Consider the following 115,343-nt stretch of genomic DNA (forward strand, 5'->3'; position numbering starts at 1 on the left):
CTTTGGAGCGGAAGACGAGGTTCGAACTCGCGACCCCCACCTTGGCAAGGTGGTGTTCTACCACTGAACTACTTCCGCATTTGTTATGTGCTCTTTAGTACATAAATTAATTTAACACATAATACATTTATCCGTCAACACTTAAATAATATGTTAGAATATTTAATTTTTAAGGTATATTAAAATAACAAATACATATTGATTCCCTTTGTGCTTCCACAAACATATTTTCTCCTAGAATATCGGCATGTTTACTATAGTTCTAGATGGTTTTTCTTTTATTCTATATCTCTATTTTATTCTTCTCGACGATACTTTTTAGTCTGGTCTTCGCATTTTTACTTATAACTGTATTATTGTTATATAGCAAAACATCTAAATGTATCAATATAAATTTCTGACTCTATTACTTTGCATGACTACTAAAATGCATTGGCTTTCAACTTTTCACTACATGATGTTCATATATATTAACCACAAAAAAACGTCTCATACATCAATTTTCTGATGATGAGACGTATCTTTCATTACGCTATTGCTTTAATGAGAAAAGCGATTTGCAAGTTCCTCAAAATACTGCACGCCATAAATTAGCGCTTTTTCATCGACTTTAAATTTAGAGTGATGCAATGGATACGCTTCACCCAATGCCTCGTTATTGACAACTATAAATAGCAGTGATGCAACGCCTTCAAAATCGGCAACAAAATCTATTTCCAAACTAATGTATCTAATTGGATTATTTAACTATTTATCTTGTTGCTTGAACTTACATACTGTAATAATTTGTATAACAATTCTGGCATTTCTTCAAAAGCACTTTTCACATGTAGACGCTCTGATATTTGATGTGCATCTTTTCCAAACGGCCCTACATTTAACACTGGTGCTGTGAATTGTTCCATTTCTTTAAATGGTATTGAATATGTTTGTCCCCAAACTGGCGTATTTTTTTCATACGTTTTCCAATCTTTATCTGCTGTAAATTGACAATAACTCAGGTCACAAATTCCATTGAAATAATGAATATGTTCTAATGGAATATCATATTTCTTAGCTTCTCCTAACAATAATGAAATTGCTCCATTAATCAACGGATTTTCAGAAGAATTCGCCGGCGGATAATATGGTGGTGCAAACAGCAATACAACTGCTGGTGCTAATTCTTGACAGTGAATCATTAATTGGTCTGCAATGCGCAATGATTTCTCACGATCATCCCACTCTTCTTGACCAATTACTTCATCGATTATTGAAGTCACTTTTGCTTCACCCAGCTTTTCAAGTGCATGGCTTTGCAATTCCTCAAATTTGATAACTCGAATGTTACCTACACCGTCAATAGCCTGTTTTTGACAAAGTTCATCGTATCGCTTCTGGCATTTTGCCATCGCTTCATTTGCAACAGATTCAAAGATCGACATAATTTCACCCGCACTACGTTTCAATAAGAAGACGTTATACATTGCTACTGCACGATAAGGTGTTTGCGTTGAATATTGTGTTTTTAAATCTTTTAGCTGTAGCGAAACAGGAAGTGGTGTTTTTTCACCGTAATCTTCTTCACAGAATCGTTCATTCCATTCCATTTCCTGTGTTAAGAAAGAACTCATATAAGGAGCTGTAATACCTTTTAGTGGTTCTCCAACATGTGTCTCTTTACCATAGAAAAGGGCTGAAGGCATGATTTTACCAATCGTTCCAGAATAAATATATTCCTGTAAATCTGCCGGTCCTTGTGAAAATGATGGCTCGCTATTTAAAAATAAGACTAATTCTAGATTCTCTTTTTCTTGTAAATGTGTAATATGTTTTACCGCCTGACGCATACCAGCAGAGTTCACTTCCTCATCTGGTACAGTTATTAACAGTAAATTCAATTTCCATTGTTCTTCAATTGCACGCTCCATCAATTGCATATGAAGTGCCAGTCCCATCTTCATATCCATTACGCCTCGACCAAATAAATAATCACCTGATTGTAAATCCTTTTGTGCTGATTTAGGTAATAAACTTGGATTTGCTAAAAAGGCTTTTGTTAGCTCTTCAGGCATCGTTGCAAGTGGCATTAATGAACCGTACTCTTCAATCTGTACCGTATCAAAATGGCTGATTAAAACTACCGTTTCTTGTACTTCAGGATGCTTATATAAAGCAGATACAACTTGGCGCCCTTTATCGACATCACATAATTCAATATTCTCTGGATGCTGTTCAAAATAAGGTAGCTGTTGTAATTTAGCTTGTAACTTCCTTGAAAATTGTTGTTCACCAGTAGTCAATGTCTGGCTTTCCCAACTGACTAGTTCACATATTAATTCTCGTAACTGCTTGGATGTACCCCACATTATGTCTCGCTCCCCTTTTCAATAATCACTTTTTGATCTTCAGGTGCAAAGGACTTCCCCTTTAGCTTCACTTGATAAAAGATTAAACAAGCTATGAAAAACCCTACCCCGTAAGCTAAACCAACTCTTTGCGTGGAATCCCATGCAAGAAACCCTAAAATCAAGGCGCAAAATGCGATACAAAAAAGAGGAATAAATGGATAGTACTTTACTCGATAACCTAAATCCTTTAGTTGCCCACCGTTTTTTAAATAATGCTTTCTAAACATTAACTGCGATAGTGCAATACCCATCCATGAAATCGTAACTGAAATTCCAGCAATAGACATGAGCAATACAAACACAGTATCTGCTTCCATAACACTCGTTAAAAGTGACAACAATGAAAATACCATTGTAAATACAAGAGCATTAAAAGGAATTTTGTTTTTATTGACTTTTCCGAAAATTCTCGGTGCCATTCCTTCATTTGACATCGCCCATAATAACCGAGTTGATGCATAGAGACATGAATTTCCAACGGATAATATAGCTGTTAATATAATGAAATTCATAATATCCGCTGCAAATGGAATTCCTACTAAATCTAACAGCGTTACAAATGGACTCTCTAATAGACCAAGTTCACTAGATGGGAAAATAGCAGATAGAACAATAATAGAAGCAATATAGAAAAGTATAATACGAACTAAAATCGTACGAATAGCTCTCGGAATATTCTTTTGAGGGTTTTCCGTTTCCCCTGCTGCAATACCTACTAATTCAGAACCTTGATATGAGAATATTACGTTCATCATCGTGACAAAAATAATAGCAATCCCAGCTGGGAATAACTGTGTTGGCGCTAAATTTGTTAAATGCGGAGCTGGACGATCTGCAATCGGAACCCAGCCGATGATGACAGCAATACCAATAATAATAAAAATCACAACTGCTACTACTTTAATACCTGAGAACCAAAATTCTGTTTCAGCAAATCCTCTTGTAGACAAGGCGTTCAAAGAAAACAGAAGTAACATAAAGAGTGCACACCATATCCAAACTGCTACATCTGGAAACCAATGTTGCATCAATATTCCAGCAGCTGTAAATTCAACACCTGCGGTTGCAGCTGAACCTACAAAGTACATCCAGCCAAGGGAAAAACCTGCAGATGGATGTATATATTTTGTTGCATACGTTTGGAATGAGCCTGTTACAGGCATATGCACGGCAAGCTCACCCAAACAAGTCATCACCATATACAAAATAAATCCACCAATTAAATAACCAATAATGGCACCACCAGCACCTGCTTGATTAATCGTATAACCAACGTTTAAAAACAAGCCTGTACCAATCACTCCCCCAAGTGAAAGCATCAATAAGTGACGGCTTTTCATGGATCTCTTTAATTGGTTTGACTCATTCACCCCTTGTTGATCGTTCATACCCATCCCACCCCATGTATGTTTTTAAAAGCGAAGTGACAAGCAGCTTAAGCCGCCATCTTGTTTTTGGAATTCACTCATCGGTAATTCAATAACGCTATATCCAGCTTGTTCTATTTTTTGTTTTGTCGCTGGGTAACCTGCAGGAATAATGACAAAATCATTGACTAAAATACAGTTCGCTGAATATTCATCTTCTTTCGGAATAACGATTTTGTCGTATGAAGAAAATAGTTTGTCTTCAACAAATTCACCAGCTAAAACCATTTTGTTGTCACCTAAATAAGCAATTCCTGTTTTCAAATGGAAGAACTCTTTAAGTGGTACAATATGAGCCACGTAATCTTCTTTTTCTAAAATAGCTTTTAATTGTTCAGCACCTTGTTGATTTGTACGCTCTGAAATACCAATGTAAAAAGTATTATCTGCTTGCAATACATCGCCACCATCTAATGTGCCAGGATTTTCGATGTAATAGATTTTTTCAAATAAACCTTTTAATACTTGTTCCATTTCGACAATTTCACCATTACGACTAGCTGCACCTGGGTTTGATACGACTGCAAAATCTTTTGTTAATACTGCAGTATCTTCTACAAAAGTAGAATCTGGGAATGCTTCATCTGCTTCTAAATAAGTAACCTCTACTCCACAAGTTTTTAACGCTTCAACATAAGCTTCATGTTGTACTAATAACCCTTCGTAATTTGGTGTACCTAAATCAGAAGTTGTTAACCCCTCTACATAACTTTTACCTGGTTTTTTTACAATAACATTTGAAAACATTTTATTATCCCCCTTAGTATCTTTCGACTGGGCAAGTTAAACACGTTGGCCCGCCTGTCCCTTTTACTGTGATTTCATCGCCTTTATACGTATAAACTGTTGCTCCTGACTCTTTCAATAGTTGTTCTGTAACTGGATTTCCAGCAGGTAAAACACATACTCTTGGTGCTAGCGCTAAAACATTACAACCAAGTGAATCGTATTCATCATTTGGCACCTCAAGTAGAGTAAAGCCTTTTTCTAAAAGCCATTGGCGCATGAAGACTGGCATTAGTCTTGAATGTACAACCGCTAAATCCTTGTCCACTATGCTGATGAAAGACATTAAATGCAAGCAAGCTTCTTCACCTAAATCATGTGGTAAAGGAACAATCATCACTTCATCTACAAAAGGTTTGAAGATTTCTTTAAGTTGACGAATCGCTTCATCATTCGTACGGTAGCCTCTCCCTATCGCTACTGTCCGCTCATTTAACCAGACAATATCTCCACCATCTGAAATAGCTTCCCCTTTTAAGCTACCGATGATTGGTATATTCTTTTCTGTCAAAAACTCATTAAACACATCTGCTTCAGGTTGTCGCAATTCTTTTCCTGAACGTAAGATGATAGCTCCGTGCGGTGTAAATTTCACTGGATCATGTGCATATAAAGAATCCAAACCTACAGTTTCGTTTTGTGGCAAGAAATCTATCTTTTCAACATGCTTTCTTAAAATATCTAGAAACGATTCGTACTCATTTATAGCTTCTTTAAAATTCGGCTCACTAAGATAAAAATATTTCTCCCAATTCCCTTGAAGATGCTGTTGGTTAATAAACGCAGCATCGGGACTTTTCACAATGACACGTTTCAAAGGTGCATACATTGAATCACAAAACATACTTCCCCCTCCTTCTTTCCGATGAACGGAAAATTTTTCCGTTAAAAGGAAACTATATATTTAGAATATATGAAAAATATATTATAATGTCAATATATTTTAATAAATCTGAAAATAATACTAGAGGTGAATTTTATGCAAACAATCGATCGTATAATGCAAGTAATTGGAATTGTTTCCAATGTAAAAGAAGAAGGCATTACCATTACCGAATTAACACAACAAACAAAATTACCACTTGCGACTTTGCACCGTATGCTCACTTCACTAATTGAACATAGACTAATAGTTCAAGATAACGAAACAAAAAAATACCAACTAGGAAATATTTGGCTAGAGTTCGGTCTTCAACTTTATGACCGTTTCGATTATGTAGCGTCCATTCGTCCTGAATTAGATCGATTGGCCAATATTGTCAATGAAAGCGTGTATTTAAGTAAACCAATTGGGACTGAAGCTATGGTGATTGAACGTATTGATGCGCCAAATAATCGAATACGAATTGTCGATCAATTGGGTATGAGAATACCGATGCATATTGGGGCCGCAAATAAATCGATGCTCGCCTGTATGTCAAAATCTCAAATACATGACTGTGTAAAGAAAGCACTGGCACCAAAGGAAATGGAAGAATTGTTTGAAAAGTTGTTAGTAATTCAGGCTAATGGTTATGCAATCAGCTATGAGGAGAAAACAGAAGGTACAGCTTCCATCGCAGCACCGATCCGCCAAAGAAATGGTGAAGTACTAGGCGCAGTAAGTATAGGCGTTCTACAATTTACACTTACAGAGGAACGTATTGAATTTTTAAAACAGGAATTGTTGCAAACTACAACGAGAATTTCACAACAACTTGGTTTTTTATAAAATTTAATTCTAGAACTAAACCTTTGGCTTCCCTTTTTTTACACAATTGCGTTAACAAGGAAATAAGCATACTTACTATTCTATAGAAGACATTTCGCTTAAGTTTTATATAAGTCTCTCAATTTAAAAACAACTACAAAAAAGCCTGACAATTAATTGTCAGGCTTTTTAATAACGCTGTTCAAGCTTTTTTAATTTGATATCATATATGAAATTTCCAAATGGTATAAATGCTACTGCAAATGCTAGCAATGACCAAACAATATTCCAACGAACACGAATTGTTACATATAATATAACTAAAACGTAAGCGACGAAAATGAATCCATGTGCTGCGCCAGCAATACGAACAGCCATCGGAATATCTAACATATACTTCATAGGCATCGCTATAAATAATAATATTAATAGCGAAATGCCATCAAAATAGCCAGCTAATCTCAGCTGACCAACAGGGTTTTTTAGCATAATTTCTCTCCTACAAACAATTTACCACGATAAAATCCGAAGGTACTTCTAGCTTATCGAATTTTACAGTACCGTACAATATTGTTTGTTTAAAAAGAAAGTATGTTGTGTCTGATTAATGACTAAAGAATATCGATTAGTTTACAGACAAGAATGCGAGTGACTGCAAAAAGATTTGAATCGTTAATTTATTTCTTACACTTTTGCGTAATTTTCCAAAAAACAACTAACTATGTCTTGATATCATAATTCTACTTATAGTTGTAAACCTTCCACACTTAATAGAATAATTACATTGGATTTTATTTATTATTCAACTACATTTAAGAAAAACACTTGTAACTTATTCATCCTCTACTTCTATTAAATAGATCCCGTCTGAGAATCCACCTCGTTTTTCTTTTTTCGATAAACGAATCTGTTCCAGCTCCTCGTAAGAAACCCCATAAACAGCCAATGACGCATGAACTAACTCTAATATATCTGCAAGCTCCTCAACTGCGTCTTTTTGTACTTCTGCTTCATTAAATTCAAGTGCTTCTTCTGTCATTTTTAATTTCAATTCTAATAAATACTCTTTTGGTGCTAAAACTCTAGTTGAGTATTCTTTCCCAGTCTCCTCAATTATTTGCGGGATTAAATCTCTTACTAGTTTGTTGTATGTGGGCACTTTTGATCACTCCTTCTATGTTTTGCAATGAAGAAATAATTTCAATTACTAATACTGATATAGCAACAATTTTAAATACTTAAACTTACCTATTTTCTGAATTTACGAGAACAAATGAAGAAAGAAAATATCACTATAAAGAGGTTAGACCTACTCCAGAAACAATGGGAAAATTATTACCAAACATTATTATTAAATAGAACTTGCATAATGCATAAAAAAAGGTTTCAAATCCACAGTGTATATTGTGCAGCTACAGTTATCTAAGCTACCAGAGGGTCGTATTCTACATAATGACCAAGGTTCAGTTTATACATCCTATGATTATCAAAAAGCAGTCAAAGAAAAGGGAATTACCATGAGCATGTCACGGAAAGGCACGCCAGCTGATAATCCCCAATCGAAACGTTCAATCTCGACAATATCTATCTCACACCGAACACATGTGTGATACAGATTATCGAAGAATACATTACTTATTATTATATTATCCGTATTCAAACGAAACTAAACATTCGACTTTTTTAGGAGAAGTTTCCATCATAAATCAACAATGTTACCTAAAAAAAGTATCTAATCTATTGATTATTCTTTTATTACCTCTTTACGATCTTATAATTACATTTTCACTACTTCTTGTTTTAAGAAAAAATTCTAGGTGTTCTTTTAGAAATCCAACATAACGTTCGACCTCTTCTATTGTTGTGTATGGCGAGATTGCAAAAAATTTATGTGCATATACGGATATCCGCTTGCTTGAGTTTGCTACTTCCACGAGACGTTGCTTTTTTGTATTTCCAAAGAAGACAGTATCTCGTTCGGCACCAATTACCTCTGCAAACTCGTCATTAAATTGATTGATTTCTGTTATTTCTTCTACGGTTAAAAGTCCGTTCAATTCATCATTCCATATTGTCTTTTCAGGATAAAAACGGAATGTTGTAATCGGCGAAACTTCATTCGTGATCACCACATTCGAAACTTCTTTTATTAACGTCTCTCTAAATGTAATATTGACACGAATATAGTTGGCTAAAAGCTCTTGATAGCCTTCGATTCCAAATGCCAATAAAGACGCATAAATCGTCAAAGCACTTCCCATTCGCGAACACTCGAGCGTGTAGCCAGTATGATAGCTACCATAACTGCGATTCCCAACATACGGCGTTTCCTCTGCATCTAAATCAACATACTTAAGATACTCTCTGTTTTTGATTAAAAACAAACTCGTGATATATGGCGTTTGTCCAAGCTTATGGAAATCAAAGACCATACTATCTGCAAGCTTGATATGTTTAAACTTCTGTTGATAGGATTTCAATACCTCATTAACGTTGTTTTCAAATCGCAGAGGATTACTTTCAAAGTCGTAATTATTAAAGAAAGTATACATGCCACCCATAGCAGAGTCTGCATGGATATAGATTGGATATATGCCATTAGTGCGTTCCAATTCTTCTGCTATCCGCTTAATTCCCTCAATGTCATCAACCCCAAATGTATCAGTAGTTCCCATTGTGGCAAGGACATAAAGTGGAATGCCGCCTTTTGCAATAACATGCTCCATTTTTTCTTTTAAATCTTCTAGATTCATAGAATGATCAGCATTGACTTTCACGCGTATCATGTTTTCTACGCCAATCCCAGTTGCTTCTACAGATTTATACAAACTGTAGTGTGATAGCTCTGAACAGAAACAATAGAGATTTTGCGGTACACCACTTTGATTAGAGGACGGCGCGTAACGGGCAATGGCAAGACGTAAAGAGTTAAAGACAGCCCCTTGTCCTCCCCAAGTTGTATATCCTGCACTGATGCTTTCATCGTATCCTATAAGTTTGGATAGCATACTAGTTACTTCAATTTCTGCTGTAGCCGCTGCTGGGCCTTCTACATCCCAAATATTGTTCCCATTGACAAGCACCATTACTAAATTCCCGATAATACTAGCAATATTCGGAAGAGGCGCTGCATTAGCTACATAATTTCTATTGACATACCGGTGTCCTTCTACCAATTTGAGAAGCTTCTGAATCACTTCCTCCATCGACACACCCGTTTTCGGAACATCAGCCTTTTGAATAACACGATTATAGTAATCCTCTGTGTACTCGGGCATTTCTCCTAGCGTTAGTTTGTTAGGGTCCTTTAATTCATCTATTTTCGTTAAAATTGTCCTAAAGTAAGACAATATTTCCTCTCTTTGAAAGTCATTCCCGTCCATACTAGGAAACAATTTTTGTACTTTCTTCATTGTTTTAGCTCCTTGATGTTTTACTAAAAGTAGTTTTATTTTTAAAAAATTTAAATCCCATTTGATAGACCTGCTGCATTAAGAACGATGATGATGGCAATTGGAACTATATATTTTAAGAGAAAATAACAACTGTAAAAGAATATGTATCTTAACATTCGATCCTTGTTTTAATTTCGGCAAACAAATCTTCTTTTGAAATATTCCAGGATACAAAAATCGCGATCAATAATGCACCTACCTAAAGGCATCGAGATATCGCTGACTGCATAATCCATCAGGTCAAAGATGATCTGTTGGACATCTGTTAGCGCACCATACGAAAGACAGGATGGGACTTCAACTATAAAAATGAGAATATCAATAAGCCAAATGGCTTTCATGCGCTTAATCGAATCATTTTTAGTAACTGCAGCCACACCTTGCCCCTTTTGCACTTTTTATCAGTTTTTGCCCAACATAAAAAAGAAGCTTTCCACAAGTTGAATCAACCTATGAGAAGCACTTTTATATTTATCAGAGAGCAAGGTGAAAATCTTTATACTGCTAAACTGACCTTATTTTCAGCATCTTAACCCACTTTAGTTTCCGCAGCTTCAAAACCATGATTCCATGTAAATTATAATTTGTTTACATCATCTTTTAACTCTACAAGACTCTCAGCTTCCAAAACAAGTTTTTGCATTGTATTTAGTTCATCATCACTAATTTCTATTAGTTCCTCAAACATTTCAACAGATTCTCGAGAGATAGAAGCTATCTCAACAATTGTTGTCATTATCTGATGAGAAGCAGAAGATAACTCTTCTGTACTTGCAGATGAATATTCATTATTTTCTGCAATGACCTTTGTAGTAGATAGAATCTCTTCAAACATGGTTCCAACCTCTACAATGTTCGTATTTGTATCTTTAAATTCTTCAGTTCCCTGTTGCATTGACTTGACAACTATTTCAGTTTCTTCTTGAATATTCTTTACAATATTTGATACTTCAGAAGAAGACTGGCGTGATTGTTCGGCTAATTTTCGAACCTCATCAGCAACAACCGCAAATCCTTTACCATGTTCACCCGCACGGGCAGCTTCTATTGCCGCATTTAATGCCAATAAATTTATTTGTTCTGCAATCCCTGAAATCACTTTTACAATAGTGCCAATTTCGTGAGATTTTTCTCCGAGTTTATTTATTGCATCAAATGTTCCATTTATCGTTTGATTAAACTGATCCATTTTCCCTAAGGAATCCTTGAGCTTCTCGTTTCCTTCTTGCGTCAATTCTAAAGTAGTATTTGATTGAAATGAAATTTGATTTGATCTCACTGATAGATCTTCGATAGCCTGTGCCATTTCTTCCATAGATTCGGCACTTTCTTCTGTAGCTACTAATTGTTTCTGTAATCCTCTACCTACCTCATCGATTGCCGCTCTAACAATATCCCCTTTTTCAGAAGCATATTCTCCAATTTCAGCGAGATTTTCTCCTTTTTCATGTACATTTTTTGAAAATAAATATTTTTTTTCCCTTGTACTGCTGAAAAACTCAATTAGTTGATTAAATACAGCATGATTAGAACTTTTTTCATCAACTTTACTTGCGATATTACCTGCTGATATTTCTTTCATTCCATTTATTATTTCTTTATTAATATGAAGATGATGTTTTAGTGAAAAATATCGGTAAGCAAAATACACCGCTACCACCATTAAGATAACAATTATTCCTAGCATAACAGCTTCCATGATAAATATATCTCCTAACTCCTATTAATTATTGAATAAGACTCAATTATGATTATTTTAAAGCTCCTTTATAAGGATATATGTTCCATCCGCTACATTTGCAGGAATACCATTCAACTTACTATTATCCAGATATTTATGAACAATATAATTTCCGTCTATATCTTTATATTTTTTCATATTATGATATTTTTCCATTACACGTATCGACTTCGGATTTGTCGCTTCACCTAAAACGGCCTTCACCCCTTGTGATGATGCCTTTGTTAGCAATTCATTTCCTAATTGTTGAATAATTTCGTGACGTTCATGTTCAGCTGTCACTCCTAACATGAATAGGTGTAATAACTCTCCATCTTCAATTTCTTTTCCGTTTCGTTTTTTATAATCTTCCATGAAACGTTTATCCACATCTTCCAGAACACGCAGAATTACATTCATATCATAAAAAGAACCTTCAAATATATCTTCTCCGATAATCTCTGGTGCATTTGTATCTCCAGCAAGCACACCAACAACATTATTATTAATATCCAGAGCGACTGCGCAATATCCCTGCTCTATTGTAGAGTCTAAATATTCCTTGGTAAACATATAGAAATCTTCATAACCTATATTTAATTGACCTACCATCGGTTCCTGAACCCATTTTCCTGAAACGTCCACTCCAATAAATGAGCGAGCCAGGCATTCAGCTGCTTTCTGAATTAAAGCTGTTTGTTCCTTCGTTATAATCTCATATGTATACAACTCTTGTGTTGTTTGCACTTATTGATCTTCCTTCCGAATTATAAAATAAAAATTTCTTTTCTATTGGACCTAACTTTACATAGAATGAGGTACTTTATCGATAAATGTACCTGTGAACTCAATTCTTTCAAGTGCATTCCTAATTTGCACTTGAGCAATTTTAGATGAAGGTTTTACTACAAGGATATCCTTAAAACCTAAGCTAGAATAAAATTGCATCGTTTGCTCCAACTGTGGTACAACCTTTGATGGAACAGTTGTTTGGTGAGTCCCATCGACAACAAACGTATAGTCTTTTCTTGATACTTTATTAATCGTATCCTGTAAATCTATCATATAACCTTCTGCATCTTCCTCTTTCATTAATCCATGCACCTGTACATGAACTTCCTTCGAAACCTCATGAATTGCCATTTTATATTTCTTTTTATCTACGACTATCATCTTTTAATTCCCTTCTTCTTTATGATCTGCTATACTACATTGTTAACATTTGCACGTTCTTCTCGTAGGAGTGTAATAAAAAAAGCTATCCCAGATATAGATAAGATAGCCAAATAATCGTTATTATTCTTGGCAACCCGACTATCATTATCCAAGAGGATTTTAGATTCGTAGCTTTGCGTCCTTACCTTTCAATAAGTTTGCCTTTTTCAATTTTTATAAATAGTACTAATCTCATGCTCATATATTACTACAACATTATATATTACTTGTCATTTTTTGTCGAACTAGAATTACAAGAATTTTTTCTTAGTTTACATACGAAAAATGCCCCCCTCCTTATGCATGTTAAATTCCATATTTTGTAATATTAAAAAATCCATATTTTTCTAGAATAGTGTGTAGCTCTATTACTTATTTATTGTTCCTTTGGTATAGGATTACCTTGTAAATCTGCTCTACAGTGAGGGCGGATATCTGAACTGTAATCAAATAAATTATTTCCACTGGAAATTAGTAGTATAATCTATGATAAAGAATGAACTTTCGTTTTATAACAAAAGGGGAAGAGGTAAAATAGCCTTTTTCAACTAACAGGTACGTTAGTTAAATAAGAATTAAACAACTTATAAAAGCCTTACTACAATAAAGTGTAGTAAGGCTTTTATATTTTTATATCAAAATCAAATAAATTTATTATCACTTTACGGTCTTAAAGCCAATTTGTACTGTTTGAAATAAAGTCGAGATGTTATTTAGCTGTTGTTTTACCAATGTACTTTTTAATTTGCTGTTCTCCATCTATTGGAGGGAATGCTATGGGGACAGCATTCAATTGATATTTTTCTTGTAGTGCTAATTCAAGGTTAAAAGACTAATCTCTAGGATCGTTAATAACGATGTTCACGTAATTTTTTTCTTTGGCGTTCTTCAATAACTTCGAAACAGTAGGTCTAGACAGATCGAGAGCTTTAGCGATTTCACCTTGAGTCTTATCTAAATCGTAATACATCCTTGCTACATCTACACTAAGTAAATCTTTATCATTGAACATAATTAGCTCCTTTAATGTACTCGTAATAAATAATGATATGCTTCTTCAATGAAAGTCAGTTAAAAACCTTCATAGTATATGGTGTCCGTTGTCATTGGAATTGCAATATGAGGGCGTTTCGGAAATCAAAAACAACTTAACGCTTTACTTTATATTATCGTTCAAGCAATACCAAAGAAGTGATTTAATTTCATTATATGGCGACCTCAATTTGGAAAATATAATTCATGAAGTTATTGTAAACATCTTTAAAAGTATACTTACTCCACAGTTCTATTAGTTGACATATTAAATTTTTGTAGTTCATCAGATCTAAGACTATAAGAAACAACTTTCTTCTTCCACTGCTTAACTACATCAACGTTATTTTCGGGATTATAAACAAAGTAATTAACATCTTTTTTGCCCCTTTTTAAGTTGATGACAAATGGAGTTACATTAGTCTCTGGATGTAGGAATAATTTTTCATTGCCTGGAAATATATAATGTTTCTTTAAAAAGTTAGCTTCATTAAAATACTCAATAAATCTAATTTTTTCTTCCTCTTCTAAATGCTTTCCATTAAATGTTACAGTAACATCTTCTGAATCAAGTTTTTGATGAAGTTCAAATTTATCTAAAAACCATGCCACAAGTGCATTTGGAGGACTCATTAACAATTTGAAAATAATTCCAATCACTATCATAATAGCAACTGTCCATGTCATATTATATCAACTCCTTCAATAATAATATCTGGTTACTATAGGCCAACATTTTAATAGTAAATAATATACTATCACAAAATAGTAATTTGCAAACAAGGGCTATTTTTAATAAGACACCATTACAACCCTCAAATCGGGCGCTAAAAACGTCCGATATCCCTTTGTATACAAATGTTAAATGAAAATCAATTCACTCACATAGCCACAAATAATTTTTAATTAGCCTATATGGATGTTTCATCAACTACCACTCAATGATAAAGGATTTATATTTTTATTAACCATCCAATTGGATTATTTTTTGGCCATCCACTTATCTTAAGAATTAAATTTAAAATAAATGTTAATAACAAATTTTCTTAAAATATACGAGATGCTTCTCCAGAAGGAAATGTTTACAAACAATTAAGAGCTTCTGCAAACCTTTTGATTCCTTCATCAATCGAATCTTCATCTTCTCTTGCGAAAGTAAAACGAACAAATCCATTTTTAGATCCCATTGTAGAACCAGGAACATAAATGACGCCTTTTTTAATTGATTCTTCAAGTAATTGGATTTCATTAAAACTTTTAAGGATTTTACACCAAATATGAATACCACCTTGAGGAATAGAATATTCCACCTGGTCTTTTAAATAAATATCAAGGCTTTTTATAATTTTATCTCTCCTTTTTTCTAATTCCTTAATTAAACGGTTTATATGAAAATTGAAATTTTCTGATTCTAAAAAATCATTTGCTATCCATTGTGTATAGCTAGAATGTCCAAAGTCAATTTGTTGCTTTGCATCGGATAATCTTTCAATCACCGATGTTGGGCCAATAATCCACCCTATTCTTAATCCTGAGGCAACAATTTTGGACAAAGAACTAATGTATAATACGTTTCCGTTCTTATCTATTGATTTAAGGGTAGGTATTTTATCTCCTGAAAAAGCTGTTAAACTATAAGGATCGTCTTCTACTACTGGAATCCCAAGCTTTGAGGATATATCTAAAATAGCTTCTCTTTTTTTTACATGCATTAAGGAACCCGTTGGATTTTGAAAATCTGGATTTAAAAAAATCATTTTAATACGGTGTTTTTTATATAATGACTGCAAATCTTCAGGGTTAATTCCATCCCTATCGACAGGTAGATAATGTATTTGTATACCTGCTGATTTAAAAATCGGAAGATTATAATTGTAAGAAGGATCTTCTATTGCTATTGAATCTCCAGGCTTTAACAAACATTGTACAATTAAATGTAATGCTTGTTGCGCTCCTGATGTTATAAGTATTGAAGAAGGATTAGTTTCGATTCCCCGACTTTTTTTTATATGTTTTGTAAGGGTTTTTCTTAGGATTTCACTCCCCTGTGGATGATCGTATCCTAGGCTTCCAATAAAAGAACGTGTTGAGGTTATCTCCCTTAAAAAGCTTTTTGGGAAAAGTTCTTCTGACAATTCACCTGTAGCTAAATTTATTAAATTATGTTCAACAGCTTCTTTTCTTATTTTTTGTGTCACAGGTAGATTAGGTAAAAAAGAACCTGCCCCAATATACCTATTCCAGCTAGGAATTCGTTTTTTTGTTATACCCCATATATCTTTACTAATGGTAGTACCACTTCCTCTATTTCTTTCAATTAGCCCATTCGATTCTAATTCGTCATATGCATTTACCACAGTACTTCTATTTATTTCTAAAATATTTGCTAAATTCCTCTCAGATGGCAATGGTTTATCAGGTGGGAATGTACCATCTGCAATTCCCTTTTCAATATAATCTGCGAGTTGTTTATAGATAGCTTTTTTTGCTTTTCTATCAGGTTTCCAATCCATATATACTCACCTCACAATTTCTATTAAACTTGCTTAAAATTTTCCAATTATCTTTTAGCATTGCCATTAAAGATAAAAAAATTAATACTAATATAAATTTTACTTGTAATTAACCTTCCACTTTAAAATTCAATACACATTTTCTTATAAGAACCACATTGAAATGACATAGCCATTATTCAAAATAATAACGTTGTAAACAGGGGGTTCACCAGCTACAATTCAAGACAAGAATTACATGATTTGAACGGATTTTTCTGTTTTGATAAAAAGCGTAAAACCCTTATATATAAATGGTTAACCGCGTACTGTATGATATTACGAGTAAGCCACCTGAGTCCCCGGCAAGAGATTTTTAGGTTAGTGTACAGGACGCCTGCTTACTGGCTAATGATGTGTGAATCCTAAATAGGCAAGATACTCGCGTAGAAGCTTGAGTATTGGAGTTTCTGGACGAGGGTTCGACTCCCTCCGTCTCCATATTTAAAACTGTTATAAATGCAATTATTATTGTGTGACGTAAAGCATAAATTTCAAAATCAATTAGTGAGGAATGGATATCTGATGATGAGTTTTTTGTCACCGAATCTGCAATTTAGGAGAATAATAAACTCTTTCATCAATTGAAAAAAAGAACTTCGAATAAGAAAAACATAGGGAGGTTTTAGTCTTCCTATGTTTTCATTCATATTATTTATCTGTTTGTTTTTGCTTTTTTTTCAAATACTCCGCACGTATTTTTTCAAGTTGCTGCTTTTTATCAAATTTGGCAGGCTTAAGTTTTTCATGATACTTTGCCACAGCCACCTGACCTTTGGTATCCAATTGATATTTCCCCACTTTGTTCACCTACTTTTCTTGTCTTTAAAGAGAATCTATTCAACAAATATAATATACATTATTTTACTGAAGTAAACCTTTTTACTTTATTAGTATACTGCCTAACCTTGCATATATCAGTAAAAACTTAGTAAAATAATTCATAGCCAAATGGTATTCATTATACTTATCTTTACGACCTTAAATTTGCTGATTCATTTTAAAGTCATCAATCAATTCGCTAATTTTAACTAAAATAAAAAACCTCTTCCAGTTATTTGTTATAAATAACTGGAAGAGAGTTTAATTTTTGAAATATAAATAGTTGTACGTTAATCATTGATTTAGTTCTTAACAAACTTCGTAGTCGCCTTATTCTCAATAATTTTTTAACTACTTGTAATGTTCCTCCGGTTTTTTCATTTTCAGAATAATCTTTTTGTTTCCATTTAATACACTACCAGCTTTAACACTTTGTTTTTGTACATAGCCTTCGCCGTTAATTTCTATATTAGCACCAGCCATTGTTTGATACGTTAAAACGTTGCGGAGTGACCAATCTGTAAAATCAGGTACTACTGAATCCCCATCTGTCTTCAAAAATACCAAACCACCAGATAAGACTTCTGATTTTTCTGTAGGATATTGATCCGTAATTTTATCACCATTACCTATAATGACTGTTTCGATTCCATTTTTTCCAAATTCTTTTTCAACATCCTCAACAAGTTGGCCTTTTAAGTTTACCATCGTTTGAGATTTCGTTTTCTTAATTTTTTGAGGCTTAATATTTAAGTACTTTAAACTACTTCCCATCACTGTATTAAACACTATTGATGTTGGCTCAGAGCCCACTTCTGTTGGCCCAAGTTTCGGTTTTCCCACGGCAATGTACATAACTAACTGAGGATCCTCTACAGGAGCCATGCCTAAAAACGAATACAGAAAATAATTTTTTCCCCTTTCATCGTATTTACCCGTTGATGGGTCTGGCATTTGCGCAGTCCCTGTTTTACCTGATACTTCATATTCCTGACTTGCAAAATCTTTAGCGGTTCCATTTTCAGAAGTAATAGTAGTACTCAAAATCTTTCTAACTTCTTTTGACGTTTTCTTAGAAATTGGTTTACCTTTAATAGTCGGCTTGTTTTCTTTGACGATTTCCTTCGTATTCGGATTTACAATTTTCTCAATTACATACGGTTGCATCATTTTCCCATCGTTCGCAATGGCTGAAACAGCTTGTATTAATTGTATAGGTGTGACTGTAGAACCTTGTCCATAAGTTGTTGTTACACGGTTAATAGGATATTTATCTAAGATTTGTCCTGTAGCTTCATTTGGTAAATCTATTCCTGTTTTTTCACCAAAACCAAATTTGTTTACATAAGAAATGAATTTATCATCTCCTATTAGTTTTAAAAGATGAGCCATTCCTACATTGGATGAGCGCTGAATTCCTTCTAAATAGGTGATCGGCCCCCAACCTTGTCTGTCATTATGATCTCCAATTGGTACATTTCCTACCATGTATTGACCAGACTGAAACTTCGCGTTTGGAAACCATTTTCCTTCTTCTATAGCAGCTGCTAATGTAAAAGTTTTCATTGTTGAACCTGGCTCTATCGTCAACTCGGTCAGTTGGTTTAACCAACTATTTTCAAGTCCAGTTCCGTCTTGTGGGTTGTATGTAGGTCTTTGCGACACAGCAAGTATTTCTCCGGTTTTCGGATTGGCAACGACTGCTACCATCGATTCAGGATTATATTTTTTGTAAACTTTGGACATAGAATCTTCTAAAAAGTTTTGTATAGTCTTATCAATCGTGAGATATACATCCGCACCATCTTTCGCAGGTTCTACCATCTTATTGCTATTAGGTAGCAAATACCCCCATAAATCACTCTTATATTGAACCCTTCCATCAGTACCGGATAATTCTTTGTTATAGATGGATTCTAATCCCATTTTCCCTACCGTTCTAGATTGTCCGTCTTCTTGAGTATCCCTTTGAGCTAAGCCTATTAAATTCGATGCAAAGATACCGTTTGGATAAAATCGCTTTGTTTCTTCCATGAAAATGATACCTGGTAGCTTTTCACTACTAATGTTCTCCATTACTAAATGACTAATATTACGACCCGCAGCACCAAATTCTACTTGGCGAATTTCATTACCTTGTGCATTCTTCGCCTTTGTATTTAATTTATCAAATATATCTTTTTCGCTAACAGGAAGATATTTTGCTAATATATTAGCAGTCTTCTCTTTATCTGCAACGTGCATAAGAGTTTTAGTTCCTTCAGATGCTTTAGGACTAATTACAGCTACTAAGCGATAGTTAATAGTATCTTCTGCAATAACTTGTCCTTGCCGATCAAGAATGGTCCCTCTATTAGCTGTAATTACTTTTGATCTTTCGTATTTTGCTGCCGCTTTTGCCGCCAAAGCTTGCCCCTCTACCTGACCTGAAGCTTGAATAAAAAATATACGGAAAAACATGGCAAAAAAGAGGCCACCGTAAACGATTAGCATTAGAAAAGCTCCCCATTGAAATCGAAATTTTCTTTTCATTGTCCAGACACTACTTTCACAAATTTTTTGTTTCGCTTCAAGCCTAATGAGTTCGTAACTGACAATAATGAAATTAAGATTATTATGGCACGGAGAACACTTTCTCCCTTAGACAATATTCTTTTAGAAGGTCTAGGTGTTAGCTGCTGGATGTACTTTTCTTGATACCGATTATGTAATGCCAATTAATCACTTCCTTTTTTTCTTAAATTAATTCTGCTATTCTTATTTTTGCAGAGCGGGCTCGATTACGATTCCATCCTGGTTGAAGCGTAGAAACGCTCCTTATTTAAGATGACTTCTCTTTTTTATTATTGTTTTTCTTCTCCACTTAAAAATCCCAAATTAGAAATACCACCCAAAAAAATAATGACTACTAAAAGTGAATAGTGTCTATATTCATTAGGAAGAAAAGCAATTAATAGTATAGTAGTTAGTAGAAATGGTGGCGTAAGTATCCAATACTCTTATTTTGAAAGTGTTTAATTACAGTTCCCTCTTTTTCATTTGGTTATAATACATTAATTTTAACATATATATCCAATAAAAAATCACCTCTTAGAAAAACTAAAGAGGTGATTTTATCAAACTAGAATAAACGATAAATCATTTCCCATTTATCTCTTAAACCTTACTACATAAAATAATTCTTTTTATCATCAGGAGTTAGTATAGATGTAGACAAAAAAGGCCAAAATCCTATTTTAAAGGATTTTGACCTTCAATGACATTAACTAGTATCTCTGATTTGATTGATTAAAAAACTTGTCCAATCATAAAAGTATTTAATCTTTATAAATTTTTATTTGATTTCTGGAACTTTCACCTTTAAGGATTTTGGTTCACTTAAATTACCGTCCTCCATAAACTGACCTTGAATAATGCATTCGCCCTTTTGCAGGTAACGCAATTCATCCTGATTTGTAATATTCATTTTCCTCGCTACTAAGCTTAATTCACTCTCAGCTGGCTTAAAGAAAATCGAAGTAGCTGCATTTTCTAAAACTGTACGCTCTGCTTGCGTGAAATTACTAAACGTTTGAGTAGCAAACCATGCCGACAAGCCAAACTTTCTACCCTCACGTAAAATCTTTTCAGAAGGCGAATTGCTTCCAAAGTCTAGATTTTGCGCTTCATCTAAAACAATTGGTAATGGCTTGTCTACATTACCACTTTGAGCAAAGGAGAATAAATCCCATAGAATAAATTCAGTCATCAGCTTTTTAATATCATCCTGATCAAATCCTTCAAACTGAATAACGAATACTTTGCCGTCAGCTGTGAAATAATCGTCCCAAGTAAATTCATTTTCATAATCAAATGGATCAATATCAACAAATACATTCAATTTACTAACGATCGAGGCAACAACAGAGGCTGACGTGTCAGGTAATTCCTGTAGCACCTCTAGCATTAGCTCCAAACTTGCCTTATCTCCATACATCTCAATGCATTTCTTCGCTGAACGATAAATGGCACTTTGCTGCTGATCACCAAATTGTTTGTACACTGATGCAAATACATTTCGAATTCGTGAGGCTGTATCAGTTACCTTTTCCTCAAACTTTTTGCCGGCAATGATTTTCTCTCTGCGACGGAATGGATTTATTGGGAAGCCTTCATAATAGACAATACGCTCCTCCAAACGATCTCCTAGTAAATTTAAAAATTTCGGATTTAGTTGGCTTCTCGTATAACTGCTAGAGAAGTCTACGATTAATGCAGATTGTCCATTTTCCACAAGCTGTTTCAATACCGATTGAATAAAGTATGTTTTTCCTTGTCCAGAACGGCCACCAATAACTAAATGCCTGTTTGACAGTAATGTAGAACCATACTCCCAATATACCGGCTTCTCTCTATCATAACCAAAGAGTGGCTCATTTCTTTTTAGTGATTGGCTAAGTGACACCGAATCCGATGATAATACTATTGATTTTTCATCAAATTTCACCTCATTCACTGGTGCACTATCCATTTGATACAGCTCTTTAGACTCTGCAGCCTCCATGCTATCGCTTTGTATTGCTTGGGGTTCCAGAACAGTACCGTTTATTTCCTCAGTAATTGGTTCTTCTACTACTTCCAACTGTTGGGAGCCGTCATCCGCATGAGATTTCTGTTCTACTACTTGTTCCGATTGATCTTCATCTACATCAATAAATGCGGGTAAAGGAATAAGCTGAATAGTTTCTTCTTTAAATTCAACTTCAGTCACTAGACTAAAATCATTGTTCTTTAAATCCTCCATCCTAACACCAAGTGAACGATATGCTACATTTTCTGGAATTTCATGTATTAGTACCATATTATCTCGATTACGTGTCGGATTAATTAAATTCTTTTTGAAAGAAATAATTGCGCCTACACCGTGTTCAGCAACCATTTCATCACTAATAGTAAAGTCATCATTCAGTAGCTTTTCTAAAACATCTTCAGCAATTACATATGATTGCTCGGGCCAAAAATCATTTTCCCGTATCTTATTTGCGTTAATAATAAACATACGAGCAAAGAAATTACGTAAAAACTTAGCATCAAATGTTTGGTCATGAATAAGATTATCTTTAATTCGTGTATTTAGTTCCTTCACTTGCTTAATGCCTTTTTCAATTACATCATTACTGTTAATTCCGATTTTCACTTCAACAGGATAAAAATGAAGTTTCAAATTACTTTCCACCTGCTCAAGCCCAATTAATAATAAATCATCACTACAGTTGCCTGTTTTACCAATTGTTTTTCCCGAGAAAATACCATCTTTACGACTCAATCGAATACTGCCCGCTACACGAACAATTTCCTCCATCGAAATCGGTACCCATAAAATATTCGTTTGGTTAAAGTACAGTAAAGCATGCTTTATTGCTGCAACTATGCTAATTTTTTCACGCTTATCATGTCCTTGATTTTGAACCGCGCGTAAGAGCCATTCACCATTAAATGTGTTAAATGATTTAATAATATGATCAATATTCTCTTCTGGTACGCTTACTCCCTGTGTTTGAAGAAATCCATCAATAACATTAAAATACTGCTTAGATTTATCGGTTACTGTGATGGCATCATATTTACTGCTTGAAGAAAGCTGATCTGAGTAATGGACGATAACTAGATTATCTGAACTTTCTTGGAAATAGCGTAAATCTACAGCAGGATCAATAAATGTCAACCATGTAGTATTGCTATATAGTTTTTTTAAATAGTGCTCATCATCTTCGTCGATATGAAGGGAAATAACATTATCTTTTTTGTAAGGATCCCTCCCGGCATTTTTCATGTTAGCACTTAGCTCATTAATTAAAGCAGTAAATCTTGTTAAAAGCGCTCGATTAATATCCGAAGATCCCACACCAAAGCCAATACGATAGCCACCATTTTCTGTACTCTGCGATACAGGCGATACAAATAATCCATTTAAATTCATTGCATTTGGGGCATTTTGCATAATTTGCTTAGACATTTGCTCCTTATTTTGCATTTTATAGAATGTTAAATGGCTATAGCGTGGCTCCTCTAGTATCGATACTTTTGAGAAACTTAAATGCTTTTGAATTTCTAATAAAACATCCTCTGCGTCAAATTGCTTTGTCGCACACTCAACATCAAAAATATCCTTCACTTCTGCTGGTGAATTTAGTGTATTAAATAATTCAAATGCACTCATTAAATGTAAGTTTGGTTCATAGCTTGTTACTTCTAATTCAAACATCGTTGATAATGAACCTGTTTGCGTAATCCAATCCTTGAACCACTTTAAAATACCCTTTAGTATTTCCTGATCATTCGTTAAGTTAATAATATTTATATATAATTTAGGCTTACTACTAATCGTAAATAAGTAATCATAATACATTATAAATTGCTTTAGCTTTTCACGAATGACATTTGCTAAATATGCATTAGTTTCTCCAATTTGTACCTCCGTTTGTTGCTGGAAGCAATGCCATTCAGAAAGTGCATTTAAGGAGTCTGGCTTTAAATAGTTGTCATCTATAGGACTAACTAAATACGGTAAGAGGAATGATGGATTCAAACGCTTTAAAATATTTTCATCGACTATTTGACCATCTACTTCCGCGATTATTTCTAATTGGTACGCTACATTCAACGGAGAAAAAGGCGACATATAAATAGTGCTATCATGTCGTAGTGTACCAAGATATAAAAGATTTTTTTGAGCGCTTGTTAAATAGTCATTATCCTTAATCGATTGAATCTCTTCTAAATAGGCTTCAATATACGCCTTAGCCGCATTACGAAGCTCTTCATCGTAATAGGTCAATGATGGAATCGACTTTCTTTTACCTATAGCTTGTAAAAATGCATTATAGGTTTGTTCTATTTTTTCAGGCAAATCCATCGGCATGGCTGTTAAAGTTTGCAGGTGATACGTTGCTGCTCGCATATTATTTTCTAGCCATTGCTGCTCTATTAAATAAAACATACGCTCTTCATCTGCAATTTTATATGGCTGCTGACCAATATTTATTTTTTTTGCTTCGTCAGACAAAATAAAAGTCTCTTTAAGATTTATCTTACGCAGCCAAATTTTTTGAGAGGTAATGTCTTTCGTTTTCAATACTTCATCACTAACGATGACCGGTAACTTACAGCCATTGTGCAAAATGTCGAATTGTATAGAACATGTATCATCATCTAATAAACCTAGATTAAAGGAGATTTCTACCCCGTCGCCTTCTGCAATTACAATCTCAGCTTCATTTTCAATGACAACTTGGTTCGAACCATCTCCTAAGATGACATTTTCATCAGATAGATTTAAAGAAAGTCTTCCAGCCGCAGTTAGACCATAAGTTAATTCATAGTGACTTAGCCATTCTTGTTCTTCCTTAAGCACCATAATACGGAAAGTAAAGGCACTTGAGGTCATATTTTCATGACGATATGAAATATTTTTGAAGGTTATATTCCCTTCCTCTAATGCGATATTTGCGTATAATGATTGCCCTTTTGACGAAACAAATTGAGCTGATCTCTTTAATATATAGGAGTCACTTGTATAACGACTAAACGGCAGTTTTACTTCTATCTCTTCTGAAGGCTCATATTCTGGATGAAAAATAATTAATTCATACGTACGCTTCTTTGGACTTTTTTGCCAAAACGTTTTGATTTTGGTATTTGTCTTTTTGTGGTGCACTACTATTTCATCTGCTTTAAGAAAGATATCTTTGCGGTCCGCTACCTTATCCTTTGCTTTTAAAATGTCAGCTAAATCAATACCATCATCATCTTTGTAAAGCTTTTTTCCAAAATCATCAAAAAGATCAATTAATCGGTCCTCACCATTGCCAAGTTCTCTAAGGCGAGATACTTCGTCAAACAATTCAACATTTTGCGTTAGTCGCTTTTCAATCTCTTTTTGAATTTTTTTGTATTTACCGCTATTCTCCACTTCCATATCACGTGAATCGATTAAATCTGTCAGCACAAAATCTTTAAAATATCCAAGTGCCTTATAATCATCATCCTGCATTTCAGAACCATTTGTCCAAGTTAATACCTCTTCAAAATCCAAGAATGAAGACTGATTTAAATAGTGCGTACCTTCAGTTTCAGCTAAATAATATAAAAGAATTTCCTTATCCTTACCTATTAACGCACTATTTTTAACGTGCTCTTCTAAATTATTGACGATTTGACTAACATGCAAAGGCATACCCTCTGACGTTAAATCCTTACTACCACCCTGAATTGAATCAAGAAGATTGTCGGATATTATAACGAGAGAGGTATTTTTCCATTCACCTTTTTGTTCACTCATTAAATTTCGCAGTGTCACAAGAAAATCAATATGCGTTCCGTCTAAAGTTGTGGCCAATACATACGTTTGCTTACCATATCGTAATGCATCTGCAGTATATGATTCGGATGTACCTGGAAGCTTATAAGAAAATGTAGTTGCTGCAGGTAATGTAGCTACTGCATCTAGTACATCCTTTACATATCCCTCAGAAGGCAATGAAAGAAAATAGCGATTTACAATTCCCTGTTTTGCTTCGCTAGCAAAATAACCAGACAGTTGATCTGCTACATGATTATAAAATGGCTTTGACATATTGAGCATCCCCACTATCACTTTTTTTATCTAGATAGTTTAAATTATCTAGTATTTTAACAACTTCTTCTTTCGAATATTTATCGAAAAATACGCCACGAACCTCTAATTCAATCCATAGCTTATTTAGCTCTAATTGATTACCACGCGGGCCTACTGAAACAGCAATTAATGCAATAATTTGGTCTAAATTTAATGCCAAAATATTACCTAAGGAGCCTCCCGCTTTTCGATAAAAACGTGTAGCAATCGTTTCGAAAGCTACACTATAACGTGAATTGATCTCCTCTTTCACATTTTTTCGAAGGGTATCATATAAATCTCTAAATGCAGTTTGTAAATCCTGCCCTTCATATGTAATACGCTGCGTTGATGGGAAATATAGTACATACTCTTCGTTAATCCAATAATAAATGGATTGAATAAACTCTGTCTGTGCATCCGGTCCTTGCTTTTCAAAGAAATCAGCATAATCCTTATAGAACCAATTTCCATCCTGTATAAATGTATTATTACCTAGCACATTTAAAGTATGTTCATGGGCGAAGAATGTGCGAATTTCCTCACGTAGTAGGCGTAATCCTTCATTGTAAAAATCACGTCGTTTCGATCCTTTTTCACTCATATTTAAAAACACAATGCGATGTAATTTATCCGTCTGTGCAAATGTGATCTTATTCGTCTGAATAACTATCTGCGCCATCGCAATAAAAGTATAATGTAATGCCAAATCAGCAAAGTGCTGAATTAAAAATGCTGGGTTTGAAGCAAGCGTACGAACATCCTGTAAAAATTGTTCCTTCAAGCCTGGAAAGAGCATTTTATATTTTCTCACAAACGATTTACTTTCCTTTTCAACCGAAATACGGATAATTTCACTGAGTAAATCTTCACTCTTAAGTTCACTAAAGATCTCTTGGAAATCTTCTTCATTGTCTCTAATATATAAATCATAAAAGAAATGAAAGAAACCAATTTCACCCTTTTTCTCATCTTTATGATCAATAAACGGGATATTTTTAAAATGCTCGACTCTCGTAATAGTCGAGTTTTCAATATCCTTCAATTCATTTTCAATAAATAACTTAAACATTTCCTCGGTTTCAGCAGAATCAAACTTGCCGCCATCAATAATCGAGTCTATTGAATCATCATTCTTCTCGTATTCTAGATTTTCACCATCGAGCACACGTAACGTTGCCCCAACAATCGCAACATAACCATTTTCAAATTTGGCACGCTCTGGCTTACGTGTAGGTAAGGGTAGCACATACGTATTAGCTCGACGTCGATACGTATAGGCACCGTTTTTTTCAACAAAATCTTTTATCTTTTGCGTATCTAATTGAAAAGTCATGTTATACCCTCTTTACATCGAATTTCGCCTTAGAGAACCTCGGCTTAGAAATTTCATAGTATGAATTTGTTTGAACATGCACAAGCAATAATTTCTTTTCCTTATCCTCAAAATATTTAACAATTTTATTATAGAAATCTTCAAATTGAATGGCCTGTCCAGCTTCGTATAGATTCGGTCTACGTCCACTACTTACATGCCTTAAAATCTCAAATAGCTTGAGATCCAGTTCAAAATTAATGTCATTAAAACCTATCGTAATATAATGATTTGCCGCATGGATATCTCCATCTTCTACACTTCCAAATACTTCTTGATCCAATGTTCTATCTAAATCCATCGGTATCGCCATACGAAATTCCTTTTTAAGATTGTTTGTTAGATAAGCATAAGATTCTTTTGGAGAACCCTTCCACTGAAAAACAACCTTTTCAAGTATTGTAAATACTTCCTCAATTACATCACCATCACCCTTAAAGAATGCATATAAATAACGTATAAAATGACTAAAATCAGTGTTTGCATCCTCTTCATTCAATAGTTCCTTTAATCGAATAACAAAGCCTGCTACTTCTAAATGCTCGTTAATAGCAATCGCATTTTTCCAATGGTTATCAAAAGGAATTTGATCTTGAATTTGAAATGCATCCTTTAGGTATATTTCTAAATTTGGATGCATAAAGATGCTTGCAATTAATTCATCATTCAAGCTATTTTTTATTAACACAGGATCTAATTCATTAAACCCTAACAAAATAGCAGAGCGCTCTGGATGATTAAATAATAAGTTTGGTAATGAATTATTCAACGAGAAGGCCGTACTCTGAGGACTTAATAAAATTTCTGGAGGTACAATTAAATCCACAATTAAATTGTAAAATTCACGCGTAGAAACAATTAATTTATTTCGGATAATTACATGAATTAGCTTTTCTACAATACGCTTTCTTACTTGCTCGTTCATAACGAAAGCATAGTTTTCATGTGCAATCGTCCATTTATTATTCTCTTTATCTAGAAGCCAGGCTTTGTAAATTTCATTTGATTCATTTTGAGCTGCAATTTTCTCCAAAATACTAGTGAAAAATACAGAATACACGCCTTTTTCATTAATGCTATAGTACTTCTCTTTCGAAAAATCGACTGTATGGAAATTTTCAAAAGTAAGATTTGCTTTAGAATCCTTAACATTTTTAAAGATATTCAGTGAATCGATATAGCTTCTAAAACACTGGAATTTCTCCTTTTCTTCCTGCATTAAATAAAAATTATGCAGTTTACCATAATTAATAGCTATGACAATGTGTTGTTTTGGTTCTTGACCATCCTCAAAAGGTGCAAGAATTCTTTCTAATGTTTCCTCTGCAGGGCGTGTACGTGAATGTGATTCCGTAGCATCATTATGAATATATACATTTTCAAAAAGTTCTGGCTTGGTCGACTTTAAATAAGCTAAAAGGTGGCTTTTCCCATCCCCTACACTACCAAGAAGCAATAGTAACTGCGGGCTACTTGCGGACTGCATTTCCTTCAGCATTTCTACCGTATCCCGTTCAATTTTTCTTTCTATATGCATATAGTTTTGAAAATCTCCGAGCTCATTTGCATTAACTACCGTTTCATTCGAAGATTTTTGTAAACCTTTTATTTTTTGAAGGAACATCGATCCAAATTTGATTGGCTGGTTTTCAGGCACACTATTCACGATTGTTTCAGGAGTTAAATTTCCACTCATAATATTAATCAATTCCGCACTGCGCTCTTCTATCAAAGTAGTCGCTGCACTTTCTTCTAAAACTTCATTTTTTGTCGATAATTGAGACTCTTCTAATTGTAAAGATAAAATATGATCTTGGAAGCTTTCATTTTGGTTTGGATTTTGTTTTATCTCTTTTGTGTTTTTTATTTGCAGCTCTTTCACTTCCTGTGAAGCAAAATTCGAATTAAATATACGCTCTATACTTTGCTGCTTTTTAACAGCATAAAACAATTCAGTAACAAGCTTTTCAAAGGAATTAAAGCCCGCTAATAAAATATTTTTAGGTACTTGTTCATGCTTTATTAATTTTAGGATTGCCTTTGCCTCTTGATACTCTGAAACTGACAAACCATATATGCTGTACATCGTTTCCCATAGTTGTTCCGTTGCTACTAGAGCAAACTTTTTATCGTCTATAAACGCCTCATCTATCTCCATAGACTTTTCTTCCGCTAAGTAATTCAGACGTGCTTGGCCTAAAGCCCTAAATAAAATTTTCATATTTTTTAATGCACCGTCTGGATTATAACGAACCATAGTTTTGATTAACTCGTAGCTAAATTTATGTATTTCTAGTTCGTAATGAACAATGAAAACTTCCCAAAAGCTTTCTAAAGTAGCTTCATCCATTTTTGTCGGCGTAGATATATTATCGATAGAAGGGAATAGATTATAGCTATGTTTTTCATCTAAGGTTGTCAACTTAATATCCACCTACTCTTTCATAATTAAAGGCTATTTTTCAAGAGGCTCTTTTGCTATTAGAGCTTTAATAACATCTGCAAAACTTGTGATTGCAGCATATAAGTTACTTGTATTAGGCATTGTCGTTCTATCTAAAAACTTTAGCAATTCAAAAGCCTGCTTATACACTGAAAATGAAATAAGATAACACCGCTTTAATAACAGAATGTCCCTGCGAGTTGCAAGTATTAATTCAAAAAAACTTCTATTATATTTTTAGTTGTTTAGTTTTAAATTTGATATCTTCAAAAAACTGATTTTTAATCCCTGTTACCATATCTTTTAATCGTAATATTACTGTAGCATTACTATCCCCTACCGTATTATAGTTTTTTTGGAAGCTGTACATTATCTTTGATAAATCATGTTGATTGATATAAGAATTCAAATTTTGCATATGTACCCCCCATCTTAAAACAAACGGTTTCTATTAGATTATTAATAATTTTACCCTATATAATCTAATTGGACTATACAAAACTTTAAATTAGTCTCATTAATCACTAGGTATTAATAAATATGTAATTTGTTATTATTAATTTTTAGTAAAATCATACCTTTATTTTCATTTTTTTATTATATGATTGGGGTTTATTTTTGAATGTTATAAATTCAATGTATAGTTTTCTTGGACTACTGATAACGGCTTTTAAACGAACTTTATTTACTACGATGGTTTTCCTTATGTGACCTCACAATTTTTTCAATTTAGAATAGAGAAATTAGAGAATTCTTATACTTACACCGCACTCAATAAATTAGAAAAAATTACAAAAACACTTATGTTGCTTAGGTTAAGATAAACTAATTGTTTGTTTGCTCAGCCTTGAGAGATCTAAGTTTGAGTATAGACGGAGGGACACAGAATCAATTTCGAGAAATACTTATTTTTTCGTCTCTTGGAGTCCTATTTATTCATTTATTAATCACTTAATCCTGGGAAAACTTTAAAACAAATGCTTGTGTATCAAATTTATTTTTTATTCAAAGATGAAACCTGCAGAAGATTTAGAAGGAAATAAGAATGCACACGATACAATTACAAGATTTAATAAGTCGGTTAGCGACAATTAGGCGCCTCTTTTCATATATGCACACAGAAAAACGTAGTCAAAAGAAACATTAAATCATTTCTTCATAACTACGTTTTAGTATTTATATCATCGATTGTTATTGTGCAGTATATCCACCATCAACTAATAATGTCGTACCTGTTACAAATGAAGAATCTTCACTTGCTAGGAATAGTACTGCTTTTGCTACTTCTTCTGGTGTGCCAAGGCGGCCCATTGGATGTAGAGCGATTAAATGTTGGTTAGTTGCTTCGTTTCGTCCTTTAATAAGTGGTGTATCGATGTAACCTGGGCATACTGCATTTACGCGGATACCTTCTTTAGCGTAATCTAGGCTAAGAGATTGGGTTAACAGTTTAACGCCACCTTTTGCTGATGCGTAAGCAGTTACGCCCGCTTTACCTGCATGGCTATGAATCGATCCACAGTTAACGATTACGCCTCGATTTTCTTGTTTTAGCATTTGTTCAATAGCAAATTTATCACTTAAGAAAATACCAGATAAGTTGATGTCGATTGTTTTTTGCCATTTTTCTACTGATAGTTCGTGAATCGGTCCATCCTGAGCAATTCCCGCATTTGCATACATGACATCTAATGATCCAAAAGTTTCAACTGTTTTAGCTACCATGTTTTTGACGTCTTCTTCACTTGTCACATCTGTTTTTACAAATAAAGCTTCAAATCCTTGTGCTTTTAAATCCGCAACTACTTCTTCGCCACGTTCAGAGAAATCGGCAATGACTACTTTTGCGCCTTCTTGTGCAAATAAACGGACAGTTGCTTCACCAATACCACTTGCTCCACCAGTTACTACTGCTACTTTATTTTCTAATTTCATTGTTTTTACCCTCTTCCTCAATTAGTACTTGTGTAATATGGCATTATTGTAACACTCCTATTGTTTTAGTAAAATTTAATTATATTTAATCTAACTTTAATAATTCTTAAGGATGTGCAGAATTTGAAATTAGAGCAATTGGAGTACATAGTTGAAATTGCGAACTGTGGATCTTTGACAAAGGCTTCAGAGAAACTACATGTGACGCTTTCTGCTGTTAGTCAGTCGTTATCTACATTAGAAAATGAGCTACAAATTACTATTTTCCACCGTTCTCGCCAAGGTACTGTCCCGACTGAGGAAGGAAAGAAGATACTAGAAAAAGCAAATCAAATTATTCAGCTTATGAAAGAAATGGAATCAGAAGTGGAAAATCTACAAAATGAGCTTACCGGACAATTGCGTATTGCGACAATTCCAAGCCCTATGCACCTATTTGTAAGTGCTGTTTCTAATTTTAAGAAGGTGTACCCAAAAGTAGACATAGATATTTTCGAAGGTGGTTCAAAGGATATTCTCTCAGATTTACTACAAGATCGAATTGATATTGGCGTCCTCATTTTGTATGAAAAAGTACTCGATAAACTAAATGGTCTTACCATTGAAAAGCTTCGTGATTGTAAATTGGTCGTAGGTGTTTCTTCTGATTCACCATTAGCAATGCAAAAAAGCATCACCCCTGAACAGCTGCTTCAATATCCACTCGTTGTTTATCGCGATGATTTTATCTTATGGTACTTAAACAACATCATTGCCCGCTATGGTAAACCTGATGTCCTCTTTAATACGAATAATACCGTTGCAATTCATAATGCTGTTAAAGACGGTGCACTAACATTTGGCTTGGATTACTCTTTTCAAGATCATGGTGGAATGATTGAATCTTCTATGATTACAATTGATTTGAATATTGCAAACTTTTCTTTTATCCAATTAGGTATTGTTCATATGAAGAATCGTTATATGTCTCCAGCAGTGAGTAAATTTATAAAATTGCTCCAAGAAAAGATATAATGTGCATTTATTGAAAAAAATAATTTTAAAAGCCCTTTAATCATATACAGTGATTAAATGGCTTTTAGTTTTAAATAATTCAACATCAATATAAATTTACTAACTCCTATTCACATGTTGTTTCCATTGGTAATTCTATTTGACCAGATGAATAAGGAGCGATTTCGTATATTTGGAAAATGAGATTAATCCCTGATTTTGAATTCGTCCAATAATAAGGCGTCAAAGTTAAATTCAAATTTTTATCAGCTAATGGGTATTTTTCTTTATCGGTAAGGATTTTCTTCACTGTGCAAGTAGCCGCTTTTTTATATGCAGCAGTGGTTTTGAAATTTTGTTTCAGTGTCACTTCTTTACCAGAGTTCGTATTATAATTATAGCTTTCACTGTAATACTCACCATGCGCACCGCCAGTATAGTAATACTTTGTTTTCACGATACTAACTTTGTTATTCTGATTGTATTTGACTGTAAAAAAAGTTTTGTACTCATATGGAGCATACTCTTTTTTTGATAACCCAAGTTCTTTTCGATCTTTGTCGTATCTTTTTAGTATCTTCTTTCGTTCTTTATAATCTTGCTTAGCTAATTTTTTGAAGTTTAAATTGATTTGTTTTTGTCGTTTTTTATTCTTCATACCACTTATTTGCGGGTATTTTATATTGTTATTAAACATAAATTTGTGAGTCTTTACCGTCACTGCTTTTTTCGTTTCAGCATGCATTGTTAAAGGACTCAATGTAAATATTAGTACCATCGCAATTAGTAAACTACACACCATAGTAAGTGATCTTTTCATACGTCACAGCCTCTCACGGTTAATGTATTAACAGTATACCCTTATTTATTTTTACGATGATATTCATACAGCCAATTTTATCTATACAATTATGTACATCAATCATTTATAATTTATCGCTAAATGGAGTACGGCCTGTTCATCTGTTAAGTTTGTGTAAGAGTGCTTTTCGCTCGCAACAAATTGAATTGAGTCAAACTTATTAAGTGTATAGGATGACTCTCCTATCGTTATTTCGACTTCTCCTGCCATAACCGTCGCAATTTCTATAGCTCCTGGATGATGGGCTTCAGGTTCATACTTACAACGAGGTTTTAAGTATGCACGATACATTTCCGTACTTCCTCTAACGTCATTAAATAAGGGCTCAATTACCCACTCTTGATCATTTCCAAATAATTTTGGTCCTTGTCCCGCACGTAAAATATTGATATTATTTTCCGGTTTTAATAGCGCCATTAAAGGTACTGAAAGACCATTCGCAACTTTCCATATCATTCCTAATGTAGGGTTTGTTTCACCACGTTCAATGTTACCTAGTGTTAATTTACTTACTCCTGTTTTAGCTGCCAAGTCCTCTAAACTTAATTTTTGTTCCTTTCTTAGTTCACGAAGTTTCGTTCCCACAAATTGAATCAATTGTTGTGTTTCATCCTTATTTGAACTCATATTTATTCACTCCTTTTATATTTATACTTAACTTTTTATAATATTTAATAAATTATAACATACCTTTTCGAGTCAAAATAAACTATATTACAGTATATTATACTTTACTTTATTTAGAAAAAGGTATAGTATTTATCACCGTGAAAGAATTTAAATTGAGGTGATAAATTATGAAAGCAGTAGTAGTTGGGATTTTGTCTTCCCTATTTTTTTCAGCTACATTTATAATAAATCGAGCAATGAATCTTGATGGAACAAGTTGGGCATGGACAGCTTCTTTACGATTTATATTGGCCATTCCATTCCTTCTTCTCATCGTAGCATTCAGAAAAAATTTAGGACAATTATTTCGTGAAATGAGAAAAAACCCTTTTCAATGGTTATTATGGGGAACACTCGGTGGAGTAGGTTTTTATTCATTATTAAGTTTTGCAGCCGTTTATGGTCCATCGTGGTTAACATCCGGTACTTGGCAAGTTACTATTTTAGCAGGTGCATTACTTTCTCCGTTGTTCTTTGTAACGGTACCTAACGTTGATGGAGATAAAAAAGTCCGACAAAAGATTCCTTTTAAAAGTTTACGTGTATCTGTCATTATATTAATTGGAGTAATTTTAATGCAAGTAAATCAAGCGGGGCATATAAGTGTTAAAGCATTTATTTTAGGGTTTATACCTGTTGTCATTGCCGCCTTTTTATATCCATTAGGCAATCGTAAAATGATGGAGATGTGTCAAGGAAGAATCGATACTTTCCAACGTACATTAGGAATGGCCATTAGTAGTTTACCAGTTGCTATTATATTTGGTATTTATGGAACTGTTACAGTTGGATTACCAACCGGCTCACAATTTGGACAAGCACTACTATTAGCTTTATCTTCCGGTGTGATTGCAAGTCTTCTTTTCTTCTTAGCTACAGATATGGCAAAAAACAATATGGGTCTACTTGCAGCTGTTGAATCAACGCAGGCTGGTGCAATGATTTTCACTGTTATAGGTGAAGTGATATTACTAAATGGATCTTTTCCGAAAGGTCTTTCATTGTTCGGCATGATTCTTGTAATAGTCGGAATGGTTGTAAATAGTTTAGCCAATGGCAAACAGAGAAGTATAAGTAAAAGAAAAATAGGATAGTGATTGAATCTCCTCTTCCATTATTTCAGTCTATCTATATTGATGTTTAATAGATTCAGTTATTAATGTTCAAGTTGGGTGCAGTTATTGGAAGAAAATAATACTAGTATTAGCGAGCGACTCTATTTAGAGTTGGTCGCTTTCTTTATGTTATCCATTCCAATCTCATTTGATAATAATGTTTACTTAAATCTAAAATGGGAAATGGAATTGAAATAAGGAACTATCTCACTTTCGAACACGTCCTATTAATTACATGCTCTATGGAAAGATATCTTTGCTTTCCTTTATCTAATTGCTTTACAATAGTTAGGAATAGTAAGACTTTAATATTTTTCGATAATATATGGAAGGAGGAAGGTTTTGCAGATTTGCAATACCATTAAATGAATGAAACTACTAGCAAAATTACTAACAGGTATGATCGTATTTTTCGCAATTATCGGCATAGGGATTTATGTACTAGTGCAGCAATTTGAAAATTCACGTAACGAAGCCAATACTTCTGAACAAGAATACGTTGAAGAAACAAAAAGTGTCGAAGAGTTTATCGGTTCCATTTCGGAAACTGCTCGGACACTTGCAGCAGAAAATGACCTATACGCTTCTGTAATGATTGCTCAAGCAACTTTAGAGAGCCAGTATGGACAAAGCGGCCTCGGTTCCTCGCCTAACAATAATTTATTTGGCATTAAGGGAAAATATAAAAACGACTCAGTGAAACTTGAAACGTCTGAAGATGATGGCAAAGGTAATATGACAACAGTAATGGCTGATTTCCGCAAATACCCTTCCTACGAAGAATCTTTGGAGGATTATGTACGTTTACTACGTAATGGTCTTTCTTGGAATAAAAAGTTTTACACAGGTGTTTTCAAAAGTAATACAAAATCCTTTAAAGATGCCACAAAGCATTTAACAGGATCTTACGCGACCGATTCAAAATATAACAAAAAACTAAACAAACTCATCGCTGAATATGACCTCACTCAATATGACAAACCAGTAAAAAATAAAACTACCATTAAAGTAGGAGACGGCGACTCACTGAATCATATTGCAGAAACCTATAATGTTAAAGTTACTTCCATAAAGCAATGGAATAAATTAAACACAGAAACTATTGAAGCTGGACAAAAGTTAGAAATTTTCCAATATTAAAAGAAGTTGATCCCGAATTATGTGGATCATCTTCTTTTTTCTTTACCCTATAAATTATTTAAGAAGACTTATTTTTAAAAATAACTCCATCTCATTATACTCTCTTGTAGAATTTACAAATATAAGCTCCTCTTCATGAGATTTGATTTCACCTAATTCCTTTAATAAAGCTAAACGCAAACTAATTACACTTTCAATATTCTCTATAGAAACCTTATAAATCTTGTAATCTCGCTTATTAATCAACATTAAATCACTTCATTTTATTTTTTAAAATTATCATATCCTCGTAATAGATGGTATATTCCATATGAGTAGTTACAATAGTTCAGGTAAAAAGATTCATAAACCGAAATAAATTAGGTGAAATTTATATCAATATTCCTTATAATATGTAAAGAGATGTAAGTTAAAAGTATTATAGTCAATTGTTTTCACTAAATACAATAGAAAGTAGTGATATTATTGAAGATAGGGAAAAAAATATTATTAGGATTTACGTTGATGGTTATTCTCATAGGTATCTCCTCGATTTTTACGGTAAAACATACTCGTGAAATTGATAAAAGTTTCGATGAATTGGTAGATAGACGATTTGTTCAAATTAGATTAGTGGATGATATTCAATATGAAATGGCTCTACAAGGGTCTTATTTACGTGGATATTTATTGCAAAAACATAGTAAATCTTTGGAATCATTACGAGATCATCAAGCCATTTTTGATGAAAAATTAGCCGAACTAGAAACAATGGTCCGATCTGATACGATGAAAGAATTAGTTGCAGATTCAATCGCTGCTAAACAAGAGTTTGATCGTTATACAAAAGAAACAATTTATGTACATCAAACCGGTAATGTCACTAAAGCAACCCAATTGATGAATGAACAAATACAGCCTATAAATGACAGAGTTTTAACCAATGCTGAAGATATGCTTACATACCAAAACGAACAATTAGAGAAAATTCAACTTGATGCAAAAGATAAAACAAGTTACGCAACTCTTTCGGCTATTATTAATTTCATAGTAAATCTAGTTGTTGCGACAATCATCTGTATCACTATTACACGAATGATTTCTACCCCTGTTCGTAGGTTAAATGAAGGAGTTAAGCTAATAGCAAAAGGCGATTTATCACAGCCTGAGATCACAATTCGCACTAAGGATGAACTTCGTGAACTAGCAGATTCCTTTAACGAAATGAAGCAGAATTTACGTAATTTAATACTTGCAACGAATAATAGTGCAGAACATTTATCTACTTCTGCAGCAGAATTATCGGCAAGTACAGAAGAAGTATCACAATCTTCAGAGAATGTTTCGACTAGCATTGAAACAACCTCTTTAAATGCTTCTATGTCATCGGCAGCTGCTAAAGAAAGTGTTATTGCTATGGACGAAACAGCTTCTGGAGTTCTACGTATTACTGAATCAACGCAAACTTTACACACAACCGCAATTGATACTCTGACTGTTGCAGAAGAAGGTCAGAATAAACTAATTGATGCAAAAGAACAAATGCAAAATATTTACGATGCAACTGTACTGGTAACAGAATTAACAAAACAACTCGGATTACAAACTGTGGAAATTGAAAATATTACAAAAGTAATAACAGGAATAACTGAGCAAACGAATTTACTAGCTTTAAACGCAGCGATTGAAGCCGCACGTGCTGGAGAACATGGTAAAGGCTTTGCTGTTGTAGCAGATGAGGTTCGAAAACTGGCAGAGGAATCAAAATTATCAGCCAACAAGATCGTTAACTTAACAGCCACTATTCAACGAGATACAAAAAATGTTGAAAATGGTGTCTCACAAGGATTGATGACTGTTGAAGAAGGTGTCAAGATTATTGAGCAAGCTGATGTTTCATTCCGCTCCATCACAGGTGCTGTACGTTCAATGACATCCCAAATTGAAGAAATTTCTGCCGCTTCTGAAGAAATTTCCGCAAGCGCCGAAGAAGTTGCAGCTTCAATATCAGAAATAGCAAACCATTCAGATGGTACTTCAGTTCAAATTGAGGCGGTATCTAGCTCAATCGAAGAGCAAGTAGCTTCAATGCAAGAAGTCCATAGCATTGCACAAGATTTAAATGCAAAATCGATATCACTTCAAAAAGAAATTCAGCAATTTAAGTTGTGATATTAGAGCCCATGGAAATCAAAATTTCCCATGGGCTTTTTTGATATTTGCTAATACTACATTAATAGCTTAAAGCCTTATACTCAAGCCCACTTTATTGTAATTTACATGAATACATACGTCTTAGTAGGCAAATTAAATGTTCCTATAACTCCCCTAATTCTTTAGCATCAATCTTTTCCTTTTACATTTTCTCTCAATCTATTTACACTTAATATAAACTACATATATTGGAGGCGAGTCTGATGGAAAAGATTGAACAGATTAGCGAAGGGTTATTTTGCATCGATACGTATGATTTAGGACGACCAAATCGGACGAGTTCTTATTTGTTAAAGGATAAAAAAATTGCATTAATCGAAACATCTGCAAGTCCTTCTGTACCTTATATCATGCAAGGACTTCAGGCGCTAGGCGTGGCTCCTGAAGATGTAGACTATTTGATATTGACACATATCCATTTAGATCATGCAGGTGGTGCTGGGTTATTTATGGAGAAATGCAAAAATGCAGAACTGATTGTGCATCCAAAAGGAGTACGTCATTTAGTAGATCCTAGTCGCCTCATTGCCAGTGCACAATCTGTTTACGGTGATCAATTTGATACTCTATTTGACCCTATTTTACCTGTAGAAGAAGCACGAATGCGGTCTGTTGAAGATGGAGATCAACTAGTACTCGGTGAAACAACTTTGACTTTCTATCATACAAAAGGTCATGCTAATCACCATATCTCTATCCATGATAGTAAGAGCAAGGGGATTTTTGTTGGAGATACTACTGGAGTATATTATCCGGAACTTTTGGAAGAAGACTTCGACTTAATCCTTCCTTCAACGTCACCAAATCAATTCGACCCTGATGCAATGGAGCAGTCAATTCAGTTATATGAAAAGCTTGCGCCAAGTCAGCTATACTTTGGCCATTATGGTGTTTACTATGAGCCTAATATGGCATATGAACAAGTTCGTTACTGGTTACCGATTTTCTTAGAAGAAGGTAAAAAAGCAATGGCGGCAAAAGAGGAGTTTTATGCGAGATCACGAGATTTAGAAAAACGTTTGAATGCAGTTGTAAATGATTATGTGTTACAACATGGTTTAATGCTTAATCACCCTGTTTTCAAAGTGATACCGCTAGATACGGCAGTTTCTGCTATGGGAATCATTGATTATTTGGTGAAATTAGAGGGATAAGATTATAAAAAGCAGGTTTGCAATTTTAGTTGCAGCCCTGCTTCTTTATTAGTTTATATTTGTTTACTTTTAGGCAGATGTTTTCTAGTATACTAATCTTCATTATTAAATATCTTTTGCTTAAGCTATTCATCTAAAACTCTACTTTATATTTCGCTATTTGTCTGCTTAATTCATCGAACCACTTTTTGTCATTAGTATCTAACGCTAATTCTTGTAGCGCTAGTAAATCTTGTAGTTGCAATTTGTCTTCGTCATTTAGTTTTAAATTTTCGAATTGAACAATGCGATCTTTTTGTTGTACACCATCAAAAAATTTAACAACTGCAGCTTTTCCCTCTGCATCAATAGATAAAATATAACCATCAAGATTTTGAGAAATCACCCATTTACCAATATCCTTTTTCATTAATTCCATCTGCATCATTCCTTTCACTAACTCGAATTTGTGTAGATTCATTTGCTGGCTTCTAGAAAATACAAAAAAATCCGCTTGCATGTACATGACTTCATATTCAGAATTTTTATCTTCTAAAATGATTTCAATAAGGCTAGCGGATAATTTTAGTTTTTAATATTACTATATTCTATCACTTAATTTCTGAATAGTAAATTAATTAATAGGAAATATAATTTTATATTTATGATGAATAAGAAAGAAATATACCTTTAAATTTTCTAAGAAGTTGTAGCTTTGAAACATAGAAAGAGCATGATTTAAAAAAAGAAGAATCAAAACATACCCTATCCTATTTACTAGGATTGTTCTTATAAAAAATATTGATCATTTTGTATTCGCTAATCAACTAATTCACCAGTTTTTGAAAGTTCAAATCAAAAAAACAAACGTTTTAATATTTTCTGTTGTTCAACACAGGAAGGAGTTCTTCATGTTTATAGAGATTCTCAGTTTCTGAAATAATTTGAGAAAGAAGCATATCAAGTGACTCTGTTAATGAGTTCAGAGTTTGTTGGACAGATCCATCTTCAAATTGATTTAACGGCTCAGGTAACTCATCTTCATCTAAAATAAAATAGTCTCCATTCGGAAGTACCAAAATATCAATAATCAAGTCTTCAAACGATACCAAATTATCTATCATATATGTATTTTTCACGATATTAAAATAGGAACCTATATAATTCCCTTTATTATCTCTCCATATATATAGATTATACGGACGATTTTTCCAGTAATATGCAATTGTATAACTACCTTTAGAAATGGTTAACTTTGTTTGGTTTGCTTTCATCGTGAAGGAATCCATTATTTCATGAAAAAGTACAAAATTTTGATTTTGAGCTTTTAACAGGATACAACTATACTCTACAACTGTAGAGTCATACCGTATTTTTCTTTCATTTACTTTATCCCCTCGTTGAATAGGTGACATAATTTTAGTTTCCACTCTCAATAAATACTCTATTCCGCACCTACAGTTATCGAAATGCGTTTAGTATGAACCTCTGATGCTTCGATTTGATCTCTCCCTTTTTCCTTTGCGATATACAAGTTCTGATCTGCTCGTTTCACTGCTTCTTGTAAATTCATACCTTTCTTCAATTCCGCAATACCAATAGAGACCGTTACATATGTTGATAAATCCTCATCAATATAAAATGGGGTAGTACGTATCTCTTTTTGAATTGCCTCAAGGTACTGAACAGCCTGATCAAAATTAGTATGTCCTTGGTATATGATAAATTCTTCGCCACCATATCTCCCAACCTTTACATACTCATTTTCATAGTTTTTAAATATGCTTCCAATCTCACTTAAAATTTGATCACCTACTACATGACCATATGTATCATTTAACTTCTTAAAATAATCAAGATCAACCATCGCTAAATAGTGATTTTCATTTGTTGCTTTTCTCTTTTCTTCTACAATTTCAAAGAACTTATTTCGATTTAATAACTTCGTTAATGAGTCATGCCAAGCTATAAATTCTAGTTGATTATTCAAATTGTATCGTTTTCGTTCCATCAAAACAAAATAATACAAAACAGATGCTGCTCCTAGCAATGAAGTATATCGTAAAAAAAATATGCTTTTAAATATTTCTAGGCCGTTTGGAATAATAAAAATAATAGGAAAATCTGAGATAAACCAACATGCCGTAAAAAGAAGAATCTTATCTAAATAACTACTAGAAAATTTGTTGTTTTTATAGACAGCTAATGTTAATAAGGTAGGACCAATCATACCAAATAAGATACCCGGTATAGTACCCACCCCCCCTATCAAAACACGCCAAACACATACAATCAATAAGATGGGAAGTGTCAATCTCCAATTACCAAAATAAGCTAAAAAAATTAACGGAATCATTCTTAAATCTACTCGATACCCCTCAAATTCGATTGGTAAATAAAACATTGTGATAACTGATGCTGAAACTGTCATAACGAGTAAAAAAAGATATAGCATATTCGGTAAGTGTTTTTTGTAATTATTAAGTGCCTGGATGATTAAATGCATTAATAAAATAATCGATAGATTCGATAAAATCGATTGAAGCATATTTACTACCCCTTTTATAAATAACTGCAAAAAAACGAATGCACAAATATTATTTTTAGCTAAATTAGGTGTTTATACGACACCATTATTCATATAAAAAATACTGATTCTTCAATAACAAAGCAATAATTTATTTGCATTTCGTTTCACTTTATTAATTAATTGATTTATTAAATACTCTTTTAAATAATTGATTTAACTTTTCAATCAACATTATTATGATACCATAACCCCCCTTCTAGCACACTATAAAATTAGTACCTTTGAACTATAATTAATTTAAGAACAATTATCACCTTTTTAACTAAAAATAAACTATAAACTTGTCTTCAATCCATAATCGTCGTAAAATTGATTATATAAGCCCATAAGCACTCGAAGTATCAAAAATATTCTTTCGTATAGGAGATATAGATATGATTAACGTTTTATTTGTCTGCCTCGGGAACATTTGCCGCTCACCTATGGCCGAAGCATTATTCCGAGACTTATTAAAGAAAGAAAACTTAGATGACAAAGTGACAGTTGATTCTGCAGCTACAGGATTATGGCATATTGGAGAACCTCCGCACGAAGGTACGCTTGCAATTTTAGAGAAAAATAATATTTCTTCTGCTGGTATGGCTGGTCGTCAATTGAAAAAAGAAGATTTTGAGCAATTTGAATATATAGTAGGTATGGATAATAGTAATATCATGAATATTTACGAAATGACGGGTCAACCTAATCATCCGAAAATCCTGCGTCTACTCGATCTAACAGATCATAAAAAAGATGTCCCTGACCCATATTTTACTGGCGACTTCCAGGAGACATATGACCTTGTTACTGAAGGTTGCCACGCATTACTTGAAAAGATTCGTAGTGAACATAATTTAACTTATTCATAAGAAAATCCCGCCAATATAGTAGTTGGCGGGATTTCATTTTCATTGCAATTTAACGAGAAAGATCATCCAGTATTATTACTGCACAGTACCCATTTTTTAAAAAATAATTGTTATAATAGATTAATATTTTTTCAACTTAGGAGGATTTCATATGGATTTTGTAGCCATTGATATTGAAACAGCCAACCAATGGCGCGATAGTATTTGTTCGATCGGATTAGTAAAAGTGGTGAACGGAGAAATCCAAGACACCCTATATACATATATCAATCCAGAACAACCATTTGATGAGTATCATACACATCAACATGGTTTAACAACTGAAATGGTACAACTTGCGCCGACCTTTAAAGAATTCTATCCAACATTATGTCGTTGGCTAAACAATCAATATGTTGTTGCGCATTATGTCAAATATGATGAAAATGTCATTCAAGAATCATGCGAGAGTATTCAACAACTTCCCCCTTATTGTCAATACGGATGTTCATTCGAATTAGCTCAAAAATCTTTTCCAGATTTACCAAATTATAAATTAACCTCTGTTGCATCTAATTTATCAATCCCATTATCTATGGAGAATGCTGACTTGATTGCTAGCATTGTACTTACAATTAGTAAGATGAAAAATATTCAACATATAAATAGCTTATTCAATCTTTCTATCGAGAATAGTCAAAATGTAACTTCAAGTATAAAGGGGCCTTTTTTCAAAGGAAAAACGGTTGTCTTTACTGGTGGCTTACAAGGCATGACTCGTTCCTCTGCTGCGCAAAAATTACGGCAAGTAGGGGGTATCTTTAGCAATGTAGTATCTAAACAGACCGATTATTTAGTCATTAGTCGCAATAGTATTGAACGCTCTGAGTCCGGTCATAAAAGTAGTAAATTTCTGAAAGCTGAACAACTAATTGCTACAGGACACTCGATTCAGCTTATGCATGAAGAACTTTTTATTGATAAATTGAAATAGAGTTTGGAATAAGCACTACTGTACAAATCCAATCTAACGAACGAGATATATGTTATTTTCCAGACATAAAAGAGCCAACATTAAAATGCTGGCTCTTAGCTTTTTGATTTTGTAAAATATTTCAGAAAAATCTCCAGAAGTAGCAGTATTCCGTTTCCTTATAGATTTCTGCTCCTGATTTTTCTAACACCCTATGCGATGCAATATTGTTTTTATCAGTATCTGCTATAACAAACTTAACCTCAGGCTGATTTAACAACCAACTTTTAATATTATTAACGGCTTCAGTCATATAGCCTTTTCCCTGATATTGAGGAAGAGTGTAATAACCAATAATTACTTCACCATCTTCATTTGGGCGACCTTTTAACATGATACCACCAACTGTACAGTTTTTATCTCTCGATATAATTAGCCAATTGGTGCACCATATATAATCTTGCTGATTCTCCATTACTTTTGATAGCCTGAATTTCAGAGCTAGTTTAAGCTCTTCATTCAAGAATTCATCTGATGCATTTAAAGATAACTTTATTTCTACTTCTCTTTGATTATGAATTAGTAACTTCAAGTTTTCTAGATTTAATGGTATTAGTTTTAGTCTTTCTGTATTTAATTCAACCATTCTTCCACTCCTATCATAATTTTCATGTCACTTATATTGACTCTAAAGCAAAATTATAAATAGGTATTTATTATTGGCAGCAGCCCCCAGTTTAATTATTTACTGTAGACAAACTCGAAAAAATCTAGATTTATCTATAGCTTTTTTATTTTAAATAAATATAAATATATAAGACCGTTGATTTCCGCTACGGTGGACGCTTTCCGCGGGCGTGCGCCAAGTCGCTTCGTTGCTACGCTCCAATCAACTACTCATGTAATAAAACAAATTATTATTCAAACTAGCTTTTTTGATAGTCTACTCTACTTCAACAGCAATGTGTTTGAAATTTACTACATCAAATAATCCGGTATCTGTTAGTTTTATGTCTGGTATTACAGGTAAGCTAATGAACGATAATGTCAGAAATAGATGAAAGTCTAAATCTGGATTGAGCTGTAATAATGCTTCATGCAATTCGTACAGTTGTTTTTTTGCAATAGGAGCTGGTTGATCTGTCATTAGCCCTGCAACTGGCAAAGGAAGAGCACTTAATATTTGTCCTTCTGCTACAACAACATAGCCCCCTTGCATATTCTGCAATGCTTCAACAGCAAGTAACATGTCCTCGTCATTTGTTCCTAGCACAAGTGCATTGTGAGAATCGTGAGCAACAGTAGTCGCAACAGCTCCCTTTCTAAGTCCAAAGCCATGTGTGATACCAAGACCAATATTCCCAAGTTGATGATGACGTTCAATAACAGCCAATTTCAACATATCATTTTCTACTGAGGGTATGAAAACACCATCTTCAACAGTAACATCAGCTATCAACTTCGTCGTCATAATCTGATTTGGTTGAATTTCAATAACATTCGCTTTTGAGCCTTTTATAAAAGGAATCGCCAGATCGGATTCAGTCAATGCGGGAATATTCACAGATTGCATAATAGCAGTTGGAACATAATTTTCTCTTTGCTTCTTTTGTAGTATCTGACCATGTTCGGCAACCTTTTTGCCATTTTTCCATACAGTTTTTGGCTCACAACTATTGAGATCTTCGAGTAGAATAAAGTCTGCAATAAATCCTTCCGCTAAAGCACCCTTATGTAGTAGTTGATAGCAATTGGCTGCATTAAGTGTGGCTAATTGGATTGCTTGTAGCGGTTCCATTCCCTCTTCAATTGCGAGTGCAATGTCATAATTAATACTCCCCTCTTGCATGAGTTCGTCAAGATGTTTATCATCTGTACAAAATAGGAAGCGATGTGCATTTGTCGGTGTTACTGCAGGTAGTATTGCACGAAGATTTTTGGCTGCAGAACCTTCACGAATGAGTACATACATACCTTGCTTCACACGATTTCTAGCCTCATCTGCCGTTACGCATTCATGATCGGTTTGAATACCAGCGGCACGATATCCTCGTATTTGCTGGGGGGATAATCCCGCACCATGGCCATCGATAATTCTCTTAGTAGATTCAGTTTGTTCAATTTTCGCAAGCATCTTTTCATTAGCTTCTAATACGGCTGGAAAATCCATAACTTCAGCTAAACCAAGTACATCTGGATGAGTTAAGAATGGCGCTAAATTCTTAGCTTCTAACACTGCTCCAGAATTTTCAAATGATGTTGAAGGGACACTCGATGGTAGCATTACATGAATATCCATCGCTGCATTTTCAGCATTATCTAACATGTATTGAATCCCATTTACCCCAGAGACGTTAGCAATTTCATGTGGATCTGTAATCACCGTCGTAATTCCATGTGGTAGTAAAATACGGCTAAATTCTGATGGCGTTAACATCGATGATTCAATATGGATATGACCGTCAATAAGGCCTGGAATAACATATCTTCCTTGCGCATCTTCTTCATGCTCTGCTTCAAATTGACCATCAGGATCAATTGCCACAATGTATTCTTCTGAAACAACAACATCAGCCATTCTCCATTGTAAGTTGAATACATCAGCTACCTGAGCATTTCGTAATATAAAATCAGCTTTCACTTTCTTCTGTGAACATAAAATTCTGCGTTGCCTACTAGTTATTTGGGGATTCATCAAGATACCTCCTAATTGTTCTGTAGTAACCTTTTTATATTTATACCATAAATATACTTGCAACAATAATTACTAATGTTAAAAATGGAGTATTTTAGTAATTATTATGAAACTTTCTCTTTCTTCGCTCGTAAACAAATAAAGGAGGTTATCACATGTTCAATCAACCTAAGTTAGTTATTCCCCGTTCTGCTGTGAGAACGACATTTGATATTTTGGCTATCGGAATATTTGTAGTAGCAATTATTTATGGAATTACACAATGGTCTAGTCTACCTTCTGAAGTTCCAACACATTATAATGCATTGGGTGTACCAGATGACTGGGGCCCGAGATGGATGTTCTTTTTACCACCAATTCTAGGAGTAGTATTATGGTTATTCTGTCATGTACTGGAGCAAAAACCACATTTGCATAACTATAGTACATTAACAGCTGACAATACAGAAAGGCTTTATAAGAATTCCATGTTACTATTAAATTTTGTGAAAAATGAAATTCTATTGTTTTTCGCCTTTAATATTTGGAATGATGTGCATATAGCTCGTGGTGGTGAAAGTTTACTTGGAGTCTATGAGATGCCACTTTTCCTTGCCATCCTATTTGGTACGATCATTTTCTTTGTCGTACGTTTTTTCAAGCTCAGATAATAGATTAAAAGCTCAAGCCACGCAAACGTGGCTTGAGCTTTTTTGTACATTCTTCACTTTGTATACTTCGCCAATTGGAATTTTTTCTTACCGTTTAGTTTCCACATAACAATACCTTTCCCAGGTGCAATGTAATAATGGGAATACGTATTATAGATATTGTGATCTATTCGAACTTTGACAACTTCATTAATAGAGCCCGCTGCAGTTTTAACTGACATATTTACATCTTGGATTTGAATCTCATCTTGCTCGTTTTTCCATTTTTTCCCTTTTGTTAATGGGTAGTTCAGTCGAAAACTTGTATGCCCTGTTGGGGATAAATAGGTGAAATGCTTGCTATTTTCCAAATAAGATGTTTCCACTCCATTTTTAGACTTTGCTTTAACACCTCCTTTTATTTTTACATAAGATTCGGTACTCTTTCCATAATAAATTTCTTCTTCATAATTTTTGTAAGTATACTTCCCTATTTTAGGTAGCAAATTCCCCGTCACTTTTTGTACAGCTTTTTTTGAGTTTAGATAGGTGGAAGAAACATAAGCTGTTCCTTTTTTATATTGAATTTTTGACCAGCCTTTTGATGTGCTAATCACTTTCACTTTCTCATTTTTCTTTAATTGACCCAATTTTTTTGAATTTGTTGTAGCTTTCATACGAATGTTTAATACATCTGCTTGTACATATTGTGTCATTAAACTCGTTTTTGCTTCTATCTTCGGCTGGTTAATGAAACTCACACTACTAATTAAGATTACAATAACAAGTATATATCTATATCGCTTCATTTTGGACACTCCTCCTATTTAGATCAAAAACCTATTAATTCCATACAAACCATTATATAAAACTAAGTACCCGAAAATATCCAATTTAATCATTTTTTTAAACCTTAAATAAACAGAATTTTCAACCAACTATTAAATTCACTATTTATATTGGTATATTTACTACCTTACTCTCCATATATTAAGTTTAAAGATTTACTAGTTATAGCTATTTAATTGAAAGGAGGAGAAAGGGTGAAAAAGAGTTTACTAGTATTGCTATTGTTGATGAGTATGATTTTAACAGCATGTGGTGGAGGTGAGAGTGATAAGGCTGGTAATGCAGGTGAATCCACAATTGATCGTGTAAAGAAGGCTGGAAAATTGGTTGTTGGTACAGCTACAGGATATGCACCTTTTGAAATGGTCAATTTGAAAGAGGAGTTTGTCGGCTACGATATTGATACCGCGAAAGCAATAGGAAAGGCCTTAGATGTAAAGGTAGAATTTAAAGAATATTCATTTGATGGATTAATAGCTGCCTTGCAAGTTGGTGAAATTGATATGATCGTTTCAGGTATGACAATTACTGGTCCCCGAGCATTGTCTGTTAGTTTCCCTAATCCTTATTATCAAACAAAACAAGTAATGTTATTACCTGATACAGATAAGACGACAAAATCTTGGAAAGAACTGGATCAGAAAGGAAAGAAAATTGCAACTATTATAGGAACAACTGGTCAAATTTTTGCAAAAGCAAACTTTAAAAATGCAGAATTCAAAGATTACAGAGAAATGCCCGCTGCGGCTTTAGCGATGTTATCAGGTCAGTTAGATGCTGTTATCTATGACGAGTCTTCAGTACGTATTTGGCAAAAGCAAAATGGAAAATCTCATATCTTAGATGAGAATATTTCTGCTGAAAATTTGGGTATTGCCGTGGCTCACAATGATTTAGTAACAGTCCAATGGCTAAATTCATTCCTTTATAGTTATTTAGGTGGACCACAGGAATTAGCTTCACGTTCTTACTGGTTTGAAAGTGATGATTGGTACGGAGATATTAATACAAAAGTAGAAGCAGAATGATCAGTTAGGTAGAATACATTGAAGATCTTATTTTATGGATTGTACGTATAAGGTCTTCAATCATTTTAATGCCCTTATATAAGTCATTTCAATGGAGGAGTTCCTACATTATGAGATATCAACCTGATTGGAGCGTTATCACAAATAATCTCGATATCTTTTTTAAAGGGATGTATTTGACGCTCGAAATTTCAGCATTATCTTTACTATTTGCTATACCGATTGGGATTCTTTTTGGAGTTGGTCGAATATCAAAAAACCCTATCATTCGTTTTATCTCTTCCGTGTATGTTGAAGTTATGCGTGGTGTTCCCCTGCTCGTTATATTGATTTGGATTCATCTCGTTCTTGGTCAGTTTTTAAAGCTTGGTGCTTATTGGGGATCGATTGTTTCTCTGGCTATATTCTCTGGTTCATTTATCGCGGAAATTGTTCGTGGGGGAATCCAATCTGTTCCGAAAGGTCAAATGGAAGCTGCTCGTTCATCTGGCATGTCCAATTTTCAAGCTATGCGTTTGATCATACTGCCTCAAGCTTTTAGAAAAACATTACCTCCTATGGCATCACAATTCATCATTCTTATTAAAGACTCATCACTTGTTTCAACCATTTCAGCTGTAGACTTAACATTAAAGGCGACAAATCTAGCTGCTATCTCTTATCGTTATATTGAAATATGGACATTCGTTGCTCTGTTATATTTTGCAATGACATTTACATTATCACTAATCATACGACAGTTTGAAAAACATTGGTTAAAAAGCGAGTATTAAGAAAGGGCTGATTGCATGATTTCCATTAACAGTGTCAATAAAAGCTTTGGCAACAATCAAGTTTTAGTAGATATCAATTTAGAGGTAGAAAAATCAAATGTAATTGCATTAATCGGACCAAGCGGTGCAGGAAAATCCACGCTCATTCGAGTGATCAATGCACTTGAAGAAATTGATAACGGGGAAATTATAGTAGATGGGACGTCAATTCATGATAAAAAAACGGATATCAATAAAGCCCGTACAAATATCGGTTTCGTATTTCAAAGCTTTAATTTGTACCCATTTCTAACTGCGCTTGAAAATGTCACAATAGCCCCTATTAAAGTAAAAGGAATGACGAAGGCTGAAGCAGAAAAAATGGGTATTGTGTTACTTAGTTCCCTTGGATTAGCTGACAAAATACACGTCCATCCCTCTCATCTTTCAGGTGGACAACAACAACGTGTCGCCATTGCACGAGCTTTGGCGATGGACCCGCAAATCATGCTCTTCGATGAGCCTACTTCTGCACTTGACCCTGAAATGGTTAAAGAAGTATTGGATGCCATTCGGAAGCTTGCAAAAGAAGGGATGACGATGATTGTTGTGACGCATGAAATGGGATTTGCACGCGAAATATGTGACAAAATTGTTTTTATGGCTGAAGGAAAAATTGTTGAAGTCAATTCACCTGATAAGTTTTTCACTGCCCCTGAATCTGAACGTGCAAAGACATTCTTATCAAAAGTTTTAAATCACTAATATCAATAAAAGTAAAAACTTATGTTATTGTATCCATACACAAAGTAAAATTTGTAATTTATACTAGAAGTAAAGAAAGGATAGATAAAGCAAAGAACCTTTATCCATCCTTTTTATAATAAAGCTGACATTATTTGAATCTATAAGTACTGTTTAGACATAAAGTTTCTTACTATTTTCAACAGCCAAATCAAAAAGGAATATTATTTCCTCTCCGTAATCACCCACAAATCTAAATTCTTGTTCTATGAATCCAGCTTTTATGTATAAATTAATTGCTGCGATATTCGTATGATGAACAGTTAATATAATCTCATTCTTTTCAGGGAAGTGTTGCTTTGTTATTTTCGGCAATAATTTTAACACAGTAAGAGCAAATCCTTTTCTCTGGAACCGTGAGTCAATGGAGAACGATTTGAAAATAATACTATTCTCATTATTTGTATATATATTTTCACTTTTATTCGTATATAGGGCAAAACAGCCCACCAAATTTCCATCATAAATTACAACGAATGGCTGATTATATTGATCCTTCTTAAATGCAGCAATAACGTTAATAGGTAACTAAGTATAAATTGCTTGCTCTTCAGGTAAACAGTATTTACTGATAGCTGTAAAGTCACTTTCTTCAAAAGGCTTTATAACTAATTCACTCACCTATTTATCCTCCTATATTCTATTATTTATTTTCCAAGTATTACTTTTTGTATTTTAACATAGAGATTAGTTTTAATTTTTCGATTTTATATTCATTGAAAGATTTTTAGAGTACAAAAAAGCACACCACAACTAGAATTGTGATGTACTTTCTAAAAAAATCTATACCATATTAAACATGAAAATTAACTATTCAGTTTGTTTTTTCTTTTATTTTTTATCAACAAGAACTAATATAAGGGTAGCTATTGGACCTAAAAATAAAGATAGTAGAAACCAGTTGAATCCTGAACGATTCTTCCCCTGCGCAATACCTGCATTTATGAGCATAAGAGTACCCCAACCGACTACATATTGATTATCCATTATTTATCACGGCTTTCTTTTTTTATTACTATTTATACGGATAAAAAGGATTGTTGGTTTCAGAATAACACCTAACTATATTACTAGAACTTTTTCTACACCATTTTGCTTTAATATTTGCTGTGCCTTGTTGCGTATTGCTTCATTATGAAAACAATCTTCGTAGAATATCATACGACTAGGTTTTTTACTTGCTAAGATATTAATTTGGTCTAGTGATAGGTCCTCTTCAAGACAAATGAATACTGTACCTCCATTGACTGTAAAAACGGTACATCCCCCTAGTATGAATCGTTCAATTGGTAGTGCTATATCTATTCCTTGCTTGAGAAGTATTTCAAATAAAACGTCCTCTTCATTTCTTCCCTGTTTCACAGGTTGAGCTAAATTTAAAGGCATCTGTTCTACATTTGATAGGTATTCTTCCCATATTTTTAAATTCGTCGTATCTAGTTTGAAATTTTTAAAACCTAAATCATGGTGAGTGGAATGTTGTACCTCCCTTTTCATACATACCAAACGCTCTTTTCCAAGTTCTGATAATAACGGCTTTCTACCAACACTTTTTAAATAATCAATTAGTTTCTTTGTATCTTTTTTAGCTTCACTTGATAATTTCTCTTGTATTTGCTCAAGGTTTTCATTAATTTGCACCAGTATATAACGGAGTGATAGATTACTTTCAATATTGTATCGAACAGTCGCTTCGCCAAACGTCCCTGATCCAGCGAAAAAATCCATCACTATATCATCGTCTTTTAAAGCGACCATACTTAATAATCTTTTTATTAATTTTAAAGGTTTTTTACCGTTTCGATAATCCACAAATCCCTCTTTATCTAAACCGGTTGTTTTAATATCTGCCCAGAAATCACATGGATGTACGGTCAAATAATCATCAGCAAAAAGTATTTTAATACGTGGTGAATCCACAGCTGTATTATAGTGATTATTAATAAAATACAGCTTGTTATTTGGCGTGGTCATAACAAATGCTTGATTTCGATTTGTTTTTCTCTTTTCATCAGCAATAGCTTTGACACTAGCCGCTACTGAAACGGTTCTAATTATTCTCCAAGCATTAGAAAACAAGAATCCTTCAAAATCTTTTTTTTCAATGTTGTTCCTTTTTGCAAATTCAAAAACAGGGACTAATTGAATGTTTGCTAAAATGACATCACTTCTTTTAATGTCCTCTATAGTTCGATCTTCATTATCACGAATCTCTTTTAATTCTTCTATTTCTTTTTTATTTATATTTGTGAGAATTGTTTTATATTCATTATCCCATGTACTTTTAGGGATTCTTATTTTTTCAAATGTAGCATCTCTTTTTTTATAGCAAAGTACATATTCCTTTAATTTAGGAATTTTTCTTTTAACATGCGTCATTTTTACACCTGTTGGTTCAGACATCTTGACAACAATGGTCGTGACAAAATTCTCTTCCCCAAATATCTCATTGCAAATACGTTTTAAATTATCCACTTCATTATCGTCGATGGAGATAAAGATTACCCCTTCATCTGACAATAAGTTACGGGCGATTTTCAATCTCGGATACATCATATTTAACCATTCTGTATGAACTCTTCCGCTAGTCACTGCATTCGATTCTAAACTTTCATTCGTATGTTCTTTATAGTTTTTCATCGGGCCACGGAAGTTATCTTTATAAACAAAATTATTTCCAGTATTGTATGGAGGATCAATATAGATAAGCTTTACTCGATTATGATAACTATTTTGAAGTACTCGCAATACTTCTAAGTTATCCCCTTCAATATAAAGGTTTTTCGTTGTTTCCCAATCTAAACTCCCTGCAATATCAGGTCTTAAGGTTCCTGTCGTTTGCTTTTGGGCTGATTGTATCGCCTCTGTTTTACCATTCCATGTAAAATCAAACCGTTCTTTTTCAGTTTCTATCTGTTCACCTAATATCAATTGAAGCTTAGCAAAATCTATTTTGTTTTCTGTACAAATTTCCGGAAAAAGCTCTTTCATTTTTTCAATATTGTGCTGTACCGTATGAAAAGATTGACCAGCTAGTTTATCCATATAAGCGCACTCCTTTATATATGTAAAACTATACCAATTGTAAAAACTTCTTATTTGATAGTATATTCCCATTATCATAATAACTATTCAATCATTGTTCATTTATTATTTTCTCTATTTGTTGCAATTTTTTGGTATTAGCTAACATTTTGTAAACATATAGGTTAAAATAGTTCTTAAGTACCTTTTCTCCTGACCTTTGTTCTATTTTTATAAAGAATTAATATAAAGGTGGTTGTGTAAATGCTGTTAACAATTGACGAATTAAAAAATACAACGCACGCTACTTATTTATCCGGAAACCTCCAAGAGACTATTAAATTTGGGCATGAGCTAGTTGAAAAAGCTATGTTACAACAAGATAGGATTAGTATTCGTTCTGGCTATATGTACCTTGCAATTTCATACCATGCATTAGCTGATTTAAAAAACGCATTCCACTATATCTTTTTATACGATGAGTACTGTCAACAAAACAAAGAGGATTTGAGTGATCAAGAAAAAGAGAACCTTTATCTTCTTCTATTTTTTCTTTATGAATATAATGAAAACTGGGAAAAAGCAAGAGAAACAATAATTTTAAATATGGACCTATCCAAAAAACTTTATGCTACTGATATGATGTGCAATTGTTTTTGTAATTTAAGCAAGGTAGCTATTGCGGAGCAAAAATTTGACGAAGCACATGAATTTGCTTTGCATGGGTTGGATTTAGCATTATCAAAACATGCCGATATTCCCCAGCTTACGTTCCAGGCATTATGTAACCTTGTTGAGGCATCGTTAAAACTTAATCTACTAAATGATGCTACCAAGTATTTAAGTACATTATCAGCTTGTTTGGATGATTCTAACTCTATTAAGTGGCAAATCCTTTATTATCAATATGTCGGAGAGTTGTATTATTTGAAAGGTCAATTCGAAGTAAGTTATAAAGCAGCAACTACTTGCAAAGAACTAACGTCCAAAGCAGGGAATTTAGCTTCTAAAATAAGAATTATCTCACTGCTAATAGAGCTTTGTGAACGGTTAAATCACTTTGAAGACGGTTATTATTATTACAAAGAATATGTTGATATTTTACAAGAACTGAAACAAGCCGCTATCTATAAAACAACCCTCCAGCTAGAAATTCAACATCGTGTGGCAGCTATTCAAGAACGGTCAAACTTAGATGGCTTAACGAATATTTACAATCGTTATCATTTAGAAAATGTAGCAGCAAAGTGGTTATTAGAAGCAGCAAATGAAAAAACGAATGTTACTTGTCTAGTATTTGATATCGATAAATTCAAATCAATTAACGATCAATACGGACATTTAATTGGCGATGATGTCATCAAGCTAGTCGCAAACACTTGCAAAGAATTGTCCAATCTAGAAACAACCTTCGCAGCTCGTTTTGGTGGTGATGAATTTGTTATTTTACTCCGTCACCTAACATCAACTGAGGTAATGAAATTTGCAAATACTCTTAATCATACATTGGCTGCAATGAAGATACCTTTAGAAGATACTATACTAACATTTACAGTTAGTATGGGCATGGCAACAAACCTAAAAGGCGAAATAAATTCTTTCCACGAGATCTTCAAAAATGCCGATATCGCTTTATATAATGCAAAAGAAAATGGACGAAATCAGATTAGGCAGTATGAGTGATCTATTATTAAAGGAATCACTACTTTATACCACTTTTCAAAATAAGGTATACTTAAACTTCTAATTCAGTAATGAGTCAGAAGTTTATTTTTTTATAGAAAGTATTATCTTTTTTAAAGGAGTAAAAAGAATTATGGCAGAACTACTAAAAGATGTTTTTAATAAAGCGTTTTTTGAACAATTTTGTAAGAAGGTAACAAGCGTCTATCCAGAATTTAACGAACAGCAGTTCATGACTCTATTATTTGATGAAGAATGGGAACAACGTGAGTTAAAACAACGAACTCGACATATTACTCATACACTAAGAGCTACCTTACCCACTTCTTATCCGGATGCCATTGCTGTACTAAGTCAACTTGTTCCTGATTGCAAAGGTTTTGAGTACTTATTTTTCCCTGATTTTATAGAAGCTTATGGCTTATCAGATTGGGAAACTTCTATTGAAGCATTAAAACTCTTTACACTTACATCCAGCTCCGAATTTGCTGTACGCCCATTTATTGAAAAAGATCCGAAGAAAATGATGTCTATTATGGAAAAATGGGCAAGAGATGAAAATGAGCATGTGCGTAGATTGGCGAGTGAAGGGTGTCGACCGCGTCTTCCGTGGGGTCCTGCTTTGAAGATGTTTAAAAAAGACCCTACACCAATTATCCCTATTTTAGAGTTATTAAAAGCAGATGAAAGTGAATATGTCCGTAAAAGTGTGGCAAATAATTTAAATGATATAACAAAGGATCATCCTGAATTAGTGAAGTCCTTAGGTAAGAGTTGGATGGGTCATAACCCTAAAACAGATTGGATTATCAAACATGCTTGTAGAACCCTACTTAGACAAGCAGACCCGACTACACTCACATTGTTTGGATTCCATAACAATCCTATTGTTAAAATAAATGAGTTTGACCTTTCAACAGATCAACTAGCTATTGGTGAATCATTAACATTTAAGTTCACTTTTGCCAACCCCACTATAGATGCAGCAAAACTTCGGATCGAATATGGCATTGATTTTATGAAAGCAAATGGTATAACAAGAAGAAAGCTCTTTAAGATAACAGAAAATACGTATCTACCTGGAGAATATACTTATACTAGAAGTCATTCTTTTAAACAGTTATCTACTAGAAAACACTATCCAGGTGAACATCGAATAGCCATTGTCATTAATGGAGTAGAAATGGCTGGAATCGAGTTTGTATTGACTGAAGAAAAAAACAACGATAAATAAATTCAATGATTTTATGTTTTTTTCAATTCTTTCATATGCTCATTGTAGATTATTAATACGACAAGCCAACTATACTTTAGGCTCATAATACTTCTTTCTAATAAAGCAAAAACAGACTCTCGAATATGAGAATCTGTTTTTTTGCTCATTTATATATTTAAAAAAGCCTTTAATTCATCCATTTGTTTCGCGGCTTGCTGATAGCCCATATCATAATTTGCTCGCATTTGGGTTAAATCTTTTTCGAAACTATTTAAGGGTGCATCTGGTCTGAAGATAAAGACTCTTCCTTCTTTTTCCAATCGTTCACAATAATCGAGCGAGGCATTGTAATGATCCACACGCTGTTCCATGCTTTTTACTAAATTGGGATATCGTTTACGAAGGAGCTTCATAACTAATTTACTTTGACGATCTTTTACTTTTCTATAGCCTTTAGGTCGGGTTAACACAAGCACATGCTTTTCAAAACCTTCATCTACTAAATGCTGAATAGGAATTGGATCTGCTAATCCCCCATCATAGTATGGTGTATCATTTATTTTAATCTCTGGAAACAATACAGGGATTGCACAGGTAGCGCGCAGTAACGTACATTCCTTATCCATATCAAGTGCGTCCTTATATTCTATATCCCCTGTATACGCATTTGTTACACCAAACTTTACAGTTCCCTCGAATTGTTGGAATCTATCCCAATCAAATTTATCTAGCTCGTTTGGAATTATATTGTAAGCAAAGTTTAATCCAAATAAACTTCTTTCTCGCAAAAAATTACGAACGCCTATATAGCGTTTGTCATGACGATAATTAACAAGGACGCGAAGTGAACGCTCTTTTTGCTCTGACACATAAGAACAGGCATTAATAGCCCCTGCTGAAATACCGACAACATGTGGCATCATAATCTCTTCATCTAAAAAAGCATCGAGGACACCTGACGTAAATAACGTACGGAATGTTCCGCCCTCAAGTACTAAACTTGTATCCTTCACATTGACCTGCATTAAATCACTCTTTCACTATATTTCTATTATTATTTTATCATATCACTTGCACCTAGAAAAAAGCTAAAACAGTATATTAATGCTTGGATTCAAATTTCTTTTCATCCGCTTTTCTTTAGTTTTATCAACATATGTTAAAATTCATTGTTGTTTTTACATAAAAAATAGAGTTGTACCTAATATATTGGCCAACTCCGATATCTATACCTTTTATCGTGATTTGAATGTTTAAATAAACTCGTTCTTTTGTTAAATTAACGAATACGATCGTACAGCATATTTTATGTTCCAAGAAGGAGAATAAAATAAGTAATTGCGTACATTGGAAGTGCAATTGAAGTAATTATATACATTGTCATTTCGCCTTTAGAAAGTCTTCTTTTCCACTTAGTTAATTTAAGATGCCTACAATAAATTGCGCTAGAAATGAATATTAATAAGAAAGCTAATTCCATAATGTTCTCTAAAATGGTAATCAAATACTCAACTCCTTTTAGGTATTGCACTAAGAGAACTATTCTATAAAATTTTTCAAAAACCTTTATATTTAGGTAATTCAAACTTCTTTCAATCAAAAACATTTTTAGGCTTTGTTCATCTGTATCAAATGCAATTGTATCACTTTAATAATTTCGAAGATATTTCGTTGCGATCAATTTCTCATTATCTATAGAGATCAAGCCAAATAAGCTTTAAGTTGAATATGCTTCTTAATTAGCCAAAAACAACAATCAAGTTAAACAGATTCAATTATAAAGAAATAGGGCTACCCTCAAAGGCCGGTATTCACCGACTTTCTGGACAGCCCCTTTTCATACTACCGTTACTTCACTTTCACGCTAAGTTTGCTACTTTTATTTCCTGCTAGATCCTTCGCATAAATTGATAGTTTAGTATTTGCTTTTTGTTTTTTGATTTTCACACTGAAATTTCCTTTGCTTGATGCTTTAGCTGAGCCAATTTTTTTATGTTTACTATTGTAGATTGTAATTGTTGCTTTTGCTTCAGTTTTACCTTTTACTTTTGTAGTTTTCGATGTGATTTTAGATACTGTTGGTTTTTTTGGTGCAATTTTATCTTTTACAATAATTGTTTTTGATACGCCTTTATTACCTACTGTATCTTTCGTTTTTACGACTAATTTTACGTTTGCTTTTTGTTTTGTAATCTTCAGCGTATAGTTACCTTTGCTACTTGCCTTTGTTGATGTAAGTAGTTTAGAGCCTTTATAAATAGAAACTGTTGCTTTAGCTTCTGTAGTCCCTTTTACAGTAGTTGCTTTGTTTGAAATTGTTCCTACTATAAGTTTTGTTGGTCCAATTTTATCTAGTACAGTAATTGTTTTTGTTACACCAGCATTGCCAGTTTCATCTGTAGTCTTTACTACTAATTTCACATTCGCCTTTTGTGCAGGAATCTTTAACGCGAAAGTTCCTTTATTGTTAGCTTTTGTTGATGTTAGAAGTTTAGTTCCATTGTATATTGAGACTGTTGCATATGCTTCTGTTGTTCCTGTTACTGATGTTGTTTTGTTTGAAATTGTTCCCACTGTAAGTTCAGTTGGGCCCTCAGTATCTGGATTTTCCACTGGTGGATTAGTATCTGGTATTTCACCAGCTGCTAATCTCGCAAATGTTGATTTTCCATTCAATGCGTCTGCTAACGCAATGATTACTTGTTCAGTAGCCATTAAGTTTGTTTTAGAATCTTTAATCATCCATTTAAACGAACCATCTTCTAATTGATAATCATCAATCATTTTTTCAAGAATGTTAACTTTTTTACCGTCTTTTTCATAGCTCCATTTGTCAGCTGTTAAATCTTCTCCAGCTGTAGCTAGTCCCATAATAATACTTGCCATTGAGTTTGAATTATCTACAAAACCATCTTTTTGATATTTTGCATGAATACCATCTACTGCTTTTTTAATAGACTCGTTAATTGTTTCATTGGACTTATCAGTATTATTTAATAACGTTAATGCAGTTAAATTCCAACCTGTTACATCTAAGTCATCAGATGAACCAAATCCAGAGAATAATCCTGAATTATTTTGTTTCTTTAAAATTACTTCTAAATGTTTGGCTTTATCATAGTCTGCATTTGCTAAGCCTAGCGCAATTGATGCCCAAGATTCACCGTATGCTGTGAAAAAACTACCATCAGCCTTTTGTTTGTTTTGTAAATCTTCAACAATGTTGCGTTGTCCAAGATTTGTTGGATCTAATCCTAGAATATATGCACCAATAATAGTACCTGCGTCTTCATTTGAAGTGCTTGAAGTAGCCGCTTTTGGTTTCATCCAATAAGATTGTTCACTAGTAACTTCTGAGCCCTCTGCCCACTTGTAGTTTTTAATATCCATGCCTAGTGCATACATTGCTGATAATGACCAGTAGCCACTGTGGGAACTGATTACTCTAGAACTAATAGTTTGGTTGTTTATAATATAATATTGTTTTGCCTTCTCTAAAGAGTTCACTAGTTTTTCTTTGATTACTTGTGGTGATGTTGTTTGAGAAGTATGGTCTTCATTGTTTACTACCATATTATTTTCAGCTTGAGCTGTAAACGGCGATAATAGTGATAGTAGCATAACAAAAGCTAACACCATACTAGATGAACGTTTTAACATTTGAATTCCTCCGATTTTATTTAGATTTGTTGGATTCGGAATTCGGCTTTTTCATGCTAGTCGACTATTTAACTCTTACTCATATATTAAACGTTGGAAATTAAAAGTTCTTAACAATGAAAAAAGCTATTTCTCCATAGAGAAATAGCATAAATACAAAGAAATATAGGACAACAGTATTGTCTAATATAGATTGTTTTGCCGTAATCTCACTTTATTCCGAAGAGTAGATATACGCTATGAATTAGATAGGTCTCCTGGCTTATGCATCAATTTACTTTAAGGACCTTCCCGTATAAAACAGTGGTATTTCCTTATTTCATCAGCATTTACAGTTGCGGATACAGCTTCGGCATTTCACCGAATTCCCTTTTATGTATGTACTACATCTAATTCTGGCATACAATATTCACTTAATATAAACTTATCATAATATTGGAAATTAATCTATCGCATTTTGATTAGTTTTTGATATTTTACTCATAACACATCAAATAATTATACAAATAAAGAAAGAAACGTATGTATATTTATTTCAAAATTGTATTTATCGATGAATCTTTTAATATGTTAATCACATAATTCCTGTTACACATGTTAAAATTGAATTAATATCCTTTTTAAAAGCATGTATGGTTGAAGGAGGGATGAATTGTTTAATGTTGGAGATATGCTAATAATTATTGTCATTGCTTTAATGATATTAGGTACGATTTCTTTTATGCTATTTATTAGAAGAATCATTATAAATACAACTCCTAAGAATGAATCTACCGAACTAAATGAAAAATTGGATAAGATTATCATGTTATTGGAAAAGCAGTCTAAATAATTATTATTCAAAATACAAAACTAGCTGTTGTATCTAATACTAAATTCAACAGTTAGTTTTTAAGTTCATTTAATCCTGCTTTGATAATAATGGACGATTATTGTACCAAATAACTTCTACTGGAATATCGAAAAATGAAGAAAGCTTTTCACTTGTTAGCATATCGATTGTACTTCCAGAAGCAAATACTTGGCCCTTTTTTAATAATAATGTTTTCTGAAAAACCGGTAGAATTTCTTCAATATGATGTGTGACATAGATTATTGTTGGTCCGCTTTCTAAAGCTGCAATTTCACCAATTGTTTTTAACAATTGTTCTCTAGCTATGAAGTCAAACCCAGTAGCAGGCTCGTCTAATATGAGTAACTCTGGATCATCCATTAAGGCACGACCAATCAATATTCTTTGCTTTTCTCCTTGCGATAAAGTTTGATAATCACGATCGGCGTATTCAATACTCCCTAGTTTTTTCAATATACTTATTGCCTTTTCCCGAATAACCGGTGTTGGCTTTTCATATAGACCAATCGAAGCAAAAGCACCTGAAAGAACGATTTCAAATGCACTATCATTGGGATTTAATTTTTGTTGAAGTCCTGATGATACGAGGCCAATCTTCCTTCTAAGCTCTTCTCCTAAAACGGATTTCCCAAATGTTCTTCCTACTACCTTTAAATCACCCTTTGTCGGAAAATAATAAGAACATAGCATATTCAACAAAGCTGATTTGCCGGCTCCATTTAAACCGTACAATACCCAATGCTCCCCTTTTTCTATTTGCCAATTAATATTTTCTAGAATCCATTGCCCTTCTCGTTTCAAACATACCTCTTTCATATGTAATACCATTTCAAAAACCCCTTTATAGATATTCATTTCATTATAACTGAATATTCACTAAACAAGAGGTTGAGAGTGAGAAAATTGTTAAGAAGTTCTCCAAATAGAAAACCCCTCATGTGGTTAGACAAGAGGGGGTTATAGCTATTTTGCAAAAATTTGAGTTCCATATGTTGGATATTGAGCATTTTTACCTGAAACAACAATACCTATTCCAACTTTTTGATAATTAGGTGATAGTATATTTGCTCTGTGACCAGGGGAATTCATCCAACCATTCATAAAGCTTGTTGCAGTTGAATAACCTGCTGCAATATTCTCACCTGATGCATATGTGTTATAACCTGACCCTTTCAGGAGGTTAGACCAGCTTCCATAAGTTGGACTTGTATGACTAAAATAGCGATTTTTCTCCATATCTAATGAACGAATGATCGCTAGCTTTGTAAGCTTAGGATCTTGTTTTAAAGGTTTCAGTTTCTTTTTTGCACGTTCTTTATTTAAAATAGTAACTATTTGATCTTGCATTTTTTTATTTCCTAAATCAATGTAACTGTCGACAAATTTACCAGATTTAATCCAGTATGTCTTGCTACCTTTTTTGACTTTGATCCAACCATTTGTATTTGCAACACTCACTTTATAAATTCCAGCTGCAAGTTTCTTTGCTGATTTCGATCCTTTTTCTTTTTTATAAGTCGTTGTTTTTTTCGATAGATAGATATAATCACCAGTAAAACCGTCTTTTATCCACTTTTTATCTTTTGTTTGCATCCATTTATCTTTAGTTGTTTTTATAATCGTTACTTTCTTTTTTGCAGCTACTGTTGATTTTCTTCCATATCCGCCTTGCTTAGTAAACAATCTACTCTTTTCAGTTAGTGTTACTTTTTTTGTTTTTGGCGTACTTGCTTTAGCATAAATTGGACTTGCTAAACTGCCTAAAAAGATTATCGCCATGAAAAGGACGCTTAGTTTTTTTAGCATTTTCTTCAACTTAATTCCTCCGAATCTAATTTTTAAAACGGTATATTTTCAATGTAAGCAACACTCTCAATAGTTTTTTCGGAGAGTTCCACATTAAATATAGTCGTTTTATTAATATCAATAAAAAAAGAATCGTATAGACTACAATTTTTTATCACTATATCATATTATCAAATATTTATGGTCTCAAAGACCAAAAATAGTTTTATATTATTAATTTTTCAACCTTTCACAGATACTTAGACCTACTCTTTAAAACTGTTCATATATATTCCATCTGTTGTATACTAGTTTCATATAGCAATAGAAAGAGAGAATGTATGATTTCATTTATATTAACTACAAAACGTCTTTTAAAGGCTTTAATCCGTGCTTTTAAGCAACCGTTATTTATTTCATTGTTTACAACCTTATTTTTTATCCTTTTGTCAGGAACGATGTTTTATACAAAAGTAGAAGGATGGTCTATACTTGATGCCATATACTTTTGTGTTGTCAGTCTGATTCCGAGTGGTGTAGATACTTCGCTCACACCAACTACAAATCTGGGTAAAGTATTTACGATGTTTTATTTAGCAGTTGGTGTTGGAGTTATGTTTCTTACTTTATTGACTCTTGGTAAGACCATGATTAAGTCTACAGATGAACCGACTACTGATTTAAAAAAAAGAAGATCATCAAAATAAAAAGGTTGTCTTAAAAGACGACCTTTTTATTTTTTAATTGCTCAATACTCTATCAGTATTAACACTTACTTATAAAAGGATTTTTTTGTTACACGAATTGAAATTGAGATTTTTTTAGAAGTAGTCTCATTTCTCCCTTTAATTTTTGTCGATACTAAGTATTTTTTCACAATTTCCCCCTTTCGAATAATCGAAATATTTACTCTATATCTAATATACGCTATTATAAATATAGTCAATTTTATCTATACACGAAATAATTGTAGATACAAAGCACTTATATCAGATGACTAGAATATAGAAGAGAGGTTTTTTGTTTGAGTTTATTAGAAGTCTTAAAACAAGCTACACCTTACATACAAACGGCATTCAATAATGAAATCTTTGTGAGTATTGTTGAGCGTGGTCAAAACAAGGTTTACTTTGCGTCTCCAGGAACTAAAGTTGATCTAGGAGTAAAGACTGGTGACACGATGGAAGATACTGAAGAATTACGACAAGCCTTTACGGGGAAAAACGTTAAAAGAGATATACCAGCCGAATTTTACGGAGTCTTACTTCACACTAACATATATCCAATTAAAGAAAATGGTCATGTAATTGGAGCTTTTAGTTTAGTATTTTCAATGGAGAAACAAGAGAAATTACAATCTTATATGGATCATCTACAAAATGCTGTCCTAGGTTTACAGGATAAAGTACATCTTGTTGCCTCTCATTCAGAGGAGCTAGCAGCAACAAGTACTGAAATTACCGAACAATCTCGTCTAGCTCTTGCTGATTCAGAAGCTTCTCATAGCGTTACAGATTTTATCAAATCAATCTCTCAACAAACGAATTTGCTTGGGTTAAACGCCTCAATTGAAGCTGCACGAGCAGGTCAACATGGTGCTGGATTTAATATTGTTGCTCAAGAAGTTCGAAAACTATCTCTAGAAACAAAGTCGGCTACCGAAAAGATTGAAGATTCACTGAAAAATATCACGCAAAATTTACAAGGCTTAATGGGCAGTATGAGTCAGATCAATTCTGCTTCTAATGATCAAGCTGAGCTAGTACAAGACTTCAGCTCAATTATTGAAGAGCTAGGATTACTCAGCAATCAAATGGGGCAATTAATGAAAGAAACATTACGATGAATTTTTTCACTCCATGAGTTTTTAGATAGCAATACGATTTAGCTCATTGAATGCTTTATAATCAATGAGCTAATTATATACCCTCCATTAACTTCTCTATCTTGCTCTAAATTCATTTTTATTTCTTTTCTTCTTAAAAACATTTCAAATTTGTCCGATTTTGTTGTCATATTCCCCTTGAATAAAGGAACGAATGTTCTTATAATGAATATAAGAGGTGAAGCGCATGGAACGACAGTTAAATCCACAAAAATTGACGACTATTGAAACCTATCAACTACAACGTATAGCGACCGAACTACTTAGTACTGCTTCAAAGGAAACAGTATTATCTACTTTATCAATCTACGCATGTTCACAAAAGCAACATTGCTCAACAATAAAAACGAATGTTAATATAACTTGATTTAAGGTTCCGCATTAGGTTATTTTTCGTCCGTTACTACTTCTCTTTACACCTAATAAAAATAAGCCCTACACACTCTCAAAAGGTGTGTAGGGCTTATTACTTTCTTACAAAAGGTTTAGGCTATAAATCAAGATTCTAATAATAGGTCTTCAGGGTTTTCAAGTAATTCTTTTACAGTTTTTAAGAATCCTACAGAATCTTTACCATCAATAATACGGTGGTCATAAGATAGTGCAACGTACATCATTGGACGAATTTGTACTTCATCACCAACAGCGATTGGACGTTTTTGGATTGTATGCATACCTAAGATAGCAGCTTGAGTACCATTCATGATTGGTGTAGACATTAATGATCCAAATACACCACCATTAGTGATTGTGAATGAACCACCTTGTAAGTCAGCGATTTGTAATTTTTTGTCGCGTGCTTTTTTAGCAAGACCACCGATTGCATCTTCGATTTCAGCGAAGTTTTTACGGTCGCAATCGCGAACAACTGGTACTACTAATCCATCGTCAGTAGATACAGCAACACCAACATCATAGAAGTTATTAAGGTGGATTTCATTACCTACGATTTGAGCATTAACGTATGGATATTTTTTAAGTGCAGCAACTACTGCTTTTGTAAAGAATGACATGAAACCAAGACGAGTTCCATCATGCTTTTCTTGGAATTGATCTTTTTTACGGCTACGAAGTGCCATAACGTTTGTCATATCGATTTCGTTGAAAGTAGTAAGCATTGCCGTACTTTGTTTTACTTCAAGTAAACGAGTTGCGATTGTTTGACGACGACGAGACATTTTTTCAACTGTCACGCGAGATTCGTCAACTGCAGGAGTAGCAGCTTTCGGTGCTTCAGCTGGTTTTGCAGCAGGAGCAGCTGACGCTGTACCATGTGCAGCCACATCTTGTACGCGAACTCGACCTTGAGGATCTACTGGAGATACAGATGCTAAGTCGATTCCTTTTTCACGAGCTAATTTGCGAGCAGCTGGGCTAGCAATTACACGCTCAGTTGAAGATGATTCTTCTACAACTACAGGTGCTGGTGCAGCTTTTGGTGCTTCTACAGCTGGTGCCGGTGCAGCCTCTTCAGCTGCTGGTGTTGGTGCTGGAGTTGCTGGAGTTGCAGCAGCATCACCTGCTTCAACGATTGCAATTACAGCACCTACTAATACAGTATCGCCTTCTTCAGCAAGGATTTCTTTCAAAATACCAGCTTCTTCAGAGATAATTTCAGCGTTTACTTTATCAGTTTCAAGTTCAACGATGAACTCACCTTTTTCTACTTTATCACCAGGTTTTTTCACCCACTGTGCGATCGTACCTTCTGTGATAGATTCTGCTAATTCCGGGACAATAATTTCAGCCACAATAATTTCCTCCTTCAAAATATTCGCTATTAGCGAGTTACAGCTTCTTCAATAATACGTGCTTGTTCAGCTTTGTATGAATCTGCATCACCTTCAGCAGGAGATGAACGTACGATACGACCGATGTAACGAACGTCTTTGTCTTCTGCTACTTCACGCATATAAGGATCTGCAAATGTCCATGACCCCATGTTTTGAGGTTCTTCTTGTACCCATGCAAGTTCTTTTGCGTTAGGGAAACGTTTAATAATTGCAGCAATTTTCTCAGATGGGAATGGGTACAGTTGTTCAACGCGTACTAAGTGTACGTGATCGAAATCTTTACCATCTCCAACTTTTTCTGCAATATCAATAGCTACTTTACCTGAAGCAAATAGAATACGCTCTACTTTTTTCGTAGCTGAACCAGTTGTCGGGTGTTCAATAACTGTTTCAAAATGACCAGTTGCTAATTCCTCTACATCTGCAGCTACGATTTGATTACGTAATAGTGATTTTGGTGATACAAGAACTAATGGACGAATTGCTTCTGTACCTAACATCTTAGCTTGACGGCGTAATAAATGGAAGTAGTTTGCAGCGCTTGATAGGTTTGCAACAGTCCAGTTGTTTTCACCAGCTAATTGTAAGAAACGTTCTAAACGAGCACTTGTATGTTCTGAACCTTGACCTTCAGCAGCATGCGGTAATAACATAACAAGACCTGATTTTTGACCCCATTTAGAGCGAGATGCAGAAATGAAGTTATCAAACATTACTTGAGCCATGTTTGCGAAGTCACCGTATTGCGCTTCCCAGATAGTTAGATTTTTCTCATTTTCTAAATTATAGCCATATTCATAGCCTACGATAGCAGCTTCAGATAATGGGCTGTTATACACTACAAATGAAGAGTCCGCACCAGTAATATGGTGTAATGGTGTTAATTCTGCACCTGTTTTTTCGTCATGTAACACAAGGTGACGGTGTGCGAATGTACCACGTTGTGCATCTTGACCTGTTAAACGGATTGAATTACCTTCTTGTGTAATTGTTCCGAAAGCTAACGTTTCAGCATGACCCCAGTCAATTTTACCTTTACCTACGAATGCATCTTCACGACGGCTAAGGATTTTGCCTAGTTTTTTGAAGACATTGAAGTCTTGTGGCCATGTTAATAATTCTTTGTTCATTTTTTCTAGACGTTCGCGCTCAACACCAGTTTCTACGATATCATAACCGTTTTTCACAGCTTCTGGCATTTCGTTTTCAACATGTTGCCCTTCGCCAACTTCTTTCACATGATCATATGCTGCTTGCATTTCTTTTTGTGTATCAGCATCTAAAGTAGCAACTTCTTCTGCTGTTACAATACCTTGACCTGCAAGTGCTTTACCGTACAATGCACGTACTGTATCGTGTCCATGAACACCTGTGTACATTGTTGGGTTTGTGATCATTGGTTCGTCCATTTCATTATGACCATATCGGCGGTAACCAACTAAGTCTACTAAAATATCCTTACCAAATTGTTCACGATATTCTACTGCAAAACGAGCCACTTGTACAACTGCTTCTGGATCATCCGCATTAACGTGTAATATTGGAATTTCATAACCTTTTGCAGGGTCTGAAGAATAAACAGTTGAACGTGAATCATAATGCTCAGTAGTAAATCCAATCATATTATTAGCAATAATATGAACTGAACCACCTGTGTTAAATCCTTTTGTGCGTGAGTAGTTCATCGTTTCAGTTACAACACCTTGACCAGCAAACGCTGCGTCACCATGAACTAAAATCGCTAGAGCAGATTTAGCATCTTGAGTTGGAGCACCTGCTTTAGAAGTGTTATCTTGAGCTGCACGAGCTTGACCTGTAACAACCGGACTTACTACTTCTAAATGAGATGGGTTATAGGCTAATTTGATTGTTGCACCTTTTTTGCTGTTATATGTAGCACCCATATGATATTTAACATCGCCAAACCATCCTTTAGTTACTTCTAAAGAACCGTCTTTCGGAATAAATAACTCATTTGGAACGTGCGCAAAATCAGCAAACATCATATCATATGGTTTGTGTAATACATGCGTTAACACATTTAAGCGACCACGGTGAGCCATACCGATCATAACATTTTTTACACCTTTGTCTTCTGAACGGTGAACGATTTCATCCATAAGAACAACTAATGCATCTAAACCTTCGATAGAAAAACGTTTTTGTCCTACAAATGTTTTGTGGATGAATTTCTCAAATCCTTCAACCTTTGTTAGTTGGTTTAAAACTGCTTTTCTCTCATCATTTGAAAGACCTGCGTTTAATACGCCACTTTCAATTTTAGATTGTAGCCACACACTCTCTTCTCTGTTAACAACGTGTGCAATTTCTACAGCAATTTTACTTGTATAAATCGCTTTTAGGTAATTAATTGCATCTAATCCATTGTTAACGCTTGCAGGAATGTCTTTTAATAATAACGAAGCAGGTATTTCGATTAGATCTTGATCAGATAAACCGTAAGTTTTTGCTTCGATTCGAGTAGTGTCACGTGGATGGTCTTTTAAAGGATAAATGTCTGCTCCTAAGTGACCATATACACGAATGGCATCCGCATATTGAACGGCAGCTAAAACTTTTGCAAAGTTACCTGGTTCAACGCTTGTAGCGTTTGATACTTCACTAGTTTGAACTGGTGCTCCGTATTGTTCGAATAATGATACAAGTTCTGGATCAACTTCTTCTGGTGATGTTAAATACAAATCGTACATTTCCATCACATAGCCAAGGTTGGGACCTGAAAAAGCTGCCCATGGTGAGCTTACAGGTGAAACATTGTTTGACATGTAGAATTACCTCCAACTTTTTTGCCAAGTGGCAGTTCCATTAATTAATTTAATTAATAATTTGAAAATCCACTAACTATCTTACCATTCTTCCTGCTTAAGTGAAACAACTGTATTAATAAATCAAGAAGAACATTTTTCCCCTTCAATCTTACTACTCTTCACAAAAAATACAATCGTTTTCAACAAATTTAGCAATTTTTTTCTTGAACGAACTAATAATAGAATAAACTTTGATAAAAACGTCATTTTTCAGCTGGCAATTCTATAGAAAAAGTGCTACCGAAATGGAGTTTACTCTTCACTTTTATCGTTCCACAGTATTTATTTACCAGCATATTTACAATACTCAATCCTAATCCTGTACCCCCACCATCTCGGGAACGAGATGAGTCGACTCTATAAAATCGGTCAAATATCCGTGCTTGGTCTTCCTCTGCAATACCAATTCCTTGATCTGATACTTCAATTTGCACATTTTCATGCTGTTTTGAAAGTCGGATTTTAATCCTTGGACTATTTTCCGAATAACGTATAGCGTTTTGCAAAAGATTGCGTAAAATCTGACCATAAGCATTGTCAGAAATAATTGCCCTGTAACTATTTTCTGAATCAACTTCTAATTCAATCGTTGCATCTGGGGATAGTACTTTTATTTCCTCCATAATATCGGCAGTAATCATAAGAATATCAGCATTGTTTTGTAAATCGTTCTGTTCTCTTCTTGCAAGTTCTAACATCTCTTCTATAAGCTTTTTCATACGTGTAATTTCTAGTAAGGAAGTATTTAATGATTCTTCCAAAACAGCTGGATCGTCTTTCCCCCACCTTTTAATTAACGATAGGTGTCCTTCTACTACTTGAATAGGGGTTCTCAGCTCATGAGAGGCATCAGAAATGAATTGTTGTTGGCTAAGGAATGATTGCTCTAGTTCCCCCATCATCGATCGATATACGGTCAATAAGTCACCAATTTCATCCTTGGCATCGTATTGAAGTTTAATGGGCGCCTTAAATCCCTGTTCTGCCACTTCCGTCATCTCAAGTCTCAGGTCGTCTAGTGGTTTCAATAATGTAGTCGCCAAAATATAGCCTATTCCTGCAGATGCTATGAGGGCCCCTAACCCTAAAATACACATAGCCGTTAAAATATATCGCATAAGTGATAGAAACGAAGTCAAGGGGTGCGTCAATTGTATATAGCCTGAAAAAGGACCAATCTTGATTGTCGATGCAGCCAAAAACGTATCTACATTCTCTACCTTTTCTTTCGAAATAGCATAACCGTGGTTTGGTAAACCTTCTGGTACTGAAGGCATGATTTTCGTCGAATCATTAATACGTAATATTTCTACTTTATCTTGATTTAGTATACGGACTGTTTGATTCTTATCTACAATAGAATTCATAAGCCCCTTATTTGACTGAATATCATGTATGGTTAAGAAATTACCTTGAGATTCAAAGAACACTGTTAAGTCATCCATTGTACGCTTTACTGACTGCTCCTGCTCATTTAACAGCCATGAGTGGATAGCAATGTAAAGGACAGAACAAATGACAGCAAAGCTAACGAAAATGACGACAGCAGATGTAAGTGCCCACTTCCCTTTTAACGACTGGTTTGATAAATAATGTTGGATTTTATTCATTCTCGCATCACATACCCAACTCCACGCACTGTTTCAATGTAGCCACTTTCTAATTTTGGTAGTTTTGAGCGCAGGTGACGGATATATACGTCTACGACATTTGTTTCCACATCAGATTGATAACCCCATACCTGCTCTAAAATTTGATCACGGGTACAAACACGATTCTTATTTTCAATTAATAAGCTGAGTAGATCAAATTCTGTTTTAGTCAAACTAAGTATTTCCTCATTGACATAGGCAGTGTATGCCGGAGAATCAATAGTAATATTTTTAAATACTAATTGTTGTCCTGTTGACTCGATCGAAGTATATCGCCTTAAAATTGAGCGAATTCTTGCTAATAATTCTTCAATAGCAAAAGGTTTTACAATGTAATCATCAGCTCCCGCATCTAGACCAGCTACACGGTCAATTACAGCATCTCGAGCGGTTATTAAAATAATAGGTACATCCGAAATGGCTCTAATGCGTCTACATACTTCAATTCCATTTAATTCTGGAAGCATAACATCGAGTAAAATGACATCGAATTCTTGCTCTAGAGCCGTCTCTAAACCAATACGGCCGTTTGAACAAACTGTCACTCCAAATTGTTCATGCTTCAGTTCTAGTTCAATAAATCGTGCAATGTTTTTTTCATCTTCTACTAATAGAATATGCTTTTGCATTGAAAACACCTTCCATCTTTAACTTGAAAAATGATACGAGTTTTTCCCTTTTGTTTTTTTCGCAATATATAGTGCCTCATCAGCTTTATCTAGCAAGTCTTCTATTGATTGACCATTCTCAGGGAATGAAGCGATCCCAATAGACGATGTAGGTGAAAAGTGTTGTTCGTTAATTGTCCAGCCATCTTTTAGTGTTTGTTGAATACGTTTAATAGTATTTTTCACTTGCTGCTTACGGGTGCATTGGTCTTTTGACATATTAGTTAAAACAACAATAAATTCGTCTCCACCTATTCGACTAACTATATCTAAATCACGAACACTGGCAACAAGCGCCAGTCCAAAATTACGGATAAAGTCATCCCCTACATCATGACCGAAATCATCGTTCACTTTTTTAAAATCATCCCCATCAATATAGAGCAATGTAATAGCGTAATCTAGAGCAATCGCTTCTTTAACTAACTTAGTAAATTCCATTAATAAGTAGCGTCGATTTGGTAGCAGCGTTAAACTATCATGATAGGCCATAAAGCGCAATTGATCTTCCCTTTTCTTACGATGGGTAATTTCCCTAGCGACACTTACATATTGGAACACTTCATCACGTTCAGCATCCTTAACTGCTGTTAGATAGGTTTCAGTCCAAAAAGTTTCTCCATTTTTCGTTTTAATCTGTAAATCAATCTGTACGTCCCCTTTTTCCAATAGTGTCGATGAAAATTCACCCTTTAACAATTCCTTACTATCATCAGACATCATATCAAAATAGAAACGCCCAAGTAGCTCGTCCTTTTCAAAGCCAAGTTGTTTAATATGGTTTGGGGAAACATAAATGATTATGCCATCATCGTTCGTAATGACAATCAAATCATTTGTATTTTCGGTAATAAGTCGGAAAGTTTTTTCAATATTCCGAAGGTTGGTCATCATAATTTTTTTATCAGATACATCGAAACAAACAGAAAGAAAACTCTCAATTTCACCATAATTACTGAATATCGGAACAATTGTAGTATCCATCCAGTATCGGTTCCCATATTTAGAATGGTTGCAAATTTCTCCGCGCCAAATTTGACCATTTAGTAACGTTTTCCACATTTCTTCATAAAATGAAGAAGACTGAGTCCGTGAATTTAATATCTTATTCGATTTTCCGATTAGCTCATCTGCACTATATTGACTTGATTGCGCATAGCGCTCATTTACAAATTTAATGATGCCATTTTTATCTGTAATACAAATATTTGCCGCTGAATTCAGAGCTCCTTTATAACTATTAAGCATATGATTTACTTGACGTAAATCTTCTTTTAATTGAATATTTTTCGTTAATTCTAACCATTGAATATAAATAGCTACAACTTGGTTATTAGTAGTGATTGGCGAAAAACTGACAAGGAATTGGCTATCATTGCCATCCGCTTTTTTATGTGTATACAAAACGGAAGGATTCCCTCTTCCATTTAAAGCGTCTTGGAGATGCTCTGTGAATGATTCATGATCTTCTGGTGAAACAAGATGAAAATCAAAAAACATTCTACCTTTCCAGTCTTCAATCTTGCAGTTAAAGTACTGCTCAAATTTCGGATTACCATCAAAAAAGGTTAAATCATTAGCTAATACAATTGTTGGGTCCATTTTCATGTCAAAAAGTGATTGTAGAAATAAGTTTTTTTCCTCTATCACTTTTTGCTGTGAAATTTCTTTCGTAACGGCAAGTATATATTGCTTTCCACCATAAAAAATTGGCGTAACGGTTGTTTCATTCGTGCGCTCAGTGTCAGAGAACAAATAGAAATCTCGGTATTGAAGAAGTTGCTGTTTCTCGATGGATTCATTGTAATATTTAACTATCATCTCAACGATTTCTGTTTCTAAACAAGCAGAAAGACTTTTGCCTATTGGCGACTCGTCAAAAACATCTTCAGCTACACGATTTATGTATACGTATAGATATTCATTACTGACTTTTTCCATTAAAAAAACAAAATCTAAACAATTTTGATAAAGCGCATCAAACTGCTCTTTAGTAATCAGATTGCCATTCAATATTGCCACCTCTTCAAGAAGTTAAATAAATAGATATGCTGTTTTAGTCTCTGCATAAGTTATTAGAGATTCATAAGCTTTTTGTTCGTCTGTTTCCTTAACAGATTGCCACAACCATTCTTTTTCAGTGCTCAACTCTAATTCAGCTACAAATGTTGCATTACCAATCAGTTTTAAAACATAATTACCTGCATTATGATGCACATGACATTGAACAAAGCCACCAGGGTTATAGACTGTTACTTTACTAGCTGAAACTACTCCCTCTATAGAAGAAACTAATGCAGATGCTGTCATCGCCGTACCACAAGCATTAGTAAAGCCTACTCCACGTTCATATGTACGGACGTAAATTGAGTCCTCATCCATCGGATACACATAGCTCACATTTACACCGTCTTGACAATACTCATTATCACCATTTAATGTGCTAGATAAACTTTCTTGATGATGTGTATTGGCTATTTTATCAGACCGAACAATTCCGATTAAATGTGGATTAGGAACTGAAACAGCTGTAAATGAAATGTCATCAGCAAATTCCTCAATTATTTCATTACGAATTTGTTGTTTGTTTTTGTAAAGCATTGGTAAAGAAACAAGGTCAAAAGATACTGGTGCAATTTCAACAGAATATGTTGGAATGCCCTCGAAAATTGATGGTTCTTTTTGTACCATTAAGACGGCTTTCATTGTTTCAATATATGCCTTTGAAACATTGTATTTTTCACAAATATAGCGAGCGACGCAACGTAAACCGTTGCCACACATAGATGCCTCAGATCCGTCAGCATTAATGACACGCATTTTTGCAAGTCCTTTTTTAGATGGTGCAACAAGCAATAGGCCATCTGCTCCCCCAAGATTGTCTTTTTGACAAAGCCAAACGCCAAGTTTAGACCAATCCATACTTTTTTCGTCAGTTGTTTCAAATATGTAAAAGGTATTGCCTGAACCGTGAACTTTATGTAACTGCATTAACATATACATCCCCCCGTATTATCTATATATATCATAATTCTATTTTGTCAAGCATACAACTGTATATGTTCCAATTAAGGCTTGTAAATATTACAAATTTATTTTTTCATGTTTTTTTCTTTGCAAATCAGGTAAAACTTAGTATAGTTAAATTGCAAAATAATTTCATAAAATGATTCCTATTTTTTATAGAGTCAATAGGGAAGGCAAATGGTGCGCCACCAGTAGTCATGCTGGTTCTAGTGGGTTCGATTCCCACCCCGAAATTTTTTATGCAACATTATATGAAAAATTTCGAGGGGGCTAGGACCTGCCATTTATTTGGACGTTCACCCCCGTAAAGGAGGCGTTTCGCTTGATTAAGCGACGTGAATTACACGAATGTAACGATCTTTATGAGTTACTAAAACACCCATCTGTCTTCCCTTTTGTGCGTCAGAAAGCTAATAGTGCCGATGAGTACTGGTTTTTGACTAGCCAACTAATGGAAGACGAGGAGAACGGTAAAGCCGTTTCTCGTACGATAACCGATGACTGGGGACAACCCATCGGCACAATTACCGTCTATGATGTGCAAGACGGCGCTGGCTTTTTAGGCACCTGGATCGGTACCCCACACCAAGGAAAAGGATACAACCAGAAAGCAAAAGAACTCTTCTTACATGAACTGTTCTTTGAACTGGAGTTCCATACCGTTTTCTTACGAATTCGCTCTGAAAACGCCAAATCCCTTCGTGCTGCCGAGAAAATTGGCTATATAATGGATGCTAAAGAAAGCCATCCATCCCTATATGAACAAATCAACCAAGGTGACAAGCACTTTGAACTAATGAAAATCCAAAAAGACTACTTTTATTTATATACAGCTAGTCAGAAAAAAGAAGAAGAAGAACAAGCGATGTAATCTTAAATGCTGAAGCGGCCCGTTTAGCCTCGACAAGCACTGGAAGGCTCGAATCAAAAGCATCACTTCAGCTTTTGACCGAGAGACTGAAGTGACCTCGAGAGGCTGGCCGCTGAAGCTGGATATCTAACTAAATGCTGAGGGCGCTCGCTCAGACTCGACAGCCGTTGGAGGGCTCGAACACAAGACGCTTTTTGTCTTGTGCCGAGAGACCGAAACGACCCGAGAGTCTAGCGCCTGAAGCTAGGCATTCTACTTTGGGACACTTCCATTCCCTATCGCTCGTTCAACCACATAACGGTATTTTCATTAAAAGAAGCCTTCACAAAAGTGAAAGCTTTTTTTCTCTTGGCTCTGTTAAAATTTAATGTTGATAATTTAATAATATTAAAAGAAACCCATTATATAAGAGTTGCTCATCCTTATTGCAATAACTCTAGCCATTAGTAGAATAAGTAACAACTTCTATTGAGTATTACCTTTTGATATTCATTAGAATTCATCATTGTAATGATCGATATTATTAATTACTATTACAATGATAGATTAGTTGTACAACGCCAGAAGAGAAAGTTTTTGTATTAACCACTTTTAAATTTAACCTCTGTTTTATATCAATAAACATCGGTTTTCCTTCTCCCAAAATAACAGGGTGGATAGATAATCTAAATTCATCAACAAGCCCTAAATTTATAAAAGTTGTAATGAGACTTGCTCCGCCATATAGCCAGATGTCTTTACCAGGCTTATTCTTCAATTTATTTACTTCTTCAAGAATATTTTCATTTATAAATATTGCTCGATTATCTGCCTCTTTTTGTGTTCTGGAAAATACATATTTTTCTTTACTATGAACCAATCCCCAAATTTCTTTTTCGCTATCAGAATCTTTAGTTTTCGGAATATATTGTCCCCATAAATCGTAGCTTTTTCTACCATATAAAATAGTATCAATTTGATTCAAGAAATTAGTGAACCCCATATCAGGTTCCATAATGCACCAATCAACTTCTCCATTTTTCCCTTCAATAAAACCATCTAAAGTAACTGCTAAATCTAAAATTATTCTTCTCTGTTTTACGTTATTAGACATATCTCTTTCTCCTTTTATCATTTCAGATATTGTTTCTTCTGCCCCGATATTCAATAATTCATTATTGATAGCATGTAAAAAATTACTAAAATAATTTGCCCGTTGAATAAGGATTACACAACGAATTTAGATAATCGTCGGCTATTATAAGTATCTGTCATTTCAAATACAACTGAGGATGAAAGTTCAACATACAGTATAAACCATTGATAGGCTTGTTCCTTTTTGGCATGTGGTATCTTGTCGATATACTTTAATAAGTTGCTAAATGCTTTGCTCACCTTAAATAATCGAATACTTGTTCTTATTATGATTTTAACAAGTATTCGGAGAGGTATCAAATATCAACATTTACCTTTAACAAAGCCTTTCCCTTAAAAAGTTCATACGCAATCGAACTTACAAATCCCTCTTATATTTATACAAAAAAGGACATTAACTATATTTAAAGTTAATGTCCTTCATATTAAGCTATCTCAGTTAGAGATACTTTTGTTATTTAGCATAATTTAATATCAACTCTACCATTTCATCTGGTGTTTTAGGAGATTCTGTTTCTCGCATTTGCTTGATCAAACCTTCTTTATGTTGCTCCAAGCTAAGTAGTGCTTCCATAAATGTTTTATTCGTTAAATCATCTTCTTGTAAAACTTCAGCTAAACCTTGTTCAAAAAATAGCTTAGCATTCAAAATTTGATCACCACGTGATTTTTGTAGAGATAACGGAATTAGTAACATTGGTTTTTCTAAAGCTAAAAACTCAAAAATAGAGTTTGAACCCGCTCTAGATACGATTAGATCAGAAGCGTGTAATAGGTCTGGCAATTCTGTCGTTACATATTCAAACTGCTTATAGCCAGGCATATTTACTAAAGCTTCATCTATATGCCCTTTTCCGCAAAGATGAATAACGTTGTGATTTTCTAAAAGTTGCACAATATTAGCGCGTACTGCATCGTTAATAAATTTAGAACCTTGGCTACCACCCATAATCAGGATTACTTCTTTTCTTTCTTTAAATTCACATAATGCTAAGCCTGTTGCTTTTCGTCCTTCAAATAATGCTGGTCGAATAATTGATCCCGTGCAAGACGCCTTTTCTGCTGGTAAATGCTTAAGTGTTTGCTTGAATACTGTGAAAATATGCGAAGCAAATGGTAATGATAATTTATTGGCAAGACCTGGTGTAACATCAGATTCATGCGCAATAACTGGAACTCCAGCCATTTTTGCTGCCATAACAACAGGTACTGATACAAAGCCACCTTTAGAAAAAATCGCTACAGGTTTTAATTTACGAATAATCGTTATTGCTTGTGCAACACCTGCTAAAACTCTGAACGGGTCTGTAAAATTTTTCATTGAAAAATAACGTCTTAATTTACCGCTTGAAATTGCATGATATTGGAGGTCAGGGAATGCCTGGCCTATAATTTCTTTTTCAATGCCCTCTTTTGAGCCGATATAGTGCACCTCATAGCCTTTTTTAAGGAAAGATGGTATTATAGCCTGATTGAGTGAAACATGGCCAGCTGTACCCCCACCAGTTAATATTATTGTTTGGTTCGTCATTATTATTCTCCTATTCTGCTAGAACAATGTATGAACTGCTTTGGATTTATTAGAACAGCTACTTATTTTACTATACGAAATCACAATAGAAAAGATGTCAATTAATACTTGGAGGCGAATTATATGCATGAAACATCTACGATGAGAGCAAAATGGACAGTCATGCTGAAAATTGTGTTTCCGATCTTAATCACCCAAATTGCTTTATATTTAATGTCGTTTTTCGATGTCTTAATGTCAAGTAAATATAGCACTGCTGACTTAGCAGGTGTTTCCATTGGTTCTTCGATTTGGTTGCCTGTTTATACAGGTTTATCAGGAATTCTTTTGTCCATAACACCTATTGTAGCACAATTTGTCGGTGCAAAAAGGCAGAAAGAAGCGACATTTTCAGTTCAACAAGGATTTTATGTCGCAATTGTATTAGCAATTATTATTTTCGGACTATTAATGGCAGGCATTAATCCCTTATTAAATGCGATGACTTTAGAACCTGAAGTACAACGCATTGCACATGATTATTTGATCGCTATGAGTTTTGGCTTAATTCCTTTATTTGTTTATAGTGTTCTACGATGTTTCATCGATGCTCTTGGAAAAACTAGAATATCTATGTTCGTAACTTTACTAGCTACACCGGTCAATATTTTCTTTAACTACTTATTAATTTTCGGTAAATTTGGCTTTCCTGAGCTTGGAGGAGTGGGCTCCGGGGTGGCTTCAGCCATAACTTATTGGATTATTTGTGCTGTGGCTATTGTCATTACTATGAAGGGTCAACCATTTAAAAACTTTAAATTGTATGCAAGTTGGCCAAAAATCCACTTTGCAAAATGGCTAGAAATTTGCAAAATCGGGGTACCTATTGGCTTATCTATTTTTGCAGAAACAAGCATATTCTCAATTGTTGCAATAATGATGAGTAATTACAGTACCGCTGTTATTGGTGCCCATCAAATTGCGATGAACTTTGCAAGTCTTACCTATATGATGCCTTTGAGTATAGCAATGGGTGCAACTATTTTAATAGGCTTTGAAGTTGGTGCTAAACGATTCAAAGATGCACGTATTTATAGCTACATATCAGTCGTGACAGCCGTTATTTTCAGTTTTATTTCTGCAACTATTTTAATCATTTTCAGAGAACAAATAGCCGGTGTGTATTCAACTGATCCACAAGTACTAGCTTTAGCAACCCAGTTTCTAATTTACGCTGCTTTCTTCCAATTGTCGGACGCCATACAAGCACCGGTCCAAGGAGCATTACGCGGGTATAAGGATGTGACTATTACTTTCATAATGGCTATGATATCGTATTGGGTAATTGGATTACCTCTTGGCTATGTTATTGCAAATTATACAGATTTAGGACCTTTCGGTTACTGGATTGGTCTTATTAGTGGTCTTACAGCTGGTGCTGTAACCCTAAGTTTCCGTCTCCTTATTGTTCAGCGGAAAGCGAAAAAAGAGCCACAAGAAAACTCCTCTATTGCTTAATAGAGGGGTTTATATTCCTCTAAAATTACAACTACTCTAATATCCTAGTTCTTGTAATTGTAATTTTAGGCTTTAATGTTAATGAAGCAAACTTTTCTCCCCATTTTTCATCCCATACTTTTGGATGGAACGCACGTATCTTTCGCCCAATTCCTAATGCATCTGATGGTGCATCTTGAAGTTTAACTAACAATTTTTCAACGTCTTCCTGAACCTTTTTCGTCAAAAACCCTTGCAACTCTCTCCTTGTTTTATCTTCATATAATCTATTATGAGCGAACTCCTCAATATTTACATTTAATTTTTAATTTATATGTATGGTTGCTGACGAAACATCCAACTGTTCTTGTACTTCTTTTCTATTGAGTAAGGAACCATAATAGCAAATAACAGCGAATGGCTCACCTGGCCAATCGATTTCGCGAGCTACAAAATCAGCTGAGTTATAAAAGGTCTTTTGTAGTTGCGATATAAATGTTTCAATTTGCTGCATTAAGTCTCCCCCTTTTTGGATTAGTATAGGAAAGTTCAAATAAATTTAATCGACCTTTTAAGGTATATAACAAAAAACCAGCTCTCAAAATTGAGAGCTGGTTTACTATATATAGTATTCTTTATTTTGCTTTAATAAATTGTTGTGTCCAGTAGTTACCATTAGCAGCATAACCTACACCAATATGAGTAAATGATGTACTCATAATATTTGCACGATGACCTGGTGAATTCATCCAACCTTTTACAACTTCTTCTGGTGTTTTTTGACCCATAGCAATATTTTCTCCAGCAGCACTGTATTTAATACCTAGTGCTTTCATACGATCAAATGGTGAACCAAAAGTTGGGCTTGTATGTGAGAAATATTTATTTTTTTGCATATCAAGTGATTTCTCACGTGCTGCACCCATCAAAGCTTTATCTGATTTAAGAGCAGCTAATCCAGCTTTTTGACGTTCAACATTAGTTAACTCAATAACTTTTTGTTCGAATTGATCTACAGTCGATGATGTAGAGTTATTCGAATTTGATGAATTGCTACCTGAATTACCTGTATTGCCATTTGACGAACTGTTGCCTGAGTTACCTGTGTTGCCATTTGACGAATTGTTGCCTGAATTATTTGAGTTACCATTTGATGGTTTGTTCTCTGGTTTTGAAGTATTGCCACCTGAAGGTTTACTTGTATTGCAATTATACTTATAAGTGTATTTATTTGTTTTGCTATTAAACTTATAAGTTACCTTACAAGGCTTAGCCCCTTTATATGTTGTTTGCGTTTGCTTCACCGTGTCGGTTGAGTTTGTAGAAGCTGAAGCTTCCGCCGTTCCCGCCTGTACGCCCATTAGCATAACGAGACTCATTGGTAATAACCATTTTTTCATGTTTTATTCCTCCTTGTCTGCAAATATCGTAACGCGGGATTTTTGTAATAAAGTGTCCAATTATTGCTACTTTGTCCAATTAAGATTAACAACGCCTTGATTTCAATCACGAATAGGCTATGAAATTGTGCAAATTTAGCAATCTATCGTTTTATTACTAGGAGGATTGGGTTGACACCCAAAAAAACGGCTTGTTATGTTACAAAGTACCAACAACCTCGAGTTCATTAACATTTTCACCGATGATAACAATATTAGGAGGCATCTGCATATATTCAGGCATCCATTGAGTTAAACCGTATGCATATTGAAAGAGCATTGGATTTTTCATACCTTTAATAGGAACATACCCTTTCATACGATAAATAGTTGAAGGAATTGTTCGAAGCCACGCTTCAAAAACTTCTTGTTCTACTGGTTCAGTGAATGTTACTAAGCGAGAACTTAAATGCAAATGACTTATTGGGGCTGATTCAATGTTATTTGGGCGAGCTGTTGCATGTAGGCTCTGTAAATACTTTAAAGGTACCCGGCCATTAGTTGTTTGTAATAACTGCGCATGTGGATTTAAAGATTGAATTTCAAACGTTACTTTTGCTCGTTCTTCTTCTGTTAGTAAATCTGATTTATTAGCTAAGATAAGATGCGCATGTCGGATTTGTTCTAAAAACAGTGATCGTACTTGAGGTGATAATTGATTTCGTTCTAGCCAGCGTTTACTATCTGCCACTGTAACGATTCCCTTTATATTCAATTGATCAGCAAAAAGAGGCGAATATACAGCATCTAATGCCTCCACTGGATGCGCTGCCCCTGTTGTCTCAATAATGAGTACATCAAACTCTGATTCTGCTAATAATGTTTGTATTTGCGCTTCTGTTTTTTCTGATCCTGAGCAACATATACAACCATTGAGCATTTCTTTCAAAGGAACATCCTCTTCCACTGCTTGTGAATCGAAATTTAATTTGCCTAGCTCATTCATAATAATTGCTGGTTTAATATTTTGTTCTTTCAATTGACGGATTACATCTGTCATCATAGATGTTTTACCGCTTCCTAAAAATCCACTAAATAGATATACATCAACCATGTAAATCATCCTTTCTTCTATATAAATGCATGAAAAAGCTGACCTCCTAAGACGGTCAGCTCTTCATTCATTTTCTTTTTATCACTAAATGTGATTTTATATTATTTTGAACGGCTCTCTTGTTTCATTAATTGCTTAGCTTTTAGTAACTGTGGATCATCTTTTTTGATTTTCAGACGAAGCTCTTCCATTAATGCGTAAGTTGTTTGGCCTTTTAAAACGCCAGTTTCTTTAAGTTTTTGGTCTTTTTGGAATGCCATTACTGCAGCTTTTGTTGAAGCATCAAACAGTCCATCAACTTTTCCTGGTTTGTAACCTACTGCCTTCAACATTTTCTCAGCAGCTTTCACTTGATCTGATAAAGTACCCTCTTTCATGACTTTTTCAGGATCTAGATACGGTAATGAAGCATAAGAAGGATAATCTACTTTAACAGTTGGTTTAATACCTTTTTCATGAATCCAGTTACCTTCAGGTGTTAACCACTTAGCTGTTGTAAATTTCAAGTTTGATCCATCTTTTAAGTTACTAGCAGTTTGAACTGTTCCTTTACCAAATGACTTCTCACCAATTATTGGGATATTAGCAGATTCACTAAGTGCTCCAGCTAAAATTTCAGAAGCAGAGGCACTACCACCATCTATTAATAATGACACTGGTACTGTTACTTTTCGTCCACCTTGAGCTTCAATTACTTCTTTTTTGCCAGTTTTGTCCTCTATTTGCATAACAGGTTCCCCTGTTTTAACAAATAAACTTGCGATATTAACAGCAGAATCAAGTAAACCACCAGGATTTTGACGCACATCAACTACAAGTGATTTCATTCCTTTAGCTTCCATATCATCAAGTGCTGTTAATAGTTCTTTATATGTGTTATCAGAGAAGGTTGTAATTTGAATATGCGCAACTTTTCCGCTTAACATTTCACTATAAACTGTTTCAATCGGAATATCGTCACGGACAATTTTCATCTTAACTTTTTTCTCACTATCACCACGAACAATTTCAAGTGTTACAGATGTTCCTTTTTCACCACGAATTAATAATACAGCTTCAGAAGATGTCATCCCTGAAATACTTTTACCATCAACTGTAGCAATGATATCGTTTGGTAAAATCCCTGCTTTTTCAGCTGGTGAGTTTTTAATAGGTGAAACAACTACGATATTGCCACTTTGCTCTTGGATTTCAGCCCCAATACCTTGGAAGCTAGAAGAGATACTTTCATTGAAATTGGAAGCTTCCTCAACATTCATATAATCTGAATAAGGATCTCCAAGTGCCTCAATCATACCGTTGATCGCACCGTTTACTGCTTCTTCTGTATCAATGTCTTTGTAATAGTTTGCTTTTAATTCATCAAATGCGTTAAATAGTTTTTGGAATTCTGTATGAGTCGGCGTACGAACTTCTACAACTTTTTTCTCTCCAAATGTTAGCGCAAAGATTGTCAAACCAGAAGTAAATAATATTAAAACAATTACCATCATGATTAACGCAAAAGGTTTAATACGTATGTATTTACCAGCAGGCTTTACATCTTCTAAGTTTTCTTGTTCATCGGTAGGTTGTTCGTTTTTTTCTGGTTCCACTTTGTTCTCGTCCATTCATTTCACCACTTTCAATCTTCAAGTGTTTTAAACACTAATACCATAATATAGTACGGTTCTTTCAACGTCAAACAAGCCCTTCCATATAGATAAAAATATCACTATTTGTATTACCTCAATTAACTTATTTGAACGATACTTTGAAATTACATGGTGCATTTGGTGGCTATGGATTAAAAGATTCTAATGGAAATTGGTTAAATGCCTATAATATCCTTCATAGAGGACAGTAAATTACAAAGACCACCTTCAAAAGGTGGTCTGATTACATGCTAATTAATGTTTTTGATAGATTTGATTTCAATATTACCCGAAAGTAATAAGCCTGATAGTACTAGTACCGTTGCAATAATATCATAAAATGTAATAGTTTCATTTAGAAAGATGGCAGACAGTACATAGCCAAAAATCGGAGTCATAAATAACCAATTATTTGCCCTAACTGCATCCTGCTTCAACAAGTAAAACCATAGCAACATCGTAGCGATTGATATTACTAACACTAACCATATTAACGATCCTACTAAATAATAATCCCATTTCAAAAAGTATGTATCCTTTTCTAGTATAAATGTTATTGGAATTAATACCACTCCCCCTATTAGCACTTGCCAAGTATTAATAACAATATTCGGTAGGTTTAAATTAGCTTTTTTAAAATAAACACTCCCAATTGCCATTGATATCATCCCCACCCCTAGAATAAGTAAGCCAACTCCTTTAACTTCACTGTTTGAGATTGATGGCCAAATGGCTATTAATAAACCAACAGCAGCAACAATCATCCCTATCCATTCTTGTAAAGAAACTGTTCTTTTTAGCCAAATGTAGGACAGAAAAGCAACGATAAAAGGATTAGTAGTAACAAACAAATTAAATAAACCTGCAGATACATGATTTAACGCCCAGAAGGATGCACCTAAATAAATTGTAGTATTCAATAGTCCTAAAACAATTAAGGGTTTCCATTCCTGTTTCTTTGGCCAAGGATACTTTTTGCTAATTAAGTAAACAAAAAGAAATAGTATTATGCCTGCGATTAAAAATCGACTGGTAGCTAGTAACATTGGGGTAGTAGAATATAAACCAAATTTTGTAGCAATCGCTGCAGACGACCATAAAAGTGTAAAAAATAAGCCCACTGCCGTTTTCATCTTCTCGCTCCTTAAAACAAATAATCTATGAAATGAACTTAAATTAAGACCATAACTAAGTTTCGCATACATTTGATGAGCGATTTTTTCTGAATATCAGATTATTTTTACCAGATGTCGTATTTTGAGCGTTTTTTATTTTTTTCTACTACATTTTTATTTTTTATCTCTGATTTTTTCGATACTGACTTGGTGTTATTCCTTCATGTTTTTGGAATAATCGCGTAAAGGAAGATTGATGTCCTAAACCAACTTGAATAGCAATATGTAAAATAGGTAACTCTGTATCTCTCAGTAATTCTTTAGCCTTTTTCAAACGTACGTCTTGTATATATGCTGTAGGTAATTTACCAGTTTCTTTTAGAAACCAATCCGAATAATATGAACGGTTGTAATGTTCAAGGGAGGCAAGATCATGTACTGTAATATTTTCATTATAATGTTCATGGATATATGTAATGGATTTAGGTAGTTGTTCTTGGATTAAACACCTAGAAATAAAAGGATACAGTTCTTTAACAGCAGATCCACTCCATGACTGTTGTTCAAGTTCATTTAGTAAAAGATATCGGATCCCTTTCCATTGATTATTCAGCTTATAGGATAATTCCCTATTTTGTAATTGCCTCTCGTTAAGCATAAAATGAGGGATATCTAATACCAAAAACTCATTACGTTCAACTGAATGAAATGTATGATTACATTTAGGTGGAAGAAAGAATATTGTTTCAGGACCAAGTAAAAGACTTTTCGACTCAGTTTGTATAGAAAGTTCTCCTTGAAGAGGGAGGATTAACTGTGCATAACGATGGGAATGCTTTTCTTGAATTGAAGTATAAGTTCTTCGCTCTGCTACAATTTCTCTAATTGGGTCCATTTTCAATTCCTCCGATTTTTCCAGTTTCCTATTATGCAATTAAGTAGATTCTTATAATATGGTCAATCTACGAAAATATTATGATTTAAATAGTGGATTCTACATATTAAACAAAAGACCATCAATTTATCATATGGTCCTACTCCTAAAATTACTTATGTTCAATTTACTGATTTAAATAAAAAAAAGCAAGAGACCTTTTCAATACCTTTTTTTAATGGTCATTTTAAGGTTACTTGCTTTTTTTCTTTATTTCTAATTCCACATTTGTAATAAATAACCATCTAGCCACTTAAATGGGATTCTACTTTGAAAAAGAAACTATATCATCCTAATTGAACGATAAATTAAGCCACTGCCACCTAAATAATAATCGTGCCTACCTCTAATATAATCGCGCTCAAAAGACCAATAACAATACCCATTTTTAGTTTCATCCATCATGCTCCCTTAATCATTTGTTGTAATTTATCGTAACAAGTGATTATGTCCAGCAGATGTTATACAAATTGATTGTCTTCTATTTAATATAAAAACCCCAAAATTGAAATATTTCGGGGTTCAGTTTAGATTTATTTATTTTTCATCAAAAATATAAGCTAAAACTTTTACTGCTTGATCAACCGTTTCAACCGTAACATTGGCTTTATTCGACAGCTCTTTTAATGGATGATGCAGATTCTCTGGGCGAATCACGATTAAGGGTTTGTCTAGAGCAACAGCTGCACTTGCATCCATCGCTGTATTCCATTGCTTATACTTCTCTCCAAACAAGGCGATTACGACATCCGATTTTCGTATTAAAATCTGCGTTCTAAAGTTATTAATCTTAGATGCAGCTTCATCTCGATAAATCGCATTCGGCTGTTCACCTAATATTTCTTCTCCAATAAAATCAGAACGATCATGATTTTCCATAGGACCGACGAAGTTTAGAGGAGTACCTAATACTTTCGCTTTTTCCTTTAACTCCTGGCGCCAATTAGAATGAATTTCTCCAGCTAAGTAGACTGTTAATTCCATGTTAAAGCCTCCTCATAATATGAACTAATTTAGATTACTTTTGTTTCTTCTTTTAGCCACGCACACTCTTCTTCATTTAAGTAAGGTGACAGTTTCGCATATACTTCTTCATGGTAATCATTTAACCATTGTTTTTCGCTCTCAACTAACAGTTCTGTGTTAACACCCGCTAAATCGATTGGGCAATATGTGATCGTATCAAATTTCATAAATTGACCGAACTCTGTTTTTTCGTCTTCAACAACGACTAATAAGTTCTCCGTACGAATACCATATTCACCTTCAAGATAAATACCTGGTTCGTTCGTAATAATCATGCCTCTATCTAAACGAACATGATTCGTATTTCGGATGCTATGTGGTCCTTCATGAACATTTAAGAAAAAGCCTACACCATGTCCTGTACCGCATTTATAATCGATACCATGTTGCCATATTGGTTGTCTCGCTAAAACGTCTAGATTAGCACCTGAAGAGCCATGTAGGAACTTCACTGCACTCAATGCAATAAATCCTTTTAATACTAATGTGAAATCTCTTTTTTGTACGTCTGTAAGCTTACCTAAAACAATCGTTCTCGTAATATCAGTTGTTCCATCATAGTACTGGCCACCTGAATCGATTAAGAACAGCCCTTCATTTTCAAGCGTAAACTGTGTTTCTTCAGCCGCTTTATAGTGCATCATCGCTGCATGTTCTCTATAACCTGCAATCGTATCAAAGCTCGGTCCAACAAAGCCCTCTTGCTCACTTCTGAATGCTTCTAGTTTTTCCTCTGCAGCAATTTCTGTTACCTCACCAGTACTAACCGCAGATTTTAACCATTTAATAAATCTAACGATCGCTACACCATCTTTAATTTGAGACCATTTCATGTTCTCGATTTCAATATCATTTTTAATAGATTTTAAATCTGTTGTAATATCTGTACATTCAACTTTTTTAGTAGCGGTGTTAATGGCATAGTAGAGGCTACTATTTGTTTTATTCGCATCTAAAATAATTGTATCTTCGCTTGCAAGTTCACCTAGTACTGCATGGATTTCTTCCGTTGCTTTCACTTGAATTCCTTGCGCCTCAAGTTCTGCTTTAACCTCTGGAGATACTTTGCTCGTTTCAATGAATAAGAAACAATCTTTATCCGTTACAATTACATTCGCAATGGCTACTGGATTGTTTGGGACATCTACGCCTCTTATATTTAACAGCCATGCAATATCATCAAGTGACGATAAGATATAATAGTTTGCATCTTTTTTCGCCATTTCACTTCGAACTTCAGTTAATTTTTCTATTTGAGTTTTACCGGCAAATTTCACATCATGCATGAAAATTGCGCCTTTAGGAATTTCTGGTCTGTCTTCCCATAAGTCTCCTACTAAATCTTGCTTCATTTTTAATTCGATACTTTTCGCTTTAAAATCAGCTTCCATTTTTCTAACCATATTAATAGAGAATACAGTGCCATCAAAGCCTACTGTATTTCCTTTATTTAGAACGTCCGCAAGCCACTCTGAGTACGCTGGTACACCAGGATCAGCCATTCTAAACAATCTGATTCCAGAGTCCGCTAATTGGCTCACAGCTTGAATATAGTATCTACCATCTGTCCATAGACCAGCATCATCTAAAGTAATTACTACCGTACCCGCTGAACCTGTAAAACCAGAAATCCATTCTCTAGATTTCCAATGATCTGCTACATACTCACCTAGATGAGCATCAAAACTCGGGACGATATACGCATCTATTTGATGTTCTAACATTTTTTTTCTTAACAGGGCTACTCGATCTTTAATATTCATTCCTAATACCTCCATCAGTCTAGTTTTGTGTCTTCACGATTATATAACTATGTAGTTCATAAACTATTCAGTAGTTCTATTTTTCAGAATTCACTAAATATAATCATACATCTAAATTAGATCAAAGTCCTAACTTAAATGAGGCCTACCTCGAATTAATAATAATGAAATCTAGATAGAAGCAAAAGAAAACATTGAGTTAACAAAGATTACTTTGTTTTTTAGATACCGATGGCCGCTGTAAGAACGTTATTATAGATTCTGTATGGTTTAAGATTGATTAACCGAGTTTCTATTTTTATTTTCTTCATTCAAAATATAATCTACTATAAAATACCTTCACGATAATACAAATTAATATAATCATTCCTATAAAAATAGTGTTTAATTTTTTTGCAATACTCAAGTTAAATACCTCTTTCTGTAGTCCGTTATGATTTCAGCAAATATCTCAAAAACATAGATTAGACACTTTTTTTAGTTTTTTATTTATAATAAGTAAACGAGTATAAAGAGAGCATATGATGAATGAATACATACACAATATATTTACTATATTCTCCTTCAAAGTAAGTTATAGATAAATAATAGGAAATAGAAGGTTAACAACTGCCAACAAAAATACTTATACTAATGTGGTTTTCTAATGAAAAAGCCTCCATGCTAGGAGTATATACCCTGCATGGAGGCTGTTATGTCATATGCTCGTTTTTATTAACGCGTATTAAATACACTTTCAGTTGTAACACTTACGCATCCATACTTAGATTTAAAGCCACGGTATTTATTTGTTCCATAGTTGCTGTTTGTTCTTTCAAAGAAGGAGCTATCAATTCTAAATTAACTGTATTTGTTTGAAGTTCTTTTGTTACTGAAAGAATAGAATTAACAAATTTTTAAATGAAAATAAATATCCGTCCAGTATTGGTTTAAAACAGCTAGGACAAAAAAATATACGTGAAACTCTTGATACGTATTCCCATATTGATATATCTCAAAAATAACAAGCAACACAATTATTTAATGAATTAAACAAATAAAAAAGTGACCAATCATGACCACCTTTTTTGAAATGGTCACTTTTGGTCACTTATTAAAAATTGTAAATACGCAAACTCTTGATACGACTAGTCTTGAATAGCTGCTTCTAATGCTACAACCATCATGTCATTAAATGTTAATTGACGTTCTTCAGATGTTGTTACTTCACCAGTAATGATATGGTCACTTACTGTTAGGATTGAAAGTGCTTGACGGCCATATTTAGCTGCTAAAGTATAAAGTGCTGCAGATTCCATCTCAATTGCTAAAACACCGTAACGAGCTAACTTTTCATTTTGGTTTTCTTCACTATAGAACATATCAGCAGTAAAGATGTTACCCACTTTTAAATTAAGGCCAGCTTCTTTCCCAGCATTATATGCTTTTAAAAGTAAATCAAAATCACCTGTTGGAGCAAAATCTAAACCATTGAAAATGATTTCATTCATTTTAGAATCAGTAGAAGCACTTTGAGCAATAATGACGTCACGAACTTTAACATCTTTTTGGATTGCTCCACAAGTACCTACACGGATTAACTTTTGAACACCGTATTCTTGCATTAATTCGTTTACATAAATAGAAATTGACGGGACACCCATACCTGTACCTTGTACCGATACACGTTTACCTTTATATGTACCTGTAAACCCTAACATATTACGTACTTCATTATAAGGTATAACATCTTCTAAATAAGTTTCTGCAATGTACTTTGCACGAAGTGGATCACCAGGAAGTAGTACAATGTCTGCGATATCGCCTTGTTTTGCATTAATATGAATACTCATTAGTATCACTCTTTTCAATAGTATTGTTATTCATCATATTTCTATAATTTGGCTATGATGCTACAAGCATTGTACCAAGAAAGTCTGACCTCTGACAATTATTATCTTAAATAAGCTATAAAAAACTTACATTTTTCAATATATCCAATTTTTATTAAATTATTACTTATTTTATTTATATTTTAACTCATATAAATACCAAAGCTCATCAAAAACGCGCGCACTCATTTCTTCATCTGCTTTTTCTTCGACATATCTCGAAAGTAGATGAAAATCTGTTGATTGTTTAGGAAAGCTATGATCGTGAAAAGCCGCTTCTGCAAACGTAGATTTCTCATCATATTTTCCACCACCACGAAATGATTGAACATAACTGTAGAACGAATGATTCATAAATATCTCCCTCCTAATAGTTACATAGTAATGATTTATTTTTCGAAAAGTATAGAATATTCTTTCACAAAGAAGTAAAATGAACATTATTCAATAGAAATATGGAAAGTTGGTGACAAATTGGTTAAAAAATCAAAAAGAAGTAGTGAAATTGTTAAGAGAAGTGATAATCAAAGCACTAACAAGTCATCAGTTTCAAAAGCTTCATTTTTCAAAATGAAAAAGAAGAAAAAAAACATTGAAGTTCATGGACCTATTCAATCGAACTTTTTCAAAATGATTCGTGGCCGTATCATTATTAACTTCTTTATACTCATCATTATTCTATCAGCAATGCTTGTTGTTTCCTATTCAAATATGTCTAACCTCCAAAATGAATTAAAGGTGTTCACAGGGAAAAATCTAGTAGAGCAGATGAAAGTAAATAGTTTAGCTGCGGATATTGCGAAACTGTCAAACTCTGAACAAAGTTATATTATTACAGGAAAAGATAATTTCTTAAGACAGTATAGTCAAGATAAAGACCGAATTGAAGCAAATTTATTAGATTTACAAAAAATATTCTCTGATCGTAAAGAAGAGCTAGATCGAATTACTTCCATTGACCAATTTTATGACAATTATATTCAGTATTCGAAGCGACTGATAGATACACGCCAAAATTCAGGCCTTGAAAATGCTCAAAAACTTGTTCTCGCTGGAAATGGCAAGACAGCTATGAGTTATATAGATGTGCATATTGAAATGATTAATGACGTACTAACCAAGAAAAACAACGAGCAAATCAAATCACTTGAACAACAAACAGAAATCGCAATGATAATTTTCTTAATTTTAACAATATCATCTATTATTTTAACTATAATAACTGGTACTATCCTGTTCCGTTCAATTAAACGTAATACAGCTGCAATTAATACATCTATTCTAGATATCGCACAAGCTAATGGTGACTTGACAAAACGGGTTAAAGTCAAGACAAAAGATGAATTTGCAGAAATCGCAAATAGTACAAATGTGTTAATCACATCCATTTCGGCATTAGTAAAACGTGTGAGTACACTAGCGGAGAACGTCTCAGCCAGTGGCCAACAATTAATGGCTTCAGCAGATGAAAATTCGAATATTATTCAATCAATTGCTGATTCAACAGGCGAAATCGCTGAAGGTAGCGAACAAACAATGCTACGGATGAATAACGCAGTTCAAAAGATGAATTTATTAGAAGAGGCGGCTCGTTATTTAAGTACAGATGCAGAACATGTGAAAACAGCAACAGATCAGATGAAAGTCGCTGCTGAGCTTGGTGGAAAAACTGTCGAACAGTCATCAAATGTTATGATGTTAATAGAAGAAACTATGGCCAATACGACAGAAACCGTTGAAGCACTTGGTAAGAAATCATCCGAAATTACTTCCATTATTCGTACAATTACTGAAATCTCGGAACAAACAAACTTACTTGCCCTTAATGCAGCCATTGAAGCTGCCAGAGCTGGTGAGCATGGTAAAGGATTCGCTGTCGTTGCAAATGAGGTTCGAAAGTTAGCAGAGCAATCTCAAAAAGCAGCACGTGAAGTAACCGGGATTGTTTCGTCAATTCAATCAGAAGTACAAGCTATTGTCTCACAAAACCATGATGGTGTACAAAACGTCATACGCGGTGTTGAAGTGACAAATGAAACAAATGCTTCCTTAGATAAAATTATTAAACAAACAAACGAAACTGTAGCCATTATTAACAAAATGGTAGTTCAAATTGAGCAAACTTTAAGCTATAGCCAAGAAGTGGCTGTATCCTTTATAGAAGTAAATCAAATTGCTGAAAATACAGCTATGAGTACAGAGCGTTCAGCAGCTTCTGCAGAAGAAGGCTCTGCTTCAATGCAAGAAATTACAGCATCAGCGATTGAACTATCTCATCAGGCAGATGAGTTACGAAAAGTGGTTGGGGAATTCAAAGTATAACTTTTCCACTAAATGACTTGCAAACTCTAATGAGATTGCAAGTTTTTTTATTTCCCACTATTGATTTCGCTTTATAAAAATTTACTAAGTTCATACTATATCCCTCCTACCCTACACCTTTTCAAGACAACCTTTTATAGTAATATTAATGAATACACTTCAGTTATAGGCTCTATATAAACAAAAATGGCCAGAGATATTATCATTTCTCTCGGCCACTTACATATTTACATATTCATCATACGTTTTATTACCATGTACTTTGCATCCGTAAAGATAACATTGAGAAACATAATATGGCTCGAAGAAAATTTTAGGACGGTAGCCATTCAAAATACGACCAATCAGTGTATTATATTTTTCATTTGTATGTTGCAAGTCCATAATGGTTTCTTCAATATTCCCCTCTATGAATTCTCCATCCATCGCCCTTACTTTGCTTTCTACAATTTCATCAGTCGTTTCTGTCTTCATCTGGTCTATAATATCTGCGGTTTCTTCTACTCTACCTAATTGAATGAGTGAGTAGACATAATGTTCTACCCATTCATATGATCTAACTATTTCTCTCCATCCCATTTCAAATAACGGGATTGCTTCATCAAAATAGTTGATTTGAGCAAAAAGTTCAGCCACGTTTACTCCACCCATATAATTTTCATCATTTTCATTAACTTTTCTCAGTGTTTTAAGTACAGAATCGTGATCATCTAACTGTAAGTATGAAACCATTTCCGCATATTTCAAAAAATCGCCATCAGTTGCGGACTTTTTATAATGTTCTGCTGCCTTTTCAAAATTGTTCATATTAAAATATGCTGCTGCTAAGTTCGCATGGACTACTTCAGTATCTTTCATTTTTAATGCATATTCTAAAATCCTGATGGCTGAAATGTATTTTTCCATTCGCAAATAAATTTCACCTAGTAAAGCAAAAGGAAAATAATGCTTTGGCTGTTTTTCAATTGCTTCAGCTAAAAGGGGTAAAGTTTTATAATATTCTTCTGTGTCTCTTATATAAAAACATGCTAAGTTATGGAGCGATTGTATATCTCTCTTTTCCATTACTGCTTGCTCTAGCATCATTTGAGCTTCTTCAAATTTAAATTCTAGTAATAACTGATTAACAGCTATGTCATTTAAATTCATCTTGTCACCTTCCAATTCAACTATGCAATAATAGCATATTCATATAAAAATTGTACCACTTATAGAAATTTATAAACTTTTCAAATTAGATTTGCTTCATAATAAGGTTGATATTATCATATTCACATGGTAAAATTTCATTATTATTAACTTTCAAACAATTGAATATATTTACTTATCAAGAGAGATGGAGGGACTTGGCCCGTCGATATCTCAGCAACCACCCTAAATGCGGCAAGGTGCTAATTCCAGTAGACGTAGTCTTGTAGATAAGGAGATTGACTTCATATTTTGAAGGCCCTCTTCCTTAGAGGGCCTTTTACTTTTTTATAAAGGATGATGACATGATGACAAACAAAAACATTGCGACACAATTAGTTCAGCTGGGAAATCATACCGATTCCAAAACAGGTGCTGTGAACACACCAATCTATCTTTCTACCGCCTATACTCATGATGGGCTTGGCCAATCAACTGGTTATGACTATACACGTACAAAAAATCCAACACGTACCGTTTTAGAAGAAGGTTTTGCTAAATTAGAATCTGGAGACGCTGGCTTCGCCTGTAGTAGCGGGATGGCAGCTGTTCAATTAGTTCTATCCCTATTTAAATCGGGTGACGAAATTATTTTACCTGAGGATATCTACGGTGGTACATACCGTTTACTCGGTCAATACCAAGAACAATATGCAATCAAATCTCATTATGCAAAATTCTCTTCTGTATCAGAGGTTGAAGGTTTAATAAATGAAAATACACGTGCTATTTTCATTGAAACACCAACCAATCCATTAATGCAGGAGTTTGATATTGAACTTTATGCTAAGCTTGCAAGAAAGCATAGTTTATTATTAATTGTTGATAATACTTTCTTAACACCTTACTATCAACGCCCAATCGAGCTAGGTGCGGATATTGTTATACATAGTGCAACTAAATACATCGGTGGTCATAATGATGTTCTAGCGGGTCTTGTTGTAAGTAAGGGTAAAGAGCTTAGCGAAAAACTATTCACAAACCATAATGCTGCAGGTGCAACGCTTGCTCCAATTGACTCATGGTTACTGCTACGTGGATTAAAAACATTACACCTTCGCATGAAACAACATACTGAAAATGCTAAGCACATCGCGGCTTATTTAGAACAAGAACCTTTAGTAAAAGACGTTCTGTTTGCTGGTAAAGGTGGAATGATTTCCTTCCGTTTACAAAAAGGTGAATGGGTTGGTAAGTTTTTAGAAAACTTGAAGTTAATCGTCTTCGCTGAAAGCCTGGGTGGTGTTGAAAGCTTTATCACATATCCTACTACACAAACACATGCGGATATTCCTGAAGCAGAACGAATTGCTCGCGGTGTTGATGACTCCTTACTTCGTTTCTCAGTTGGTATTGAGGAAGCAGAAGATTTAATCGCGGATTTACAACAAGTTTTTTCTATCTTAGAAAAAGAGGTGTCATCATATGAGTTCAATTAATGAAAACATTGAAACAAGTTTAATCACTGCTTCTACTCGCGGTGATTACGAGCAAAAAACAGGTGCAGTTAATGTTCCAATATATTTATCATCTACTTTTGATCAAGAGCATTTCGATTCGTTTGGTCCATATGATTATAGTCGCTCTGGTAATCCAACTCGTGATGCATTAGAGAAAACGATTGCTGAACTTGAAGGAGGGGCACGCGGATTTGCATTCTCTTCCGGTATTGCGGCCATCGCGTCTGCATTTATGATATTAGAAGCTGGCGACCATATTGTTGTGACATCTGAAGTGTACGGTGGAACATACCGTTTTGTGACACAAGTGTTAACGAAATTTGGCGTTGAGCATACATTTGCTGACTTCTCTGATTTAACATCAGTAGAAGCGGCTATACGTCCAAATACAAAGGTGTTATATATAGAAACTCCAGCTAACCCGCTTCTAGGTATTACAGATATTGAAGGGGTTGTAGCTATTGCAAAGGCAAATGGTGCTCTAACATTTTTAGATAACACATTTATGACACCTTTATACCAACGTCCATTAGACCTTGGTGTAGATGTAGTGTTACACAGTGCCACTAAGTTTTTAGGAGGACATAGCGATATTATTGCAGGGCTTGCGGTAACAAAGGACGTAGAGCTTGGTAACCGAATCTACTTCATGCAAAACTCATTCGGTGCCATTTTAGGCGCACAAGACTCCTTCTCATTAATTCAAGGTATTAAAACGTTAAATGCACGTTTAACACAATCGACAGCATCCGCATCAAAACTTGCAAATTATTTAGAAGCTCACGAATTAGTAGAAGAAGTTCATTTCCCTGGCTTGAAATCGCATCCAGGTCATGACATCCATGCAAAACAGGCAAAAAGTGCTGGAGCTGTATTGTCATTTAAATTACCTAATCGCGAAATCACTAAAGCGTTTGTTGAACATGTTCAAATTCCGATTTTCGCAGTTAGTCTTGGTGGCGTAGAATCAATTCTCTCATATCCAGCCACAATGAGTCACGCAGCTATTCCTAAAGAGGAACGCGAAAAACGTGGTATTACAGACGGTCTTTTACGCTTCTCTGTAGGCCTTGAAAATATCGACGATTTAATTGCTGATTTTGAGCAAGCATTTGTAAAAGCGAAAGAACTTACTGTTGTAGGCAATAAATAGATGATTGTATGAGTCGCTCCACTAACTTGGTGGAGCGTTTTTTTCTATTTAAATGCAGTTTATTCATTACAGTAATTCCAAAATTCAGCTATAGTTTCATCAGAAAAAGCTTCCTATTGAAAAACTTAGATCGTCTGCAATGGTACTCAGCAGTTAAATCGAAAATATTTCTGAAACAGAATAAATGAAAATTGTGAGGTAAAGCTATAATTATTCATGCGACTTTTCTTTTACAAAAAAAGAAAACGAATTTTCATATTGGGAAAACAGGACATCTTTGATAAGGAGATAAACCAAATGGGAAATAAAACGAAAAACTTACTCGCTTTATCACCTAATTCATTGATTATGGGCATGATATTAGCTTTAGTTGGAGGATTTTTAGATGCTTATACGTATATTACGAGGGACGCAGTGTTTGCGACGGCACAAACAGGGAATATGGTATTATTTGCGGTGAGAGCTGCAAGTACGGAATATAACGGTGCCATTCTTAATATACCGCCCTTTTTGGCTTTTATAGCTGGAGTCTTGGTAGCAGAATATATAAAAGATAAACATACTAGCCACAAACGAGCTGTTTTACTTTTGGAATTCGCGATTTTATTTATAGTCGGATGGTTACCTACTAGTGTGCCAAATATGCTTATCACCATGTGCATTGCGTTTGTGTCTTCCTTACAAATTGCCACCTTCAACAAACTGGAAAAATGGAGTTACAATTCAACCATAACAACAGGGAATCTAAGAACCGCAGCTCAAGCTTCTTATGCTGCATTCGTGAAACATGATTCAGAATCGATGCGGAAATTTAATGGTTTTACTGCTATTATTCTTTCCTTTATAAGTGGTGCTTTAATTGGGACCTTCTTTAGTACGTATCTAGGAAAAACTTCCATCTGGATAGCAGCTGGAATTATACTGATCACCGTAATCTTATATCATAAAAGCAATGAAAATTCAAAAGAACCTCTAGAGAACTATTGACGCACGAATAAATACTTAATAAATTTACATCCCGATCTTCCAATGAGCATAACAACCATAATATTGTTTGTCGCTCTCTTTATATTTAATTCAGTAGTAAACTACACTTTGTAGTCTATTCTCTGAGTTCTACACAAAAAAAGGCAACCCACAAAATGTGGATTGCCTTTTTCATTTTCAATCAAAATATTTTAAATATTCACCATAGCCTTCTTCTTGTAATTTATCTTTAGGTATAAATTTCAAGGCAGCAGAGTTAATACAATAACGTAACCCTGTTGGCTGAGGACCATCTGGGAAAACATGTCCTAAATGTGAATCAGCTTCTCCACTACGCACTTCAGTGCGACGCATACCAAAGCTTGTATCGAAGTTTTCTTGTATACTAGCACCTTCCACCGGCTTGCTAAAGCTTGGCCATCCGCAACCTGCATTGAATTTGTCTTTTGAGTGAAATAAGGGTTCCCCAGATACGATATCAACGTATAGACCTTCTTCAAAATGACTATCATATTCGTTTTGGAATGGTGGCTCTGTCCCATGCTCTTGCGTGACATGATATTGCATCGGTGTTAATGTTTTCAACTTTTCTTCTTTGTTCATGATTTTGTCCCCCAATGCTGTTGTTGGAATGTAACTCGTCCTGAGCCAATTGAATAGCGCTCGTAATGTGCTGGATTCTTTTTGTAATAATGTTGATGATAAGTTTCTGCTGGGTAAAACGTTGTTGCTGGTAGAATTTGTACAGCGATTGGAGCTTTAAATTTACCTGATTCTTGTAATGCCTTTTTTGATGCTTCAGCTTTGTTACGCTGATCTTCATCATGGTAGAAAATGGCTGTCATATAAGACTGTCCACGGTCATAAAATTGACCACCAGCATCTGTTGGATCGATTAAAGTCCAGTAAAGATCAACTAACTTTTCATAAGAATAAATCGCTGGGTCAAAAGTAATTTGTACAGCTTCAAAATGTCCCGTTGTTTCACTACAAACTTCCTCATAAGTCGGATTTTCTGTATGTCCCCCAGTGTAACCAGATATGACGGACTCAATGCCCTCTTGCTGATCGAATGGTTTTACCATACACCAAAAGCATCCACCTGCAAATGTTGCTAATGCCATGTGCTACTCCTCCTATTCTTGAACGGGTACTGTTACTTCCAGTATAATCTTACCTTCTTTTAAATTAAATTCTTTTGCTTGCATGCGAGAACCTGAAAGTACTTCTATTTCTGTTAAACCCATATATACTTCCTCTTTGTTTGGACGAATAACCATCCAAGAAGGTAAATCTACTGAGTCATTTAATAATTTCAATGCCGTGCTTGGAGGGATATTCAACATTCCAACTTCTACATTTGTTTGTTTTAATATAAGATTGCCTTCTTCATCAATTGTTGGATCAAATTTCATCGTAATAGGCAGCTCCATACCAAAAACACTAAGCTCACTTACTAAAGACACTTCTTCATTGATGTACATATGTACAGGGATGGATTTAGCTTTCATCGCGTCCTGAATGTACTTGTTTGCAATGGCTTCAAAATCCGCTGGTGTTGTTTGAACTGATAGTTTACTACCTTCAGGCATTGCTGTTGTTTCTGGTATTGGCGCATCAGTTGCCGGTTTCGTAATGAACACAAACAATCCAATCATTACTGATAACATTAATGCAGTTAAAAAGAAAAAAGCTATTTTCCACTTATTCACCGTCACATCACTCCTTGAAGTCCATTTCCCCGTTGGTTAATTTTTTTAAACCGCATGACTTGATTGACCCTATTATGCGATCCGTCATTTCATCGTAGCCTCTTGCATTAGGATGGAAAAAGTCCGTATGATAAACCATATTCTCGTTCGAATCGAATAAATCCTCTACATTTACAAAACATGCATTTTTATCTGCCTCTGCAAAATCTTGAATATCTGTATTCCATTCATACAAAATCGTATTTAGGTCCGATTTTTCCTTCGTAAAGATAGAAAGAGGATTATAAACGCTTATTAAAATTATGGGCGCAGATTTATTTTTTTTTCGAATTAACTCCATAATTTTACCATAACGTTTTTGAAATTCGATGCGTTCCGAATCAAATGCTTCTTTATTTAAATTCATCAAATCACGTCTGACAATTTTCATCAAGTCATTTCCACCCATAGTGAGCGATATAAAATCAGCTTTTTTTAATTGTTCGTCAATTTTACCGCTCTCAAGCTGTGCTACGAGTTGATCACTTCGTCGACCTTTTTTTGCTGTATTTTCAACTTCGACGTATTTAACGCCTTCCCAGCCAAGCATCTGATCCGATAATCTACCGACATAACCTTGCTGATTTAACTCATCGCCAACACCTTCTGTTAAAGAATCACCTAAAGCAACGTAAATAATGTCTTTAGGGATGACTTCTTCAATAACTGGCATTTTTATTTCTTTGCTGCAAGCACTTAATAAAAGAAGTGCAAGCATGAAAATTATTAATTTCTTCACGTTCCATTTCTTCCTTTCGTTAAGTACGTCTAATGAAAGAAAGCAGGGAATGAAATCATCCCCTGCTCATCATATTAATCGGTATAGTACATAAAGCCAATTGCACCTGGGCCTGTATGTGTACTAATAATTGGTGAAGTATAGGCAAATTTCGTATCCATATAACCTGATTCTTCAAGTTGTTTTTTAAGTGGCTCTGCCATTGCTAACCCTTCAGCATGCGAAAGACCCACTCCTTTTATAACTTTCCCTTGTGTATCTTCTTTAAACTGATTAAATAAATATTTAACTACTTGTTTATGGCTTCGTACTTTTGCCACTGGGTTGTATGCTCCACCTTCAAGTGAAGCAATTGGTTTAATATTAAGTAAAGAACCAATCATACCTTTCCCTTTACCAATACGGCCACCTTTAATTAAATTATCTAAAACGTCAACAACGACGTATAAATTTGTATTTTCACGAACTATATTTAATCTTTCAACGATTTCTTCAACTGATTTACCTTGGTCAGCTAATTGGCAAGCTTCAAGTACTTGGAACCCTAAGCCAAATGAAGTAAAACGTGAATCAATAACGGTTACTTTTGAATCCGTCATACTTGCAGCAGCTTCTGCTGATTTTACAGTACCACTCATACCGCCAGTCATCATGATTGCAATAATCTCGTCGCCATCTTTTCCTAGTTCATCAAATAATTCTTTAAATACACCTGCAGCAGGTTGAGAACTTTTTGGTAATTCCTTCGCTTTACTCATTTGATCAAGGAATTCGATTGGAGTAATATCGACACCATCAGTATATGTTTGACCTTCAATATGAATTGATAGTGGAACGATATGTATTTCGTGTTTTTCAATTTCTTCTTTTGTTAAATCCGCTGTTGAATCCGTTACTATATGAATTCGTCTCACATTGACACATCCTTTATTTCATTGTTCTTATTATAAATTTAAAGCAAGGTCATTGTAAACCGTTAGCTATTTATTCTATTTTACTAGCTTTTGTCACACGATACACGTGACATTTGTCAGTTCAAATGCATTAAAATCAGTCGCATAATAGAAATATACAAAAAAACTTTCCGCAACAAGGAGGCAATTCATATGCAACAGGCTTTTGATTATAAAAACACGAAAGAAGAAATATGGAATGCCATAACACATGGCATCGCTTTCTTATTATGTATTCCAGCGCTTGTCTTACTCATTATGAAAGCAGTTGATAAAGGCTCTACACTATATGTTGTTAGCTTCATCGTTTTTGGCGTTTCAATGTTAATTCTATTTTTAGCTTCAACTTTACTTCACAGCATGCCTGAAAAATATAAAAAAATCTTTGCTATATTAGACCACTCATCTATCTACATTTTAATTGCAGGTACATATACACCTTTTCTGTTGATTGCATTAAACGGAGCACTAGGATGGACTTTATTTGGTATCATTTGGGCGTTAGCGTTACTTGGTATTCTTTTTAAATGTTTCTTTATCCACCGTTTTGAATTTGTTTCAGTGATCTTCTACATTCTAATGGGATGGCTTATTATTATCGCTATTAAGCCATTATATGCACATATTACTGGTGCAGGCTTCTCTCTACTTTTAAGTGGCGGGATTTTATATACGATAGGTGCTTTTTTCTACGCTTATCGAAAAATACCTTATAATCATGCGATCTGGCACTTATTTGTCATTGCAGGTAGTGCCATGATGTACTCATGTATATTGTTTTATGTATAATTGACTTTCTTATTTCCATTATTAGTTTGTCACTTATTTAACTATAATATAGTCAATTCAAATAAAAGGTTGCCACTAGTTACTTACCAGTGGCAACCTTTTCATTTACTTATTTACGCTCATATACCAAATACGTAAACTTCAAACCATCGTCTGTTTCATTCACTTCAGACTGGGAAACAACTTGCCATTCTTCATCATATGATGGGAAAAATGTATCGCCTTCGTATTGTTTTTCAATCTTCGTAACGTAAAGACGATCTGCCATTGGCAATGTAATACGGAAAATTTGCTCGCCACCAATAATCATTATTTCCTCTGATTCTTTTTTAGCTTGGGCTAATGCTTCTTCTAGTGAATGCACTATAACAATACCTTCTCTTACATACTTTTCATCACGTGTAATAACGATATTCGTACGACCTGGTAGAGGCTTACCGATAGACTCGAACGTTTTGCGCCCCATAATCATCGGTTTTCCCATCGTTGTACGTTTAAAATAAGCTAAGTCCCCTGGTAAATGCCATGGCATTGCATTATTTAAGCCAATAACGTTATTTTCATCATGAGCAACGATTAATGTAATCATTTACAAACCCCCTTATACAGCAATTGGCGCTTTAATGCGTGGATAAGGATCATATCCATCAATTGCTAAATCCTCTATTTCATACTCAAAAATGGATTCTTTTTCAGTTTTAATAATAAGCTGTGGCAATTCACGTGGTGATCGTGATAGCTGCTCTTTTACTTGATCAAAGTGGTTACTATATAGATGTGCATCACCTAAAGTATGGACAAAATCCCCCACTTCTAAGCCACATTCTTTCGCGATAAGATGCGTTAATAACGCATATGAAGCGATATTGAATGGTACACCTAGGAATACATCTGCACTACGCTGATAAAGCTGGCAAGAGAGTTTCCCATCTGCTACATAAAATTGGAATAGTGTATGGCATGGTGGCAAAGCCATATCATCTACTTCTGCAGGATTCCAAGCACTGACAATATGGCGACGTGAATTAGGATTGTTTTTAATTGATTCAATGACATTTTTCACTTGATCAATTGTTTCCCCATTATCTGCTGGCCATGAACGCCATTGTTTACCGTATACTGGTCCAAGATCGCCAAATGCTTGAGCAAAATCTTCATCATTTAATACTTTCTCTTGAAAAATAGTCATTTGCTCTTCGTATTGAACTTTAAATTCAGGATCCTCATTGGCACGCAAACCGAAATTCGTCATATCAGGTCCTTCATATTGGTCGCTTTTTACCCATTTTTCAAAAGCCCATTCATCCCAAATATGATTATTCTGTGCAATAAGTGTACGTACATTTGTATCGCCTTTTAAAAACCACAGTAATTCAGTCGCAATAAGACGGAAAGCAGTTCTTTTTGTTGTTAATAAAGGAAAACCCTTTTGTAAGTCAAATCTCATTTGATAACCAAACACACTGCGCGTACCTGTTCCTGTACGATCCCCTTTATCATTTCCTTCGTCTAAAATATGTTGGCAAAGTTGTAAATATTGTAGCACGGAACTGCCTCCTAGAAATTTATATAGTTTTAACTATATCATATTATTCCCCTTTATTATCTTAATAGCTTACGGAAAATAGTTAAAAAGATGAAAGAAATAATTACAATTACGCCCATAAATATCTGAATATTTCCTGGGTAATATTCAGATATTTCATGTTGTAGGGAATAATAGATAATGTCTATGTTAATGCATCTCCTTCCAACAACCTACAGTCTACAAACATATCCTCAAATATTCTTGCACTATCTCATTAAATATTTCCTGAAAATAAATAAAAGACTCCCCCGCACTTTTCTAAGCGGAAGAGTCTACTTTATCAGTTGTTTGAAATTTTTAATTTGCTTATCCAACTAATTTGATCAGTCCTTTTAGGTAAACTAAAATCAAGACAACCATTTAGGGGGAGTATTTTTAGACCAGTAGATTTCACCTAGGTCATAATGAGCTGTGAATTGATCTTCATACGTGTGGTAATGGAAATTGTAGTAATAGCCATCAAATGGCCGATTTTCAGTACGTACATGGAAGCGTATGACATCTTGTTTAGTTCCTGTGTTATATACATGGAAAATCTTCTCTGCATAATCACCACTTGGATTTTCAGTAATTGCCAATGACTTTGTTGTTTCGTTATCAAGACGATTTACTGTCATTTCAATTGCTTCTTGCATTTTAGGTAAAATGACATCATCAAATTCATCACTAATCTGTGGACCTACTCGTGAGCCAAATTTTAAATAGGCTTGTTCCTTTGCTGCTACAAAGGCATACTCTTCAAAAGTCTGTTCCTCTTCTGTTGAAATAACTGACTCATTCTGCGTTTCTATGTATTTCGTTAGTTGACTAGTAGTATCTCCTGAAAATTGTGCTTTAACATTGGAACTGTGATCTAGTAAACCTTCCCATATTGCATGACTCGGCGTAATTAAACCTAATGTGATTACCGCTACGGATGCAACAAGGAATTTTTGAATCCATTTTTGCATAATCATTACCTACTTTCGAACATTTTTAAATCTTTTAATATCTATATTATATATACGAATCTCACTAGTAAAAGTTTCAACATTCATAGTTTAATTGTACAAAAACTACAATAATAAAGATACTATTAGGAATATATAAACTATTACAATTAAATCCAATTCATAGCTAACTGATTTATTTTATAGTTCACACTATTACTTTACACTATAGGTATTGAACTAAAACATTATTACTGAAGTATCTTCAGAAAATCTATGTTTATTGTAAGTACATTTAGACACATAATTAAGACACTCCACAGATTTTATGTCTCACTAGTATATTGATATGCTTGAAATAAACTATCATCATTTACAGCAGATATATGTACGTATTTGTAAAAATTTGTTCACAAATCCTTGATGTATAAGGAATTGTATAGATTTTTTACTTTATTCATTGTACAATAATAATGAATAAACATGTTCGCTTTTTGTAATAAAGGAGGGACAAAAATTATGTCTTCAATTGCTATTGGTATTGGATTTTTATGTTTATTAGGATACTTATGCTCTCTATGTTTCACGGACTAATATTTACTAAGCCGCCTTGTTCTATTTGAACAAGGCGGTTTTTCATTACAAAATATATAAATTTTTTAATGATATTCTTCCTTGTATGCAAAAAACACAAGTACAATAAGTACTCGTGTTTTTTGTTAATTACATATTGGTATTAAACGCTGTCCTAAATAAAACGTCATTCCTTCTGTTTCAATAGGACGAGCAATGTGGGGGGCATTCATTAATATGCGGATGATTGAGACATTTTCATTTCTCAGTCTACATTCCGCTTTCATATTAAGTTTTTCAGTGAACATCTCATTTTTAAAGCGTCTAATATTATTAGCCGTGATTAAGAAAAATGATGATGCAAAAAGGCTATTAGAAACTTTTGCCTCTTTTATATTTAAATAATGGACAGACTGATCCACAGCAGGATAAACTTTTTCATGACTTTGAACTAAATTCCACGTCGGGAGCCCAGATTCTGTTACGCCATCTACTGCACAGCCATTCAATACCTGTAAAACCGGGTCACGACTTGCACCATAAGAATACGATGCACTTTTACATTCATTGAATGAATGTGAAGCTAGTTGTTTAGCATTTTTCTCCTTTTTAGCTTGCTTAAATAACTGTAAAGGGAAAATACCAACATTTGTTTCAGTGGTAATGACTTCTTTATTATTAGAAAATGGAGATTTCTCTAACGCATGAACAATTGCCATCGTACCATCAATTCCTGCATTCACTTCTCTAATTGGCGTAAAGTACCGAAGTCTTATATCAGCTAACTTAGACTTAACGATAAAAATTGTTTGCGTGAATCCAGTTTTCATTGCCACTTCTTGCATTTCAGAAGCTGTAAGTGAATTCCCGTCAAAAACAACCCCGATATTTGACTTACCCGTATGGCCACTTTTTCTCACTTCAAACATATAAACTTTGACCATGTCCTTGCTCACTTCCTTCAAGTAATAGATAAGAGACCGCCTTATTGATTGAACAATAAGGCGTGGTTTAATATTAGAAACTGTTTAAAAATGCTGTGATGAAGTGTAGACGTCCTGGTTCAGCCATTGAGAAAGTAGTAATAGAAGCCCCCACAAATGATAATAATGATAAAAGACTTATTACAGCGATTTTAGTTTTTTTCATAGTTAATTCTCCCCTACATATTTTTTTAAGCATTCAGTGCAAAGTAATTGCATTTCAAATGCTTTTTTATATTTTTTATTCTTTGCTAAATAGGTTGCGTAATGCTCAGAAGCTAGCTTTAATTCTTTTAAATCAATATGTTCTTTAAATATTTCGATACTTTGTTGAATAAATTCTTCATATTTTACAAAGTTACCTTTTTCATATTCTACCTTTGCTACTAAAAAATAATATCCAGCTCTCTGTTTATTTGTTAAGATACTATCTTCTAAAATATCCATCTCACATTCAAGAGTTTCTAACTGATTTAGTTTCAATAATATTTCTAACCTTAGTCTATTAGAAACAAATTTGTCAGCATAGCTAACTGTTTTTTTATATTTGATAGCAAAATCTATTTGTGATAAAGCTTCATCTAATTGATTTGTCTGAAATAAGATAAATGCATAATTATGATGCAATAATGCCTTTAAATTATGAAATTCCGGACGACAGATATTAAGCCCTCTTTCGATAAACTCTATTGCTTGTTTAAATTCATTTTTCTCTATTAATAAAATTGAAATTAAATTATAACTGTCTCCAGCCTTCATCCATTCATGTAACTTTAAATATAAATCCTTAGCTTCTATAGCATAAGATAGTGCATATTCAAATTGGCATTGATGATAATGTGACATTGCAATATTATATGAGATACGAGCTTTTAGTAATTGATCTTCACTAGTCAAAAGAAGCCTCTTGAACATTTCTCCACTTATCTTATAATCTCCAACATAGTAATGATATACCGCGGTGACATAAAGATATTGATACCTTGTAGAAACAAATAATTGAGATTCATCAATTTCTACTTTTGCAATTTCATTTTCATATAATTCAATTGCCAGATTATCTTGTTCCATCTTTACTAATGCTAAAAACTTAAGAAGCATAAAGTAATATTCTTGTCGAACGGAAGGTATATATTGAAATTGAACTTGATGTAAGTCCAAAAATTGCCGGACCTCTTCAACACTCTCCTTTTCAATTTTAGTTTCCAGGGTGGATAAGATATTTTGCATTTCAGTTGTATCTTCATAAATATTATGAAAATATCTTTCCGGCACTTCAAGTCTACCGGCTAGTAACTTGAGTGTATCAATAGAAGGGGTATATCTGCAATTCTCAATATTGCTGTAATGGGTTGGCGAGATGATTCCGTGACAAATATCTGCCTGTTTTAACCCCTTTAAAAGTCTGATTCGTTTAATTCTATTGCCAAGCTTCAAATCTTTCTCCCCCACTTCACAAAGAGCTAGTCATTTCTAAGAAAATATTGTTTTTTGATTTTAATTGAAATAAATACCAAAAAAGTATATTTCGGTGATTTTTTAGTGCCATTCCCTATTTACATTTTATTATTTAATAGGCATTTAGTATATAAAAAATAACATTTCTCTTTAAATAAATCATGATTAATAGGTAATTATTAGACATATTTTATTATAAAAAAACTGCTATTCACCGATTTTGATACCGTGAATAACAGTTTTTTTTTATGTTACTTCCTTAATTCCATAGTGAAATTTTGACGACAGACGGGTATCTCGAACAAAGCCATATTGCTCAAATAAATCAGAGCGGAAGTGCGCTTTTAATACTACTCTTTTCTTAGCAACACGTTCTGCTTGTACCATCCATTCATCCGATAACCCTTCATGAAGGCCTGCTTTTCGAAGTGGTTGAAAGCTAGTAGACTCTTCAATCGTTTCTTCGAACATTGGGTCCATATAGACTACTTCAAAACTATTGTCAGGTTGTAATTTCAAATAATCTAATGCTACTGAATGAACGACTTCAATCTGTTCCATACAAGAAAGAAGTGGTAAATCCGTTATATCGTAGCGCTTCATCCCTTCGCTTACGATGAATGCAACATTGGCATTACCCTCACAGCCAATTACTTTACCTGATTCACCGACCGCAAAAGCCGCCATCATACTATCTGTTGCCATACCTAATGTACAATCAAGAAAGGTATCGCCCTCATTCAACTGGCATGCAGCTAAAAAGGTATCTATTTCCCCCCTAGCTGCACGTTTCAAACGGAATGCTGCAGAACTTGGGTGGAAGAAGAAAGGAGCATCTGCCCCTAACGCATGATATTCATAGCGGTTTTTTCCCGCAACAATTACATTTGCATTATAAAATGTTGCCATTTTCGCAATACCACGCTTTTTTCGCTCAACAAAACGTACATTTAACGTGCTACATGCTCGTTCGGCAAGTTGCTTTGATAATGCATCTGGTCTTGCTGCAGTGGTAACAATCGTTGTTATTTCGCACATACTTGATCTAACACACCTGCTAAATGATCACGTACTTGCTCCATCGCGAATCCCTCGATTTGTTCACGTGGGATGAAATAAGCTAACTGACCATCTTTTAATAGTGCAATAGAAGGAGAGCTTGGTAACACTTCCTCAAAATAACTACGCATTTGTGCAGTTGCTTCCTTATCTTGTCCAGCAAATACTGTCACTAAATGATCTGGTTTATGTTCAGCAGCCTCAAGAGCTGCAGCAACAGCCGGTCTTGCTAAACCTGCAGCACAACCACAAACTGAGTTAATCACTACAAGTGAAGTACCTTTAGATTCTTGAACATGATCAGCAACATCATCTGGAGTTAATAGCTCTGTAAATCCAACATTAACTAGCTCCTCGCGCATTGGTTTAACAATACCTAACATATATTCTTCATAAGCATTCATATTTTCATCCTCTTTCATATCTATTTATAATCCTTGATTTATAAGGGTTTTCACCTTCTTATTGTATATGTACTTTCGTATAATTTCACCCTTTTTCACTTCTTATGTGATTTTTTTGTGATTTTTTCGAAAAAGGTAACATTACAAATTTGTGCATAATATGCAACGAAAAACGATAAAGAGCGACTGCCAATTGGCTATCGCTCTTTATCATGTTCTAACAAGTACCTAATCTTACTAGAAGGCTTATATTCCCCCTTCATATTGGATAATACGTTATTTGCAATAAAAGGTGAATGATAGTTTATGATGTTTTTTCAATTTTTATTTTTCTAACAATCCTTTTAATTGTTTAAGTACAGTTGTAAATTCTTTATCATTTTCACTTTCCCTAAAATTGCGGAAAGGATTCCCTACTTTATTGATACGTTCTAAAACAGCAGAGATAGTAAACATACTCGGATTTAAAGTCTCGTTTACTTCATCCCAGAATAACGGCGTCGCAATGAATCCTTTTTCATTTCCCCTCGGTGAATATGGGGCAATTATTGTCTTCCCCTCACGATGTTGTACATAATCCAGGTACAATTTATTATTTCTATTTTTCTTTAAGCGTTCAGTCGTAAACCATTGTGGATTTTGTTCAATTAAAAAGTCACAAACAAACTTAGTGAATATACCAGTCTCTTCATATGAAAATTTATCTAAAGGTAATGGAATATATATCTGCATTCCCTTTCCTCCAGAGGTCTTTACAAAAGAAATTAATTCGAATTGATCAAAGATAGCTTTCATATGCAATGCAGCTTCGACTGCTAAATGAAATTCATTTACAGATGGTGGATCCAAGTCAAATACAATTTCAGTTGGTCTATTTGTGTGAATAGGTTGAAATGGTATATGAAACTCTATAGCGAGTTGGTTTCCTAACCACAATAAGCTTTCGATGTTATTACAAATAATGAAGTTTGTATCTCCTACTTGTGTCGTTGTAACAAAATCAGGTACATTATCTGGACTACTTTTCTGATAAAAGCTTTCTCCTGGTACCCCGTGGGGATAACGAATAAGCGTTAAATTTCGGTCACGTAAAAACGGTAGCATATAAGGAGACACATTTTGTAGATACAATAAGTAATCATCCTTTAAAATATTGCTTGGAGGCCATATAGGCTTATCCGGATTTGTAACCTGAACTGATTCAGGAATTGGATGAAGTTGACGTTGCATTTGCTGCCAATGACATTCATCAGGACTCATCTCCAACTTAAAGGAATTGAATCTTGGTTCTCTTAATGTTTCTCCCATAAAATCAATGCACGCTATTTCTACACATATAGATGGTTCCAGTTCCCAAATGCTTTCTGAAATTTTTACCCCATTTGATTGAAATAGTGCAATTAAAGTATTGGTCTCTTCTTCTTTAAGACCGTGTTTAAACGTTACTACTTCCACAAGATGCTTATCTTGATAAATAGCACCATGAAAAAAGCCATTACTTTTATTGTATTTCGTAAGAATGGTAGTAACATATCTCCAATTTTTTATTTTTAACCAGTTAGTCGTTCTCTTTTCGCTAATCCATTTACTAGTCTTTCGTTTTGCAATAATCCCCTCTCCATTACTGACTAAGATTTTCTTCCACAATTCATTACTATCACTAAAAACGTCTATTGCTTGTAATCGATTAATGTCTTCATAATTTATTGTAGGTGGAAGTCTGAGCGTTTCAAATAATTTTTGTAAGACCTCTTTCCGCTTAATAAAATATGAGTTTGTCTGGCACTTCCCTTTATTTTCCAAACAGTCAAACACGACAAAATGACATGAGAATTTTTCTACATGCTTCTTTATAGTATTTTGACTACGCATTCGACCTCTTGTTTGTACTACAGAAAAATTACTATGAAAATTATTTGTTAAAAAAACAATTTCACCATCTAAAGTTAATGGTATAAACGATTTAATCTGTTCTTTAATTTCAAGGCAAAAATCAATTATCTCAGGGAAATTATGATTAAGTATATACCCATTTCTACTTATAAGTGTAGGTTCTTCATCCCAAATAAGCATACATCTGAATCCGTCATACTTTGCTTCATACAACCAATCTTCTCCTATTGGAATTTCAGTTGAAGCCGTTAAGAGCATTGGTTTCAATTTCTCTCCTACTTTCGAATGGAATACATTTAGTTTTCGATTATTTCTGCTATTGATACATAAAAAAGGCGAATAATTGCATAGTAAGAAGAAAACGAGGTGAAAGTAATGCACACAGTTTGGAAAGGTAGCATTAGTTTTGGATTGGTTAACATACCAGTTAAACTCCATACTGCAACTGAAAATAAAGATATTAAGCTGAGACAACTACACAAGGAATGTAATACACCAATCAGTTATAAAAAGGTATGTGAGGGTTGTAATAAAGAAGTTAAAGACGAGGATATTGTGAAAGCATATGAATATGCAAAAAATAAGTTTGTAGTATTAGATGCTGATGAACTTGAAAATTTAAGAAAAGAAAATGAAGATAAGGCAGTAGAAATAATAGATTTTGTAAGGATAGAAGAAATTGATCCCATCTATTTTGACCGTTCTTATTTTTTATCTCCAGATACCACAGGCAGTAAAGCATATTCTCTTTTAAGAAAAACCTTAGAAGAATCCGGTAAGATAGGTGTTGCTAAAATCATTATAAGATCTAAAGAACAATTGGCAATAGTACGTGTATATAAGGATTCGTTAGTTATGGAAACCATTCATTTCCCTGATGAAGTTAGGAGTGTTGCTGATGTACCTAATATTCCGAGTGAACAAATAGTAGTTCAGAAGGAGCTTGATACAGCTCTACTGTTAGTGGATCAACTAACAACTGTATTTGAACCGACAAAATACACTGACGAGTATAGAACGGCATTGATGGAATTAATTGAAGAAAAGAAAACTAGCAGTACTGTAACTGCAAGCGATAAACAGCCAGTACCCAATAATGTTACTGATTTAATGACGGCACTTCAAGCTTCGTTAGATAAGACTAAGACTACTAAGAAAAAAACAACTACGAGAAAGAAAGTTACAAAAAAGACTTCTTAAACAGTTTTTAGGAAATGAACAATCCTTAACAATACATGTTTCACTTTCAGTTAAAAGGGAAAAAAATATCAATTTTATAGGAGGTATAAATATGTTTAGTTTTCTTTGGTTTCTTATTATAGGTGGTATTCTAGGTTGGTTAGCGAGCTTAATTATAGCTAAGGATATCCCAGGCGGAATTATTGGTAATATTATTGCAGGTATTATTGGCGCTTGGATAGGAGGAAGTTTGTTTGGACAATGGGGACCAGCCTTAAGTGATTTTTATATCTTCCCTGCTTTACTTGGTTCTATTATATTAATTTTAATAGTAAGCTTTATTATGTCATTAATGCGTAAAGCCGCTTGATGATGGGTGAATTGATAATATCAACCACTGTTATGTAAAAATGGTAGAACCAGCAGAAAAGTAATTAATTTCCCGTCCTTATTATGTTTAGGGACGGGATTTTTTTATTAACTTATTGCACTAATTTGTACCAGTTTAATTAATCAAACCTGACTTCGATCCCCTTTTATTCATTACATGCATTAGTTGGCTCATCACCGAATACTTTAGCGAATGTGTTAGATATCTTTTGTGTTTGTAAGCACATTTTATATTCTTTTTCATCTGATAATCCAAAGTTCAATACTAAACTTGCCATGATAGTTACTGAAAATACTACACCTAACCCAATAATCATTTTCTTTTTCATTTTGATTTCCCCTTTCAATTTGAAAATATTTCCTATTACAAGCGTATCAAAGATTTAATAGCCCGTATATACAGTAGCAGACTGACAAAATTCTAAGACTCTAGTCTTAGAATTTCTAACTCGTAATTCGATATGTTTGGTTCCATCTTCTAGCTTCCACTCAGTTGTTTGTACTACACTTTTTAAGGTGACGAACCTACAGAAAAATAATTATTTTCCTTTCCTTATTAGATTTAAGTACGGAATTTTTTTGTACAAATAAAAAAGCCCTATCCAATCTATTAGCTACAGTTCTTTCAGATACTTTAAATTTTGAGTAACTATTGTATATGTACTTTCGTATAATTTCACCATATTTCACTTCTTATGCGATTTTTTCGAAAAAACCATATTATAATTTGTCCTTTATAAGTAAATAAAAAGACATAAACTAAACCCCGAATTGGATCACTTTTCAAGTGTCCAATATTCGGGGTTCAGTTCACATAGAAACAATATATTTCTTCAGAAGGCATCTAATGCTTTTCTAATTATTCTGCAAAGCTTTCTGCCATTTTATTTTCTTTCCAAATGAATGTAAAACCAAGGCCGATGACCAAAATGACAGCTGCAAAAAGATATGGATAGTTTATATTTACGTCAAATAGTATTCCGGCCATAGCTGGTCCTACAATATTACCTAAGCTCGTATAGGTTGAGTTCATTCCAGCAACAAATCCTTGCTCTTTTCCGCCTGCTTTTGATAAAAATGTCGTCAATGCTGGGCGAAGCAAGTCAAATGCTAAGAAGATAAAGCAAGTAACCGTCAATACTGCCAAATAGCTAGAGATCATGGTAGAACCCACCGCCAGTATTGCACCTACAATTAGACATAATTGGATTAGTTTCTTTTCACCAAGAATATCTACTAATTTTCCGAACATAAATACTTGTACAACAACTCCGAAGATTGAGCTTATAGTAATAATAGCTGCAATGTCCTTCGGCGTGAAGCCAAATTTATGATCAGAAAAAAGGCTAAAAACTGTTTCATATGCTGATAAACCGAACGCCAGCACAAATACAATGATAAATGCAATAAAGAAAACCGGATTAAGTGATTTTTTTAAATCGCCTATAAAGTTTGTTTGCTTATTATTAGCGAAGTTTTCAGCAAGTTGTTCTTTTGTTAACGGCTCTTTCAAAATAAACATTGATGAAATGCATGCTAAAAAAGCAATGCCGGCCGCAAAGAAGAATGGCAAGCGTATACCATATTCAGCGATGAAACCACCAATACCAGGTCCTATAATAAAACCAGTACTAATGGCAGCAGAGATATAGCCCATTGCTTTTGGTCGTTCCTGAACTGATGTAATATCTGCAACATATGCAGTAACACCTGGCATAATAAAGGCGGCACTAATACCCCCTAGGATCCTTGATAAATAAAGTACCGATACGTGAGTACCTACACCAAAGATAAGTTCTGAAATACCAAAAAGGAATAAACCGAGTGTAATGATTTTCTTTCTGCCATAACGGTCAACCCAACGCCCTGCAAATGGTGACATAATCAGTTGTGCTACCGCAAATACAGCAATAAGATAGCCCATCGTACTTCCTGATAAATGCATGATATTCATAAAGGACGGCATAACCGGGATGATAAGCCCTATTCCTAGAAATGGAATGAATATATTGCTAAGCAGAATTAATAATACTGCTTTTTGATCTTTTATTGGTTTCTTCATGTATTAACACCTCTTTCTGTATGATTCAATGATGTGATACTCCCCTCCAAAATACTGTCCAAGAGGCTTCTAATTTATCCTTTAGCCGTTTTTCATCATTGCCGTAAACAAGTTCCAGCAAAATGGAATCGACAACTCCTAAGAAAGCATAAGTCGGCGTTACAGCTGACTCTCCAACGATTAATTTATCATTGATCCAATCCTGAAATTTTCTTTCCAGTATCGTCTGCACCTTTCCCTCAATATCTATGACTTCTTGTTCGATTACTTTTTCAAGATGGGCTGGTGGAAAAAAAGACATACGAAGCCAAAACTTTAACTGCTCATTTTTTTGGAAAAGATCTATGATCAATTGTAGAAATCCGTACAATACTTTTTCAGGATTTTTTTTATCAACTTTACTGAAATATTGGAGTTTTGAAGATAGCTCTGTCTCTTTCGCATCATGTAAAACTTGCAGAAAAAGATCATCTTTCCCTTTAAAATGGGAATAAATGGATTGTTTTTTCATACCAACTTCTTCAGCTATTAGAGAAAGGGAAGCTCCTTCATAACCATGAATTGTGAAATATTTTAGAGCTGCATCCTTAATTTCATCACTTTTCAATAATGTCACCTCAATTAATTACCTAACGAACGGTCGTTAGTTATACTAGCAAATTAAATAAAGAAAAGCAAGTGGAAAATACTCTACACTTGTGAAGTTTTGGTGTGAGTATTATAAGGTTGCAGAATAGTAAAGTAGCTGGAGGAAAATGGTTCAAAAGATAATATTTTATGTATCTGTGGAGAATGCGAAAAGATGTTTCAAGATGAGAAATAGTCGCATATG

Annotated in this window: 100 protein-coding genes, 1 tRNA gene, 3 pseudogenes and 3 riboswitches; of the genes and pseudogenes, 28 read left to right on the forward strand and 76 right to left on the reverse strand. The window is 34.2% G+C overall.

What is annotated here, in order from left to right:
- Positions 1–3: 3 nt before the first annotated feature.
- The 6 genes from BK137_RS00005 to BK137_RS00030 all read right to left on the reverse strand — a co-directional run bounded on the left by BK137_RS00005 (position 4) and on the right by BK137_RS00030 (position 5,447).
- Positions 4–78: transfer RNA gene (locus BK137_RS00005), tRNA-Gly, on the reverse strand.
- Positions 79–540: 462 nt separating this feature from the next.
- Entirely contained in the window at positions 541–720 is a 180-nt protein-coding gene (locus BK137_RS00010) for a hypothetical protein (protein WP_038189713.1), read from the reverse strand.
- A gap of 23 nt (positions 721–743) precedes the next feature.
- Positions 744–2,348, reverse strand: coding sequence for a M20/M25/M40 family metallo-hydrolase (locus BK137_RS00015; RefSeq protein WP_038189716.1), 1,605 nt, complete (start codon positions 2,346–2,348; stop codon positions 744–746).
- The gene (locus tag BK137_RS00020) at positions 2,348–3,778 is read right to left on the reverse strand and encodes an amino acid permease (protein WP_038189719.1); all 1,431 of its coding nucleotides are present in this window, start codon (positions 3,776–3,778) and stop codon (positions 2,348–2,350) included. The genes BK137_RS00015 and BK137_RS00020 overlap by 1 nt, the downstream gene beginning before the upstream one ends.
- Before the next feature lie 24 nt (positions 3,779–3,802).
- Positions 3,803–4,564 carry a dimethylarginine dimethylaminohydrolase family protein gene (locus BK137_RS00025; RefSeq protein ID WP_038189722.1) on the reverse strand — a complete coding sequence of 254 codons (762 nt, stop codon included), beginning with the start codon at positions 4,562–4,564 and terminating at the stop codon, positions 3,803–3,805.
- A 13-nt stretch (positions 4,565–4,577) separates the two neighbouring features.
- Positions 4,578–5,447, reverse strand: coding sequence for a dimethylarginine dimethylaminohydrolase family protein (locus BK137_RS00030; RefSeq protein WP_038189725.1), 870 nt, complete (start codon positions 5,445–5,447; stop codon positions 4,578–4,580).
- 135 nt (positions 5,448–5,582) lie between these two features.
- On the opposite strand from BK137_RS00030, the gene BK137_RS00035 reads away from it, so the two are divergent.
- Positions 5,583–6,314 carry an IclR family transcriptional regulator gene (locus BK137_RS00035; protein WP_038189727.1) on the forward strand — a complete coding sequence of 244 codons (732 nt, stop codon included), beginning with the start codon at positions 5,583–5,585 and terminating at the stop codon, positions 6,312–6,314.
- A gap of 168 nt (positions 6,315–6,482) precedes the next feature.
- Here the strand turns inward: BK137_RS00035 and BK137_RS00040 are convergent, their stop codons facing one another.
- Together BK137_RS00040 and BK137_RS00045 are read right to left on the reverse strand one after the other, a co-directional pair.
- Positions 6,483–6,782, reverse strand: coding sequence for a DUF3817 domain-containing protein (locus BK137_RS00040; RefSeq protein ID WP_038189729.1), 300 nt, complete (start codon positions 6,780–6,782; stop codon positions 6,483–6,485).
- A 343-nt stretch (positions 6,783–7,125) separates the two neighbouring features.
- The gene (locus BK137_RS00045) at positions 7,126–7,452 is read right to left on the reverse strand and encodes a nucleoside triphosphate pyrophosphohydrolase (RefSeq protein WP_038189732.1); all 327 of its coding nucleotides are present in this window, start codon (positions 7,450–7,452) and stop codon (positions 7,126–7,128) included.
- Between the two features lie 280 nt (positions 7,453–7,732).
- On the opposite strand from BK137_RS00045, the pseudogene BK137_RS22915 reads away from it, so the two are divergent.
- Positions 7,733–7,980 (forward strand): annotated as a pseudogene (locus BK137_RS22915) (IS3 family transposase); the annotation flags it as partial.
- Positions 7,981–8,056: 76 nt separating this feature from the next.
- On the opposite strand, the gene BK137_RS00055 reads toward BK137_RS22915, so the two are convergent.
- From BK137_RS00055 to BK137_RS00120, 15 genes are all read right to left on the reverse strand, one after another.
- Positions 8,057–9,706 (reverse strand): pyridoxal phosphate-dependent decarboxylase family protein, encoded by a 1,650-nt coding sequence (locus BK137_RS00055; protein WP_038189734.1) that lies wholly within the window; start codon positions 9,704–9,706, stop codon positions 8,057–8,059.
- Positions 9,707–9,876: 170 nt separating this feature from the next.
- Positions 9,877–10,125: a hypothetical protein gene (locus tag BK137_RS00060; protein WP_038189737.1), complete on the reverse strand. Its 249-nt coding sequence runs from the start codon at positions 10,123–10,125 to the stop codon at positions 9,877–9,879.
- A gap of 200 nt (positions 10,126–10,325) precedes the next feature.
- Entirely contained in the window at positions 10,326–11,447 is a 1,122-nt protein-coding gene (locus tag BK137_RS00065) for a methyl-accepting chemotaxis protein (protein ID WP_235175773.1), read from the reverse strand.
- Between the two features lie 57 nt (positions 11,448–11,504).
- Positions 11,505–12,215, reverse strand: a complete 711-nt coding sequence (locus BK137_RS00070) for a hypothetical protein (RefSeq protein WP_038189752.1) — start codon at positions 12,213–12,215, stop codon at positions 11,505–11,507.
- Between the two features lie 57 nt (positions 12,216–12,272).
- The gene (locus BK137_RS00075; protein WP_038189755.1) at positions 12,273–12,641 is read right to left on the reverse strand and encodes a hypothetical protein; all 369 of its coding nucleotides are present in this window, start codon (positions 12,639–12,641) and stop codon (positions 12,273–12,275) included.
- Between the two features lie 128 nt (positions 12,642–12,769).
- Positions 12,770–12,856: riboswitch (cyclic di-GMP riboswitch) on the reverse strand.
- A gap of 659 nt (positions 12,857–13,515) precedes the next feature.
- Positions 13,516–13,695 (reverse strand): MarR family transcriptional regulator, encoded by a 180-nt coding sequence (locus BK137_RS22920; protein ID WP_038189758.1) that lies wholly within the window; start codon positions 13,693–13,695, stop codon positions 13,516–13,518.
- Between the two features lie 260 nt (positions 13,696–13,955).
- Positions 13,956–14,402 carry a YfmQ family protein gene (locus BK137_RS00085; protein ID WP_038189760.1) on the reverse strand — a complete coding sequence of 149 codons (447 nt, stop codon included), beginning with the start codon at positions 14,400–14,402 and terminating at the stop codon, positions 13,956–13,958.
- A gap of 395 nt (positions 14,403–14,797) precedes the next feature.
- A complete protein-coding gene (gene pdxR / locus BK137_RS00090) occupies positions 14,798–16,228 on the reverse strand; it encodes a MocR-like pyridoxine biosynthesis transcription factor PdxR (protein ID WP_038189763.1) in 1,431 nt (476 codons plus the stop codon).
- Between the two features lie 690 nt (positions 16,229–16,918).
- Positions 16,919–17,068 carry a hypothetical protein gene (locus BK137_RS22090; protein ID WP_038189766.1) on the reverse strand — a complete coding sequence of 50 codons (150 nt, stop codon included), beginning with the start codon at positions 17,066–17,068 and terminating at the stop codon, positions 16,919–16,921.
- A gap of 372 nt (positions 17,069–17,440) precedes the next feature.
- Positions 17,441–19,582 carry a penicillin-binding protein gene (locus tag BK137_RS00095; protein ID WP_051448828.1) on the reverse strand — a complete coding sequence of 714 codons (2,142 nt, stop codon included), beginning with the start codon at positions 19,580–19,582 and terminating at the stop codon, positions 17,441–17,443.
- 841 nt (positions 19,583–20,423) lie between these two features.
- On the reverse strand, positions 20,424–25,703 hold the full coding sequence (gene dptH / locus BK137_RS00100; protein WP_038189768.1) for a DNA phosphorothioation-dependent restriction protein DptH: 5,280 nt from the start codon (positions 25,701–25,703) through the stop codon (positions 20,424–20,426).
- Positions 25,684–27,060 carry a DNA phosphorothioation-dependent restriction protein DptG gene (gene dptG, locus BK137_RS00105; RefSeq protein WP_051448829.1) on the reverse strand — a complete coding sequence of 459 codons (1,377 nt, stop codon included), beginning with the start codon at positions 27,058–27,060 and terminating at the stop codon, positions 25,684–25,686. The genes dptH and dptG overlap by 20 nt, the downstream gene beginning before the upstream one ends.
- Before the next feature lies 1 nt (position 27,061).
- A complete protein-coding gene (dptF, locus tag BK137_RS00110; RefSeq protein ID WP_051448830.1) occupies positions 27,062–29,521 on the reverse strand; it encodes a DNA phosphorothioation-dependent restriction protein DptF in 2,460 nt (819 codons plus the stop codon).
- Positions 29,522–29,771: 250 nt separating this feature from the next.
- A complete protein-coding gene (locus tag BK137_RS00115) occupies positions 29,772–29,960 on the reverse strand; it encodes a hypothetical protein (protein WP_038189771.1) in 189 nt (62 codons plus the stop codon).
- Positions 29,961–30,733: 773 nt separating this feature from the next.
- A complete protein-coding gene (locus BK137_RS00120; RefSeq protein ID WP_038189773.1) occupies positions 30,734–31,477 on the reverse strand; it encodes an SDR family NAD(P)-dependent oxidoreductase in 744 nt (247 codons plus the stop codon).
- Positions 31,478–31,600: 123 nt separating this feature from the next.
- Here BK137_RS00120 and BK137_RS00125 point away from each other — a divergent pair, with 123 nt between their 5' ends.
- The gene (locus BK137_RS00125; RefSeq protein WP_038189775.1) at positions 31,601–32,491 is read left to right on the forward strand and encodes a LysR family transcriptional regulator; all 891 of its coding nucleotides are present in this window, start codon (positions 31,601–31,603) and stop codon (positions 32,489–32,491) included.
- Positions 32,492–32,597: 106 nt separating this feature from the next.
- Here the strand turns inward: BK137_RS00125 and BK137_RS00130 are convergent, their stop codons facing one another.
- On the reverse strand, positions 32,598–33,290 hold the full coding sequence (locus BK137_RS00130; protein ID WP_038189778.1) for a DUF3298 and DUF4163 domain-containing protein: 693 nt from the start codon (positions 33,288–33,290) through the stop codon (positions 32,598–32,600).
- Between the two features lie 102 nt (positions 33,291–33,392).
- Positions 33,393–33,959, reverse strand: coding sequence for a helix-turn-helix domain-containing protein (locus BK137_RS00135; RefSeq protein ID WP_038189780.1), 567 nt, complete (start codon positions 33,957–33,959; stop codon positions 33,393–33,395).
- A 170-nt stretch (positions 33,960–34,129) separates the two neighbouring features.
- Between BK137_RS00135 and BK137_RS00140 the strand changes: the two genes are divergently transcribed.
- The gene (locus BK137_RS00140) at positions 34,130–35,095 is read left to right on the forward strand and encodes a DMT family transporter (protein WP_038189782.1); all 966 of its coding nucleotides are present in this window, start codon (positions 34,130–34,132) and stop codon (positions 35,093–35,095) included.
- 390 nt (positions 35,096–35,485) lie between these two features.
- Positions 35,486–36,256, forward strand: a complete 771-nt coding sequence (locus BK137_RS00145) for a glucosaminidase domain-containing protein (RefSeq protein ID WP_038189784.1) — start codon at positions 35,486–35,488, stop codon at positions 36,254–36,256.
- Between the two features lie 54 nt (positions 36,257–36,310).
- On the opposite strand, the gene BK137_RS00150 is transcribed toward BK137_RS00145, so the two are convergent.
- On the reverse strand, positions 36,311–36,505 hold the full coding sequence (locus tag BK137_RS00150) for a hypothetical protein (protein ID WP_038189787.1): 195 nt from the start codon (positions 36,503–36,505) through the stop codon (positions 36,311–36,313).
- A 207-nt stretch (positions 36,506–36,712) separates the two neighbouring features.
- Between BK137_RS00150 and BK137_RS00155 the strand changes: the two genes are divergently transcribed.
- Positions 36,713–38,407, forward strand: a complete 1,695-nt coding sequence (locus BK137_RS00155) for a methyl-accepting chemotaxis protein (RefSeq protein WP_268746472.1) — start codon at positions 36,713–36,715, stop codon at positions 38,405–38,407.
- A 245-nt stretch (positions 38,408–38,652) separates the two neighbouring features.
- The gene (locus tag BK137_RS00160) at positions 38,653–39,603 is read left to right on the forward strand and encodes an MBL fold metallo-hydrolase (RefSeq protein ID WP_038189792.1); all 951 of its coding nucleotides are present in this window, start codon (positions 38,653–38,655) and stop codon (positions 39,601–39,603) included.
- 133 nt (positions 39,604–39,736) lie between these two features.
- Here the strand turns inward: BK137_RS00160 and BK137_RS00165 are convergent, their stop codons facing one another.
- The 3 genes from BK137_RS00165 to BK137_RS00175 all read right to left on the reverse strand — a co-directional run bounded on the left by BK137_RS00165 (position 39,737) and on the right by BK137_RS00175 (position 42,130).
- Entirely contained in the window at positions 39,737–40,063 is a 327-nt protein-coding gene (locus BK137_RS00165) for a hypothetical protein (RefSeq protein WP_143690965.1), read from the reverse strand.
- Between the two features lie 391 nt (positions 40,064–40,454).
- Positions 40,455–40,997 (reverse strand): ribonuclease FAU-1 family protein, encoded by a 543-nt coding sequence (locus BK137_RS00170; protein WP_179078234.1) that lies wholly within the window; start codon positions 40,995–40,997, stop codon positions 40,455–40,457.
- Between the two features lie 29 nt (positions 40,998–41,026).
- Positions 41,027–42,130, reverse strand: coding sequence for a diguanylate cyclase (locus tag BK137_RS00175; RefSeq protein ID WP_051448832.1), 1,104 nt, complete (start codon positions 42,128–42,130; stop codon positions 41,027–41,029).
- Between the two features lie 416 nt (positions 42,131–42,546).
- On the opposite strand from BK137_RS00175, the gene BK137_RS00180 reads away from it, so the two are divergent.
- Both BK137_RS00180 and BK137_RS00185 read left to right on the forward strand, forming a co-directional pair.
- Positions 42,547–43,020 (forward strand): low molecular weight protein-tyrosine-phosphatase, encoded by a 474-nt coding sequence (locus BK137_RS00180; RefSeq protein WP_038189797.1) that lies wholly within the window; start codon positions 42,547–42,549, stop codon positions 43,018–43,020.
- A gap of 151 nt (positions 43,021–43,171) precedes the next feature.
- Complete coding sequence (locus tag BK137_RS00185; protein WP_038189799.1) at positions 43,172–43,993, forward strand: exonuclease domain-containing protein; 822 nt, start codon at positions 43,172–43,174, stop codon at positions 43,991–43,993.
- 121 nt (positions 43,994–44,114) lie between these two features.
- Here BK137_RS00185 and BK137_RS00190 read toward each other — a convergent pair whose 3' ends face one another.
- Together BK137_RS00190 and ade are read right to left on the reverse strand one after the other, a co-directional pair.
- The gene (locus BK137_RS00190) at positions 44,115–44,618 is read right to left on the reverse strand and encodes a GNAT family N-acetyltransferase (protein ID WP_038189801.1); all 504 of its coding nucleotides are present in this window, start codon (positions 44,616–44,618) and stop codon (positions 44,115–44,117) included.
- 297 nt (positions 44,619–44,915) lie between these two features.
- Positions 44,916–46,667 carry an adenine deaminase gene (gene ade / locus BK137_RS00195; protein ID WP_038189803.1) on the reverse strand — a complete coding sequence of 584 codons (1,752 nt, stop codon included), beginning with the start codon at positions 46,665–46,667 and terminating at the stop codon, positions 44,916–44,918.
- A 155-nt stretch (positions 46,668–46,822) separates the two neighbouring features.
- Here ade and BK137_RS00200 point away from each other — a divergent pair, with 155 nt between their 5' ends.
- Complete coding sequence (locus BK137_RS00200; protein WP_051448833.1) at positions 46,823–47,317, forward strand: DUF1648 domain-containing protein; 495 nt, start codon at positions 46,823–46,825, stop codon at positions 47,315–47,317.
- Positions 47,318–47,370: 53 nt separating this feature from the next.
- Here BK137_RS00200 and BK137_RS00205 read toward each other — a convergent pair whose 3' ends face one another.
- Positions 47,371–48,105, reverse strand: a complete 735-nt coding sequence (locus BK137_RS00205) for an SH3 domain-containing protein (RefSeq protein ID WP_038189805.1) — start codon at positions 48,103–48,105, stop codon at positions 47,371–47,373.
- Positions 48,106–48,339: 234 nt separating this feature from the next.
- On the opposite strand from BK137_RS00205, the gene BK137_RS00210 reads away from it, so the two are divergent.
- The 3 genes from BK137_RS00210 (at position 48,340) to BK137_RS00220 (ending at position 50,690) form a co-directional block, all read left to right on the forward strand.
- Entirely contained in the window at positions 48,340–49,173 is an 834-nt protein-coding gene (locus BK137_RS00210; RefSeq protein ID WP_038189807.1) for a transporter substrate-binding domain-containing protein, read from the forward strand.
- 110 nt (positions 49,174–49,283) lie between these two features.
- Positions 49,284–49,946, forward strand: coding sequence for an amino acid ABC transporter permease (locus BK137_RS00215; protein ID WP_038189810.1), 663 nt, complete (start codon positions 49,284–49,286; stop codon positions 49,944–49,946).
- A gap of 15 nt (positions 49,947–49,961) precedes the next feature.
- Entirely contained in the window at positions 49,962–50,690 is a 729-nt protein-coding gene (locus BK137_RS00220) for an amino acid ABC transporter ATP-binding protein (RefSeq protein WP_038189811.1), read from the forward strand.
- A gap of 153 nt (positions 50,691–50,843) precedes the next feature.
- Here BK137_RS00220 and BK137_RS00225 read toward each other — a convergent pair whose 3' ends face one another.
- The gene (locus BK137_RS00225) at positions 50,844–51,251 is read right to left on the reverse strand and encodes a GNAT family N-acetyltransferase (RefSeq protein WP_327192410.1); all 408 of its coding nucleotides are present in this window, start codon (positions 51,249–51,251) and stop codon (positions 50,844–50,846) included.
- Between the two features lie 540 nt (positions 51,252–51,791).
- Positions 51,792–53,774, reverse strand: a complete 1,983-nt coding sequence (locus BK137_RS00230; protein ID WP_038189814.1) for a site-specific DNA-methyltransferase — start codon at positions 53,772–53,774, stop codon at positions 51,792–51,794.
- 243 nt (positions 53,775–54,017) lie between these two features.
- On the opposite strand from BK137_RS00230, the gene BK137_RS00235 reads away from it, so the two are divergent.
- Positions 54,018–55,436 carry a GGDEF domain-containing protein gene (locus BK137_RS00235; protein ID WP_038189817.1) on the forward strand — a complete coding sequence of 473 codons (1,419 nt, stop codon included), beginning with the start codon at positions 54,018–54,020 and terminating at the stop codon, positions 55,434–55,436.
- A gap of 133 nt (positions 55,437–55,569) precedes the next feature.
- On the forward strand, positions 55,570–56,670 hold the full coding sequence (locus tag BK137_RS00240; RefSeq protein ID WP_038189820.1) for a DNA alkylation repair protein: 1,101 nt from the start codon (positions 55,570–55,572) through the stop codon (positions 56,668–56,670).
- A gap of 149 nt (positions 56,671–56,819) precedes the next feature.
- On the opposite strand, the gene BK137_RS00245 is transcribed toward BK137_RS00240, so the two are convergent.
- A complete protein-coding gene (locus tag BK137_RS00245; protein WP_038189825.1) occupies positions 56,820–57,677 on the reverse strand; it encodes a patatin-like phospholipase family protein in 858 nt (285 codons plus the stop codon).
- 823 nt (positions 57,678–58,500) lie between these two features.
- The gene (locus tag BK137_RS00255; RefSeq protein WP_038189831.1) at positions 58,501–60,312 is read right to left on the reverse strand and encodes an Ig-like domain-containing protein; all 1,812 of its coding nucleotides are present in this window, start codon (positions 60,310–60,312) and stop codon (positions 58,501–58,503) included.
- Between the two features lie 229 nt (positions 60,313–60,541).
- Positions 60,542–60,720: riboswitch (cobalamin riboswitch) on the reverse strand.
- A gap of 244 nt (positions 60,721–60,964) precedes the next feature.
- Here BK137_RS00255 and BK137_RS00260 point away from each other — a divergent pair.
- Positions 60,965–61,144, forward strand: coding sequence for a DUF4083 family protein (locus tag BK137_RS00260; protein ID WP_051448834.1), 180 nt, complete (start codon positions 60,965–60,967; stop codon positions 61,142–61,144).
- A gap of 69 nt (positions 61,145–61,213) precedes the next feature.
- Here the strand turns inward: BK137_RS00260 and BK137_RS00265 are convergent, their stop codons facing one another.
- Complete coding sequence (locus BK137_RS00265) at positions 61,214–61,993, reverse strand: ABC transporter ATP-binding protein (protein WP_038189834.1); 780 nt, start codon at positions 61,991–61,993, stop codon at positions 61,214–61,216.
- A gap of 135 nt (positions 61,994–62,128) precedes the next feature.
- Positions 62,129–62,971 (reverse strand): CAP domain-containing protein, encoded by an 843-nt coding sequence (locus tag BK137_RS00270; RefSeq protein WP_235175781.1) that lies wholly within the window; start codon positions 62,969–62,971, stop codon positions 62,129–62,131.
- A 320-nt stretch (positions 62,972–63,291) separates the two neighbouring features.
- Here BK137_RS00270 and BK137_RS00275 point away from each other — a divergent pair, with 320 nt between their 5' ends.
- The 3 genes from BK137_RS00275 (at position 63,292) to BK137_RS00285 (ending at position 65,202) form a co-directional block, all read left to right on the forward strand.
- Complete coding sequence (locus BK137_RS00275) at positions 63,292–63,657, forward strand: potassium channel family protein (RefSeq protein ID WP_038189837.1); 366 nt, start codon at positions 63,292–63,294, stop codon at positions 63,655–63,657.
- A 317-nt stretch (positions 63,658–63,974) separates the two neighbouring features.
- Complete coding sequence (locus BK137_RS22760; protein WP_038189839.1) at positions 63,975–64,796, forward strand: methyl-accepting chemotaxis protein; 822 nt, start codon at positions 63,975–63,977, stop codon at positions 64,794–64,796.
- A 226-nt stretch (positions 64,797–65,022) separates the two neighbouring features.
- The gene (locus tag BK137_RS00285; protein WP_038189843.1) at positions 65,023–65,202 is read left to right on the forward strand and encodes a hypothetical protein; all 180 of its coding nucleotides are present in this window, start codon (positions 65,023–65,025) and stop codon (positions 65,200–65,202) included.
- Positions 65,203–65,332: 130 nt separating this feature from the next.
- Here BK137_RS00285 and odhB read toward each other — a convergent pair whose 3' ends face one another.
- The 6 genes from odhB to dapF form a co-directional block, all read right to left on the reverse strand.
- A complete protein-coding gene (gene odhB, locus BK137_RS00290) occupies positions 65,333–66,586 on the reverse strand; it encodes a 2-oxoglutarate dehydrogenase complex dihydrolipoyllysine-residue succinyltransferase (RefSeq protein WP_038189860.1) in 1,254 nt (417 codons plus the stop codon).
- Positions 66,587–66,615: 29 nt separating this feature from the next.
- Positions 66,616–69,414, reverse strand: coding sequence for a 2-oxoglutarate dehydrogenase E1 component (locus BK137_RS00295; RefSeq protein WP_038189864.1), 2,799 nt, complete (start codon positions 69,412–69,414; stop codon positions 66,616–66,618).
- Positions 69,415–69,659: 245 nt separating this feature from the next.
- Complete coding sequence (locus tag BK137_RS00300) at positions 69,660–71,066, reverse strand: HAMP domain-containing sensor histidine kinase (protein ID WP_038189866.1); 1,407 nt, start codon at positions 71,064–71,066, stop codon at positions 69,660–69,662.
- Entirely contained in the window at positions 71,063–71,737 is a 675-nt protein-coding gene (locus BK137_RS00305; RefSeq protein WP_038189869.1) for a response regulator transcription factor, read from the reverse strand. Before BK137_RS00305 ends, BK137_RS00300 begins: the two co-directional genes overlap by 4 nt.
- 18 nt (positions 71,738–71,755) lie before the next feature.
- Positions 71,756–73,789, reverse strand: a complete 2,034-nt coding sequence (locus BK137_RS00310; RefSeq protein WP_038189872.1) for a sensor domain-containing diguanylate cyclase — start codon at positions 73,787–73,789, stop codon at positions 71,756–71,758.
- Between the two features lie 21 nt (positions 73,790–73,810).
- Positions 73,811–74,773, reverse strand: a complete 963-nt coding sequence (gene dapF, locus BK137_RS00315; RefSeq protein ID WP_038189876.1) for a diaminopimelate epimerase — start codon at positions 74,771–74,773, stop codon at positions 73,811–73,813.
- Between the two features lie 352 nt (positions 74,774–75,125).
- Between dapF and BK137_RS00320 the strand changes: the two genes are divergently transcribed.
- Positions 75,126–75,674, forward strand: coding sequence for a GNAT family N-acetyltransferase (locus BK137_RS00320; protein WP_038189878.1), 549 nt, complete (start codon positions 75,126–75,128; stop codon positions 75,672–75,674).
- Positions 75,675–76,197: 523 nt separating this feature from the next.
- Here BK137_RS00320 and BK137_RS00325 read toward each other — a convergent pair.
- The 3 genes and pseudogenes from BK137_RS00325 to BK137_RS00335 all read right to left on the reverse strand — a co-directional run bounded on the left by BK137_RS00325 (position 76,198) and on the right by BK137_RS00335 (position 78,339).
- Positions 76,198–76,767, reverse strand: coding sequence for a dihydrofolate reductase family protein (locus BK137_RS00325; protein WP_038189882.1), 570 nt, complete (start codon positions 76,765–76,767; stop codon positions 76,198–76,200).
- A 170-nt stretch (positions 76,768–76,937) separates the two neighbouring features.
- Positions 76,938–77,048: pseudogene (locus BK137_RS21780) on the reverse strand (IS1595 family transposase); the annotation flags it as partial.
- A gap of 214 nt (positions 77,049–77,262) precedes the next feature.
- Positions 77,263–78,339 (reverse strand): undecaprenyldiphospho-muramoylpentapeptide beta-N-acetylglucosaminyltransferase, encoded by a 1,077-nt coding sequence (locus tag BK137_RS00335; RefSeq protein WP_038189886.1) that lies wholly within the window; start codon positions 78,337–78,339, stop codon positions 77,263–77,265.
- 123 nt (positions 78,340–78,462) lie between these two features.
- Between BK137_RS00335 and BK137_RS00340 the strand changes: the two genes are divergently transcribed.
- Positions 78,463–79,836 carry an MATE family efflux transporter gene (locus BK137_RS00340; RefSeq protein ID WP_038189889.1) on the forward strand — a complete coding sequence of 458 codons (1,374 nt, stop codon included), beginning with the start codon at positions 78,463–78,465 and terminating at the stop codon, positions 79,834–79,836.
- Between the two features lie 31 nt (positions 79,837–79,867).
- Here BK137_RS00340 and BK137_RS00345 read toward each other — a convergent pair.
- The 11 genes and pseudogenes from BK137_RS00345 to BK137_RS00395 all read right to left on the reverse strand — a co-directional run.
- Positions 79,868–80,128: pseudogene (locus BK137_RS00345) on the reverse strand (Ger(x)C family spore germination C-terminal domain-containing protein); the annotation flags it as partial.
- Between the two features lie 12 nt (positions 80,129–80,140).
- The gene (locus BK137_RS00350; protein ID WP_038189895.1) at positions 80,141–80,329 is read right to left on the reverse strand and encodes a hypothetical protein; all 189 of its coding nucleotides are present in this window, start codon (positions 80,327–80,329) and stop codon (positions 80,141–80,143) included.
- 121 nt (positions 80,330–80,450) lie between these two features.
- On the reverse strand, positions 80,451–81,215 hold the full coding sequence (locus BK137_RS00355; protein ID WP_038189897.1) for a CAP domain-containing protein: 765 nt from the start codon (positions 81,213–81,215) through the stop codon (positions 80,451–80,453).
- 199 nt (positions 81,216–81,414) lie between these two features.
- Positions 81,415–82,308: a CobW family GTP-binding protein gene (locus tag BK137_RS00360; RefSeq protein ID WP_038191078.1), complete on the reverse strand. Its 894-nt coding sequence runs from the start codon at positions 82,306–82,308 to the stop codon at positions 81,415–81,417.
- A gap of 101 nt (positions 82,309–82,409) precedes the next feature.
- Positions 82,410–83,918: a lmo1851 family serine protease gene (locus tag BK137_RS00365; RefSeq protein ID WP_038189900.1), complete on the reverse strand. Its 1,509-nt coding sequence runs from the start codon at positions 83,916–83,918 to the stop codon at positions 82,410–82,412.
- Between the two features lie 275 nt (positions 83,919–84,193).
- Entirely contained in the window at positions 84,194–85,075 is an 882-nt protein-coding gene (locus BK137_RS00370) for a DMT family transporter (protein WP_038189902.1), read from the reverse strand.
- A 163-nt stretch (positions 85,076–85,238) separates the two neighbouring features.
- On the reverse strand, positions 85,239–85,952 hold the full coding sequence (locus tag BK137_RS00375; RefSeq protein ID WP_038189904.1) for an AraC family transcriptional regulator: 714 nt from the start codon (positions 85,950–85,952) through the stop codon (positions 85,239–85,241).
- 576 nt (positions 85,953–86,528) lie between these two features.
- Entirely contained in the window at positions 86,529–86,975 is a 447-nt protein-coding gene (locus tag BK137_RS00380) for a YtoQ family protein (RefSeq protein ID WP_038189907.1), read from the reverse strand.
- A gap of 29 nt (positions 86,976–87,004) precedes the next feature.
- On the reverse strand, positions 87,005–88,780 hold the full coding sequence (locus tag BK137_RS00385) for an aminopeptidase P family protein (protein WP_038189909.1): 1,776 nt from the start codon (positions 88,778–88,780) through the stop codon (positions 87,005–87,007).
- A gap of 1,127 nt (positions 88,781–89,907) precedes the next feature.
- A complete protein-coding gene (gene deoD, locus BK137_RS00390) occupies positions 89,908–90,612 on the reverse strand; it encodes a purine-nucleoside phosphorylase (protein ID WP_038189912.1) in 705 nt (234 codons plus the stop codon).
- 171 nt (positions 90,613–90,783) lie between these two features.
- On the reverse strand, positions 90,784–91,005 hold the full coding sequence (locus tag BK137_RS00395; RefSeq protein WP_038189915.1) for a YozE family protein: 222 nt from the start codon (positions 91,003–91,005) through the stop codon (positions 90,784–90,786).
- 120 nt (positions 91,006–91,125) lie between these two features.
- Between BK137_RS00395 and BK137_RS00400 the strand changes: the two genes are divergently transcribed.
- The gene (locus BK137_RS00400; protein WP_038189931.1) at positions 91,126–92,973 is read left to right on the forward strand and encodes a methyl-accepting chemotaxis protein; all 1,848 of its coding nucleotides are present in this window, start codon (positions 91,126–91,128) and stop codon (positions 92,971–92,973) included.
- 219 nt (positions 92,974–93,192) lie between these two features.
- Here BK137_RS00400 and BK137_RS00405 read toward each other — a convergent pair whose 3' ends face one another.
- The gene (locus BK137_RS00405) at positions 93,193–94,122 is read right to left on the reverse strand and encodes a tetratricopeptide repeat protein (protein WP_038189935.1); all 930 of its coding nucleotides are present in this window, start codon (positions 94,120–94,122) and stop codon (positions 93,193–93,195) included.
- Positions 94,123–94,294: 172 nt separating this feature from the next.
- Positions 94,295–94,398: riboswitch (SAM riboswitch) on the forward strand.
- 71 nt (positions 94,399–94,469) lie between these two features.
- Here BK137_RS00405 and BK137_RS00410 point away from each other — a divergent pair.
- The 3 genes from BK137_RS00410 (at position 94,470) to BK137_RS00420 (ending at position 97,761) form a co-directional block, all read left to right on the forward strand.
- On the forward strand, positions 94,470–95,600 hold the full coding sequence (locus BK137_RS00410) for a methionine biosynthesis PLP-dependent protein (protein WP_038189938.1): 1,131 nt from the start codon (positions 94,470–94,472) through the stop codon (positions 95,598–95,600).
- Complete coding sequence (locus tag BK137_RS00415) at positions 95,596–96,774, forward strand: aminotransferase class I/II-fold pyridoxal phosphate-dependent enzyme (protein ID WP_038191081.1); 1,179 nt, start codon at positions 95,596–95,598, stop codon at positions 96,772–96,774. The genes BK137_RS00410 and BK137_RS00415 overlap by 5 nt, the downstream gene beginning before the upstream one ends.
- A 297-nt stretch (positions 96,775–97,071) precedes the next feature.
- Positions 97,072–97,761: a YoaK family protein gene (locus BK137_RS00420; protein ID WP_038189940.1), complete on the forward strand. Its 690-nt coding sequence runs from the start codon at positions 97,072–97,074 to the stop codon at positions 97,759–97,761.
- A 177-nt stretch (positions 97,762–97,938) separates the two neighbouring features.
- Here BK137_RS00420 and msrB read toward each other — a convergent pair whose 3' ends face one another.
- The 5 genes from msrB to BK137_RS00445 form a co-directional block, all read right to left on the reverse strand.
- Positions 97,939–98,364 carry a peptide-methionine (R)-S-oxide reductase MsrB gene (gene msrB / locus BK137_RS00425; protein ID WP_038189943.1) on the reverse strand — a complete coding sequence of 142 codons (426 nt, stop codon included), beginning with the start codon at positions 98,362–98,364 and terminating at the stop codon, positions 97,939–97,941.
- Positions 98,361–98,885: a peptide-methionine (S)-S-oxide reductase MsrA gene (msrA, locus tag BK137_RS00430; RefSeq protein ID WP_038189947.1), complete on the reverse strand. Its 525-nt coding sequence runs from the start codon at positions 98,883–98,885 to the stop codon at positions 98,361–98,363. The genes msrB and msrA overlap by 4 nt, the downstream gene beginning before the upstream one ends.
- Positions 98,886–98,897: 12 nt before the next feature.
- Positions 98,898–99,473, reverse strand: coding sequence for a YpmS family protein (locus BK137_RS00435; protein WP_038189965.1), 576 nt, complete (start codon positions 99,471–99,473; stop codon positions 98,898–98,900).
- 7 nt (positions 99,474–99,480) lie between these two features.
- On the reverse strand, positions 99,481–100,251 hold the full coding sequence (locus BK137_RS00440; protein ID WP_038189986.1) for a GDSL-type esterase/lipase family protein: 771 nt from the start codon (positions 100,249–100,251) through the stop codon (positions 99,481–99,483).
- A 74-nt stretch (positions 100,252–100,325) separates the two neighbouring features.
- Positions 100,326–101,165 (reverse strand): DegV family protein, encoded by an 840-nt coding sequence (locus BK137_RS00445; protein ID WP_038189996.1) that lies wholly within the window; start codon positions 101,163–101,165, stop codon positions 100,326–100,328.
- 192 nt (positions 101,166–101,357) lie between these two features.
- On the opposite strand from BK137_RS00445, the gene trhA reads away from it, so the two are divergent.
- Positions 101,358–101,993, forward strand: a complete 636-nt coding sequence (trhA, locus tag BK137_RS00450) for a PAQR family membrane homeostasis protein TrhA (protein WP_038189997.1) — start codon at positions 101,358–101,360, stop codon at positions 101,991–101,993.
- Between the two features lie 109 nt (positions 101,994–102,102).
- Here trhA and BK137_RS00455 read toward each other — a convergent pair whose 3' ends face one another.
- The 9 genes from BK137_RS00455 to BK137_RS00490 all read right to left on the reverse strand — a co-directional run bounded on the left by BK137_RS00455 (position 102,103) and on the right by BK137_RS00490 (position 111,147).
- Positions 102,103–102,582 (reverse strand): dihydrofolate reductase, encoded by a 480-nt coding sequence (locus BK137_RS00455; RefSeq protein ID WP_038189998.1) that lies wholly within the window; start codon positions 102,580–102,582, stop codon positions 102,103–102,105.
- 12 nt (positions 102,583–102,594) lie between these two features.
- Positions 102,595–103,539 (reverse strand): thymidylate synthase, encoded by a 945-nt coding sequence (locus tag BK137_RS00460; protein WP_038190000.1) that lies wholly within the window; start codon positions 103,537–103,539, stop codon positions 102,595–102,597.
- 389 nt (positions 103,540–103,928) lie between these two features.
- A complete protein-coding gene (locus tag BK137_RS00465) occupies positions 103,929–104,531 on the reverse strand; it encodes a YpjP family protein (protein ID WP_038190003.1) in 603 nt (200 codons plus the stop codon).
- A gap of 698 nt (positions 104,532–105,229) precedes the next feature.
- The gene (locus tag BK137_RS00470; protein ID WP_051448836.1) at positions 105,230–106,027 is read right to left on the reverse strand and encodes a PhzF family phenazine biosynthesis protein; all 798 of its coding nucleotides are present in this window, start codon (positions 106,025–106,027) and stop codon (positions 105,230–105,232) included.
- A gap of 73 nt (positions 106,028–106,100) precedes the next feature.
- Positions 106,101–106,232: a hypothetical protein gene (locus BK137_RS22765; protein ID WP_268746473.1), complete on the reverse strand. Its 132-nt coding sequence runs from the start codon at positions 106,230–106,232 to the stop codon at positions 106,101–106,103.
- Positions 106,233–106,234: 2 nt separating this feature from the next.
- Positions 106,235–107,503, reverse strand: coding sequence for a helix-turn-helix domain-containing protein (locus BK137_RS00475; protein ID WP_038190005.1), 1,269 nt, complete (start codon positions 107,501–107,503; stop codon positions 106,235–106,237).
- A gap of 267 nt (positions 107,504–107,770) precedes the next feature.
- Positions 107,771–108,562, reverse strand: coding sequence for a class I SAM-dependent methyltransferase (locus BK137_RS00480; protein ID WP_038190007.1), 792 nt, complete (start codon positions 108,560–108,562; stop codon positions 107,771–107,773).
- Entirely contained in the window at positions 108,550–108,987 is a 438-nt protein-coding gene (locus tag BK137_RS00485) for a BrxA/BrxB family bacilliredoxin (protein ID WP_038190012.1), read from the reverse strand. The genes BK137_RS00480 and BK137_RS00485 overlap by 13 nt, the downstream gene beginning before the upstream one ends.
- A gap of 324 nt (positions 108,988–109,311) precedes the next feature.
- On the reverse strand, positions 109,312–111,147 hold the full coding sequence (locus BK137_RS00490; RefSeq protein ID WP_038190016.1) for a DNA ligase D: 1,836 nt from the start codon (positions 111,145–111,147) through the stop codon (positions 109,312–109,314).
- Between the two features lie 108 nt (positions 111,148–111,255).
- Here BK137_RS00490 and ku point away from each other — a divergent pair, with 108 nt between their 5' ends.
- The gene (gene ku / locus BK137_RS00495) at positions 111,256–112,080 is read left to right on the forward strand and encodes a non-homologous end joining protein Ku (RefSeq protein ID WP_038190018.1); all 825 of its coding nucleotides are present in this window, start codon (positions 111,256–111,258) and stop codon (positions 112,078–112,080) included.
- Positions 112,081–112,171: 91 nt separating this feature from the next.
- Positions 112,172–112,429, forward strand: coding sequence for a GlsB/YeaQ/YmgE family stress response membrane protein (locus tag BK137_RS00500; protein ID WP_038190022.1), 258 nt, complete (start codon positions 112,172–112,174; stop codon positions 112,427–112,429).
- A gap of 166 nt (positions 112,430–112,595) precedes the next feature.
- On the opposite strand, the gene BK137_RS22095 is transcribed toward BK137_RS00500, so the two are convergent.
- The 3 genes from BK137_RS22095 to BK137_RS00515 all read right to left on the reverse strand — a co-directional run bounded on the left by BK137_RS22095 (position 112,596) and on the right by BK137_RS00515 (position 115,118).
- Complete coding sequence (locus tag BK137_RS22095) at positions 112,596–112,778, reverse strand: hypothetical protein (RefSeq protein WP_038190024.1); 183 nt, start codon at positions 112,776–112,778, stop codon at positions 112,596–112,598.
- A gap of 530 nt (positions 112,779–113,308) precedes the next feature.
- A complete protein-coding gene (locus tag BK137_RS00510; protein ID WP_038190027.1) occupies positions 113,309–114,511 on the reverse strand; it encodes an MFS transporter in 1,203 nt (400 codons plus the stop codon).
- A 25-nt stretch (positions 114,512–114,536) separates the two neighbouring features.
- Entirely contained in the window at positions 114,537–115,118 is a 582-nt protein-coding gene (locus BK137_RS00515; RefSeq protein WP_038190038.1) for a TetR/AcrR family transcriptional regulator, read from the reverse strand.
- Positions 115,119–115,343: the final 225 nt, after the last annotated feature.

Origin of the sequence: Viridibacillus arenosi (assembly GCF_001955655.1) — a bacterium.
Classification (GTDB): Bacteria; Bacillota; Bacilli; order Bacillales_A; family Planococcaceae; genus Viridibacillus; species Viridibacillus arenosi.

Coding starts and splice junctions, on each gene's coding strand:
- BK137_RS00235 (WP_038189817.1), top strand. CDS start 54,018: ATGCTGTTAACAATTGACGAATTAAAAAATACAACGCACGCTACTTAT.
- BK137_RS00340 (WP_038189889.1), top strand. CDS start 78,463: ATGCATGAAACATCTACGATGAGAGCAAAATGGACAGTCATGCTGAAA.
- BK137_RS00455 (WP_038189998.1), bottom strand. CDS start 102,582: ATGATTACATTAATCGTTGCTCATGATGAAAATAACGTTATTGGCTTA.
- BK137_RS00140 (WP_038189782.1), top strand. CDS start 34,130: ATGAAAGCAGTAGTAGTTGGGATTTTGTCTTCCCTATTTTTTTCAGCT.
- BK137_RS00375 (WP_038189904.1), bottom strand. CDS start 85,952: ATGGACCCAATTAGAGAAATTGTAGCAGAGCGAAGAACTTATACTTCA.
- BK137_RS00360 (WP_038191078.1), bottom strand. CDS start 82,308: ATGGTTGATGTATATCTATTTAGTGGATTTTTAGGAAGCGGTAAAACA.
- BK137_RS00170 (WP_179078234.1), bottom strand. CDS start 40,997: ATGTCACCTATTCAACGAGGGGATAAAGTAAATGAAAGAAAAATACGG.
- BK137_RS00160 (WP_038189792.1), top strand. CDS start 38,653: ATGGAAAAGATTGAACAGATTAGCGAAGGGTTATTTTGCATCGATACG.
- BK137_RS00095 (WP_051448828.1), bottom strand. CDS start 19,582: ATGCTAATCGTTTACGGTGGCCTCTTTTTTGCCATGTTTTTCCGTATA.
- BK137_RS00410 (WP_038189938.1), top strand. CDS start 94,470: ATGACAAACAAAAACATTGCGACACAATTAGTTCAGCTGGGAAATCAT.
- BK137_RS00275 (WP_038189837.1), top strand. CDS start 63,292: ATGATTTCATTTATATTAACTACAAAACGTCTTTTAAAGGCTTTAATC.
- BK137_RS00180 (WP_038189797.1), top strand. CDS start 42,547: ATGATTAACGTTTTATTTGTCTGCCTCGGGAACATTTGCCGCTCACCT.
- BK137_RS00295 (WP_038189864.1), bottom strand. CDS start 69,414: ATGTCAAACAATGTTTCACCTGTAAGCTCACCATGGGCAGCTTTTTCA.
- BK137_RS00500 (WP_038190022.1), top strand. CDS start 112,172: ATGTTTAGTTTTCTTTGGTTTCTTATTATAGGTGGTATTCTAGGTTGG.
- BK137_RS00365 (WP_038189900.1), bottom strand. CDS start 83,918: ATGGACGAGAACAAAGTGGAACCAGAAAAAAACGAACAACCTACCGAT.
- BK137_RS00405 (WP_038189935.1), bottom strand. CDS start 94,122: ATGAATTTAAATGACATAGCTGTTAATCAGTTATTACTAGAATTTAAA.
- BK137_RS22765 (WP_268746473.1), bottom strand. CDS start 106,232: ATGAAAAAAACTAAAATCGCTGTAATAAGTCTTTTATCATTATTATCA.
- ku (WP_038190018.1), top strand. CDS start 111,256: ATGCACACAGTTTGGAAAGGTAGCATTAGTTTTGGATTGGTTAACATA.
- BK137_RS00265 (WP_038189834.1), bottom strand. CDS start 61,993: ATGGTATTACATATGAAAGAGGTATGTTTGAAACGAGAAGGGCAATGG.
- BK137_RS00470 (WP_051448836.1), bottom strand. CDS start 106,027: ATGGTCAAAGTTTATATGTTTGAAGTGAGAAAAAGTGGCCATACGGGT.
- trhA (WP_038189997.1), top strand. CDS start 101,358: ATGCAACAGGCTTTTGATTATAAAAACACGAAAGAAGAAATATGGAAT.
- BK137_RS00115 (WP_038189771.1), bottom strand. CDS start 29,960: ATGCAAAATTTGAATTCTTATATCAATCAACATGATTTATCAAAGATA.
- BK137_RS00465 (WP_038190003.1), bottom strand. CDS start 104,531: ATGCAAAAATGGATTCAAAAATTCCTTGTTGCATCCGTAGCGGTAATC.
- BK137_RS00085 (WP_038189760.1), bottom strand. CDS start 14,402: ATGACATGGACAGTTGCTATTATGATAGTGATTGGAATTATTTTCAAA.
- BK137_RS00370 (WP_038189902.1), bottom strand. CDS start 85,075: ATGAAAACGGCAGTGGGCTTATTTTTTACACTTTTATGGTCGTCTGCA.
- BK137_RS00480 (WP_038190007.1), bottom strand. CDS start 108,562: ATGTGCGAAATAACAACGATTGTTACCACTGCAGCAAGACCAGATGCA.
- BK137_RS00255 (WP_038189831.1), bottom strand. CDS start 60,312: ATGTTAAAACGTTCATCTAGTATGGTGTTAGCTTTTGTTATGCTACTA.
- msrA (WP_038189947.1), bottom strand. CDS start 98,885: ATGGCATTAGCAACATTTGCAGGTGGATGCTTTTGGTGTATGGTAAAA.
- BK137_RS00335 (WP_038189886.1), bottom strand. CDS start 78,339: ATGACGAACCAAACAATAATATTAACTGGTGGGGGTACAGCTGGCCAT.
- BK137_RS22095 (WP_038190024.1), bottom strand. CDS start 112,778: ATGAAAAAGAAAATGATTATTGGGTTAGGTGTAGTATTTTCAGTAACT.
- BK137_RS00145 (WP_038189784.1), top strand. CDS start 35,486: ATGAAACTACTAGCAAAATTACTAACAGGTATGATCGTATTTTTCGCA.
- BK137_RS00380 (WP_038189907.1), bottom strand. CDS start 86,975: ATGGAATTAACAGTCTACTTAGCTGGAGAAATTCATTCTAATTGGCGC.
- BK137_RS00120 (WP_038189773.1), bottom strand. CDS start 31,477: ATGAAATTAGAAAATAAAGTAGCAGTAGTAACTGGTGGAGCAAGTGGT.
- ade (WP_038189803.1), bottom strand. CDS start 46,667: ATGAATCCCCAAATAACTAGTAGGCAACGCAGAATTTTATGTTCACAG.
- BK137_RS00350 (WP_038189895.1), bottom strand. CDS start 80,329: ATGCAGCAAATTGAAACATTTATATCGCAACTACAAAAGACCTTTTAT.
- BK137_RS00055 (WP_038189734.1), bottom strand. CDS start 9,706: ATGAAGAAAGTACAAAAATTGTTTCCTAGTATGGACGGGAATGACTTT.
- dptH (WP_038189768.1), bottom strand. CDS start 25,703: ATGTCAAAGCCATTTTATAATCATGTAGCAGATCAACTGTCTGGTTAT.
- BK137_RS00135 (WP_038189780.1), bottom strand. CDS start 33,959: ATGAGTTCAAATAAGGATGAAACACAACAATTGATTCAATTTGTGGGA.
- BK137_RS00420 (WP_038189940.1), top strand. CDS start 97,072: ATGGGAAATAAAACGAAAAACTTACTCGCTTTATCACCTAATTCATTG.
- BK137_RS00020 (WP_038189719.1), bottom strand. CDS start 3,778: ATGAACGATCAACAAGGGGTGAATGAGTCAAACCAATTAAAGAGATCC.
- BK137_RS00205 (WP_038189805.1), bottom strand. CDS start 48,105: ATGAAGCGATATAGATATATACTTGTTATTGTAATCTTAATTAGTAGT.
- BK137_RS00040 (WP_038189729.1), bottom strand. CDS start 6,782: ATGCTAAAAAACCCTGTTGGTCAGCTGAGATTAGCTGGCTATTTTGAT.
- BK137_RS00485 (WP_038190012.1), bottom strand. CDS start 108,987: ATGAATGCTTATGAAGAATATATGTTAGGTATTGTTAAACCAATGCGC.
- BK137_RS00385 (WP_038189909.1), bottom strand. CDS start 88,780: ATGAATATTAAAGATCGAGTAGCCCTGTTAAGAAAAAAAATGTTAGAA.
- BK137_RS00200 (WP_051448833.1), top strand. CDS start 46,823: ATGTTCAATCAACCTAAGTTAGTTATTCCCCGTTCTGCTGTGAGAACG.
- BK137_RS00175 (WP_051448832.1), bottom strand. CDS start 42,130: ATGCTTCAATCGATTTTATCGAATCTATCGATTATTTTATTAATGCAT.
- BK137_RS00245 (WP_038189825.1), bottom strand. CDS start 57,677: ATGCAGGTCAATGTGAAGGATACAAGTTTAGTACTTGAGGGCGGAACA.
- BK137_RS00065 (WP_235175773.1), bottom strand. CDS start 11,447: ATGGAAGCTGTTATGCTAGGAATAATTGTTATCTTAATGGTGGTAGCG.
- BK137_RS00355 (WP_038189897.1), bottom strand. CDS start 81,215: ATGAAAAAATGGTTATTACCAATGAGTCTCGTTATGCTAATGGGCGTA.
- BK137_RS00510 (WP_038190027.1), bottom strand. CDS start 114,511: ATGAAGAAACCAATAAAAGATCAAAAAGCAGTATTATTAATTCTGCTT.
- BK137_RS22920 (WP_038189758.1), bottom strand. CDS start 13,695: ATGTTCAATGATAAAGATTTACTTAGTGTAGATGTAGCAAGGATGTAT.
- BK137_RS00035 (WP_038189727.1), top strand. CDS start 5,583: ATGCAAACAATCGATCGTATAATGCAAGTAATTGGAATTGTTTCCAAT.
- BK137_RS00025 (WP_038189722.1), bottom strand. CDS start 4,564: ATGTTTTCAAATGTTATTGTAAAAAAACCAGGTAAAAGTTATGTAGAG.
- BK137_RS00015 (WP_038189716.1), bottom strand. CDS start 2,348: ATGTGGGGTACATCCAAGCAGTTACGAGAATTAATATGTGAACTAGTC.
- BK137_RS00190 (WP_038189801.1), bottom strand. CDS start 44,618: ATGGTTGAATTAAATACAGAAAGACTAAAACTAATACCATTAAATCTA.
- BK137_RS00075 (WP_038189755.1), bottom strand. CDS start 12,641: ATGATAGTCGTAGATAAAAAGAAATATAAAATGGCAATTCATGAGGTT.
- BK137_RS00165 (WP_143690965.1), bottom strand. CDS start 40,063: ATGAATCTACACAAATTCGAGTTAGTGAAAGGAATGATGCAGATGGAA.
- deoD (WP_038189912.1), bottom strand. CDS start 90,612: ATGAGTATTCATATTAATGCAAAACAAGGCGATATCGCAGACATTGTA.
- msrB (WP_038189943.1), bottom strand. CDS start 98,364: ATGAACAAAGAAGAAAAGTTGAAAACATTAACACCGATGCAATATCAT.
- BK137_RS00240 (WP_038189820.1), top strand. CDS start 55,570: ATGGCAGAACTACTAAAAGATGTTTTTAATAAAGCGTTTTTTGAACAA.
- BK137_RS00230 (WP_038189814.1), bottom strand. CDS start 53,774: ATGGATAAACTAGCTGGTCAATCTTTTCATACGGTACAGCACAATATT.
- BK137_RS00185 (WP_038189799.1), top strand. CDS start 43,172: ATGGATTTTGTAGCCATTGATATTGAAACAGCCAACCAATGGCGCGAT.
- BK137_RS00285 (WP_038189843.1), top strand. CDS start 65,023: ATGGAACGACAGTTAAATCCACAAAAATTGACGACTATTGAAACCTAT.
- BK137_RS00270 (WP_235175781.1), bottom strand. CDS start 62,971: ATGCTAAAAAAACTAAGCGTCCTTTTCATGGCGATAATCTTTTTAGGC.
- BK137_RS00305 (WP_038189869.1), bottom strand. CDS start 71,737: ATGCAAAAGCATATTCTATTAGTAGAAGATGAAAAAAACATTGCACGA.
- pdxR (WP_038189763.1), bottom strand. CDS start 16,228: ATGGATTGGAAACCTGATAGAAAAGCAAAAAAAGCTATCTATAAACAA.
- dapF (WP_038189876.1), bottom strand. CDS start 74,773: ATGTTAATGCAGTTACATAAAGTTCACGGTTCAGGCAATACCTTTTAC.
- dptG (WP_051448829.1), bottom strand. CDS start 27,060: ATGACTTTTCAATTAGATACGCAAAAGATAAAAGATTTTGTTGAAAAA.
- BK137_RS00215 (WP_038189810.1), top strand. CDS start 49,284: ATGAGATATCAACCTGATTGGAGCGTTATCACAAATAATCTCGATATC.
- BK137_RS00325 (WP_038189882.1), bottom strand. CDS start 76,767: ATGTCTAATAACGTAAAACAGAGAAGAATAATTTTAGATTTAGCAGTT.
- BK137_RS00220 (WP_038189811.1), top strand. CDS start 49,962: ATGATTTCCATTAACAGTGTCAATAAAAGCTTTGGCAACAATCAAGTT.
- BK137_RS00030 (WP_038189725.1), bottom strand. CDS start 5,447: ATGTTTTGTGATTCAATGTATGCACCTTTGAAACGTGTCATTGTGAAA.
- BK137_RS00395 (WP_038189915.1), bottom strand. CDS start 91,005: ATGAATCATTCGTTCTACAGTTATGTTCAATCATTTCGTGGTGGTGGA.
- BK137_RS00300 (WP_038189866.1), bottom strand. CDS start 71,066: ATGAATAAAATCCAACATTATTTATCAAACCAGTCGTTAAAAGGGAAG.
- BK137_RS00130 (WP_038189778.1), bottom strand. CDS start 33,290: ATGAAAAGATCACTTACTATGGTGTGTAGTTTACTAATTGCGATGGTA.
- BK137_RS00150 (WP_038189787.1), bottom strand. CDS start 36,505: ATGTTGATTAATAAGCGAGATTACAAGATTTATAAGGTTTCTATAGAG.